Below are 112,718 nucleotides of genomic sequence, written 5' to 3' on the forward strand. Positions count from 1 at the left end.
CCGCGATCAGCGTGCACACGACGTTGCTCACCCAGCTTTCGGTGTGCTTCATCGGCTCGTACGCTAGGCCCACGAGTTCCTGGATCATGAAGCGCGCCACGCGCGTGCCGGCGTCGACCGTGGTGAGGATGAACAGCGCTTCGAACAGGATCGCGTAGTGGTACCAGAACGCCATCATCCCTTCGCCCGGGATCAGTCCGTGCAGGATCTGCGCCATGCCCACCGCGAGCGTTGGTGCGCCGCCGGTGCGCGAGAGGATCGTGCCTTCACCGATTTCCTTCGCGGTCGCGGTCAACACCTCGGGCGTGAGCACGAAGCCCCAGCTCGAGATCGCGGCGGCGGCGGATTCGGCGGTGGTGCCGATCAACGCGGCGGGCGCGTTCATCGCGAAGTACACGCCCGGCTGCAGCACGCACGCGGCGATCAGCGCCATGATCGCGACGAAGGCCTCCATCAGCATGCCGCCGTAGCCGACCATCGGGATGTCGCCCTCGCTGGCGATCATCTTCGGCGTGGTGCCCGAGCTGATCAGCGAATGGAAGCCCGACACCGCGCCGCAGGCGATGGTGATGAACAGGAACGGGAAGAGCTTGCCCGAGAACACCGGGCCGGTGCCGTCGACGAACTTGGTCATCGCCGGCATCTGCAGGTCGGGCATCGCGACGACGATGGCGAGCGCGAGGATCAGCACGGTGCCGATCTTCAGGAACGTCGAGAGGTAGTCACGCGGCGCCAGCAGGAACCACACCGGCAGGACCGAGGCGACGAAACCGTAGGCGATCATCAGCCACGCCAGCGTCGTGCCCTTGAGGTGGAACACCGGGCCCCACGTCGGGTGCGCGGCGACCACGCCACCGCCCCAGATCGCCAGCAGCAGCAGGACGAAGCCGATGACGGAGACCTCGAGGATGCGGCCCGGTCGGAAGTAGCGCAGGTACAGGCCCATCAGGATCGCGATCGGGATCGTCATCGCGACGGTGAACGTGCCCCACGGACTTTCCGCGAGCGCCTTCACCACCACCAGCGCCAGCACCGCCAGCAGGATCACCATGATCATCAGGATGCCGATCATCGAGATCACGCCCGCGGACGGGCCCATCTCGGCGCGGATCATCTCGCCCAGCGAGCGGCCATCGCGACGCGTGGAGAAGAACAGCACCAGCATGTCCTGCACCGCACCGGCCAGGACCACGCCGAACAGGATCCACAACGTGCCGGGCAGATAGCCCATCTGCGCGGCCAGCACCGGGCCGACCAGCGGCCCCGCGCCGGCGATCGCGGCGAAGTGGTGGCCGAACACGATGCTCTTCGCGGTCGGCACATAATCCAGACCGTCGTTGCGACGCCACGCGGGTGTCGCGCGGGAGGGATCGATCACCAGCGCATGGCGCGCGATGTACAGACCGTAGAAACGGAACGCGATGGTGAACACCGACACCGCCGCCACCACCAGCCACATCGCGCTGATGGTTTCGCCACGGTGCAGGGCGATGGTGCCGATGCAGAACGCCGCCAGTACCGCAAGGGCGGCCCAGCCGAGCCAGGACAGACCTTTCATGACACCCCTCCGTTAGGATCACCGAAGGGTCGCGCCGGCTTGCCCGCCGGGTCAATGCGCAATGCGTCAACTCGCCTGAGACTTTGGTCTAAGCGGCGCGCATATCCCGAGCGTTTACATGGACTTGCGCGGTTCCGGGGCGTTCGTCACAGCCATTTGGCGCGGCGCAGCAGCACGAACAGGCCGACGCATACCAGCGCGACCAGGCCGATCATGATCCAGTAGCTGTAGCGGCCGTCGAGTTCGGGCATGTGGGTGAAGTTCATGCCGTACCAGCTGGTGATCAGGGTTGGCGCGGCAAGCAGCGCGGCCCAGCCGGCGAGGCGCTTGACCACTTCGCCCTGGTGGATCGTCACCAGCGACAGGTTCACGCTCATCGCCGCGGTCAGCATCTCGCGCAGGGTGTCGGTGGTTTCGTTCAGCCGCACCGCGTGGTCGAGCACGTCGCGGAAATAGAGCTGGCTCTCGTCGTCGATCAGGGTCGTGCGCGTGCGCGTGAGCTGACCGAGGATGTCCTGCAGCGGCGAGACCGCCATGCGCAGGCGCGTGAGTTCGCGCTTGAGGTCGTACAGGCGCTTGACCGTTTCGCTGCGGAACTCCTCGGCGAAGACGTCCTGCTCCAGCTCGTTCAAGTCCTGGCTGAATTCCTGCACGATCGGCATGAAGTTGTCGACGATCAGGTCGAGCACGGTGTACAGCGCCGCGCCCGGACCGTGCGGAAGGTCGTCGGCGTCGCGCTCGTAGCGCGCGCGGGCCGGCGCGTAGCTCGTCGATGCACCGTGGCGCACCGTCACCAGGTAGCGCGGCCCGACGAAGATGTGGCTCTCGCCGAAGCGGATGTGGCTGTCCACGCTCTGCGCGGTGTGGACCACGATGAACAGCGAATTGCCGTAGGTCTCGATCTTCGGACGCTGGTGCGCGTTCTGGGCGTCTTCGACGGCGAGATCGTGCAGGCAGAATTCTTCCTGCAGCTTGTCGAGGATCGCGTCTTCCGGCTCGTACAGGCCGACCCAGATGAAGTTGTCGCCGTCGTGGGCGAGGACGTCGCTGATCTCGTCCAGGCCGATTTCGCGACGGGCGCCGCCGCGTTCGTACACGGCGCAGTTGACCACGCATTGCGGCAGGCCGTGGCGGTCGGGGGCGGGGGAGTTCATGCGCGAATCGTGCCCGCGCATGGCGGGCACGGCAAGCCTCAACGCGTGCGGAACGCCTGCAGCAGGCCGAGGTGGATCGGCAGCAGCAGCGCGATCCAGTGCGCGTTGCGCTGCGGCAGCACCGGCAGCCAGTACACGAACAGCGCCAGCACCGCGCCAGCGGCAATGAGCGCGAGAAGGCGGCGGAACCAGACGCCCGGATCGCGTCCGCGCAGGGCACGCCACGCGCCCGGCAGCAGAAGCCAGCCCAGCGGGGTGAACAGCAGCAGGTTCGCGTTGGTCCAGCCGTAGGTGTGGCCGGTGCCGAACCAGATGAACAGCATCACCGCGCCGAGCACGCCGCAGAGCAGCCAGAAGGCGAGGCCGACGGCGGCGGTCGCGCGCGGCGCGCGTCGATCCGCGAAGGCGATGAGCACGCCCAGCGCTATGCCCGCCAGCGCCCACGGCCACCAGCGCACCGGGCCGTCCTGCGGTTCCGGCGGCAGGCGATGCGGGAGCACGAGCTGTTCCTCGCTCACGATCGGCCGGCCTTCGCTGTTCTTCACCTCGCGCAGGGCCGCGGCCAAGCGCATCGGCACGTAGGACTCGCCCCACACCGGCAACGGACGGTCGGACGACGGCCCCAGGCCGATGTCGAAGCCCAGCCACATCCACCACGCCGGCGAGGCCAGTCGCACCGCCTCGCTGCGTGCGGTGCTGCCGTGCGAACGGCCTTCGATCTGCCGGCGCAGGCCGCCGTCGAGAACGCGATCGAGCGCGTCGCGCACGCGCGTGGAGCAGTTGTCGTCGAAGTACTGGTAACGGTAGTAGGCGTTTTCGGGCTTGGCGTTCTCGGCCAGCGCGTCGGCGAGTTCGCGCGCCTGTTCGGGCGTCACGTCCAGCCACTGCACGCTGACGCCGCGGCCTTCCTCGCGGTACTGCATCAGGTCCTGCTCGAACGGCAGCGCGGCGAGCCGGTAGCGCATGTCGTTGCGCACGAAGCGGCCGATGAAGTCGGGCTCGGTCGGATCGAAATAGCCGAAGTTGTACGAGGTCGCCGCGCCGCTGTCGGGATCGACCACGACGATGGCGTTATGGCCGAAACGCTCGAAGAAGATCTCGCCCGGCTGCATCGTGACCACGCCCACGCGCGGCGTCGTCGCGGAAGCGATGCCCGCGAACAGCGACAGCAGCGTGAACAGCAGGACCAGCAGCGACGACGGCAGCGGCGCGCGTACGCGCGACTCAGGCGTCACCCAGCACCCCGACGTGGAAGGCATGGACGCGGCGCGCGTCGGCGCCGGAGACGCGGAACACGAAGCGGCCGAGCGTGAGTTCCTCGCCGGCCTCGGGCAGGTGGCCGATCGCGGCCGTGACCAGGCCGCCGATGGTGTCGTATTCGTCGTCGTCAAAGTCGGCACCGAAACGCTCGTTGAAATCGGCGATGGGCGTGAGCGCATCGACCACGAACTGGCCGTCGGCCTGCGCGGCGATCAATGCGTCGGGATCCTCGGCGTCGTCGTGCTCGTCGTCGATCTCGCCGACGATCTGCTCCAGCACGTCCTCGATGGTGACCAGGCCGGCGACGCCGCCGTGCTCGTCGATCACGATCGCCATGTGGTTGCGCGACTGGCGGAACTCGCGCAGCAGCACGTTCAGGCGCTTGGATTCGGGGATCAGTACGGCGGGGCGCAACAGCTCGTGGATCGTGCCCGGGCCGTTGTCGGCGACCACGCCGCGCAGGAGGTCCTTGGCCAGCAGCACGCCGAGGATCTCGTCCTTGTGCTCGCCGTGGACGGGGAAACGGGAGTGGCCGGATTCGACCACTTCGCGCATGAGTTCGAGGAACTTGCCGTCGGCCGGCAGCGACACCATCTGCGAGCGCGGGATCATCACGTCGCCCACGGTCAGGTCGGACACGGCGATCGCGCCTTCCATCATGCGCAGGGTGTCGGCGGCGATCAGCCCGTCGGCCTGCGCATCGCGCAGCAGCTCGACCAGGTCTTCGCGGGAGGAAGGTTCGCCGGAGAGGGCCGAACTGATGCGTTCGAGCCAGGAGCGCGGTTTCTCCGGATGGCGCTTCTCGCTGCGCTTCTCGTGCAGCTCGGCCGGGTGGAAGCTACTACTGTCGTCCTCGGACATTGGGTTCTTGAAGGCGCCCGGGGGGATGGGGCGACAACCCAGTCTAGCGCGGATGGGTCCCACGCGCTCGACGGCCCCGCGAGGCCGCGATCAGTCCTGGTAAGGGTCGTCGAAGCCGATCGAGGCGAGGATCTCGCGCTCCAGCTGCTCCATGCACACCGCTTCCTTCTCGTCCGCGTGGTCCCAGCCGAGCAGGTGCAGGACGCCGTGGACGGTGAGGTGGGCGTAGTGCGCCGCGACCGCCTTCTTCTGTTCCTTGGCCTCGCGTGCCACCACCGGCGCGCAGATGACCAGGTCGCCCAGCAGCGGCATCTTCACGCCCTTGGGCAGACCCTCCGGCATTTCCGCCGGGAAGCTCAGCACATTGGTCGCGTAATCCTTGCCGCGGTAATGGTGGTTGAGCGCGCGGCCTTCCTTGGTGCCGACGATGCGGATCGCCAGGTCGGCCTCGCGGATGCGGCTTTCCAATGCAGCGGCGACCCACTTGCGGAAACTGACCGCGGAAGGAATGCCGGTGCGCGGGACGGCGTAATTGATGGCGACGTCTAGACGAGTGGGGCCGCGGGTCATGGAGGAGGTCGCTCGGATTCGCAGGATCGATTCGCGATCAGGCGGACGGGCCGGTGGCCGCGTCCTGCGCGTCGCGCGCGTCGTAGGCGTTGACGATGCGCGCCACCAGCGGGTGGCGCACGACGTCGCGCGATTCGAAGAAGGTGAAGCTGATGCCGTTGACGTTGCGCAGCACGTCCAGTGCGTCCTTGAGGCCGGACTTCTGGTGCTTGGGCAGGTCGATCTGGGTCAGGTCGCCGGTCACCACGGCGGTGCTGCCGTAGCCGATGCGGGTCAGGAACATCTTCATCTGCTCGATCGTGGTGTTCTGCGCTTCGTCGAGGATCACATACGCATCGTTAAGCGTTCGTCCGCGCATGTAAGCCAGCGGCGCGATCTCGATGACGTTCTTCTCGAGCAGCTTGACGACCTTCTCGACGCCGAGCATCTCGTACAGCGCGTCGTAGAGCGGACGAAGATAGGGGTCGACCTTCTGGGTCAGATCGCCCGGCAGGAAACCGAGCTTCTCGCCGGCCTCGACCGCGGGGCGTACGAGTACCAGCCGCTGCACGCGCGCTTCGTTCAGCGCTTCCACCGCGCTGGCGACCGCGAGGAACGTCTTGCCGGTGCCGGCCGGGCCGATGCCGAAGTTGATGTCGTGCGTGGCGATCGCGTGCAGGTACTTCGCCTGGTTGATGCCGCGTCCGCGGATGGTTCCGCGCTTGACGCGGATCGCGACTTCCTGCGGTTCGGCGTCGTCGTTGGCGACGTTGTCGGCGTCGATCTCGGTCAGGCGCAGGTGGATCGATGGTTCGGTCAGCGTTTCTTCGGCGGCATCGCGCCAAAGGTCGCGCAGCAGCCGTTCCGCCTTGCCGACCGCGTCCTGCGGTCCGACGATGCGGAAGATGTTGCCGCGATTGGCGATCTCGACACCCAGGCGCAGTTCGATCATGCGCAGGTGGCCGTCGAAGGGGCCGCTGAGGTTGGCCAGGCGCTCGGTTTCGGCCGGCTCAAGGACGAATTCGGACGTGGTTCGGGTCATCGGGGGGACCGGTCTTTCCGTGTCGGCACGGGACGCGCGGGTGCGCGCCGGGGGCAAACAGCTTGCGCCCGCGAGGCGCATTTCGCAAAGGGAAGGCTAGTGGCGACGTTCGCGCCGATGCGCAGCGAATGCACGCCACGACAGCCACGCGCCGATCGCACCGAGCAGCAGCGAACCGATCAGCCACACCTGCATCACCGTGTCGGTCCACGCGTTCGGATCACGCGAGACGCGCATGAAAAAGCGCAGCAGTCCCAGCGCCGACAGTCCGCAGAACCACAACGCGAGCGCGCTGCGCTGGAGCAGGTTGGCGGGGCGTGGCGAGGGCATGCGCGGGCTCCGGTCGGGGCGCCGCAAACGATAGGACAGAACGCGCCGGGGCCGTGTTGCAGGGCTGGGCGGCTGGCGGGGATCGACCGCTCGTCGGCTTGGGGTTGAAAACTAATTAAGCACGCAATTAAATATTGGCCATGAGTCCGAAAGCCCCGTCCGCCCCGCGTAAAAGCCCCGGTCGTCCGTCGAAAGGCCGCGCCCCCGGCCGCCCCGGTCCCGACAGTCCCGATCTGCGCGCGCGCCTGCTCGACGCCGCCATCGCGTGCTTCGTCCGCGAGGGCATCGCGGCGACGCCGCTGCGCGCGATCGCGGTGGAAGCGGGCGTCACGCCGGCCCTGCTCCACTACTACTTCGGCGACAAGGAACAGCTGAAGGAGGCGGTCATCTCCGAGCGAGTGCTGCCCGCATTCAACCAGTTGCGCGAGCCGCTGCTGAACGCCGGCGACGACGTGTGCGGGCTGGTCGCGGGCTTCGTCAACGGCGTCGGCCGGCTGGTCGCCGCGCATCCGTGGCTGCCGCCGCTGTGGGTGCGTGAGGTGTTGTGCGAAGGCGGCGCGCTGCGCGACGTGCTGTTCGAGCGCATCGGCCCGCAACTGCCGCAGATGATGACCGCGCGCTTCGCGCGGGCGCAGGCACGCGGCGAAATCAACGAAGACCTCGACCCGCGTCTGCTGATGGTGTCGCTGGTCGGACTCACGCTGTTCCCCGCAGCAGGCGCGCCGATCTGGCGTCGTCTGCTGCAGGCGGACGATCTCGACTTCGACGCGCTGCGCCGGCACACCCTCGCGTTGCTGGATCGCGGCCTGGGCATGGGCTGAGACATGGACATGGCACGACACACCCCTCGCGTTCTCGCCCTTGCGCTGAGCGCATTCGCGCTGGTCGGCTGCGGTAACGAGCAACCACAGGCGCTGGGCACGCTGGAATGGGACCGCATCGCGTTGCCCGCGCCAGCGTCGGAGAAGATCGTCCGCATCGACGTGCGCGAAGGCCAGCAGGTCAAGGCGGGAACCCGCCTGCTGCAGCTGGAGCTGACGCGCACGCAGTCGCAACTGGATGCCCTGCAGGCGCAGGCGCGACAGGCCGGCGACGTGCTGGCCGAACTCGAAGCCGGACCGCGCAGCGAGGAAATCGCGCGCGCGCGCGCGGCACTCGCCGCCGCGCAGGCCGAAGCCGCCGATGCGCGAGCGTATTACACGCGCCTGCAACCGCTCGGCCGCCAGCGCCTCGTCGCCGCGTCCGACGTCGACCGCGCCCGCGCCGCCGCCGGCAACGCCGAAGCGCAGGTCCGCGCCGCGCAGGCCGCGCTGCTCGAACTCGAACGCGGCACGCGCATCGAACAGATCGCGCAGGGACGTTCCGCGCTCGCCGCGGCGCAGGCACAGGCCGCGGTCGAAGCGGTCACGCTGGAGAAGCTCGACCTGATCGCGCCACGCGCCGGCGTCATCGACAGCCTGCCGTACCGGCTCGGCGACCAGGCCCCGGTGGGTGCGCCGCTCGCGGTGATGCTGGTGGGCGACAAGCCCTACGCGCGCGTGTACGTCCCCGAACCGATCCGCGCGAACGTGCAGGTCGGCAGCGACGCGCGCGTGTTCCTCGATGGCCGCGACCAAGCGCTGCCCGGTCGCGTGCGCATGATCCGCAATGAACCCAGCTTCACGCCGTACTACGCGCTCACCGGCAAGGACGCGGCGCGGCTGAGTTACCTCGCCGAAGTGGAAATCACCGGTGGCGATTCCGCGAAACTGCCTGCCGGCGTGCCGGTGCGGGTCGAGTTCGCGGCGCGGGGGAAGTAACCGTGGCCGACACCGACCTGGCGATCCGCGCGCGCGGGCTGACCAAGCGCTTCGGCGAACTGGTCGCGGTAGATCACGTCGACCTCAGCGTCCCGCGCGCGAACGTCTACGGCTTCCTTGGCCCGAACGGGTCCGGCAAGACCACCACGATCCGCATGCTGTGCGGTCTGCTCACGCCGACGCAGGGCGATGTCGAAGTGCTCGGCCTGCGCATCCCGGAGCAGGCGGAGGAGCTGCGTCGCCGCATCGGCTACATGACCCAGAAGTTCTCGCTGTTCGAGGACCTCACCGTGCGCGAGAACCTGGAATTCCTTGCCGCTGTGCAGGACATTCCGCGCGCACAGGCTGCGCGGCGCATCGACGAACTCGTCGTGCAGTACCACTTCCAGGATCGCCAGAAGCAACTCGCCGGCACGATGAGCGGCGGCCAGAAGCAGCGCCTCGCGCTGGCCGGTGCGGTTATCCAGGATCCCGAGCTGCTGTTCCTCGACGAACCGACCAGCGCGGTCGATCCGGAATCGCGGCGCGATTTCTGGGAGAAGCTCTTCGACCTCGCCGATGCTGGCACGACCATCCTCGTCTCCACGCACTACATGGACGAAGCCGAGCGGTGCCACCGCATCGCCATCCTCGACCGTGGCGTACTCGTCGCCGACGGAACGCCCGACGAGCTGACGCGCGCGCTGGGCGGACGCACCGTGGAAGTGCTGGCCGCACAACCGCGCAAGGCGCAACAACTTCTGGTCAACGTGCCGGGCGTGCTCAGCGTGGCGCAGATCGGCAATACGCTGCGCGTGCTCAACGAGCGCGACGGCGATGCGGCGGAACGCCTGCGCAGAGCGCTCGCCGACGCGGGGCTGGAAGCGCAGGTCGAGCCGTCGCATCCGAACCTCGAAGATGTGTTCGTTTCCTCCACGCGCGGTCGCGCCGAGCCGGCGCAGGAGCGCGCCGCATGAGCCTGCGCCGCCTGTTCGCGATCGTGACGAAGGAGCTTCGCCAGATGCGCCGCGACCGCATCACCCTGGCGATGATCGTCGGCATCCCGGTGATGCAGCTTGTGCTGTTCGGCTATGCGATCAACCTCAATCTGCGCGGCCTCGAAACCGGCATCGCCGACCAGGCCAATACCGCCGGCTCGCGCGCGGTGGTGATGGACATGGTCGCCACCGGTGTGATCGATCCGAGCGTCACCGCGAGCACGCCGCAGGAACTGATGGAACACCTGCGTCGTGGCGAGATCAGCGTCGGCATCGTGATCCCGCCGGATTTCGAGCGTCGCCGATACGAGGGCCGCGAAGCCGTGCAGGTGCTGGTCGACGGCAGCGACACGGTGGTGCAGAGCGCGGCGGTGCAACTCGCGCAATTGCCGCTGGACAATCGCGCCACCGCGAACACGCGCCCGGCGCGCGACGGCACCGGGCAGCTCGCGGTCGGACAGATCAGCGTGGTGGCGTTCTACAACCCGGAGCGGCGCTCACCGATCAACATCGTGCCGGGCCTGATCGGCGTGATCCTGACCATGACGATGGTGCTGTTCACCGGCGTCGCCATCGTGCGCGAACGCGAGCGCGGCAACATGGAACTGCTGATCGCCACGCCGTTGTCGCGCTCGGAGCTGATGATCGGCAAGGTCCTGCCTTATGCCGCGATCGGCCTGGTGCAGACCACGGTGATCCTGCTGCTGGGCGTGTGGCTGTTCGAGGTACCGATACGCGGCAGCCTGCTCGACGTCTACTTCGCCGCGGTGCTGCTGATCTTCGCCAACCTCACTCTGGGCCTGCTGATCTCGACCAAGGCGCGCTCGCAGTTCCAGGCGATGCAGATGACGTTCTTCGTGTTCCTGCCGTCGATCCTGCTGTCGGGATTCATGTTCCCGTTCGCGGGCATGCCGAAGGTGGTGCAGTGGCTGGCCGAGGTCCTGCCCCTGACCCATTTCCTGCGGCTGATACGCGGGATCATGCTGCGCGGCGCCGGCCTGCTGGAATTGTGGCCGGAGGTGCTGGCACTGCTGGCGTTCACCACGGTGATGATGACGGCCGCGATCCTGCGCTTCCGCAAGCGGTTGGACTGATTTCGCACTTGCCTCCGGCGCCGGGTTTGCGCACAGTCCGGACACTTTCGGACATGTGGGGTAGGGGATGCGCAAGCTCGCGTTGGCCGTGTCGGCGGCCCTGGTGGCGATGTCGGGAACCGCGTTTGCGGCGAAGGTCACAGTGCTCAGCGCCGCGAAGATCCACACCCTCGACACGGCGCATCCCGCCGCGCAGGCGATGGCCTACGACGACGGCGGTCGCATCCTCGCGCTGGGCGATACCGCCACGCTGCTGAGGTCCTACCCGAAGGCGCAGCGACTGGACCTGGGCGCGGCCACGGTGATTCCTGGCCTGATCGACGCACACGCGCATGTGGCCGGGCTCGGCATGACCATGCTCAGCGCGGATCTGGTCGGGGCGCAGAGCAAGGAAGAGGTCCTGCAGCGCCTGCAGGCGTTCGCGAAGCAGTTGCCCGATGGCGCATGGCTGATCGGTCGTGGCTGGGACCAGAACGACTGGCCCGAGAAGCGCTTCCCGAGCGCGGCCGATCTCGACGCGGCCTTCCCCGATCGTCCGGTCTGGCTGGAACGCATCGATGGCCACGCCGGTTGGGCCAACACCGCCGCGATGCGCGCGGTGACGCGCGATCTCTCCGGCGAGTGGCAGCCCGACGGCGGCCGCATCGAACGCGGCGCGTCGAAGCGTCCGACCGGCATCTTCGTCGACGGCGCGATGGCGCTGGTCGACCAGGCCCGTCCACCGCTCGATGAAGCCACCGCCGAACGCGCGCTGTCGCTGGGCATGCAAGCCGCCGTCGAGCATGGCCTCACCGGCGTGCACGACGCCGGCGTGAGCCTGGCCGAACTCAAGCGCTACCAGCGCCTGGCCGATCGCGGCGCGATGCCGTTGCGCATCACCGCGATGGCGGACGGCAACGGCGAAGCGCTGGCGTCGCTGTGCAGCACCGGCCTGTATCGCCACAAGTCCGGGCGCCTGCAGATGCGCACGGTGAAGCTGTACGCCGACGGCGCGCTCGGCAGTCGCGGCGCGGCGATGCTGCAGGAATACAGCGACGACCACGGCAACCTTGGCCTGATGGTGATGTCGCCCGAGCAGATCGCCGTCGCGGTCGACAAGGCCAAGCGCTGCGGCGTGCAGGTCGCCACGCATGCGATCGGCGACCGAGGCAACCGCGTCGTGCTCGAAATCTACGCCAAGGCGCTCGGCAACGACGCTGCGACCGACCACCGCTGGCGCATCGAACACGCTCAGGTTCTGTCGAAGCAGGACCTGCCGCGCCTGGCGCAACTGCACGTGATCGCCTCGATGCAGCCCACGCACGCGACCAGCGACATGCCGTGGGCGGAAGACCGCGTGGGCGCGGAGCGCATCATCGGCGCGTACGCATGGCGCCGGTTGCGCGACAGTGGCGCGCGCCTGGCGCTGGGTTCGGATTTCCCGGTCGAATCGGTCGATCCACGCTTCGGTCTTTATGCCGCCGCGACGCGCACCGACGCGCAGGGACTGCCGGCCGGCGGGTGGTATCCGCAGGAGAAGCTCACCGCGTTCGAAGCGCTGCGCGGCTTCACCCTCGACGCTGCCTACGCCGGCTTCGCGGAGGCGGAAGTCGGCAGCCTGGAAGCCGGCAAGCGCGCGGATTTCGTCGTGCTGACGCAGGACCCGCTGGGCATCGATCCGGGCAAGCTGCGCGATGTCACCGTGCAGGCGACCTACGTGGACGGCAAGGCGGTCTACACGGCGAAGTGATGTCGCGATGCCGTCCGCGCATCAACGCGGACGGAATTCGCTTGAAGGACCCGGGCCACGGAACGTGCCGGTGCGTCTCAGACGACGGGCTCGTCCTGCGTCGCCACGCGTGCGCGCAGCGAGTTGCTCATCGCTTCGGTGATGACGACATCGACGAACTGACCGACCAGGCGCGGATTGCCGGGGAAATTCACCGAGCGCATGTTCTCGGTCTTGCCAGTCAGCTCGTTCGGATTCTTCTTCGACGGACCTTCCACCAGCACGGTCTGCACGCTGCCGACCATCGCATCGGAGATCGAACGCGCGTGCGCGTTGATGTGCGCCTGCAGGCGCGAGAGGCGCGCGTGCTTTTCCTCGCTGGAGACGTTGTCCTCCAGGTCCGCGGCCGGCGTGCCCGGGCGGCGCGAGTAGATGAAGGAGAACGACTGGTCGAAGCCGACGTCCTCGATCAGCTTCATGGTCTTCTCGAAATCCGCGTCGCTTTCGCCGGGGAAGCCGACGATGAAGTCGGAGGAGATCGAGATGTCCGGGCGCACCGCGCGCAGCTTGCGGATCTTCTGCTTGAACTCAAGCGCGGTGTAGCCGCGCTTCATCGCCGAGAGGACGCGGTCGCTGCCGGCCTGCACGGGCAAATGCAGGTAGTTGGCGAGCTTGGGCACGTCGCGGTAGGCCTCGATCAGCGAATCGGAGAACTCCAGCGGATGCGAGGTGGTGAAGCGGATGCGACCCACGCCCTCGATCTCGGCGATGGTGCGGATCAGCAGGCCGAGGTCGGCGACCTCGCCATCACCCAACGGCCCGCGATACGCGTTGACGTTCTGGCCAAGCAGGTTGATCTCGCGCACGCCCTGCGCGGCGAGATCGGCGACTTCCACCAGTACGTCCTCGAACGGACGACTGATTTCCTCGCCGCGGGTGTAGGGCACCACGCAGAACGAGCAGTACTTGCTGCAGCCTTCCATGATCGAGACGAACGCGGTCGGGCCTTCGGCGCGCGGCTCGGGCAGGCGGTCGAACTTCTCGATCTCGGGGAAGGAGATGTCGACCTGCGGCAGGCCGGTGTCGCGCCGTGCCTGGATCAGTTCGGGCAGGCGATGCAGGGTCTGCGGACCGAACACGAGGTCGACGAAGGGCGCGCGCTTCACGATCGCCTCGCCTTCCTGCGACGCGACGCAACCGCCGACGCCGATCACCACCGGCTTGTCGCCCTGCTTGAGCGATTTCCAGCGGCCGAGCTGGCTGAACACCTTCTCCTGCGCCTTCTCGCGGATCGAGCAGGTGTTGATCAGGATGACGTCGGCTTCCTCGACGTTGTCTGTCAGCTCAAGGCCATCGCTGGCGGCGAGCACGTCGGCCATCTTGGCCGAGTCGTACTCGTTCATCTGGCACCCGTGGGTCTGGATGAAGAGCTTGCGGGGCGTCGCGGCGTCGTCGGTGCCGCGCTTGGCGGCCGGGGTCGTGGTCTGGCTCATCTGGCTCGATCCGGGAGGGGCGGCGGTTATTCCGCGCCGGAGGGGGCGCATTCTACAGGCCGGGGCAGGGCGCGGACCGCGTTTGCTGAGGCGAGGGCAGGAGAGAGGGCGCGCGACCGCGCCGGCGGGACCCGCAATCCGTGAAGGCAGGCTTGGCATGGCTGGGACTGGCGTGGCTGCTGGCGTTCGCGCCGGCGTTCGCGCAGAACCCGGGGGCTTCGAGCGGCGTATCCCAACCCAGTCGTCCGTCCCTGCCGGGGCGCGACCTGGGCTACGTGCGCACCGCGACGGTCGGGGATCCGCTGTCGCCCGTCCCGGCGACCGGCGCCGGCGACTTTCCGATCTCCCTGCGCACGGCCCAGGGCGAGGTCTTCACCTACGTCGAGGACGGCGTCGTCCACTACAGCAGTCAGCGCCCCGCGCGGCGTGCCGGCATGGGGCGGGTGACGCGCATGCGCTACACCTACCTGGAAACCTGCTTCGCCTGCGCCATCCAGCCCGGGGTGGACTTCGGCACGATCCGGCTCAACACCGACGCCTACCGGGCCGAGATCAGCGCCGCCGCGCGCGACTACGGCGTGGATGAGGCGGTGGTGCGGGCCGTCATCCACGCGGAATCGGCCTACAACCCGCGCGCGATCTCGCGGGTTGGGGCGCAGGGGCTGATGCAATTGATGCCGGCGACGGCACGCCGGTTCGGCGTGGCCAACGTGTTCGACAGCGGCCAGAACATTCGCGGCGGCGTGCAATACCTGGCGTGGCTGCTCAAGCGCTTCAACAACAACCTGACCCTCGCCGCCGCCGGCTACAACGCGGGCGAAGGCGCGGTCGATCGCTACAAAGGAGTGCCGCCGTACGACGAGACCCAGCGTTACGTCGAGCGCGTGGCGGTGCTGGCCGAACGCTACCGGAGCGCGAAGGCGCGCTAGGAACAGGATGGACAGGGGAGCAGTGGGCGGACCGGGCACCGGATCCCGCCGGATCGGGGCAGGGTGCGGGAGCGGTCACGTTTCCCGCACCCCAGTCCGATCAAGGACTTGTGAAGGTCACGGAGACAGGACACACTCGCCGCCATGAGGGGGAGCTGGCTGCTGTTGGGGATGGCAGGCCTGCTGGTTGCGGCACCCGCCGTGGCCGGCACCCTGTACCGTTGCGATTCGCCGGACGGCAGCCGCAGTTACGTCAACAAGCGCGTCGCCGGCGCCACCTGCACCGTCATCAGCAAGGCCGCGCCGCCTGCGACTTCGTCGGCCGCCGCGTCCAAAGCGCCCGCCACGGCGATGGGCAGCGTCACCTCGACCAGCGCCGTCGTCGGTTCGCCTGCCGTCGCGCACGCCGAGCCAACCCGGCTCGTCGCGCCTGCCGCGCCTGCTCCCGCCGCCGCTCCTGCGCCGGCGCAGAACGGACCGCGCGTGGTGCAGGGACAGGTGTACTCCTACATCAAGGACGGCGTGCGCCATTACACCAGCCGCAAGCCGGCGGGCGTGGCAAACGCCAGCGCGGTGCGCACGATCCGCTACAGCTACATCCAGACCTGCTACGCCTGTTCGGTGCGGCCGGGCGTGAACTTCGGCACCGTGCGGCTCAACACCCAGGCCTACAGCGCCGAGATCGCCGCCGCCGCGCGCCAGCACGGGGTCGACGAAGCCATCGTGCGGGCGATCATCCACGCCGAGTCGGCCTACAACCCGAACGCGCTCTCGCGCGCCGGCGCACAGGGCCTGATGCAGCTGATGCCGGCGACCGCGCGGCGCTTCGGGGTGAGCAACGCCTTCGACGCCAGCCAGAACATCCAGGGCGGTGTGCAGTACCTGGCGTGGCTGCTCAAGCGCTTCAACAACAACCTGACCCTCGCCGCCGCCGGCTACAACGCGGGCGAGGGCGCGGTCGACAAGTACAAGGGCGTTCCGCCTTACAGCGAGACGCAGCGCTACGTCCAGCGGGTGGGCGTCCTCGCCGACCGCTACCGGGGTGCGACCGCGGTCATGCGCTGAGGCCGCCCGGACGCCCCGGGCCGGCGCTTCCGGCCCGTTGTGCAACATCGGCGGATTGTCGGGCCATTCACCGTTCCGTTACACTTCCCCGTCTTTTGTGCCGCGAGCCGTCGCCAGTGGCGTTGGCGCTGCGGTGTAACTTCGATCCAGCTTTGCGGAGTGCCGGATGGCCAACCAAGGGGTCCACGATCCTGTCAACCAGGGCCGCCGTCGGTTCCTGACCGCGACCACTGCCGTGGTCGGTGCGGTCGGTGCCGGTTTTGCGGCGGTACCGTTCATCAAGTCCTGGAATCCGAGCACGCGAGCCAAGCTCGCCGGTGCCCCGGTGACCGCCGACATCAGCGCCCTGGCCGAAGGCCAGCGCCTGATTTTCGAGTGGCGTGGCCAGCCCATCTGGATCGTCAAGCGCTCGAAGGCGATCCTCGACGCACTGCCGACCCTGGACGGCCACCTGCGCGATCCCAAGTCCGAGAACAAGGACCAGCAGCCGGCGTACATCACCGGCGAGCTGCGCTCGATCAAGCCGGACATCTCCGTGCTGGTCGGCCTGTGCACGCACCTGGGCTGCTCGCCGGAAATGAAGGCCGAGATCCGCCCGGAGCCGTTCGATCCGGAGTGGAAGGGCGGCTACTTCTGCCCTTGCCACAAGTCCCGCTTCGACATGGCCGGTCGCGTGTTCGAAGGCGTGCCCGCACCGACCAACCTGGTCGTGCCGCCGCACTACTACGAGAACGACACCACGATCGTGATCGGCGTGGATCCGTCGAACAAGGGAGCGGCGTAAGTCATGGCGAACATCTTCACCCGTGCCGCTAATGGCGCGATGGATTGGGTCAACGCGCGCGCACCCGGCATGATGCCGGCGTACCGCAAGCACATGACCGAGTACTACGCGCCGAAGAACTTCAACCTCTGGTACTACTTCGGCTCGCTGGCGCTGCTGGTGCTGGTCAACCAGATCCTCACCGGCATCTTCCTGACGATGCACTTCAAGCCGTCCGCGGCGGAAGCGTTCTCGTCGGTCGAATACATCATGCGCGACGTGGAGTGGGGCTGGCTGATCCGCTACATGCACTCCACGGGCGCGTCGATGTTCTTCATCGTCGTGTACCTGCACATGTTCCGCGGCCTGATGTACGGCTCGTACCAGAAGCCGCGCGAGCTGGTGTGGATCCTGGGCATGCTGATCTACCTGGTGCTGATGGCCGAAGCCTTCATGGGCTACGTGTTGCCGTGGGGCCAGATGTCGTTCTGGGGCGCCAAGGTGATCATCTCGCTGTTCGGCGCGATCCCGGTCATCGGCAACGGCCTGACCGAATGGATCATGGGCGACTACCTGCCGGGCGACGCCACGCTGAACCGCTTCTTCGCGCTGCACGTGATCGCGCTGCCGCTGGTCCTGCTGCTGCTGGTCGTGCTGCACCTGGGCGCGCTGCACGAAGTCGGCTCGAACAACCCGGACGGCGTCGAGATCAAGAAGGGCCCGAAGGGCAACCGCTGGGACGCGAACAAGCCGGCCGACGGCATCCCCTTCCATCCGTACTACACGGTGAAGGATCTGTTCGGCACCGGTTTCTTCCTGATCCTGTGCGCTTTCGTCATCTTCTTCGCACCGGCCTTCGGCGGCTGGTTCCTGGAGCATGACAACTTCACCGAGGCCAACCGCCTGGTGACGCCGGAGCACATCAAGCCGGTCTGGTACTACACCCCGTACTACGCGATGCTGCGCGTCGTGCCGCACAAGCTCAGCGGCGTGATCGTGATGTTCGCCGCGATCGCCGTGCTGTTCCTCGTGCCGTGGCTCGACCGCTCCAAGGTCAAGTCGCACCGCTACCGCGGCTGGATGACCAAGGTCATGCTGGGCATGCTGGCGATCTGCTTCCTGTGGCTGGGCAAGATCGGCGCCGGTCCGGGTACCGACCCGGTCGAGACGATCATCGGTCGCGTGCTGACCTTCCTGTACTTCGTGTTCTTCATCACCATGCCGATTTGGACCAAGCTCGACAGGACCAAGCCGGTACCGGAACGGGTGACGATGCATGACTGACCTCAATCAAGGCCACGACATCCACCGTCCCCAGAAGATGCGCATCGTGAAGAAGCTCGCCACCTTTGCCGCCGGTCTGCTGATCTCGTTCGGCGCCTTCGCCTCCGAGGGCGGTCACCTGCTGCAGTCGGGCACCGACCTGGACGATCCCGCATCGCTCCAGCGCGGCGCCAAGCTGTACATGAACTACTGCTCGGGCTGCCACTCGCTGAAGTACCTGCGCTATTCGCGCATGGCCGAGGATCTGGGCCTGTCCGAAGACGAGGTGATGAAGAACCTCAACTTCACCGGTGCCAAGGTCGGCGAGCAGATCCAGGTCAACATGACCCCGGAGCACGGCGCCCAGTGGTTCGGCAAGATGCCGCCGGACCTGAGCCTGATCGCGCGCGTCCGCGGCAGCGACTGGGTCTACACCTACCTGAAGTCGTTCTACCTGGACGAGTCGCGTCCGCTGGGCTGGAACAACCGCCTGTTCCCCAATGCCTCCATGCCGAACGTGCTGTGGGAGTTGCAGGGCCTGCAGCACGCCGAGTTCGGCGAGCCGGACAAGGCCACGGGTGAGCGTCCGGTCCTCGACCTCAAGGTGACCCAGCCGGGTCAGTTGAAGGAAGCCGAGTTCAACCAGGCGGTCCGCGACATCACGACGTTCCTCGAGTATGCCGGCGAGCCGGCCGCCCTGAAGCGCACGAACCTCGGCGTCTGGGTGATCCTGTTCCTGGCGATGTTCACCCTGATCGCCTACCTGCTCAAGCTCGAGTACTGGCGAGACGTGGACAAGCACTGATCCCTTGCTGTATCCCTTGGAGCCCGCGCAGGAATGTGCGGGCTCCTTCGGTTTGGCGGGGTGATGCGCTGATCGAGGCCGCGACGACCGTCCACACGGGGTGGATGGCGTCTTCCCACCGGCGGATTCCGGTGGCTGGAGAGGTCGATGATGGCGGCTAGTCCACGTATGCGTAATGCCCTGACGCTGTTCTCTTCCACCGACTGCGTGCTGTGCCACCGTGTACGCCTGGTGCTTGCGGCCAAAGGCGTCACCTACGATCTGGTCCCGGTCGATCCGCAGAACCCGCCCGAAGACCTGGTCGACCTCAACCCGTACCACTCGGTGCCGACCCTGGTCGAACGCGACCTGGTGCTCTACGCCGCCAGCGTCGTCAGCGAATACCTCGACGAACGCTATCCGCACCCGCCGCTGATGCCGGTGGACCCGCTGTCCCGCGCGCGCCTGCGTCTGGCGATGCTGCGCCTGGAGCACGACTGGGTGCCGCAGGTGCAGGCCATCCAGCTGGGCAACAAGGCGCAGGCCGAGGCCGGTCGCAAGCGCCTGAAGGAACTGCTCACCGCGTCGGTGCCGCTGTTCAAGGCCAGCAAGTTCTTCCTCAATCCCGAAATGAGCCTGGCCGACTGCGCGATGGCGCCGATCATCTGGCGGCTCGATGCGCTCGGCGTTCCGCTGCCGAAGGACGGCAAGGCGATCGAGGATTACGGCAACCGCATCTTCCGCAACCCGGGCTTCACCCGCAGCCTGACCGAGCAGGAACGCAAGCTGCGCGAACTTCCGGCCTGACCGCCGGCGCGATGCGTTTTTTCTGGCGGGCCGCATGGCCCGCCTCGCGTTTTCGGCCTTCGGCGTGCACCTGCGCACCGCTTCGCGGCGCTACACTTCGGCCATGAGTCAGGAAAGTTCTTCGATGACCAGCCATCGCCCGTACCTGCTTCGGGCGCTGTACGAGTGGATCGCCGACAACGGCATGACCCCCCACTTGCTGGTAGATGCCGCCCGCCCCGGTGTGCAGGTGCCCACGCATGCGGTCAAGGACGGCAAGATCGTCCTCAACGTCGCCGAGCGCGCCGTGTCGCGACTGGAAATGGGCAACGACGCGATCCGTTTCAGCGCCCGCTTCGGCGGCGTGAGCTATCCGGTCACCGTGCCGGTGCACGCGGTGCTCGCGATCTATGCGCGCGAAACGGGGCAGGGCATGGCATTGCCCGAGGACATCCACGCGGCCGCCGACGAAGGCGAGGTCGAGCTTGAGATGGCCGACGAAAACTCCGCGCCGTCGCTCAGTGCGGTTCCCAACGACCCCGCACCCGATGGCGACGACGACGGCCCGCAGACGCCTTCGCCGCGTCGCGGCGGACACCTGCGCATCGTCAAGTAACGCTGGCGATCAGGGGCCTCCCGCACTTCGTTAGTGCGTGTCGCCGTGATCAACCTTCTCCGCGAGGGAGGGGCGAAAGGCGCTCAGTGCAGCGACGTCGGCGCCTGCGTTACCGGTCCGCTGAAAGCCACCAGCCGGTCGCCGCGCAGCACCAGGCGACCGATGTGGCGGTCCTCGCCGTCGATCGAATAATCGAAGCGGAACGTGCGTTCCCAGCCGAGCCAGCCGCTGTCGTGCCGGCACAGGCGGATGCCGATGGCGTGCACGCTGTGGTCGAGCCACTGCACCCCGGCCGCGTGGCAGGCGTTGCGACCGACCGCCTCCGCGCGTTCGGCGGCGGCGCGACCGGCGCTCCAGAATGCGAACGCCATCGCAGCGAGGATCATCAGGATGAGTAAAGTCGGCATCCAATTACTGTGGCGGCGGTGTGCGCCTGCCGCAAGAGGTCTTGGACTGCGCTGAGGGGGGCTGGTCCTACGTGAAACTCGTCTTTCCGGGTGGCGAACACCCGCAGGTTCTGCTCGGCCACGGCGTGAACCGCGTCGGGTCCGATCCTCAATCCACCATCGTCATCGACCATCCCGGTGTCCTGCCGCAGCATTGCCAGCTGCACGTGACAGCGCAGGGCGTGATGCTCGCCGTGCCCACGGGCACGGCGGTGACCGTCAACGGTCGACCGGTGCAGGGGCTCATCGCCCTACGCCCCGGCGACAGCGTCGGCTTCGACCAGGTGCAGGCCAAGCTGGCTGCGCTCGGACCGCCGCCGGTCGTCGCCCGCCAGGCGAACGCCGGTCCGGAACTGCCCCCGGCCAACGACGACCCGGGCGTTACCGCGGTGAGGCCGGTGCTGCCGCGCTTCTTCCTGCGCGGCGTCTCGTCCGAGGTGTCCGGTCGCAGCGACGCGCTGATCGGCGTGCTGACCATCGGCCGCAGCAGCGAATGCAACCTGCGCTTCGACACGCCCGGACTGTCGCGCACGCATGCGCGGCTGATGCCGACCGAAACGGGCGTGCAGGTCGAGGACCTGGGATCGAGCAACGGCAGCTACATCAACGGCAAGCGCGTGCTGCGCGGCGAAGCGCATGTCGGCGACGAGGTGATGTTCGACACGCTGCGCTTCCGCGTGGCGGCGACCAGCGTGCAGGAGCCGCCGGTCGAAGTCGTCGCGACCTCGAAGCGCCGCCAGAAGAAGGCGAAGGGTTCGTCGCTGCGCTGGCTGCTGCTGGCCGCGGTCGTTGCCGGCGGCGTGGCTGCCGCGTTGATGTCCCTGCCGCGCTGACGCGCACGCCGTCGGTCAGGCCGGCGGCGGGCCCAGCTTGAGCGAGAGATCGATCGCGCGGACGTGCTTGGTCAGTCCGCCGATGGAGATGCAGTCGACGCCGTCGCGCGCGATCGCGCGCACCGTGTCCATGTCCACGCCGCCCGAGACTTCCAGCGGAATGCGCCGGTCGATCGGCAGCGCATGCGCGATGCGCACCGCCTCGCGGCGCATGGTGGCGTCGAAATCGTCGATCAGGATGCGGTCGCAGCCTTCGCGCAGCGCTTCCTCGAGCTGGGCGATCGACTCGACTTCCACGATCAGCGGCAGCGCGGGATGCATCGCGCGCGCCGCGCGGATCGCGGCGGTCAGCGAGCCGGCCGCGCGCACGTGGTTTTCCTTGAGCATGACCGCATCGAACAGGCCGATTCGATGGTTCACGCCGCCGCCGACGCGCACCGCGTACTTCTGCGCCTGGCGCAGGCCGGGCAGGGTCTTGCGCGTGTCGAGGATCTTCGCGTTCGTGCCGCGCACGGCGTCGACGTACGCGGCGGTCACGGTTGCCGTCGCGGACAGCGTCTGCATGAAATTCAGCGAGGTGCGCTCGGCGGTGACGAGCGCGCGGGCGCGGCCCTGCAGCGTCGCCAGCACGGTGCCCGCGGCGACGCGCTGGCCTTCGGTCACGCGCCAGTCGATGCGCACGTTCGGATCTAGCGCGCGATGGGTGGCGTCGAACCAGGGGCGGCCGCAGACCACGGCCGCTTCCTTGCACAACAGGTAGGCGCTGTCGGCAACGTCCGGCAGCAGCGCCGCGGTCACATCGCCGTCGCCGACGTCCTCGGCAAGGGCGCGGGCCACGTCCTGCGCGACCGAGCCGGCCGGCGGCGGAAGCACGGCCGTGCTCATGCGCCCGGGAACGACGGGATCTGCACCGTCGCGATGCCTTCCTCGGCGAGCAGGACGGGAATGCCGTCGTCGACCCGGTAGACCGTCTTGCGATCGCGGGTGATCAGGCCTTCGCGCAGCGCGTCGGACTGGGCGCTGCCGTCGCCGCGGATCACGCCGCCGCCCTGGATCGCGGTATTGAGTGCCTGCAGGCCGCGGCCGTCGAGCAGCAGCAGGGGCTGGCGCGTGGTGGGGCAGACGAGCAGGTCGAGCAGCTTGCGGTCCATACGGTGCGATGCCGGGGGAGCGGGACAGGGCGTTAGAATACGTCTTTGCGCCAAGGCTCGACCAATGTCCGAATCCGCTGTCGCCCCGCTCGTGGGCATCGTGATGGGCTCACGCTCCGACTGGGAGACGATGCAGCACGCCGCCGCCAAGCTCGAAGCGCTCGGCGTCCCGCACGAGGTCCGCGTGGTCTCGGCGCATCGCACGCCCGACGTGTTGTTCGACTACGCGGCGACCGCGGGTTCGCGCGGGCTGCGCGCGATCATCGCCGGCGCCGGCGGCGCGGCGCACCTGCCGGGCATGCTCGCGGCCAAGACCGCGGTGCCGGTGCTCGGCGTTCCGGTGCAGAGCAAGGCACTCAACGGCATGGATTCGCTGCTGTCGATCGTGCAGATGCCGGCCGGCATTCCCGTGGGCACCTTCGCGATCGGCAACGCCGGCGCGGCGAATGCGGCGCTGTTCGCCGCGGCGATGCTGGCCCACGACCATCCCGCCATCGGCCAGGCACTCGATGCCTTCCGCACGCGCCAGACCGACGACGTGCTCGCCAACGACGATCCGCGGAAATGACGACTGTAGGAATTCTGGGCGGCGGGCAGCTGGCCCGCATGCTCGCGCTTTCCGGCGCGCCGCTCGGCCTGCGCTTCCTGGTGATGGACAACGTCGCCGACGCCTGCGCCGGCCAGTTCGCGCCGATGGTGGTGGGCGACTACCGCGACGAAGCGGCGCTGGGCGAGTTCGCTTCGCGCGTGGACGTGGCGACGTTCGATTTCGAGAACGTGCCCGCCGAATCGGCGCAGTGGCTGAGCCAGCGCGTGCCGGTGTTCCCCAATCCGGGCGCACTCGCCACCGCGCAGGATCGTCTCGCGGAGAAGACGCTTTTCAAGGGGCTCGGCATCCCGGTGCCGCCGTTCGCGCCGATCGACACGCGCGCGCAGCTCGATGCGGCGCTCGCGGAGATCGGCACGCCGTGCATCCTCAAGACGCGTCGTCTTGGCTACGACGGCAAGGGCCAGTTCCGTATCAAGACGCCGGCCGACGCGGATGCCGCGTGGGACGCGCTGGGCGCACAGGCACCGAAGGTCGGGCTGATCCTCGAAGGCTTCGTCCATTTTGAGCGTGAGCTGTCGGTGGTCGCGGTGCGCGGTCGCGACGGCGAGTTCCGCGCCTGGCCGCTGACCGAGAACTGGCATGTCGACGGTGTGCTGTCGGCGAGCCTTGCGCCGGCGCGCGTCGACAGCGCGTTGCAGGAAATCGCCTACGACTACGCGCGTCGCCTCGGCGAGGCGATGGACTACGTCGGCGTGTTCGCGCTGGAGCTGTTCTGCCGCGACGGCGAACTGCTCGCCAACGAACTCGCGCCGCGCGTGCACAACTCCGGCCACTGGACCATCGAAGGCAGCGAGACCAGCCAGTTCCAGAACCACCTGCGCGCGGTGCTCGGCCTTCCGCTGGGCGATACGCGCATGGTCGGACTGGCGTGCATGCTCAACTGGATCGGCGAAATGCCCGATGCGTTGCCGATGCTGCGCGAAGCCGGCGGCCATTGGCACGACTACGGCAAGCAGCCGCGCGCCGGACGCAAGGTCGGCCATGCAACGCTGCGCGCCGACACTGCCGAGGCGCTGGCCGTTTCGTTGCAGCGCGTCGGCGAGGCGCTCGGACGCCAGGCGCAGGTCGCACCGGTGGTTGAACGCCTGCACGGTTGAGCCACTTCGCTTCATCGCCGCGACGGTCGGCGTTGCAAAGAAAAACGGCCGGGTCTCCCCGGCCGTTTTCGTATCCGCGGATACCGCGTCTTACTTCAGGTTCGAAGCGACGAAGTCCCAGTTGACCAGGTTCCAGAACGACTCGACGTACTTCGGACGAGCGTTGCGGTAGTCGATGTAGTAAGCGTGTTCCCACACGTCGCAGGTCAGCAGCGCGGTGTCGTCGCCGGTGAGCGGGGTGTTGGCGTTGGACGTGCTGACCAGCGCCAGCGAACCGTCCGGACGCTGCACTAGCCAGCCCCAGCCCGAACCGAAGGTGCCGACGGTGACCTTGGTGAACTCTTCCTTGAACTTGGCGAAGTCGCCGAAGGCCTTGGCGATCAGGTCGGCCAGCTTGCCGGTCGGCTCGCCGCCGCCGTTGGGCGACAGGCAGTTCCAGTAGAAGGTGTGGTTCCAGATCTGCGCGGCGTTGTTGAACATGCCGCCCTGCGACTTGCGGATGATCTCTTCCAGCGACAGCGAGGCGAACTCGGTGCCCTCGATCATCTTGTTGAGGTTGTCCACGTAGGTCTTGTGGTGCTTGCCGTAGTGGAAATCGATGGTCTCGCCGGAGATGTGCGGTTCCAGGGCAGTGCGGTCGTAGGGCAGCGGAGGCAGTTCGATGGCCATTGCGGGCTCCAGAAGGGCTGGCTAAGGGAATGCCGGGCGGCGACCGGTGGGCGGCGCGTCCGCGGCTCGGGAAGGCTTACAATTGCCATTCTATCCCCACGCTTCGTTGCCGTGCCGTCAATGGCGCGCAACGCACCATCGCAGGAGTTGCATCCATGTCCGTTATGGAACGGATCCAGGCTGAAGTCGAAAGCCATCCCATCGTCCTTTTCATGAAGGGCACCGCGCAGTTCCCGATGTGCGGCTTCTCCAGTCGTGCGGTGCAGGCGCTCAAGGCCGCCGGCGCGGCCGAACTGCACACCGTCAACGTGCTCGAGGATCCGGAGATCCGCGCGAATCTGCCGCGCTATTCGAACTGGCCGACGTTCCCGCAGCTCTTCATCCACGGCGAACTGATCGGCGGATGCGACATCACGCTGGAGCTGTTCGAGTCCGGCGAGCTGGCGCGCATGATCAGCGAGACGCAGCGCCAGTGATGGCGGCCGCTGCACAGGGCGCGGGCGCGCTCGATGGCCGTGTCGTCCTGGTGACCGGCGCGTACGGCGGTCTCGGCAGCGCGGCCGCGCTGGCATGCGCGCGCGCCGGCGCGACAGTGGTGCTGCTCGGTCGCAAGGTGGCCAAGTTGAACCGCGTGTACGACGCGCTGGCGCAGGTCGGCCCGGAACCGCTGCTGTATCCGCTCGACCTGGAAGGCGCGTCGGCCGACGACTACGCCGAACTCGCGCAGCGCATCGAAAGCGAACTCGGACGTCTCGACGGCGTCCTGCATTGCGCCGCGGATTTCGCTGGACTCACACCGCTGGCGCAGACCGATCCGGCTGCGTTCGCACGCGCGCTGCACGTCAACCTCACCGCGCCGTGGTGGCTGACACAGGCCTGCCTGCCGTTGCTGGCGAAGTCGGAGGATGCGTCGATCGTGTTCGTCGTCGACGACGCCGCGCGGGTATCGAAGGCGTACTGGGGCGGCTACGGACTGGCGAAGCAGGGCGCGGCCGGACTGGTCGCGATGCTGCACGCGGAACTCGGCAGCTCGACGGTGCGGGTCGCCGGCCTGCAGCCCGGTCCGATGCGCACGCCGTTGCGTGCGAAGGCCTACGTCGAGGAAACCGATCGCAACGCGGTCGAGCCGAACGCCTACGCCGCGGCCTGCGTGACCCTGCTGTCGCCCGCCGGGGCGGCGCATCGCGGACAGGTCTGGGCGCCGACGCCCGCCACCCTCACGCTGACCCAGCTGCAGTGACGGGCTCGATTTCATGACCATCGCCTCCGCGGCACTGCTGCTGTTCCTGATCCTCGATCCGCTGGGCAACGTCCCGGTATTCCTGAGTCTGCTGCGCGGCCTGCCGCCCCGGCGCCAGCGCATCGTGCTGGCGCGCGAGCTGCTGATCGCGCTGGGCGTGCTGATGCTGTTCCTGTGGGGCGGCAAGTACGCGCTGGAGTTGATGCATCTGCGTCAGGAGTCGGTGTCGATCGCTGGCGGCATCGTGCTGTTCCTGATCGGCATCCGCATGATCTTCCCGCCGCCGGAAGGCCTGATGGGCGAGATCCCCGACGGCGAGCCTTTCATCGTGCCGATGGCCATCCCGCTGGTGGCCGGCCCGTCCGGCATGGCCGCGGTGATGCTGATGGGCAGCAACGAGCCCGCACGCCTGGCCGACTGGAGCCTGGCCCTGCTGATCGCCTGGGGTGCGACGGCGGCGATCCTGTTCTCCGCGACCCTGCTCTACAAGCTGCTGGGCCGCCGCGCCCTGACCGCCATCGAACGCCTGATGGGCATGCTGCTGGTCGCCATCTCGGTGCAGATGTTCCTCGACGGCCTAGGCACCTACCTCCAGATCGCGCCTCCGTAAGGACGGCCCTGCCGACCGGCCGACCGCTTGCGTCGGCCGGCTCCCGAACCCCGGGGCCCGTTCTGGCGCCCCTTGTCGCCGTTTGGCGGCATGTGTCGGTTGTTGACGGTCGTCACGTCTCTGTCACAGACCCTACCTAGCCTGTTAAACTGCTGTTAACCCGGCGGGTTCCGTTTCGCCGCCCGGGTCAGGGGCGTTCTGAATTCTTCTTGCGCATGGCGCGGCCTTCGTCGCCCGGCGCTCCGTCACGTAATCCCATGCACCGAGGCCATCTCAAATGACCCATCCGAACCGCGTCCGCTTGTCCAAGCTCACGCTTGGCCTGCTTGCCGCTCTCGCTACCGCGCCCGTGTTCGCGCAGGCCACCTCCGCCGGTGTCGGCGGCATGGTGACGCGCACCGACGGCCAGCCCGTCGCGGGCGCCGAAGTCACGATCACCCACGTCGAGTCGGGCACGGTCAGCCGTGCGACCACCGACGCGAACGGTCGTTACAACGCGCGCGGCCTGCGTGTCGGTGGTCCGTACAGCGTCACCATCACCAAGTCGGGTGAGGGCACCAAGACCGAGGACGACGTCTACCTCGATCTGAACAAGATCAACACCGTCAACGCCGCCCTGACCGGCGACCTGACCACGCTGGACACCGTCACCGCGGTCGCCGTGGGTGGCTCGGATGTGTTCAGCGCGACCAAGATGGGCGCCGGCACGAGCATCAGCCGCCAGGCCATCGAAGCGCTGCCGTCGGTCAACGGCAACATCCAGGACTACATGCGCCTTGATCCGCGCCTGTCGTTCACCGACCGTGCCTCGGGCTCGATGTCGGCCGGCGGCATGAACCCGCGCTTCAACAAGATCAACATCGACGGCGTCTCGGCCAGCGATACCTTCGGTCTGGAAGGCAACAACATGCCGACCCAGCGCCAGCCGGTGTCGATGGAAGCCATCGAGGCCATCGACGTCAACATCGCCAACTACGACGTGACGTTCTCCGGCGCGGCCGGCGCCAACGTCAACGCCGTCACCAAGTCGGGCACCAACGAGTTCCACGGCTCCGTGTACGGCAGCTACCGCGACGGTGACTGGTTCGGCGACTACCCGGCCCGCGTGGCGGGCAGCCTGCTCGACGTCACCGGCCTGCCGTTCGACGAATTCTCCGAAGAGTCGACGTGGGGCATGACCGTCGGCGGTCCGGTGATCAAGGACAAGCTGTTCTTCTTCGCTAACTACGAGAAGTTCAAGCAGACCGACATCGGTCCGGCCGGCAAGAGCCAGGGCACCAACCCGCTGGCCGTGGGCGCCGACTTCACCGCCGCCGACGTCCAGACGGTGCAGGACATCGCCCGCGACATCTGGGGCTTCGATGCAGGCGCCACCACCGGCAGCGGCGACACCGAGCTGGAAGAGTACGCGCTGAAGCTCGACTGGAACATCAACGATGCGCACCGCGCCAGCCTGCGCTACAGCAAGCTCGAGCAGAACCGCATCCGTCCGGAAGCCTCCAGCGCCAGCGTGCTGGCCCTGAGCTCCAACTGGTTCAACCACGTCAAGACCGTCGAAAGCTACGTCGGCCAGGTCTTCAGCGACTGGACCGACACGTTCTCGACCGAGTTCAAGGCCTCGTACCGCGACTACTCGGCGATCCGCGTCGCGCCGACCAACGCGCCGACCATCTCGATCTTCTTCGACGACAACAACCCGGGCACCGCCATCAACACCGGCGACTCGATCCGCCTGGGCACCGAGCGCAGCACGCCGGGCAACACGCTGCTGACCGAGACTTGGAACTACTTCGCCGCCGGTACCTGGTCGCTGGGCGACCACGATCTCAAGTTCGGCGCCGAGTACAGCGAGAACGAGGTCTACAACTTCTTCCTGCAGGACTCGTGGGGCAACTACAACTTCTACGGCATCGACGCGTTCCGCCGTGGCGAGTACTACGACTACGACCTGCAGACCAACCCGACCAATCCGGACGCCATCGCCGCGCGTTACACGGACAAGCGTCTGGGCCTGTTCGTGCAGGACACATGGTACGCCTCGCAGAACCTGACCCTGACCTTCGGCGTGCGTGCCGATCGTCCGGAGGCGACGCCGCCGCCGCCGTTCAACGCCTGCTTCGCTTCGGCGCGCGTGGCCAACGGCACCGGCCCGGCCGGTTGCACGAACGGTGGTTTCGGTCTGGACAACACCAATACCTACGCCGACGACTACCTGGTGCAGCCGCGCTTCGGCTTCAACTACACCTTCGACTGGGAACGTCCGGCGCAGCTGCGTGGTGGCGTGGGCCTGTTCCAGGGTGATGCGCCGAACGTGTGGGTGGGCAACTCGTACAGCAGCACCGGCATGAACTACATCGCCTTCGGTACGCCCAACAGCACCTCGCCGGGCGGTAGCAACATCGCCTGCGTCTGGGTGCCGGTGGCCAGCGAGCCGCACGGCGGTCATTGCGCCAACGGCCTGAACTTCTCGCCCGATGGTTTCAACCAGCCGATCCCGGCGGGCGGCGCGGGCATCCGCAACGTCAACCTGATCGCCGACGACTTCGAGCTGCCGTCGGTGTGGAAGGCCAACCTGGCGATGGACGTCGAGACGCCGTGGTACGGCATCGTCGCGTCGGCCGAATTGATCCTGACCGACGTCAAGAACGGCCTGTTCTATAACAGCCTCAACGTCGGCCCTGGCTTCCTCGGCCCCGATGGTCGCGTGCTGTACTGGAACCGTGCGCGTCCGGACTACGTCGTGCCGTCGGGCACAGCCGCGGCCAACCAGCCGCAGTCGCGCTTCGGCAACAACAGCTTCTTCGGTGACGTCTACGAGCTGGACAACACCAACAAGGGCAAGGGCCAGCAGTTCACCGTCTCGCTGACGAGGCCGTTCACCGACGGCAGCGACTGGTCGTGGAGCCTGGCGTACACCTACACCAACGCCGAGGAAGTGTCCGCGCTCACCAGCTCGACGGCGGGTTCGGGTTACGGCTCGCAGCTGGGCTTCAACATCAACGAGCCGACCAGCTCGACCGCGCGCTACGAGATCCGCGACCGCATCACCGGTGCGTTGAACTGGGACCACAAGTTCTTCGGCGACTACACCACGCACGTCGGCCTGTTCTACGAAGGCCGCAGCGGTCGTCCGTTCAGCTACATCTTCACAGGCGACGCGAACGGCGACGCTCGTACGTTCAACGACCTGTTCTACGTGCCGGCGGGCCCGGGCGACGTGCTGTTCGGTTCGATCGGTGGCACGCAGGCTGCGCCGACGTTCACCGCCGATCCGAACATGGAAGCAGCGTTCTGGTCGTGGCTGTCGACCCAGGACGGCCTGGCCGCCTACAAGGGCCAGTTCGCTCCGGAGAACGAGTTCCGCGCCGATTGGGTCAACACGTTCGACGTGCGTATCAGCCAGGAACTGCCGGGCTTCTTCGAAGGCCACAAGTCGCAGATCTGGCTGGACATCCAGAACGTCGGCAACCTGCTGAACAAGGATTGGGGCCACGTCGTCGACTACGGCTTCAACGCCAACAACGCCGTCGCGACGCTGCAGGGCATCTACAACGGCAAGTACGTGTACGGCTACCGCGGCAACGGCCCGGACAATCGTCCGGAGTTCGGCCAGGTCACCGCACTGGGCCTGCCGACCAACTCGGACGGCCAGACCAACGGCATCTCGCAGTGGTCGATCTCGGTGGGTCTGCGTTACGAGTTCTGATCCATCCAGACTCGAGCTTCAGCGAAAACGGCCGGGGAAACCCGGCCGTTTTCTTTTTGTGGGGCAGGGGGCTAGAGTCGCATTGCCAAACAACGAAGAAGACGAAAAGAGAGCTTGATGAGCACCATCGAAACCACCCTTCCCACCGTCAACGCCCGGATCTACCCCAAGGGCGGGCTGGACGTGCTGTCGCGCGACGAGGTCGCGCGCCTGCGCGATGTCTCCACCGGCATGCACGACCTGCTGCGCCGCTGCGCGCTCGCCGTGCTGACCAGCGGCAGCGCATCCGACGACCCGCGCGCTGCGCGCGAGCTGTATCCCGAATTCGACATCGAGGTGCACCAGCAGGATCGCGGCATGCGCATCGACCTGCACAACGCGCCGGCGATGGCATTCGTCGACGGCGAGATCATCCGCGGCGTCGCCGAACTGCTGTTCGCGGTCGTGCGCGACCTCGCCTACACCGTGATGGATCTCGGCGCCGACAGCGGCCGCGACCTGCAGAGCACCGACGGCATCACCGACGCGGTGTTCGGCCTGCTGCGCAACGCGCGCATCCTGCATCCGGCCGAACCGAACCTGGTCGTGTGCTGGGGTGGCCATTCGATCTCGCGCGACGAATACGTCTACACCAAGCAGGTCGGGTACGAACTGGGCCTGCGCGGCCTCGACATCTGCACCGGCTGCGGCCCGGGCGCGATGAAGGGCCCGATGAAGGGTGCAACGATCGCGCATGCCAAGCAGCGCCGCTTCAAGACGCGCTACATAGGCATCACCGAGCCGGGCATCATCGCGGCCGAGTCGCCGAATCCGATCGTGAACCACCTGGTGATCATGCCGGACATCGAGAAGCGCCTCGAAGCCTTCGTGCGCCTGGGCCACGGCATCATCGTGTTCCCCGGCGGCGTCGGCACGGCGGAGGAGATCCTCTACCTGCTCGGCATCCTGCTGCGCGAGGAGAACGCGCACCTGCCGTTCCCGTTGATCTTCACCGGACCGACCGCGGCCGCGCCGTACTTCGAGCAGATCGACAAGTTCATCCGCCTGACCCTCGGCGACGAGGCGACCTCGCGTTACCAGATCGTCATCGGCGATCCGGACGAAGTCGCCAAGCGCATGTCCACGGGCATCCGCAAGGTGCGCGAACACCGCATCGCGCAGAAGGATTCGTTCTTCTTCAACTGGGCGGTGGACATCCCGCTGGAATTCCAGCGTCCGTTCGTGCCGACCCACGAAGCGATGGCCGCGCTCGACCTGCACCACGGCCGCAAGCCGCACGAGCTGGCGGCGGACCTGCGCCGCGCGTTCTCCGGCATCGTCGCCGGCAACGTGAAGGAAGACGGAATGCGCCGCATCGAACAGTTCGGGCCGTTCGAGATCCACGGCGATGCCGACATGATGCAGTCGCTCGACGCATTGCTGCGTGCGTTCGTCGAACAGCGGCGCATGAAGATCGCCGGCGAATACCGCCCCTGCTACCGCGTGGTGGCGTAAGCCGGACGCGCCTTCCTCCCGCGCGGGAGGAAGGCGTCAGTTCTCGCCGATGGGCAGGCGCACCGTCGCGATGAAGCGCTTGCCTTCCTGTTGCGTGAGCACGCTGCCGCGTCCGCCGGTCAGCGCCTCGATCCGCACCTGCGAGGCATTCAGTCCGACCTGATGGCCCGGGCGGTTCTCGCCGCCCGACGGCAGCGGATTGATGATCCGCACGACGACGGTGTCCGGTGTGGTGGTGACCGCGATCTCGATGTCGCCGCCTTCCGGTCGGCGTTCGATGCCGTGTCGGATCGCGTTCTCGACCAGCGGTTGGATCGACAGCGCGGGAACGGTGACGTCGGGCAGTTCGCGCGGCAGTTTCCAGTCGATGCGCAGCCGCTCGCCGAAACGTAGCGATTCGATTTCGAGGTAGCGGCGGGCGAGGGCGAGTTCGTCTTCCAGCGAGATGTCGCGCGGACCGGCCAGCGCGGCGCGGAACAGGTCCGCCAGGTCGAGCAGCAGCCGTTCCACTTCTTCCGGCTGGCGATGCACTAGGGCCGCGCCGGTGTTGAGTGTGTTGAACAGGAAATGCGGACGGATGCGCGCCTGCAGCGCCTGCAGTTCCGATTGCTTGGCGCGCACCGCATGCAGGCGCCCGCGCCAGTGGTTCTCGAACGCGGCCAGGCCGAGCAGGCCCACCGCCAGCACGATGCCGGTGAGCTGCAGGATCAGCCGCGGCCATCCCTCGCTCGCCAGCGGCCAGCCGTCGCCGAACATCATCCAGCCCATGCCCGAGACCAGCCAGGTGTTGAGCAGCATCAGGCCCAGCGCCACCCACGCCAGCCGCTGCGGACGCAGGTGCGCGAGCGCGCGCCGCAGCAGGTACAGCACGCCCAGCGACAGCATCGACACCCACTGGATCACCAGCGAGGCGAGGCCGAAGTAGACCATCCGCGTGCCGCTCGCACCGGGCGCGAGCGCGAGCACGACCGCCAGGCATTCGCCGGCCAGGATCACCCATACGATCGTGGGGGCCTGCCAGAGCGTGTCGAGGGGCTGGGGAGCGTCGGTCGCACGACGATTGGCGCGACGGGTGGAAGGAGTCGTCATGTGGCTAATGATGCCTGTCCCAGAACGCGGGGGCAGGGGACCGTTCATTCCGCGATCCCGCCCGACCATCGGTACCCGGTGGCGCGTACCGGGGGGAGTCCCTACCGTATCCGTGGGGACACTCTGGGGTCAGGACGCATGCAGCGCCTGCAAGGCAAGAACACGGCCGCCATCGGCGGCTTCACATTGATCGAACTGATGGTCGCGCTGGCCGTGATGGCGGTGATCCTGACGCTGGCCGTGCCCAGCTTCACGAGCATGATCGCCCGCAATCGCCTGGCGGCGGCCAGCAATGAACTGGTCGCGGGCCTGCAGATCGCCCGCACCGAGTCGGTGCGCCGCAACGCCCGGGTCCTGCTGTGCCCGAGCACCGACGACGCCACCTGCACCGGCGACGACTGGTCGCACGTGATCGTCTTCCACGACGCGAACAGCGACAGCGACGCCACGGCCGGCGAAGAGATCATCCGCAGCATCCAGATCACCAACGGCCTGACGGTCAACCCGAGCGCCAACGTCGCGACCAACCAGCGCATCGGCTTCGGCGCCGACGGTTTCGCCCGCGTGGGCGATGCCGGTGCCCGCGAAGGCGCGATCTCGGTCTGCTCGACCAAGGTCGCCGAGGCGGAGAACACGCGCGACGTGAGGCTCGGGGTCAGCCGCATCAACGTCGAGCGCCGCGACGGCACCGCCGACTGCACCGCCCTGGCGAACTGAAATGAGGACGTCCATGCAATCGCATCGCAAGCCGCGGCCGCCGGGCCGCCGACGCCAGAAGGGCTCGAGCCTGCTCGAAGTGCTCATCGCCGTGCTGGTGATGGCCATCGGCATGCTCGGCATCGCCGCCCTCCAAGCGGTAACGCTGAAGAACAGCAACAGCAGCGCCGGCCGTTCGCAGGCGGTCATCCACATCTACAGCGCGTTCGACACGCTGCGCCTGAACCGCGCCGTCGCGCTGGCGGGCGGCTACAACGTGCCGGACTTCGTGTGCGAGACCAAGGAAGCCGAGGACGGCGACGACACCGACTACACCGTGTTCAACGGCTGGCTGGCTGGCGTGCAGGCGGACCTGGGTCCGGCCAGCTGCGGCCGCATCAACTGTGCGGACGAGGTGTGCACGATCGGCGTGCAGTGGGACGACTCCCGCGCGGTCGGCGGCGGCGCCGAGGAATCTTTCAACATGCAAAGCAGGCTGTGACATGACGACCCTCCAACGCCACAAGGCCGTCCGGGCCGTCGCCAGTCCCCGCCACGCACGCGGTTTCTCGCTGATCGAGCTGATGATCTCGCTGCTGCTTGGCATGTTGGTCGTGGCCGCGGCGGGCGGACTGTTCCTGTCCAACCAGCGTATCTACGCCTCGACCGAAACCCTCAACCGCATCCAGGAAAACAGCCGCGTCTCGTTCGAGATCATGAGCCGCGACCTGCGCGAGGCCGGCGGCATCCCGTGCGGAAACAGCGCGGTGATCGTCAACCTGCTCAGCAGTCGCAGCAGCGACTGGTGGACCTCGTTCGACCGCGGCATGCGCGGGTACATGGGCGACGAGGAAGCGGCCGGCACCGACAACGGCGCCGCTGCGGCCGAGCGCGTGGACGGCACCGACGCCATCGACATCCACCTGGCCAACGAGAACGAGGCGGCCGTCTCGCAACAGCTGCTGCCGGCCTCCGATATCACGATGGCCAGCACGGCGGGCTTCGCGGCGAACGACATCGTCGTCGCCTGCAACACCTCGCGTGCCTATGTCTTCCAGATCAGCGGCATCTCCGGCAACGATCTGGCGCACGCCACCGGCGGCACGGCCCCGGGCAACTGCGTTGCCTGGCTGGTGCCGGAAGAGCCGGCCGCCTGTGGCGGCACGCCGACCACCGGTTCGTGCCTGCTGGTGCCCACCGGCACCGCGCCCGACGTGAAGTGCGTGCCGTCCAGCGACGCGCCGGCGATCGTCGCGCGCGTGTCGACCATGCGCTGGTACATCGGCAACAACGGCCGCGGCGGACGCTCGCTGTACCGATCGCGCCTGACCAACACCACGGCGGCCGGCGCACCCACCGCGACGGAGACCGTCGAAGTGGCCGAAGGCGTCAGCGGCATGCAGCTGCTCTACCGCGCCAACGGCGGCGCGGCCTTCGTCGAAGCCGATGCCGTGGCCGACTGGCGGACCATCAATGCCGTGCAGGTGACGCTGACCATCGAAGGCAGCGAAGGCGCGTTGCGCGGACAGAACATCGAGGGCACAGACGGCAACGTGCTGTCGCGTCGCCTGACCCACGTCGTCGCCGTGCGCAACCGGGAGGGCGTGCTGTGAGGAATCCTCCGAAGATCCGTATCCAGCCCAGGCTTCCCGCGCAGCAGCGCGGCGCCGCCCTCGTCGTCGTGCTGATGCTGCTGCTGATCGTGACCCTGCTCGGCCTGGCGTCGATGCGCGGCGCGATCCTGCAGGAACGCATGGCCGCCAACACCGTGACTCGTGCGCAGGCCTTCCAGGTCGCCGAAGCGGTCCTGCGCGAAGCCGAACGCTTCGCCGCCGGCAAGCCGGCGCTTCCCGACGAAGGCTGCGAGAACGGCGCCTGCGCCCGCACGGTCGCTGGCGAAGAGCCGGCCTGGGCCGCGGACGATTTCTGGGACGAGGCCGGTGGCTATCAGCTGACGGAAGAGGAGCTCGACGGCATCCGCGGCCAGTTCGTGGTCGAGGACTTCGGTCGTGGCGTCTCCTCCTCGTGCACCAACACGCTCGACATGTCCGCGGACGAGTGCGTCTCGCAGGCGCAGGTCTACCGCATCACCGTGCACAGCCAGGCCGCCAACGGCGCCGAAGTGCTGCTGCAGTCCCTGTACGAAGTGCAATGAGGAATGCGCCGATGACGAACCGCAAGCCCAACACGCCTCGGATCGCCCCGCTGCATTCGGCGCTCCTGGCCTGCATGGCGACGTGCCTGGCCCTGCCGGTGAACGCCGCCACCAGCTTCCCCAACTTTCCGCTGCAGACGGGCGTGGGCTCGCTGCCGCCGAACATCATGTTCATCCTGGACGACTCGGGCTCGATGGCATGGGACTTCATGCCGGGCGCCGTCGCCAACGACGCGAACACGATCAACGGCAAGACCAGCCCGACCGCGATCGGCCTGAAGACCTACAAGCACAACACGCTCTACTTCGACCCGTCCAAGGACTACAAGCCGTGGATGAAGGCCGACGGCACGCGCTTCACCACGGGCACGACGATGGACAGCGTCTACACCAACGACGCGACGCTGACGGGCCTGGACGATATCCGCTGGCAGGTCAACGAGTACTACCTGCCCAAGGCGAGTGCCACCGACTTCACCAACTCGGCGAACTTCGATCGTTACTCGATCATCATGCACAACGGTGCGTTGAAGGTGATCCAGGGCGGCGTGACCAACCTGCGCACGGACAACAACCAGGACCTCAACGACAACAGCAGCCGCGACTACGCCATCACGGTGCCGACCGGGGCGATCCGCCTGGACGTGCGCACGAAGGACGGCGACGGTAACGTCACGCTGACCCTGATCAGGAATGGCACCACCGTCTGCACGAGCGCGAACGACGGGAACTTCGAATCGTGCGTCCTGAACGACCCCGCCACGGGCGCCTACACGATCCGGCTTTCCTCGCCCCGCCGCGACAACGTCGATAACGTCGACCTGGTGGCGGAGTACTTCTCCGGCACGGCGATGGATGCGACCGCGGCGGCGACGATCATCACCAAGTACGCCACCTGGTACTCGTACTACCGCACACGCTCCAAGGCTGCCAAGGCCGGTGCGAGCCAGGCGTTCGGCGAGCTCGGCACGAACTTCCGCGTCGGCTTCGACTCGATCTGGAATCGTGACGGCAGTACCGCGGTCGCAGGCGACCTGCCCGCATACAAGATCCCGGTGGGCAATGATGAGGGCCTGTTCCGCGATACCAACAAGACCAACTGGTTCGACTACCTGCAACGGGCCAACGCCAACAGCGGCACGCCGCTGCATGGCGCGCTCAAGCGCGCGGGCGACTACTTCGAGATGCAGACCGGTACGGATGGCCCGTGGGGTCCGGAAGCCACGGCGAACCAGCTCAGCTGCCGCCAGAACTTCGCGATCCTGACCACCGACGGCTACTGGAACGACAGCGACGGCGGCTTCGGCGATGCGCCGGGCACGGCGGTGATCGGCAACTCGGACAACACGGCGGGCGTGAAGATCGATCCGGCCAATACGTCCCAGAAGAGCTATACCTACGCGGCGACGGCCCGCTTCAAGGACAGTGCCGCCGACACGCTCGCCGACGTCGCGATGCACTACTGGAAGCGCGACCTGCGTACCGACCTGGCCAACAACGTGCCGTCGACGGCGCAGAACGACGCGTTCTGGCAGCACATGTCGACGTTCGGCATCTCCATCGGCCTGCAGGGCACGCTGCAATTGTCGGACGTCCCGGCGATCGAGGCCGGCACCAAGGCCTGGCCGAACCCGTGGAAGACGGCCACCAATACCAACAACTCCTGGAGCAACGAGTCGAACCGCCGCATCGACGACCTGATGCACGCCGCGATCAACGGCCACGGCAGCTTCGTCGCGGCGACCGATCCGGACGCGTTCGCCAAGGCGCTCAAGGACACGCTGTCGGCCATCCAGGTCCGCACGGCCTCGGGCTCCAACGTCTCGACCAACGGCTCGACGCTGCAGAGCGATTCCAAGCTGTTCCAGGCCATCTACACCTCGGGCAACTGGACCGGCGACGTGCGGGCCTTCAGTCTGGTCGGCGGCCTGCAGACCACGCCGCTGTGGAGCGTGGCATCGGTAGCGGCCGCCAACCTGGGGTCGTTCCGCACGCGCGGCGTCTACACGTGGGGCGGCACGGCGGGTGCGGCCTTCCCGACCACGGCGCAGACGACGGCGCTGGAGCGCACGGGCGGCACCGCCGCAGTGACCGGCGCCAACAACGCGACCTACATCAAGGGCGGCGCAGGCGCCGCCAACCTGCGCAAGCGCGACTCGGTGATCGGCGATATCGTCAACTCGTCGCCGTTCTTCGTGAAGGGCACCGACACGCTGTTCATCGGCGCGAATGACGGCATGCTCCATGCCATCAACACCAGCGACGGCTCGGTGCGCTTCTCGTACGTCCCCTCTGGCCTGAATTTCACCAGCCTGGCCAGCCTGAGCGACCCGGACTACCAGCACCGTTTCTTCGTTGACGGCGGCATCGACGTCACCACCCTCACGCAGGGCAAGGACAAGAACATCCTCGTCGGCTCGCTGGGTCGTGGCGGCAAGGGCGTGTTCGCGCTCGACGTGACCGCGCCGGCTTCGTTCGGCGCCACCAAGGTGCTGTGGGACAAGACGTTCAGCAGCTCCGCCGCGACCGTCGCCGACGCCGACATGGGCCATGTGCTGGGCGCACCGCTGGTGCGTCTGGGCAACAACGGCAAGACCGTGGCCTTCGTCGGCAATGGCATCGACAGCGACAACGGCAGCTCGGTGCTCTACGGCTACGTGATGGGCACCAGCGGCGCGCTGGAAAGCACGATCAAGATCGTCGCCAGCGCGACCGGCGGTGGCCTGGCGGAACCGCGCGCTGCGGACATCGACAACGATGGCGACGCGGACTACATCTACGCCGGCGATCTCACCGGCAACCTGTGGAAGTTCGACGTGCGCAGCCCCACTGCGTCGAACTGGGCGGTCGCCAACAGCGGCTCGCCGATGTTCGTCGCCACCGACCCGGACGGCGCGACCCAGCCGATCACCGCGTCCGTCGCGCTCGCGCGCGATCCGCAGACGACGCAGATCTTCGTCGCCTTCGGTACGGGCAAGTACATCACCAACGGCGACGTCACCGACACCGTCCAGCAGGTGCAGACGATCTACTCGCTGATCGACTCCAACGACACGATCGACGGCCGCGACGATCTGGAAGAGCGCTCCATCCCCTACGTCGGCACCGACGCCAAGGGCAATACGGCGCGATCCTGGGAGAAGTACTCGCCGCTGCCGGCGGGCGTGGACGGCTGGTTCATCGACCTGGGCGTGCCGCTGCCCGCCGCCAAGGGCGAACGTGTCGTCACGGCGCCGTTCGTGAAGGGTCGCGCGCTGTGGTTCTCCAGCATCATCCCGTCGCCGGGCGAGGATTGCGACGCGACCGGCCGGGGCTACATCAACGCCATCGACATGTTCACCGGCACCAACCCGCAGTCCAACGGCACGACGACGGGCTACATCGACGTCGGCGCGGACGACAGCCTGCAGAATCCGACCCAGCCCGATCCGAACAATCCGAACACCGGCGACGATTCGCAGATCGTCGGCTCGGTGGACCTCGGCATCGGCATGCCGGGCCAGGGCGACGTCGTCGGCGAGAACGTCTACGCCTGCGGTTCGGAAGCGGAGTGTGGCGGCATCAAGATGCCCCCGCCGGAAGGCGAGCAGAAGCGCCTGAACTGGCGCGAGCTGTTCAAACAGGATTGAGGACGAAAGACATGCAGATTGCGAAGATCCGTGGCTTCACGCTGATCGAACTGATGACCGTGGTCGGCATCATCGGCATCCTGGCGGCGATCGCCTATCCGAGCTACCAGAACCACATCATGAAGACCCGACGCGCGGCCGCTGCGGCCTGCGCGCTCGAGGTGTCGCAGTTCATGGAGCGCTATTACACGACCCACCTGAGCTACGTGGACGACGACGGTGCCGCGCCCGGCGTGCCGGACCTGCAGTGCCGAGCCGATCTCGAGGACTTCTACACCATCGACATCAGCGACGACGCGGACGCGACGAGCTTCTCGGTCACCGCGGCGCCGGAGGGCCAGCAGGCCTCGCGCGACACCAAGTGCGCCACGCTGTCGATCGACCAGACCGGCAAGAAGGCCGTCAGCAACAGCGGTACCGAAGTCAAGGATTGCTGGTGACGGATCGGATCGTTCCGATGTGATCGTCGGAGCGATCTTCGGAAACGGAAAGGCCGCGAGCGATCGCGGCCTTTTTGTTCTCCGGTTTGTAACGACGTATCGCGTACACGGCTCATCGCACGTGTCGTGCAGGTCTTGGATGGGCCAGATTGCGTCGTGATCAGGCAGGCGCTGAAGGTTGGCTCGCCGCCGCGATCCTGGTGGTCAGCGGGCCGACCCGGCCGAAGCCGGTGCGGTGGGCATCGTCGCGACATACGGCGCCTGCAGCAGGCGATTGAGATCGGCAGCGATGTCCTCCAGGTCCTCTTCGGAGTAGCCCCTGCGAACCGTGTCGACGCGCCCGTCCTTGCCGATCATCAGCATGTGCGGAATCGACTGGACCCCGTAGGCTTCGCCTATCCGACCGCTGGTGTCGCGGGTGAGGGTCAGCGTCAGGTCCTTGAGCCTGTGCTTGACGACGCGATACGTATCGCGGTCTTCCTTCCAGTTGACAGCGATCACTTCGATCCGCTCCTTGCCCACGAGGTTCTGGATGTTCTCCAGGATCGGCAACTCCTTGAGGCAATAGGGACACCAGGTCGCCCAGAAGGTCACGATCACGACCTTGCCGCGATGGTTTTCGAGCGAAATCGGATCGCCCGATTCGTCCTTGCCGAAGATGTCCGGCGGCATGTCGCCGCTGCTGACCTTCGGCGCTCCAGCGTGCGCCGCGAACGCCATCACGCATGCCAGCAGCATGCCGGCACTCCATCGCTTGATCATGCCTGCTCCCCTGGTCGCTCCAGCGACACCGTCCCCGAGAGAGCGATTATGCGAGTTGGCGATCCATTGTTCCGACTGGAGGCGGCAAGTTACTTTACGTGTCCTGGAACGGCCGCTTTCGACCCCGAAGCGGATACTCGTAGAGGGCGGTGTCGGATGGACCCATTTGGCCCGAAGCGCATCGAGCACATTGGGATGACAGGATTCTGGGTGCCTCGTCCTGGTAAAGCTGCCGCGCATGTGGTTCAGGGCGGGACTGTTCGGTTAAGGCAGTCAATCCAACGACGCTTGTTCACCACACTCCGGAAGCACCGATGAAAGCCTGGCTCCTGCTGCTGCTCGTCATCATCTGCCCGGCACGCGCCGGCACCATCGTCACCGAAGTGCCCGAGTCGCCTGACGCAGCCAGGATCCATCTCATTTACCTGCACGGACGGATCATCGAGAACGCCGGGCCGCGGCCGACCGATGTGCGTTACGGGTTGTACGACTATCCCGCCATCCTCGACGCGCTGTCGTCGCGCGGCGCGGTCGTCATCTCGGCGCAACGGCCGCACGCCACGGATGTGAATCGATATGCCGGCGTCGTCGTCTCGCAGATCGAAACGCTGATCGAACGCGGTGTGCCGCCTGAAAAAATTGTGGTCGTCGGCTTCTCGAAGGGCGGTGCGATCGCAGCACGTGTATCGAGCTTCCTGAGACGGCCCGCCGTCCGCTTCGTCCTGCTTGCCACCTGCCCGCGTGAGTCCGCGCCATCGTCGCTGCGGTTCACGGGGCAGGTGCTGTCGATCTTCGAAACCAGCGACACGCTGGGAGGAAGCTGCCGGCCGATCGCGGAGCAAGCGGAGCGGCCCGCATCATTCAAGGAAACCGCGCTCTCCACCGGCAAGATGCACGGCGCGTTCTACCTGCCGCTTCCCGCATGGCTCGACCCGGTGCTGGACTGGGTGCATGGCGGTGGGCCAACCATCTAGAGTCGGCGAGCGACCGTTCTGGCCGATCGAAGTGATTCGCGCACGCTTCTTCGAATTTCACGCGTACAAAAGAAAAGGGCTGCGATTTCTCGCAGCCCTTTCGAATTTTGGCGCCCGAAGTTGGACTCGAACCAACGACCCCCTGATTAACAGTCAAGTGCTCTAACCGGCTGAGCTATTCGGGCGGGGACCGGCATTGTAATGCCTCCGTCGGCAGGGTCAAGCGCAGGGTGTGCTTCAGGGCGTGTACGGGCAGGCAAGCGGCTTCGCGGGGCGTTGCGAGCGGACGCGGCCGGCGTTGTTGACCACGACGTCCCCGACCTTCTGTAGCGGAGTGCGGGTGCAGATTCGCAGGGTGAAGTTCGTCCCGTAGCTGAATCCGTCCGGGCGGAAGCGGACATAGTGCCGGCCCACGGTGCTGCGCACCGCGAGGCCGCCGAGCGAGGGCGAGATCCGCTGGAGGATGTCGTCCCCCGTCGCCGGTACGCCCTTGCTTTTGCGATCCAGGAAGACGATCCAGCCGCTCTCCCAGACCAGGTCGCGGCGGCAGTTTTCGCCGTCTACGCTGGGGCAGACGGTGGTCGGGATGTGGTGGCTGATCGCATGGATGCGCGCCATCGCCATCGCGGTGGTGAGGCCGTGGAAGGCCGTCGCGGTGCGCGCCGACGCCAGCAGCCGGCTGAACGCGGGCACGGCCACGAGGGCGAGCACGGCGACGACGGCGAGGACGACCGCCAGCTCGACGAGGGTGAAGCCGAGTGCGTTCCGTCGCATCGATCCGCGTCCAGGGAAGGTGCGGTGAGTCTTCGACAGCGAAGGCAAACGGCCCATCGGTCCGCGGGCAGGGTGGGGGTAGGGAAACGCCGGCCGCGCCCCCATCCCTGTGGGCAACTACACTGAAGGTTTATTCCCACTCGGGAGCTTGCCGATGAACGACAGCCGTCACCCCGCAGGATTCCAGCTCGTCGCGCCGTACTCGCCCGCGGGCGACCAGCCGGCGGCGATCGCGCGCCTGGTGGACGGCTTCGAGAACGGGCTGGCGGCGCAGACCGTGCTCGGCGTGACCGGATCGGGCAAGACGTTCACCGTCGCCAACGTCGTGCAGCAGGTGCAGAAGCCGACCATCGTGATGGCGCCGAACAAGACCCTGGCCGCGCAGCTTTACGGCGAGTTCAAGGCATTCTTCCCGAACAACGCCGTCGAGTACTTCGTCAGCTACTACGACTACTACCAGCCCGAAGCGTACGTCCCGTCCTCCGATACCTACATCGAGAAGGACAGCTCGGTGAACGAGCACATCGAGCAGATGCGCCTGTCGGCGACCAAGGCGCTGCTGGAGCGTCGCGACGCGCTGATCGTGTGCACAGTCTCGGCGATCTACGGCCTGGGCGATCCGAACGAATACTTCCGCATGGTCCTGCACATGGTGCGCGGCGAGCGCATCGACCAGCGCGAACTGATCCGCCGCCTCACCGAAATGCAGTACACGCGCAACGACACCGAGCTGCGCCGCGCGACCTACCGCGTGCGCGGCGAAGTGGTGGACGTGCATCCGGCGGAAAGCGACGCGGAAGCGCTGCGCATCGAACTGTTCGATGGCGAGATCGAGAAGTTGACGCTGTTCGACCCGCTCACCGGCGAGAGCCTGCGCCAGGTGCAGCGCTATACGATCTATCCGGGTTCGCATTACGTCACCACGCGCCGCACGGTGCTGGACGCGATCGAAACCATCAAGGAAGAACTGCGCGAACGGCTCGAGCAGCTGTACGCGCAGAACAAGCTGGTCGAAGCGCAGCGCCTCGCACAGCGCACCCAGTTCGACCTGGAAATGCTCGCCGAGGTCGGCTACTGCAACGGCATCGAGAACTACAGCCGCCATCTCACCGGCCATATGCCCGGCGAGCCGCCGCCGTGCCTGTTCGACTATCTGCCGCCGGACGCGTTGCTGGTGGTCGACGAATCGCACGTGACCGTCCCGCAGATCGGCGCGATGTACAAGGGCGATCGTTCGCGCAAGGAAACGCTGGTGGAGTTCGGCTTCCGCATGCCGTCCGCGCTGGACAACCGTCCGCTGCGTTTCGAGGAATGGGAAGGCCGTTCGCCGCGCGCGATCTTCGTTTCCGCCACGCCCGGCCCCTACGAGCTGCGCAAGTCCGAGGATCAGATCGTCGAACTGGTGGTGCGTCCGACCGGCCTGATCGATCCGGAAGTGGAGATCCGCCCGGTCGCGACGCAGGTCGACGACGTGCTCGGCGAGATCCGCGAGCGTGTCGCGATGGGCGACCGCGTGCTGATCACCACGCTGACCAAGCGCATGTCCGAGAACCTGACCGAATACCTCGGTGAACACGGCGTACGCGTGCGTTACCTGCACTCGGACATCGAAACGGTGGAGCGTGTGGAGATCATCCGCGACCTGCGCCTGGGCAAGTTCGACGTGCTGGTCGGCATCAACCTGCTGCGCGAAGGCCTGGACATGCCGGAAGTGTCGCTGGTGGCGATCCTCGACGCGGACAAGGAAGGTTTCCTGCGTTCCAGCGGCTCGCTGATCCAGACCATCGGCCGCGCCGCGCGCAACGTCCGAGGCAAGGCGATCCTGTACGCGGACCGGATCACGAAATCGATGCAGCACGCGATCGACGAAACCGACCGCCGCCGGCAGCGGCAGGTCGAACACAACACCGAGCACGGCATCATCCCGCGCTCGGTGGCCAAGCCGATCGTGGACATCATGGAAGGCGCGCGCGCCGAGCCCGGCGATACCGCCAAGGGGCGTGGCAAGGCGAAGAAGGTGGCGGAGAGCCTGTCCGAGTACGCCAAGCTCAGCCCGTCCCAGTTCGCGGCGCGGATCAAGGCGCTGGAACAACAGATGTACGAGCACGCCCGCAACCTCGAATTCGAGGAGGCCGCGGCGGTGCGCGACCAGCTGCGACAGCTCAAGGATGCGGGCTTCGCCGCGTGAATCGCGCCTCGCGCTGGTTTCGGCCGGCGGGAAGTGTTGCCGCCGGCGTGCCGACGGGCTACACTGCGCGCCCCTCGTCGAGCGGTTTGCGACGAGGCCTGTTCAAGAGCAGGGGGCGGTTAGCTCAGCGGTAGAGCACTACCTTGACATGGTAGGGGTCACAGGTTCGAACCCTGTACCGCCCACCACTTTTAAGTGGTTGATGACGGCGCGGCCTTCGGGTCTGCGCCGTTTTCATTTGCGCGGAGTGCCGGACAAGTCCCGGGCGAAGCCGCTGCGCCCCCGAGGTTGCCTGTCTGGCTGAAACCGGCTGCGGGCATTGTGGCCGGGATGCCGGTTCACACCCACATAACCCGGGCGGGCTGAGTATCCGCTGCGTTCCGCAGTCAGTCCCTTCCGGCGACACAGGGGCACTACATGAACTCCCTCCTCCGATCCGTGGCCCTTGCTGCGACGTTAGCGCTGCTGTCTGGCGGCTGCGGCGAGAAGAAGAACGACGACCCGTCCGCTGCAGCCAAGCCGGACGACACCGGAGGTTCCGCCAAGGGGGATCTCGGTCCACCCCAGGGGGCCGACGTCAATGCGGTGCTGACGAGCCCGCCGATGGTTCCGCCGGCCACGGGACGCAAGGCGCCTGCGCGCGTCATCGTGCAGCTCGACGTGGTCGAGAAGGACATGCCGATTTCCGAAGGCGTCACTTACACCTTCTGGACCTTCGGCGGCACCGTGCCGGGAAGCTTCATCCGCGTGCGCCAGGGCGACACCGTCGTCTTCCACCTGCGCAACATGCCCGACAGCAAGATGCCTCACAACATCGACCTGCACGGCGTCACCGGTCCGGGTGGCGGCGCCGCGTCGAGCTTCACCGCGCCAGGCCATGTATCGCGCTTCACCTTCAAGGCGCTCAATGCCGGTCTGTACGTCTACCACTGCGCGACCGCGCCGGTGGGAATGCACGTCGCCAACGGCATGTACGGCCTGATCCTCGTCGAACCTCCGGAAGGTCTCCCGCCGGTCGACAAGGAGTACTACGTGATGCAGGGCGATTTCTACACGACCGGGAAGTACCGTGAGAAAGGCCATCAACCTTTCGACATGGAGAAGGCCATCGACGAGCATCCCACCTACGTCCTGTTCAACGGAACGGAAGGTGCATTGACCGGCGAGAAGGCATTGCCGGCGAAGGTGGGCGAGACCGTGCGGCTGTACGTCGGTAACGGCGGTCCCAATCTGGTGTCGAGCTTCCACGTGATCGGCGAGATCTTCGACAAGGTCTGGTTCGAAGGCGGAAGCCGATTCCAGGAGAACGTGCAGACGACGCTGATTCCCGCGGGCGGCGCCGCGATCATGGATTTCCGGCTCGAAGTCCCGGGAAGCTACGTCCTGGTCGATCACTCGATCTTCCGCGCCTTCAACAAGGGCGCGATGGCGATCCTCAAGGCCGACGGACCGGAGAACAAGGCCATCTACTCCGGCAAGGAAGTCGATGCGATGTACATCGGCAACCGTGCGCAGCCGAGCCTGCGCGCCGTGGAGGACGCGGCGGCATCGGCCCAGACGGGCGATCTGTCGCTCGAGCAGCAGGTCGCAGCGGGCAAGGAGCTGTTCGCGGGCACGTGCTCCACTTGCCACCAGCCTGAAGGGCAGGGACTGGAAGGCGTCTTCCCGCCGTTGGCGAAGTCGGACTTCATCGCCGCCAATCCCAAGCGCGTGGCCGAAATCATCGTGCACGGCCTGGTCGGACCGGTGAAGGTCAACGGCAAGGACTACAACTCCAACATGCCGCCGATGAGCCAGCTCACCGACGACGAAGTCGCCAACATTTCCACCTACGTGCTCAACAGCTGGGGCAATCCCGGCGGGCGCGTGACCAAGGCCGAGGCGGCGGACATCCGGAAGGCGCAGTCGAGCACCGCCTCCGCCGGGCACTGAGCCATGCGTCGAAGCGTCGCCCTGGCGGTCTTGCTGCTTTGTGCCGGCGGACTGCTCGCGGCGGCGGACGTCGACTACGCGCACCTGTCCGGCGGATCGTTCCAGTCGGTGCTCAAGTACGAAGACGTCAAGAACGGGACGCGCGTGGCGCCCTACGACCTCATGCGCCGTCCGGTAACGAACGGCGAATACCTGGACTTCGTGCGCAAGCATCCGCAGTGGCAGCGCGACGGCGTCCCGCGCGTGTTCGCCGAAGCGCGCTACCTGCAGCACTGGCAGGGGCCGACGACACTGGGGCCGAATGCGCTGCCCGGCCAACCGGTGACCTGGGTGAGCTGGTTCGCGGCCAGTGCGTACTGCAAGGCGCAGAACGCGCGCCTGCCGACCTGGACGGAGTGGGAATACGCTTCCGCCGCCGACGAAACACGGCGCGACGCGCGCAAGGATCCGGCGTGGCGCGAACGCATACTCGCCTGGTATTCGCGGCCGTCGAACAAGGCGCTGCCGCGCGCGGGACTGCAGGCTCCCAATGCATGGGGCGTGCAGGACCTGCACGGTCTGGTGTGGGAATGGACGGAGGATTACTCCGCGCTGCTGGTGTCGGATGACAACCGCAACCAGGGCGATCCGGACAAGCTGAAATTCTGCGGCGCCGGCGCGCTGTCGATGCGCGACGTCGAAAACTACGCGGTGCTGATGCGCGTGGCGATGCTGTCCTCGCTCGATGGTGCCGACGCTACGGCCAATCTCGGGTTCCGCTGTGCGAGGGATGCAAGATGAAACGACTTTCGACAATGGCATCCGCGTTCGCGCTATTAGCCGCACTGGCGAGCGCAGACGCCTTCGCCGCATCGTCGTCGAACACGACGTTGCCTGCCGATTCGGTATACCAGCTGACGTTGCCGCTGACGGACCAGGCGGGACGGGTCAGCGACTGGCGCACGCGGCGCGGCAAGCCGCAGCTGGTTTCGATGTTCTATACGTCATGCCAGTACGTGTGTCCGCTGATCGTGGACTCAGGCAAGGCGATCGAATCGCAGCTGACACCTTCGCAACGCAATCGCCTCGGTATCCTGCTGGTGAGCATGGATCCGGCGCGCGATACGCCGACCGCACTCGCGTCCGTCGTCGCCAAGCGCAAGCTGGACACGTCGCACTGGACGCTCGCATCGCCGCCTGCCGGTTCGGTGCGTGAAGTCGCGGGACTCCTCGGCATCCGCTTCAGGCCGCTCGCCGACGGCGAGTTCAACCACACGAGCGCGTTGATCCTCCTCGATCCGGAGGGGCGCGTCCTCGCGCGCACGGAACAGATCGGCACGCGTCCCGATCCGGAATTCCTGTCCGCCGTGCGCAAGGCCGCCGGCCCCTGAACGAGCAAGGTCCTTCACGTCCACAATGTCGTCCAGCCTTGCGGGATCGCCTCAAAAGCGTTGACTTGGCCGCGCCCAGCCCCAAGACTTCACCCTGAGCCCCGGCGACCGCCGGTGGCGGATACTCGAGGTGGCCCGCGGGAAACCGCCAGCCGAGCGTGCGACATGAGCACTACCACGTCCCATCGCTGATCGCCGACGACGCCCCTCATCAGACGGCGCCGCGGCGCCGTTTTCGTTTCCGGACCCCGCGTCCGCCCGCATCCACTTCGCCAGCCGCGCACTGCGCGCCCGCATCCCATGATCGCAATCACGCTCCCCGACGGCAGCCGCCGCGAATTCGAACAACCCGTTTCCGTGGCCGACGTGGCCGCCTCCATCGGCGCCGGCCTGGCCAAGGCCGCGCTCGCCGGCAAGGTCGATGGCAAGCTCGTCGACACGGGCTTCCGCATCGACCACGACGCGTCGCTCGAAATCGTCACCGACAAGCATCCCGATGCACTCGAGGTGCTTCGCCATTCCACCGCGCACCTGCTGGCGCAGGCCGTGCAGCGCCTGTATCCGGGTGCGCAGGTCACCATCGGCCCGGTCATCGACAACGGCTTCTATTACGACTTCGCCTACGAGCGCCCGTTCACGCCGGAAGACCTGCCGGCGATCGAGGCCGAGATGCAGAAGATCGTGAAGGATGCGCTGCCGGTCGCGCGCAGCGTGAAGTCGCGCGACGACGCGGTGGCTTACTTCCGTGGCCTGGGTGAGGCGTACAAGGCCGAGATCATCGAATCGATCCCGTCCGGTGAGGAGCTCTCGCTCTACAGCCAGGGCGAGTTCACCGACCTGTGCCGCGGTCCGCACGTGCCGTCCACGGACAAGCTGCGCGCGTTCAAGCTGATGAAGGTCGCCGGCGCATATTGGCGCGGCGATTCCAACAACCAGATGCTCAGCCGTATCTACGGCACGGCGTGGCTCAACGACAAGGACCTCAAGGCCTACCTGACGCAGCTCGAGGAAGCTGAGAAGCGCGACCATCGCAAGATCGCCAAGGCGCAGGACCTGTTCCACCTGCAGGAAGAAGGTCCGGGCCTGATCTTCTGGCATCCGAAGGGCTGGTCGATCTGGCAGGTCGTCGAGCAGTACATGCGTCGGGTCTATCGCGAAACGGGCTACGGCGAAGTGCGTTGCCCGCAGATCCTCGACGTGTCGCTGTGGCAGAAGTCCGGCCACTGGGACAACTACAAGGACAACATGTTCTTCACCGAGTCCGAGAAACGGACCTACGCGCTGAAGCCCATGAACTGCCCGGGCCACGTGCAGGTGTTCAACCAGGGCCTGCACAGCTACCGCGACCTGCCGATCCGCTACGGCGAGTTCGGCGCCTGCCACCGCAACGAGCCCTCCGGCGCGCTGCACGGCATCCTGCGCGTGCGCGGCTTCACCCAGGACGACGGCCACATCTTCTGCACCGAGGACCAGATCGAGTCCGAGGTCCGCGCTTTCCACGAGCAGGCACTGAAGGTCTACGGCGACTTCGGCTTCAGCGACATCCAGATCAAGATCGCCCTGCGTCCGGATTCGCGCCTGGGCGACGACGCCACCTGGGACAAGGCCGAGGACGCGCTGCGTTCGGCCCTGCGCGCCGCGGGCGTGGAGTGGCAGGAGTTGCCGGGCGAGGGCGCGTTCTATGGCCCGAAGATCGAGTACCACCTGCAGGACGCCATCGGCCGCACCTGGCAGCTGGGCACGATGCAGGTCGACTTCATGATGCCGGGCCGCCTCGGCGCCGAGTATGTCGACGAGCACAGCCAGCGCCGTCATCCGGTGATGCTGCACCGGGCCATCGTCGGCTCGATGGAGCGCTTCATCGGCATCCTGATCGAGCACCACGCCGGCCAGTTCCCGGCTTGGCTGGCGCCGATCCAGGCGGTGGCCATGAACATCACCGACGCCCAGGCCGATTACGTGGACGAAGTCCGGAAATCCCTTGCAAATCAAGGCTTCCGGGTCCATTCCGATTTGCGCAACGAAAAGATCGGCTATAAGATTCGCGAGCACACGCTGCAGCGCGTGCCCTACCTGCTGGTGGTCGGCGACCGCGAAAAGGAAAACGGCATGGTCGCCGTCCGTACCCGCGGAGGAGAGGATCTGGGGACGATGTCCGTCGCCGATTTCGCCTCGCGTTTGCGCAGTGAGGGCGTACAGTAACGCCTGCAGACTGATCAGACTCCGGCTGCCCCTGCGGCCGGCACGTTCCATAACGGAGATTGCAACATCAGTACCCCCGAAAAGCCCAATCGGAAGAACCAGGAAATCCGCGTACCCCGCGTGCGTGTGATCGGCAGCGACGGTGAAATGATCGGCGTGCTCACGCGCGACGAAGCCCTGCGCATGGCCGAGGACGAGGGTCTGGATCTGGTCGAGATCCAGCCCAACGCCGATCCGCCGGTCTGCAAGATCATGGACTTCGGCAAGTTCCGCTTCGAGCAGCAGAAGAAGGCCAACGAGGCGAAGAAGAAGACCAAGCAGGTCGAGATCAAGGAGCTCAAGTTCCGTCCCGTGACCGACGAGGGCGACTACCAGATCAAGCTGCGCAACATGCGCCGTTTCCTGGAAGAGGGCGACAAGGTCAAGGTCAACATCCGCTTCCGTGGCCGCGAGATGAGCCACCAGGAGCTGGGCCGCGAGATGGCGGCGCGGATCGAGGCCGACCTCGGCGAGGACATCGTCATCGAGTCCCGCCCGCGCCTGGAAGGTCGCCAGATGGTCATGATGATCGCGCCGAAGAAGAAGTGAGCCGTCCGCCCCCGCGCGCGGGGGGGGGGGGGGCCGGACCCGGGAAAGGCGCCGCAGGGCGCCTTTCGCCGTCCAGGGGTGGGGAACCCCCTGATTTTCAAAGAAAAGATTTGCAAGCCAGGCGACGGTCCCGCATAATGTGCGACCCGGTTCGCCGGGTTTGTTGTTTGCAACATTACGGACCTGTCGTGGATTCCATTCGGATCAACGACTTACAAGCCGGCAGGGCAGGACGGAAAGAGTGGCTCAGCCACCGCCCAGGCCAGTGACCAAACCTCCGAAAGGACATCGCAATGCCCAAGATCAAGACCAATCGGGCGGCGGCCAAGCGCTTCCGGAAGACCGCTTCCGGCAAGTACAAGTGCGGCCACGCCAACAAGAGCCACATCCTCACCAAGAAGGCGACCAAGCGGAAGCGCAACCTGCGGCAGACGAACCATGTTCGTGCCGAGGACGCGGGCCGTCTGGACCGCATGCTGCCGTATCTCTGAGGAGGGCTGAACAATGGCACGAGTTAAGCGTGGTGTTACGGCGCGTCGCCGTCACAAGAAAATCCTGAAGCAGGCCAAGGGCTACTATCACGCCCGTCGCAAGGTCTTCCGCGTCGCCAAGCAGGCGGTCACGAAGGCCCTGCAGTACGCCTACATCGGTCGCAAGCAGAAGAAGCGTCATTTCCGTTCGCTGTGGATCACCCGCATCAATGCGGCTGCCCGCATCAACGGTCTGAGCTACAGCCGTTTCATCAACGGCCTGATGAAGGCCGGCATCACCCTCGACCGTAAGGTGCTGGCGGACATCGCCGTGCACGACGCGCAGGGTTTTGCGGCGCTGGCTGAGAAGGCGAAGAGCGCGCTCGCGGCGTAAGTTGCTCGCCAGGTCGTGCCGGTCCTGCGGGACATGGTCGCGATCCAGGCACAACGCAATAACGCATGGGGAAGGGCGCAAGTCCTTCCCCATGTTTCGTTTTGAGACTTGGTTTTTCCAGGCGGATCGTTCCGGGGACAGGTTCCAGGGGGAACGGACGCCGTGCGGAGCGGAGGTTCGTGAGCGAATGAGTGGAATCGAATCACTGACGCAGCAGGCGCTGGTCGAGATCGCCGCGGCGGAATCGCCCGACGCGATCGAGGCGCTGCGTGTTTCGCTGCTGGGCAAGAGCGGCAGCGTCACCGCCCAGCTGAAGCAGCTCGGCACGCTGCCCGCCGAGCAGCGCAAGGTCGCGGGCGAAGCGATCAACAAGGCGCGCGACGAACTCACCGCCGCGCTCGCGCAGCGCCGCACCGTGCTCGACGAAGCCGTGCTGCAGTCGCGCCTGGCCTCGGAGAGCATCGACGTCACGCTGCCGGGCATCGACGCCGGCCGTGGCGGCCTGCATCCGGTCAGCCGTACGATGGAGCGCATCGCCGACATCTTCGGGCGTCTCGGTTTCGAACTGAGCAACGGTCCGGAGATCGAGGACGACTGGCACAACTTCGAAGCGCTGAACTTCCCGCCGCACCACCCGGCGCGCGCGATGCACGACACGTTCTACTTCGGCGACGGCCGCCTGCTGCGCACGCACACCTCCGGCGTGCAGGTGCGCTACATGCAGGACCACCAGCCGCCGCTGCGCATGATCGCGCTGGGCAAGGTGTACCGCAGCGACAGCGACCAGACGCACACGCCGATGTTCCACCAGTGCGAAGGCCTGCTGGTCGACGAGCACGCCAGCTTCGCCGACCTCAAGGGCACGCTCGCGGAATTCGTGCGCGCGTTCTTCGAGCGCGATTTCGAGATGCGCTTCCGCCCGAGCTACTTCCCCTTCACCGAGCCCTCGGCCGAAGTGGACATCGCCTGGCAGCAGCCGGACGGTTCCACGCGCTGGCTGGAAGTGCTCGGCTGCGGCATGGTCCATCCCAACGTGCTGCGCAACGTCGGCATCGATCCGGAGAAGTACACCGGCTATGCGTTCGGCCTGGGCGTCGAACGCTTCGCGATGCTGCGTTACGGCGTGGACGACCTGCGCAGCTTCTTCGACAACGACGTGCGCTTCCTCAAGCAGTTCGCCTGACCTGTCGCGTTGCGGATAGAACCGAATGAAATTCTCCGAAAACTGGCTCCGCCACCACGTACCGACCCGCGCCTCGCGCGATGAACTCGCCGCGACGCTGACCGCGATCGGCCTGGAGGTCGAGGACGTCACGCCGCTGGGCGACTCGCTCGACGGCGTCGTCGTCGCGCAGATCGTCAGCGCGGAAAAACACCCCGAAGCCGACCGCCTGCAGGTCTGCCAGGTCGATACCGGCAACGGCATCGTGCAGATCGTGTGCGGCGCGCCGAACGCGCGCGCCGGCCTGAAGGCGCCGCTTGCGACAGTCGGCGCGAACCTGCCCGGCGGCATCGCGATCAAGGCCGCGAAGCTGCGCGGCGTGGAATCGGCGGGCATGTTGTGCTCGGCCAAGGAACTCGGCGTGGACCCGGATGCATCCGGCCTGCTCGAACTGCCGGCCGATGCTGCGGTTGGTACGCCGCTGGCGCAGTACCTCGGCCTGCCGGACGCGTCCATCGAGATCAAGCTCACGCCCAATCGCGCCGACTGCTTCAGCGTGCGCGGCATCGCCTACGACGTCGCCGCTGCGCTCGGCAGTGAAGTCGGCTCGTTCGACGCGACGCCAGTGACGGCGCAGAGCGACGCCGTGCTCGCGGTCGAACTCGACGCAGGTCCGCGCGTGCCGCGCTTCGTTGGTCGCGTGATCGACGGCGTGGACGCCAACGTCTCCACGCCCGTGTGGATGGCCGAACGCCTGCGTCGCAGCGGCGTGCGCCCGATCAGCTTCCTCGTCGACGTCACCCAGTACGTGATGCTCGAACTCGGCCAGCCGATGCACGCCTTCGACAAGGACGCGCTGGAAGGCGCCGTCGTCGTGCGTCCCGCGCGCGAGGGTGAGGAGATCAAGCTGCTCGACGGCCGCACCGTCGCGCTCGATCCGGAATTCCTCGTCGTCTCCGACAGTCGCGGCGGCAAGGCCGCGCGTGCGGTCGCGCTGGGCGGCATCATGGGCGGGTTTGACACGCGGGTCACCGATGTCACGCGCAACGTCTTCCTCGAAGCCGCGCATTGGGTGCCGTCGGCGATCATCGGCCGCAGCCGCAAGCTCGGTCTGCACACCGATGCCGGCCATCGTTTCGAGCGCGGCGTCGATCCGGAACTGCCGCGCATCGCGGTGGAGTACGCATCGAGGCTGATCGTCGACATCGCCGGCGGCGTGCCGGGGCCGATGATCGAAGCGGTGCACACCGAACACCTGCAGCCGGCGCAGCCGATCGTGCTGCGTCGCGCGCGCCTGGCGCGCGTGCTCGGCCTGCAGGTCGCCGACACGGAAGTCGAACGCATCCTGCGCGCGCTGGGTCTGTCGGTCGAAACCCTCGCCGACGGCTGGCGCGTGGTACCGCCGAGCCGCCGCTTCGATCTGGCGATCGAAGAAGACCTGATCGAGGAAATCGCACGCATCCACGGCTACAACGCGATCCCGACCACGCTGCCCGCTGGCGCCGCGCGTCTGGTGTCGCCGAGCGAAACGCGGATCGACGAGGCCACCGCGCGTCGCCATCTCGCTTCGCGCGATTACCTGGAAGCGATCAACTACGCCTTCGTCGAGGCCGACCTGCTGGCGAAGTGGGGCCTTACCGTCGACGCCGTGCCGCTGGCCAATCCGCTCAGTGCCGAACTCGGGGTGATGCGCACCGGCCTGCTGCCGGGCCTGGTCGCCGCGCTCGCGCGCAACGCCGTGCGCCAGCAGTCGCGCGTGCGCCTGTTCGAGCTGGGCAACGTGTTCGCGAGCGCGACGCCGGGCGTCGGCGATGGCGCCCCGCGCGAAACCCAGCGCATCGCCGCTGTCGCCTGTGGCGATGCGCAGGCCGAGCAGTGGGCGGGCGCATCGCGCGCGGTCGGTTTCCACGACCTCAAGGGCGATCTCGAAAGCCTCGCCGCGCTCGCCGGTGCGACGCTCGAGTTCCGCACCTCGCAGCCCGCCTGGGCGCACCCCGGCCGGTCGGCCGACGTGTACCGCGACGGCGTGAAGCTGGGCTGGATCGGTCAGCTGCATCCGCGCCTGCAGCGTGCGCTGGAGCTGGACGTCGACGTGATCGCGTTCGAACTCGACCTGGAACCCCTGTTCAGCCGCGCCGTGCCCAAGGCCGGGGCGCTGTCCAAGTTCCCGTCCGTCCGCCGGGACCTCGCGTTCGTCGTCCCGGAGGACGTCGAATGGGGGGCGCTTGCGCAGTCCGTGAAGCATGCCGCAGGCCCGTCCCTGCGCGATCTCGTACTGTTCGACCGCTACCAGGGCAAGGGCGTGGAACCGGGTTTCAAAAGTCTTGCTATGGGCTTGATTCTGCAGGATGAATCGCGCACCCTGACTGACCGTGACGTCGATTCCACGGTGGCTTCGGTCACCACGGCGTTGCAGCAGGAATACGGCGCGGCGATCCGCGGCTGAGGTTGAGGGATACAGATGGCATTGACCAAGGCTGAGATGGCCGAACGCCTGTTCGACGAGGTCGGGCTGAACAAGCGCGAGGCGAAGGAGTTCGTGGATTCCTTCTTCGACGCGCTGCGTGAGGCGCTCGAGCACGGACGCCAGGTGAAGCTGTCCGGCTTCGGCAACTTCGACCTGCGCCGCAAGAACCAGCGCCCGGGCCGCAACCCGAAGACGGGCGAGGAGATTCCGATCTCCGCCCGTACCGTGGTGACGTTCCGCCCCGGCCAGAAGCTGAAGGAACGCGTCGAAGCCTATTCCGGAGCGGAGCATGCTTGATCCCGGCAGCAATCGCGAACTCCCGCCCATCCCGGCGAAGCGCTACTTCACCATCGGTGAAGTCAGCGAGCTGTGCGACGTCAAGCCGCACGTGCTTCGCTACTGGGAGACGGAGTTTCCGATGCTCAACCCGGTCAAGCGCCGCGGCAATCGCCGCTACTACCAGCGCCACGAAGTGCTGATGGTCCGCCAGATCCGCGGCCTGCTGTACGAACAGGGCTACACCATCGGCGGCGCGCGCCTGCGCCTGGAAGGCGAGACGGCGAAGGACGAATCCGCGCTGAGTTCGCAGATCATCCGCCAGGTGCGGATGGAGCTGGAAGAAGTCCTGCAGCTGCTGCGGCGCTGATCCGCACACCCGTCGCGCTGGCCGCGGCGACGCTTCAACCGTTATACTTGCCGCCCGCTCGCAAGGGCGGCACACGCAACACGTCGGGGCGTAGCGCAGCCTGGTAGCGCATCTGCCTGGGGGGCAGAGGGTCGTCGGTTCGAATCCGGCCGTCCCGACCATCTTGCGATGTAACCGATCGATCGGTTTGGAAGCCATGAGGGCGAGAAACGACCCTCTCTCGGCAGCTACAAGTCCCGCTACGCCGCACTGCTACATCGGATGTGTTTGCTCCGATCGAGCGAGTCATGCGTGAACCGCGTTCACACCCCCAAGCCTCGTCGCAGGCTAAGTGCACCCGAGCTAATCGCCTTGGAAGCGTGAGCCGCTTTGGCTTGAGGGTGTCGCGACGACCCGGGGCGTCGCGATGGCATGTACGACCAGCCATACAACGCACAGCAGGCTTCGACGCAATATGGCGAAGGCCATCTACTCACCACCCGTAACGCGCCAGCGTCATGAGTGCAGCGAAGCCTGTTATTGCGGTGAACCAGTACGCAGCCAGCATGACGGTCCGATAGCGATCGCAATAGCGGATGCCATCTCTGTCCAGGCTGTCCACATACTCACGGTGGTGCAGATAGAGCATCGTGCTGCGCGCGCTCAGTACGGTCCTGTCCTGCCAGATGAGGGGCTGCTCGGCATGCAGCCATAGCTGCGGATGCCGTGCCTTTAGCCTATGCAGGAAAGCAAGCCACACCACCGTTTCCACCACGATCGCGGCTGCGAACAATATGCCTGCGACTGCGGTGAGCTGGTTCATCAGATCCCAATCGAGGGCGGAACCCTCATATGCTGTGGACTACGCGCGCGACTTCCAGAAACGACATTGGCGAAGCTTTGAAGCTTCGCCAATGGCTCCGTTCGACTCGAACCGTAAGGCTGGGCCATCTGCAATGGCCTTGTGGCGCCACAACGCGCTCTCGCACTGAATGATCCGGTCAGGAGAGTAGTGCTTGCTCCATCTGGACTGTGCGCTGCGCGGCGTTACTTCGATGTTACGGTTCTTCGTCCAGCGTAGTGTCCGCTTGTCCAGGTGCGGGCGCTAAACGCCGCGGGCCCTGAGCAGGAACGTCTTGAGTGCTTCAGCGTAGCTGTAGTCGGCGGGAGAAAGACGGGGTTGGATGTGTTCCAGCTGAGCACGAAACGCCCAGCACAGATCGAGCATCTTCCGGTGACTCTCCGCCTCGATCAGCGCGGTGCGGCGTAGGACTTCGCTCATGGTTTCCATGAAAGTCTGTCCAGTCAGACTCAAAGCACCCGCGTTCGCGGTGCGAATTTCAATCTAGCACCCTTTAGCGCATTTGCCCCGGATTTCCGCATCAATCGATGGATGCGCTATACGCCGCTGCCCGGAAGGCGACGTAGGTCGCCACATGAACGCAATCACGATCCACACTCGTCAGATCACGAATAAGTAACGGGCGATAGCGCAGTCTCCGCTGGCACTACGACGCAATGTCGTAACGGCCACTCAGCCGCGCAGTACGTCCCACTCCTCACCCGCACTGAGTCCTATCGCCCCTGCCGTCGGCAGGAGCCTGGCTTCGGCCATCCTCGATTCCGTGCACTTCGGATCGCATAAAAGGCAATCATCTTCATGAGCACCATGACCAATACCAGCACCAACACCAAGAACCTCGTCGACACGGCTGCCGCTGACGGGTCGTTCAAGACCTTCGGCAAGGCCATCGAACGTGCAGGCATGAGCGACACCCTGCGCGGCGTCGGTCCGTTCACCGTCTTTGCGCCAACCGATGCGGCGTTCGAAAAGCTTCCTGCCGGGAAGCTGGAGAACCTGTTCAAGCCCGAGAACAAGCAAGAGCTCGTCTCGCTGCTGAACTACCACGTGGTCAGCGGCCGCAAGACCGTGGCCGATATCGGCAAGTGGGAAGCCGCCAGGACGGTGAATGGCCAATCCGCTCCGATCACGTTGGCCAACGACAAGGTCAGCATCGACGGTGCACAGGTCACGTCGGCCGACATCAGCTCCAGCAACGGTGTCATCCACGGCATCGACAAGGTCAACATTCCGACCAAGCAGTAATTTCGTCGGATTGAACCGGTGGGACGGCGGGCTTGCCCCGCCGTTTTCCTTTTCCAGGATTCGCTGGAACCTAGAAGCGCTCCAGGCTGATCATGGAGACGCGCAGGTGCATTTCATCGAACGATGCGCGCAGGCGTTGCTCGATCTCGGCGAGGTTCTCGAGATTCTGCCGCCCGTACAGCGAATAGGTCGGCTTGTCTCCGCTGCGCAGACCGGCCTTGCGTCCTACGCCGATGTCCGACGTGCGGCACGCCTTGGCCCAGATCTGCTGAAGGCTTTCCGGGCCAATGCTCTGATCGTTGCTGATGGTGAACTTGAAGAGGGCGATCATGGGCTTCATCGGAGTTCCTGTGCGTGTGTCGCTAGCGCGCTGGGTTCATGGGGTTCGGCAGCGTCACCCGGCATGGGTGGCGCTGCTCGAGGCGATCGTCACGATCCGTCCGCCGGGCCCGGTCGCGTCGCGGTGCTCGGGCGAGCTTCATCACGTACCGTCCGCTTCTTGGATTGTTTGGCGTCCTTTTCCTTCTTCTTTGCGATCTCGCGCTGACGCTTCTCGAATGCGTAGTTGGGCTTTGCCAAGTGGGGATACCTCTATGGGGTTGGAGGGAGGAGGGAAGAAGTGGCGGATTCCGCAGTGTCGCTGGCCTCGGGGAGTTTCGCGATGACGACAGTTGGTGCGGTCGTCTTGCTTGCGCCATCGGGTTTCGCGGGTTTGCGTCGCAACGGCGTGGTGCCGAGGACCTCGATCTGGCCGCCGGCCTTGTCGAACGAATCCATGTCTGCGGCCAATCGCTCACGCGCGATGCCCTTGTCGTGCGATGGCTGGAAGCCCGAGGTATACAGCGGACCGTAACCGCGTTGGCGAAGGGTGGACATAAGGCTCCTCGTTACACCAGGGTGAGTTCGATGGCGCGCGCGCATTCATCCGCGTAGTCGATGCGGATGGCCCGGCAGTAGGGACCGTTCATGACGAATCGCCGGCATACGGCAGGACGGGTTTCGTAGATGCCGCAGTTCATGCGGGCGCCGTCCATCGCCACGCACCAGCCGTCCTCGTCGTGTGCCATGACGAGCAGGTTTTCCGGCGTGCGCGTCGTCAGGTGAGAAGGAACCCGGTCTTCCGGCTGCAACACGACCGTCAACCGACAACAGACCGCATCGCACTCCGTGCACTTCGCCGCTCCTTTCAAGTAGCGGCTGCCCGGTTTCATGCGTGTACGCCCGGGGCACGGGTGTAGTGCAACAAGCGGCCGCGGTAGGGAGGCGTGTCGCGGTCGTCCATCGGGCAGCGCTCTTCGAGCGTCTCGAAGCCCTGTCGCGCCATCAATCGATTCAGGCGCGAGCTGTGCTCGCCGCCTGGATCGGTGACCAGTACTTCGCCGTCCGGGCATGCATGCCGCGCGATCACTTCGATCAGGAGCAGCGCGTCGTCGCGCTCGTAGAACACATCGCCGGCGATGATCACATCGAAGTGACCAAGGGACGGCAGCGGCACATCCCACCGCAGCTGGCGGTATTGCACGGTGGGCAGGGCATTCAGTGCCGCGTTGTACGCGAGGAACCCTTCGGCCAGCGGATGCACGTCCGACGCGACAACGTCCGCACCGCGACGTTGCAGCACCAGGCTCGCCAAGCCGATGCCGCATCCAAGTTCGAGGATGCGCTTGCCCGCGATGTCGAAGCGGTGCATGGCCTGCGCGAGTAATCGTCCCGCCGGCCAGACCTGCCCGAAAAGGCTCCATTGGGCTGCGGACATGCCCAGACGGGCACCGTGTCCATCGGGATCGGCGACCTGAGTCTTGTCGCTCAGAACCCGGAGTCGATACGTGTGCCCACCAATGGGCACGAGCTGATTGCGAGTGAAATAGCCGGGCACCGGCGCTCCCTGAGGCGTCTCTCCGCAGGGCGGAGAGGGTCACGCGTGAAAGGAAGCGAGGCGGGCGGACGCGGACGGCCGTGCGGAACGCGCGGGTAGGCACTGCGTTTGAGCTAGTGCCTTGCAGGTCATGCTACACCACTTGGGGAGACCCCACGTGACTGCGGTGCGGTGACGGCTGTGGAGACCGCTGCGATCGGACTGGTGCGACCTCGCACCTCTACCTGTGCGCATGGCTGGATGTGGTGGGTGATGCAGCCGATTGCCGGTCAGCTATCTCACGCCGCCTAGACGCGTGGAAACGAAAACTGCCGCTTCCCGCCGTGTGGAGGCCCGTCATGGCCAAGGTCGATCGGTCGCAACTGCCCATGCCCGACCCGCCGTTCGGCGGCAAGATCGGACCGACCTATCAGGAGTCCACACCGGAGTGGCCCGCATTGCCGACGGCGCCCAAGGGCGCGCCCAACGTCGTGATCATCCTGCTCGACGATGTCGGCTTCGGGCAGGTCTCCACGTTCGGTGGACCCGTCGTGACGCCCGCGTTGGACAAGCTCGCCGCCGCGGGCCTGCGCTACAACCGCTTCCATACCACTGCGATCTGCGGTCCATCGCGCGCTGCGCTGATCACTGGCCGCAACCATCACAATTGCGGCTCCGGCTTCCTCGCCGAATGGGCCACGGGATTCCCGTCGTACAACTGCATGATCCCGCAGAGCACGGCGACCATCGGCCGCCTCCTCAAGGACAACGGCTACAACACCTCGTGGTTCGGCAAGAACCACAACACGCCGGACTGGGAATCCAGTGTCGTCGGTCCCTTCGATCGCTGGCCGACCGGTCTTGGCTTCGACTACTTCTACGGATTCATCGGTGGCGAGACGCACCAGTACTACCCGGTGCTGTTCGAGAACACGCGCCCGGTGGAACCGGAAACGTCGCCCGAAGACGGCTACCACTTCATGACCGACATGACCGATCGCGCGATCGGTTGGTTGCGTTACAGCAAGTCGGTCAATCCCGACAAACCGGTGCTGTTGTACTTCGCGCCCGGCGCCGCGCATGCGCCGCATCACGCGCCAAAAGACTGGCGCGAGAAATACACCGGCCAGTTCGACCAGGGCTGGGATGCGGTGCGCGAGGAGACCTATCAGCGCCAGTTGAAACTCGGCGTGATCCCGCCGGGCACGCAGAACACACCGCGCCCGGAGTGGGTGAAGCCCTGGGATTCGCTGAGCGCCGACGAGAAGCGGCTGTACGCACGCTTCATGGAGAACTTCGCAGGCTTCCTGTCGTTCGCCGATCACGAATGCGGCCGCCTGCTCGACGCCATCGGCGAGTTGCCCGATGCCGACAACACGCTGGTTTTCTACATCGTGGGCGACAACGGCGCGAGTTCCGAAGGCGGATTCACCGGCACCGTGAACGAAGTGATGAACCTCAACGGCTTGCCGTCGAACCTGGAGGACAACCTCAGGGTGATCGACGAGATCGGAAGCGCGGACACCGAACCGCACTATCCCCTGGGCTGGGCATGGGCGGGCAACGCGCCGTTCCAGTGGGTGAAACAGGTGGCCAGCCACCTCGGCGGCTCACGCAATCCGATGGTTGTGTCATGGCCGGCGAAGATCAACGATGTCGGTGCAGTCCGCAGCCAGTTCGCACATCTCATCGACATACTTCCAACGGTGCTGGACGTCGCGGGCATTCCCGCGCCCTCAACAGTCAACGGCATCGAACAGAAGGCGATGGACGGCGTCTCGATCGCGTCGACATTCGCCTCGGCCGATGCGCGCCCCGTGCGCGATCAGCAGTACTTCGAAGTCTTCAGCAATCGCGCCATCTACGATCAGGGCTGGATCGCGTGCGCGCAGCACACGTTCCCGTGGCGGCAGGATTTCGCACCGGGCAACTGGGACAAGGACCGCTGGGAGCTCTATCACCTCGACGAGGACTTCAGCGAGAACGACGACCTGGCCGACAAACACCCCGACAAGCTGGAAACGCTGAAGAAGTTGTTCGATGACGCTTGCCGCAAGTACCACGTGCTGCCGCTGGACGACCGTGGATCGGGCCGCCTGACCGAGCCCAAGCCGCCGCCGGGCGGCGCCGACCCGAATCGCCGGCGCTTCACGTATTACCCGGGCGCCGTGCGCCTGGCCGAAACGGCCGCACCCAACACGAAGAACCGATCGCACCGCATCGACGTCACCATCGAGAAGAAGGGCGACGGCGTGCTGCTCGCGGAAGGCGGCCAGTCGGCGGGATTCGTGCTGTACGTGAAGAACGGCAAGCCGCACTACCACTACAACTTCTTCGAGATGGAACGCACCTCGGTGGAATCCAGCGTCGCGCTGCCAGAAGGTCGTTCGACGGTCTCGTTCGAGTTCCGCTACGACGGCGGTGGTGCGGGCAAGGGCGGCGAGGCGGTGCTGATCGTCGATGGCAAGGAAGTCGGCAAACAGCGCATCGAACGCACCGTCGCCGGCCGCTTCGGCATCGACACTTTCGGTGTCGGCTGCGACACCGGCTCACCCGTGTGCAAGGACTACAAGCCGCCGTTCGCGTTCGAAGGCGTCATCGGCCAGGTGGACATAGTGCTGGGCGACCCCGGCCTCAGCGAGGACGAGGAGCGCGTGATGCAGGCCAGGTTCCACGCGGGCATCAACTACTAGCGCGCCAAGTCAGTCCACCTTGATCCACCGACCGGTCAGTCCTGGCTAGACACCCGCCGGTGCACGCGGAGCAAACAGAATGATCGCGGCGCCCACCAGGCAAAGAGCGCTGCCTATCAGATCCCAACGATCCGGCTTGACGCCTTCAACCTGCCAAAGCCAAACGAGGGAGGCGGCGATATAGACGCCACCATATGCGGCATAGGCGCGCCCGGCCGCGCTGCTTTCAACCAGTGTAAGCAGCCACGCGAAGGCGGCCAACGAAAGCATCGACGCGGGCAAAAGCCACGCCGATTTCCCGAGCCGGAGCCAAGCCCAGAAGCCGAAGCATCCGGCGATTTCGGCGATGGCCGCGGCAACGTAGACGCCCCCGGTCTTGATCACTTTGCCCCCTTAGAGCAGTTGGAACTCCGCGCTCTCATCCAGAAAGAATGGTCAGGCACCCGGCGGTGATGCCTCATCGTCGATGTCATGCCCAAACCAGATCCCGCCAATCGCACCGGCCACCGTGGCGACGGTCAGCATCAGCAGCCCATCGTTTCGCAACTTCGGCCCGAGTAGTTCCGGAGCGAACAGCAGCATGCAGCAGGCGAAGAACACCAACATGACGGCCATTCCGACCAGGGCATCACCCGCGGCGCCAAATCGCCGATGAAGGTCCTTTCCAGACCAGACCATGACGCCACAAAGGAAGCCCATGCCGAAGGTAGCGGCGACAACGCCGAAGATGTCGGTCCAGGGCACCGGCCCATCGATACCACCGACGAGCGCCTTGCCGGCATTGAAAGCCGTGGTACCCGAGAGAACGATGCCGCCAATCAGTCCGCTTTCCCACCAGCGCATGGTCATTGCTCTCCTTGGCATGTAACGACATCGAGAAGCCTGCATCGAGATGAGGCGAAAAGCAGCTCCGGCTTGAATGGGCTGTCAGTCCTCAGAGGGCCTGCTTGTAGGCGATGGAAACCACGAGAGCGAACAACGCAGCCACAGACACAAGAAGAATGGTGCCCCACTTGACCAGTAGATCCATGTTCCGGGAGTACGCGGCGCGCTCGAATGTATCGACGTTTACGGAATAGGAAGGAACATGGTTCGGGTCTTTCAGGACCTGTGCGGCGTCAGACGCTTGAGAGTTGAGGCAGACGAAGACGATCCATCGCGGGACGGCACCGCGAGCGGGCCTGACCGATCTGCAAAACGTGGGAATGCCTTTCTCATGCAGGAGGCTCGTTATGCGCGTGAGCTCTGACTCGTCGTACACGTAGGTAAGGACGCGCATCTGAGGCCGAACTACCCCATAGACGGACCGATGGCCCGGTTGTTCATTCGGCACCACACTTCGCGAGTGTGGTGCATCCCCTTGATCCGGCGCGAGATTACGGAACCTGGGTCCGGCAAACAAGCAAGCGTAGCCCGGGTAAGGCCGCAGGCCGCACCCGGGGACACGTCATCGTCGGCGGCACGCCCCGGGTGCGCTGCGCTTACCCGGGCTACGCGCGCGGGCTACAGGAACCGGTGCATGACGTAGGCATCGACCAGACCCAGGCCCCGATGCCGGAACGCCTTGGGCAGTGTGCCCACGATGACGAAGCCGAGTTTCCGGTACAACGCGACGGCCGGTGCGTTGGTGCTCACGACATAGTTGAACTGCATGGCAAGGAAGCCGGCCGATCGCGCCTGCACCAGACTGTGCTCGACCAGGGCGCGGCCGATGCCTTGCCCCTGTGCCGCAGGATCCACGACGTAGGTGGCGCTGGCCACGTGGTCGCCCAGGTCGGGGTAATTGGCGCCCATCTTGTACATGCCGACGACCCCGGCTTCGGTCACGGCCACATGCGACGTCTGCGTCGTGAACCAGTGGCTGCGAAATGCCTCCACTGTGAATCCGTCCGAGAAGGGCAATGCGTCCGCCCTGGCGATGACGGATTGGAAGAGGGCCCACATGGCATCGAAGTCTGCGGCGGCGGCCAGTCGGATGTGCATGCGAGGTCCGCTATGGATCGGAAGTGACATTAGCATCGCCACCGCGAGCTTGGCCCGGCCGAACGTCCGCTATCGGCCAGGAGCGGACGTTGATGGCGGGTTAGGCTGAAGCGTCCTCTACGAACGCCCTTGCATCGCTAAGCACCCGCGGGCCCCAAGCCGCAACTCGTGCGCGTCGTCCTGGTCGACCTGGCTGATTATCGGCTTAACGGCGGCGGTGCTGCCTGACTCCTGCGATAGTCTAACGTCCGGATGGAGGTCGATTGGATGTGATGACGCAGGAAAATTGGTTCACGCCGTTATGACTTGAGTTCAAATAGTCAATGGAGGGAACATGAAGCGCTTTTCGACGGAAGATATTGTCGCTTGGTTCAATCCGGGTCGCCCGCCGCGCCTTAGCAGTATTGATGCGACACAGGCATTTCACACATTCAGCTCGCGCACCCGCTTCCTGAAGACACTCCCGATAGGCACTGCTGTCCTTGATGCGGGCGCAGGAGATGGTGTCCTGCAGGTCTTTCGTGAGTGGCTCAAGCCAAAGCGACGCGACCTCAAGATGTACGCATGGGCGAATACTAAAGGTCAGGACTTCCACAAGTACGACGGTTATGAAGTTGGCAGTTGGCCATCCGAGCCACCGGAGTTCAGAGGTGTGGAATTTGGGGCGGTATTAGCGGCAAACTTCATCGAGCACATAGATCAACCGCAACTCTTTGTCGAAATGTGCGCACGCCGATTGTCGCAGAACGGATCAATCTACCTTGAATGGCCACACCCGTCCTCCGTCGATCTCCCGCGCACGGAAGATCTGAAAGCCGCTGGCGTCAAAGTTTTTACTGGTAGCTATCACTGCGATAAAACGCACAAAGAAGAAGTGCCGAGCTTTGACTTGATCGCACAGACACTGAAATTACACGGTCTCGAAATACGAGAAACAGGAATTGCGTCGGTTCCGTTTGTCGATCAGGAGCTTGCAATCCACTCAGCCAACGGAGCCGACATCGTATCGGCGACCTTGGCCTATTGGTCGCACACCGGATGGTGTCAATATCTGATCGCCAACCGATAAGCCTCTGCCGCTGCCACCGTGATCTGCCGAGCCAGCGGGCGCGGCTCGACCGGAACGGGGCCGGCTGGCGACTAGCCGGCCGTGACCTTGTCGCTCCAGGCGGACGGCGTTTTCATGAGTGCCCCATATCCAACCGCCCAACTGCCGACGAACGTCCGTTTTGGGTCGAAAGCGTGCTACGTGCCAATCCTCGTGCGGGGCAAGTAGCTACGCAGCAGAGCCCGCGTAGCCCGGGTAAGGCCGCAGGCCGCACCCGGGGACACGCGTCGTCGGCGGCAGGACCCGGGTGCGCTGCGCTTACCCGGGCTACGCGTGTCGATGAAATGGCGCGCACGCGGGGCGCGCCATTTTCGCGGTTACGCACGTTGCGCGCCGATAGCAGACTCCGCGCCGGAGTGTCGAAACTCCAGTCCTGTAGCGGTAGCCCGTCGTCGAAATCGACGGGTTTTTTGTGCCCGGCTCCGGGCACTCGACGCAGTTGCTCCGCGTCGGGAGGGCGGCCAATACAAAACCCGCAAGGGGAATACGCCCACCGTCTACAGGCGGTTTCGAACCTCCCGACACCCTTGCGGCGTCATGCAGGGATTACTGTCAATGGAGCGACTCATGCGTAAGAAGAACCGGTCTGGTTCCGCGTCATCCGTTTCCCGTTCCCCCGGCTATGTGCTGAGCGAATCCTCGCGCGGCACGTTGATCCGTACCGCCGAGCACCTGCACCTGCTGTCGCGCGTGTCCGCCGCGCGCATCGTCTATGACGCCGAGGAATTCGAGCTGTCGCCGGATGCCCTGATGGCGAGCTTCGAGCGTCTTGCCTGCGCGCTGGACGAGGTGGTCCAGGGCGCGAAGTGGCGTGCGTCCTGAACGACCGGAGTGAGCCTGCCGCCCGCACCTCGCGGGCGGCGCTCCATTCGGCTTGCGTCGTTCGCGAATGGAATTGGCTTGCGCGCAAGGCAAATTACCTTGCGCGCAAGCCGGCGCGTGTCGTGCGCAAGGCAAATTACGTTGCGCGCAAGCCGGAATACCTCGTCCGCAAGCCAATCCGTCTCGCGCGCAAGCCGGAATGCGTTGCGACTGGGCGAAATTGCCTTGCGCGCAAGGCGTGACGAGTCGCGCGCAAGCCGCTGCGGTTCGCGCGTCAGTCGTTCTGGCTTGCACGCAAGCCGAAACGGCTCGCGGTCGAACGGGTTTGCCTTGCGCGCAAGCGGGCATGGGTTGCGATCGGATCAGCGAGCGTTGCGCGCGCATCGCATTTGCTTGCACACGGGCCGGGACGATTCGCGAGCCTAAGCGCGCGCCTAAACACTCAGAAGTTTTCTCGTTCCGCTGCTCCGCCGCGTTGCACGCGTGCGCCGACGTCTAAGGTGAATCGCCGGCCGGATGGGCCGGTGCAAAGACAAGGAACCAAGGACGTATGAGTCAGAACCTGATCTCCCTCACCATCTCGGCAGAGCAGTGGGACGCCATCGATGTATGCCTGGGTGCGCTGGAGACGCACCTCGCCCCGCTTATCGCCATGCCCGCGGACCAGCGCCGGCAACTGGCGAAGATGGGCGACAAATCCGAAGCCTTCTGCCGACAGGCGATGGACGTGCTCAACGCGAACCCGGGCGTGATCCCGCCGAACTTCGATTTGGCGGCGCTGCGCGAAGACCTGAAAGCGCTGGATCAACTGCGCCCGCGTCTGGTGCGATTGGCGCGGCTGCATGAGCGCGCCACCGATACCGAAACCGCGTTGGGCAGCGACATCATGAGCGGCGCCCTGGAGGGCTACGCGCTGCTCAAGGTGGCGGGCAAGGGCGAGGGGTTGGAAGGGCTGCGCAAGGCGCTGTCGGCGCGTTTCAGCCGCAGCACACGCCAGGCCGAGACGAAGCCCACCATGTGACATCGAACCGCCACGCCCAGCGCTTCAGGGCGCTGGGCGTGCGGAAAACCCCGGGTGCGCTGCGCTTACCCGGGCTACACGCGCAGGGTGTTTACCGGGAACCCAGGTCCAGCCCGCGTAGCCCGGGTAAGGCCGCAGGCCGCACCCGGGACACCTTACCGCTGCCGGCAAGCCCCGGGTGCGCTTCGCTTACCCGGCTACGCGGGCTCCAGCCGGGCATGAGCGGGGTGAAGTCGCATGCCACCCCGCGTGATTGGGACTTTCCCCAGCAAATAGGATTCGTCCTATTCGATGACGGATTCGAGAGGCCGATCATGGCCTTCATTGATCCTTTGTCGCAGAAGCAGTGACGCAATTGCACGCGTAACGCACCGGCTCTCCCGAAGAGCCCCCCGCGAAACCCCGTGCAGGGCCAAGGGCCCCTCCGACCAACCAGACACGTTCCGACGCGCGACCCGGTCGCAGCGCGGGCGTCAGCCGTTTCCGATTTCCAGCCTCAGGACGTAACTCAGATGAACAAGATCTACCGCATCGTATGGAGCCAGGCCCTTCGCACTTGGGTCGTGGTCAGCGAGCTGACCGCAGCGCGGGGCAAGAGCGCTAGTGGGCGCCGAGTCGCTGGAGGCGCGCTCGCGCTCGTGCTGAGCTCGGCGCTGCTGCAGGCGCACGCGGTTACGGTGATCCCGGATACGCCGTCCGGCGTCACGCCGTTCACGCTCTCGCCGACCGCGGACAACACCTACCTTCTTGGCGCCGGCACCAGCTATGTCGACACGGCGGGCAACGGCATCGTCGCGCCGACCGGCACCGCGTGGACCTTCACCAACAACGGCACGATCGGAGGCTCTGCGATCGGTCTACTGGTCCAGGGATCGAACTCCAACATCTTCAACAACGGCATCGTCAACAGCGGGACGAGCGGCATATCGCTTTCCGGCGCTGCCAACACCACGGTCACCCTCGGCACGGGCTCGCAGTTCAACCCCGCGGGCGGTACCGCCCTCCTTACTACTGGAAACACCAACCGTCTGGTGCTGACGGGCACGGGCAGCGAGAACGATAACTTCGGCGGAACGCTCAATTCCGGTTGGGCCAGCCTCAACTCGACGGCCGGCAGCGTCTGGACGTTGGGTGGCAATGTCACCACGGCGACTGGCGGCGCGGGCCAGGTCCAGGTCTCCGGCGATCTCACCTTGAACGGTGCGGTCCAGGGAAATGGTGGATCCGCTGTGACGACCACCGTGAACAACGGCGGCACGCTGCGCCTGGGCAGTGGTGGTACGACTGGCAGCGTCAACGGCAGCATCGCCAACAACGGCAGCCTGATCGTCAATCGCGACGGCAATCTCACCCTCGGCGTGATCACAGGCACCGGCACGCTGGAGAAGGCGGGCAGCGGCACGACGACGCTTTCGGCCGGCACGAACTACTCGGGCGCGACGACGGTATCGGGCGGTACGCTCAACGTGAGCTTCGTCGATGCGCTGCGCAACAGCAGTTCGGTGCATGTGGCCGCGGGCGCGACGCTGCAAGGTGCCCCGGCGGTGAGTGGTATTTTCAGCACGGTCAACAATCTGTCCGGTGATGCAGGCTCGCAGGTGGTCGGCTTCGATTCACTCAATCTGGTCAACGATCGCGATACCACGTTTGCCGGTTCGGTCACGTCCGGCGGAGTGACTGTCGGCACCGTGCAGAAGCTCGGCAGCGGCACGCTCACGCTCACGAGCAACAGCCCGCAACTGTGGCGGGCCGCGAACGTACTTGGGGGGACGCTCGAAGTCGCCGACGGCGGCCAGCTCAAAACGGGTGCCGGTGGCGTGAACATCAAGAATGCGACCGGCGATGCGACGATGCGGGTCCGGGATGGCGGTAGCCTTTCCACCACCGGCGTGTACGTCGATCGAGGACAGCTGCAGGTGCTGCAGGGCGGTGCGACGACCGCGACAGCGCTCCGGGTTGGCAGTGCGATGGGCGACAGCGGTAGCATTACCGTCGCCGATGGCGGAAGGCTCAGCATGACCAGTCCGTTGTTCGATGGACGCATCGGCGTCTCGGGCACCGGCACGCTTGATGTGCAACGCGGCGGCGTCGTCGAGACGATTGGTTCCGTGAATGTGGGCCTGAACGCCGGCAGCTCCGGCACCGCGACCATCGACGGCGCGGGCAGCACCTGGACGAGCGCGGGACAGACCACCATCGGCAACAGTGGCACCGGCTTCGTCACCGTCGATCACGACGCGACGATGCAGGCCAGCCGCGTGGTGCTGGGCAACAACGCCGGCAGCGTCGGTTCGCTCGGTCTGCTCAACGGCGGCACGCTGACCACCGGGCAGGTGGCGGCCGGTGCGGGCACGGCCAGCTTCGCGATGGACGACGGTGTGCTGCGTGCTTCGGCCGCGAGCACCGACTTCATCAGCGGTCTCGTCAACGGCGTCAACCTGCTGTCCGGCGGTGGCACCATCGACAGCAACGGTTTCGATGTGGCGTCTTCGTCGTCGGTGACGGGCGTGGGTGCGCTCGACAAGGCCGGCGCGGGCACGCTGACGCTCAATGCCGCCAGCGATTACAGCGGCGGCAGCAACGTGCACGCCGGCACGCTGGCGATCACGCGCAGCGATGCGCTTGGCTCCGGCACCGCGACCGTCGACAGTGGTGCGACGCTGGCCGTCGCGCCGACGACTGCGGGCGATTTCACCTTCAACAATGCGCTGGCCGGCAGCGGCCTGTTCACCGTGGGCCTTGTCGATACGACCAACGCGTTCGCGTTCTCCGACGCGAGCGGTGGCTTCGCCGGCACCGCGCAGCTGGGCAACAGCCGCTTCGATTTGTCCGGCACCAACACCGCGGCGCTGGCGAATGCCACGCTGCAGCTCGATGCCGGCAACACCACCACCGTCGGCACCGGTACGCAGACCATCGGCGGCTTGAACCTCAACGGCGGTCGCGTCGTCTTCCCGGGCGTGCGTGTTCCGGGCAGTGCCTCGGCCGACGCTTCGATCGCGGTGGGCGACCTCGCGCTCAACGGCGGCGAGATCGCGCTCGACCTTGCCAGCAGCGGCCTGGTCAACCATCCGACGCCGAGCGGCGATGCCAATCTGCTGTCCCAGGACGACGACGTGCAGTTGCAACTGATCGCAGCGAACGGCGCGGTCACCGGCAGCGGCAGCAACCTCGCCTTCATCGATGCGACCACGCAGCAGCCGATCAGCAACGCGTTGCAGACGAATGTCATCGAAGGCGGCAACGTCGTCGCCGTCGCCGACCACGATTTCATCTTCAACACCGTCGATGCTGCCGGCCAGCAGGGCCTGTTCGTGGGCTACGGCCTGCGCCAGCTCAATGTGCAGGACGGTCAGACGCTCACGCTCGCTCCCGATGCCGGCGCGACCGGTCTGGACACCGATCTTGCGGCGAAGGTGACGGGCACGGGCCACCTGGCCATCGATGCCGGCGCCAACCTCGTCAGCCTGTCCAATTCGGCCAACGACTACACGGGCGAGACGCACGTGCAGACGGGCACGCTGCGCATGGACAACGACCACGTGCTCGGCGCGACCTCGCTGCTCGATGTCGCGACCGGTGCCAGCGCCGATCTGAACGGCCACAGCCAGACCGTCGGCAAGCTGGTCACGCAGGCCGGCAGCCATCTGCAACTCGATGGTGCGCTGACCATCAGCGATGCGCAGCGCACCAGCGGCGATCCGCTCGGTGGCACCATCGAGGCGAACACGCTGGCCGGTAGCGGCACGCTCACGCTCGATCCGAGCATCGTCGAAGTGAATGGCGCCAATGCCGCGTACACCGGCAACGTCGACGTGATCGACGGCTCGCAGCTGATCCTCAACGATGTGCAGGGCGTGGGCGACACGGGCACGATCACGCTCGCGGCCGGCGGCGATCGCCTCACGCTCGGCAACGTGACGGCCGCGCCGGGCACGAGCCCCAATGGCACGCTCGCCAAGCAGCTCGCGGGTGCGGGCACGGTGGCACTGCGCGACAGCGCCAACGTCACGCTGAGCGGCGACAACAGTGCGTTTGCAGGCGATTTCGACATCGCCTCCGGCACCACGCTGGCGGCATCGCAGCCGACGCACCTGGGCAGCGCGACGATCGCCAACGCCGGCACGATGAACCTCACTGCCGACAGCGACTGGTCGCTGGACAACACGGTCACCGGCGACGGCACGCTGGTGAAGCTCGGTGGCGCGACGCTGAGCGTCGATCAGGCACTGGCCGGCTTCACCGGCCCGACGCAGGTGGATGCCGGCACGTTGCAGCTCGCCGCGAACGGCGCGATGGCCGGCGATGCGCGCATCGCCAGCGGCGCACAGCTGACGGCGCTCGACGGCGCATTCGTCCACGGCACCGTCGACAACGCGGGCACGCTGACGGCGAATGCCGGCAACGCGACCGTCGGTGCGTTGAACAACGCCGGTCTCGTGCGACTGGGCGGCGCGAGCGTCGGCAACACGCTCACCGTCGCGGGCAACTACACGGGGCAGGGCGGCACGGTGCAGATCAACACGGTGCTCGACGGCGACAACTCGCTGACCGACCGGCTGATCGTGCAGGGCGATACCGCTGGCAGCAGCAAGCTGCACGTCGATGCCGTGTCCGGCACCGGTGCGTACAGCAACGCCGACGGCATCCAGGTGGTGCGCGTCGACGGCCAGTCCAACGGTACGTTCGGCCTCGACGGTCGCGTGGTCGCCGGTGCGTTCGAGTACGACCTGTACCACGGCGGCAAGGCCGATCCGAACGATGGCGACTGGTACCTGCGTTCGGATGCGCCGGTAGTCGTCACTCCGCCGGATACGTCTGGCACGCCGGGCACGCCGGATTCGGGCGGCACGCCGGGTACGGGTGGCACACCGGCGCCGCTCGGACCGCAGCGTCTGCGTCCGGAAGTGGGTGCCTACCTCGGCAACCAGTACATGGCGGGCACGATGCTCAAGCAGACCCTGCGCGACCGCGCCGGTGAGCTGGCGTTCGTCGAAGGTCGCCAGGACGGCGGCTTCGCCGGCTGGGCGCGCGTGCAGCGCGACGAGATGCAGTCCGGCGTGAGCCGCAATGGCGTGAAGCAGCTCGATGTGCGCGGCGACAGCAGTGTCGTGCAGGTCGGCGCGGAGACGGTGCGCCACCCGGGCGAAGGTCGCCTGCACGTCGGTCTCATGGGCAGCCACGGCGAGGCGGACACGCATTCGCAGTCCGACGTCTCGGGTCGCCAGACCGAAGGCCGCGTCAGTGGTAACGCGATCGGTGCCTATGGGACGTGGTTCGCCAAGGCGAACAGCGCGCCGGGCGAGTCGACCGGCCTGTACGTGGACGGTTGGGCGCAGTTCGGCCGCTTCGACAACAAGGTGCACGGCGAAGGCCTGCCGACCGAGTCTTACAACGCCGACAGCTGGAGCGCCTCGCTCGAAGCCGGCTACGGTCTGGCCGTGCATCGCGGCGAGCACAGCACGGTCTACCTGGAGCCGCAGGTGCAGGCGATCTACAGCGACTATTCCGCTGACGATCACGTCGAAGCCAATCTCACCCGCGTCGATGGCACGGACTCGAACGGCCTCACCACACGCGTCGGCGCGCGGCTGTACGGTCGCACGGATGCAGGCGCCGGCAAGCGCGTGCAGCCGTTCGTGGAAGCGAACTGGTGGCACAACGGCTACCACGACGGCGTGGCCTTCGACGGCGTGCGTACCAGCCTAGATCGTTCGAGCAACGTCTACGAGATCAAGGCCGGCGCCGAGGCGGACCTGGGTTCCAAGTGGACGGGTTGGTTCAACCTCGGCGTGCAGCAGGGCAGCGACGACGACCGTGGCGTGACCGGCATGCTGGGTATCCGCAAGGGCTGGTAATCCCCACGCGGCGAGCCGCCCGGACAACTCCGGGCGGCTCCGACGTAAGGGGCTTAAGGAGCAGCCGCATCCGCGCGCTGCAGCGGCGGCGCCTTCCATTGTCCGTCGATCGCTTCCGGCTTCGGCCAGTAGATGCGCATGGCCGCGAAGAACGGGCCTTTCGGCGCGGGAAGCCAGTTGGCTTCCTTGTCCTTGCCGGGCGATTCGTGCTGCAGGTAGAGCGTGATCCCGCCGTCGGGATCCTTCTTCAGATTCGGCAGCATCGGCGAATTGATCAGATAGCGATTCAACGCGTTCGCGCTGAGCAGGCTGGCTGGCAGTTCGTACATCGTGACCGACCAGAACGCGTTCGCCGGAGGCAGTTGGCCAGGCGCGAAACGCAGCGTGTATCGGCCCGTCGTTCCATCCAGCTTCGCGCCCGTCGAATCGGTGAAGTACACCGGATAGACCGCTTCTTCCTTCGAGTTGCCATAGATGCCGAGTACCGCGCCGGTCATGCGCCGCAGGTAGTTGTTCTGCAGGTACTGGCGCGTGCCGAAGGCATCGGCGCTGCTCTCCTTGCCGGTATCGATCGCCGTCGCCTTGTGCTCGGCGAAAGCTTTCCAGGCGTCGGCCATGCCGTCCTCGATGGCCTTGCGCTGGTCGGGTGGCAGCGACGCGACATCGAACGGCTTGCCCGCGCCGACGCCGATCTTCGCGAACCGCGCCATCAGCTCCGTCTCGCTGGGATCGGTGGGGCAGAACTGCAGCAGGAAGTTGAGGACGCGGAAGAACTCCGGCGAGGTCTTCTGCTGTTCAGGCGTCAGCGGCGCGATGAAGTCTATGGGCGGCGCGGCCGGCGGCGCCGGCGTGCCGAGGAACTTCGACAGCGGCTGCACCTTGTAGCCGGCCTGGATCTTCTTCACGTTGACGATGTCGGCGGCGTTGAACAGCTGGGTACGGAACAGCACGAACACCAGTTGCGTTTCCGAACGGATCACATCCTTGATGCCCTGCGGCTTCTCACCCTTCCAGTCGGGCCCGGCAAGCAGGAAGTTGGCGGCCTCGTTGCCAGTCGCGCGGCTGCCGACGTAGGCGAAGTTGTGCGTGTACATGTCGATGAACTGAGCCGAGTAGTAGCGTCCCTTCTCGACGGCTGGCACCGAGAGCACCAGCGGTTCGGCGCGCAGGTCCGCACCGAGCTGCGAGTACGGCGTATCGGAATTGGGCGTCTGGATCGCCTTGTCCTGCGGCGTGTAGACGCGCGCGGTGTTGTGGATTTCGTTCCACACACCCTTGTACTCGGGATTCTTCGCGTCGACGAAGTACGAGTACTGGATGCGATAGCTGTCGACCATCGGGAAGCCGTAGATGTACGCCTCTTTGGCGATCGCCCGGGCATCGTCGGCGGCCGGTGTCGATGCAGGCGGCGTGACCGGCGGAGCGGCGGCATCGGGCGTGGCCTTCTGGCATCCGGTCATCGCACTCGCCAGAACGAGCAGGAAGGCGAGGAGGTGTGGATCGCGGTTGCACTGCACGCGTGCTTGCATGGCGGTCACCGGGTCGTTGGGCGATCAGGTGCGATAGCACATTCCCGCGAGCGCGAAGGGGCCGTGAAGGCGCTGGCGGTGGTGTCGCCGCGATACGATGGCGGGATGGACTCCGTCGAACGGCTCATCGCTTCGTTGCAGTTGTCGCCGCATCCCGAAGGCGGGCATTACCGCCGCATCTTTGAATCGGATGTGCAGGTGCAGGGAAACGGCATCGCGCGCCCCGCGCTCACCGCCATCCACTACCTGCTTGCGCGCGGCGAACGCAGCCGCTCGCATCGCGTGGATGCGGACGAAGCGTGGCACTGGCAGGACGGCGGCGCGCTGGCGCTGCAGGAATTCGACGCGGAGACCGGCGCGCTTTCGTCGGTGACGCTGGATGGTGCCGCGCGCGGTGGCGTCGCGATGCACGTGGTGCGCGCCGGCCGCTGGCAATCCGCACGACCGCTTGACGACTGGACACTGGTCGCGTGCACGGTGTCGCCGGGGTTCGTCTGGGAAGGCTTCGAACTCCTGGCAGGGGACAGCGAGGTGGCGCGGGCGCTACTTTCCCGTGGCGGTGCCGTGGACTGACGCGGGAACTCCGCCTCTTCGCGCTGGTCGTAGTCTTCGCTCGTTTGCCCAGGGAGTGGTCATGCGTTCCGGATTCGTCGTCATGCTGTCCGTGGTTCTTTACATCGCGCCGCACGCCGTGCGTGCGCAGCAGGCGGCCTTGCCGCCCATCCGCGACATGGAAACGCTGGTCGTCAGTGGCGTGCAGCCCGGGCCCGGCATGTGGAAAGTGCACCGCGGCGAGCACACGCTGTGGGTGCTCGGTACGGTGTCGCCGTTGCCCAAGCGCATCGAGTGGGAATCGCGCGACGTCGAGAAAGTGATCGAGCAGGCACAGGAGGTGATCGAGCCTCCGGGCGTGCGCATCGACGCGGACATCGGCTTCTTCGGCCGGCTCGCGCTGGCGCCGAAGGCGTTCGGCGCGCGCAAGAATCCCGACGGCCAGACGCTGCAGCAGATCGTGCCGCCCGATCTCTACGCGCGCTGGCTGGCGCTCAAGCTGCGCTACATCGGCAACGATCGCGACGTGGAGTACTACCGTCCGATCTTCGCGGCGATGACGCTGTACCAGGAGGCCATCGAGGACATCGGCCTGCGCCAGGGCGGCGTGGTGTGGCCGGTGGTCGAACGCATGGCCAAGCGCCATGACGTGCCGCGCACGTCGACGATGGTCACCGTGATGATCGAGGATCCGAAGGTCGCGCTGAACGAGTTCCGCGCGAGCCGGCTCGAAGACCTCGACTGCTTTTCCAAGACGATGCAGCGGCTGGAGTCGGATCTGGACACCATGCGCGATCGCGCCAACGCGTGGGCGATCGGCGATCTCGAAGCCTTGAAGGCGTTGCCCTACACCGACCAGAACGAAGCCTGCCTGCGCGCGGCGGCGCAGGCCGGCGTGCTGCGCAAGCGCACGGGGGACATCGAAGCGCAGGTCGCGGAGCGCTGGCTGGAGGCGGCGGAGACGGCGCTCGCGAAGAATCGCGTGACGTTCGCGGCGATGCCGATGCGCGAGTTGATCAAGCCCGACGGCTACATCGCCAAGCTGCGCGCGAAGGGCTACGTGGTCGAGGAACCGCAGCCCGCGGTCGCGCCGTAGCGCGCCGCGGAGACAGGCATCAGCCCGCGGCGCTTATCGCGACGTTCGGACGGCCGAGGTCCGGCCAGCGCGTGAGCACCGCCGCGCGGATGCCCGCGGCGTCGAGTCCGGATTCGGACAGCAGCTGTTCGCGGCTGGCGTGATGCTGGAATTCGTCCGGCAGGCCCAGGTGCAGGACCGGCAGCACGATGCCCTCGGCGGACAGCAGTTCCGCCACGCCCGAACCCGCGCCGCCGGCGACGACGTTGTCCTCGATCGTGACGAAGCCCGCGTGGGTGCGCGCGAGTTCCAGGATCAGCGCACGGTCGAGCGGCTTCACGAAGCGCATGTTGACCACGGTCAGGCCGAGTTCCGTGGCGACCGCTTCGGCCGCCGCGGTGACCGAACCGAACGCCAGCAGCGCCAGGTTCGCGCCGGTGCGTCGCACCTGCGCCTTGCCGATCGGTAGCGTGTCGAGCGCCTCCTGCACGGCCACGCCCGGACCGGTGCCACGCGGATAACGCACCGCGGCCGGACCGGTGTGGTGATAGCCGGTGCTGAGCATCTGCCGGCATTCGTTCTCGTCGGCCGGCGCCATCACCACCATGTTCGGCACGCAGCGCAGGTAGCTCAGGTCGAGGTTGCCCGCGTGCGTCGCACCGTCGGGGCCGACCACGCCGCCGCGATCGATCGCGAACAGCACGTCGAGGTGCTGGATCGCCACATCGTGCACGAGCTGGTCGTAGCCGCGCTGCAGGAACGTGGAGTAGATCGCCACGACCGGCTTGGCGCCTTCGCACGCCATGCCCGCGGCGAGCGTGACCGCGTGCTGCTCGGCGATGGCGACGTCGAAATAGCGCTGCGGGTATTCCTTGCTGAAGCGCACCAGGCCGGAACCTTCGCGCATCGCGGGCGTGATGCCCAGCAGCTTCGGTTCGACCGCGGCCATGTCGCACAGCCATTCGCCGAACACGTCGGTGTAGGTCGGCTTCTTCGCGCCGGGCTTGCTCACCAGTCCCTTCTCGGGATCGAACGGACCCACCGCGTGGTAGCCGATCTGGTCGCCTTCGGCGAGCTCGTAGCCCTTGCCCTTGGTGGTGATGATGTGGAGCAACTGCGGACCCTTCAGGGTCTTGAGCGTCTTCAGCGCGGACAGCAGGGCAGGGAGGTCGTGGCCGTCGATGGGGCCGGTGTAGTGGAAGCCCATTTCCTCGAACAGCGTGGACGGCACGAACATGCCCTTCCAGTGTTCTTCCCAGCGCTTGACGAACTTCGCCGCCGGCTTGTTCTTGTCGCCGAGCAGCCGCTTGCCGCCTTCGCGGATCGCGTTGAGCGTGCGGCTGCCGGTGAGCCGGCCGAGCATCTGGGTCAGGCCGCCGACGTTCTCCGAGATCGACATCTGGTTGTCGTTGAGGATCACCAGCAGGTTCGGCTCCGGATCCATGCCGCCGCCGTGGTTCAGCGCCTCGAACGCCATGCCGGCGGTCATCGCGCCGTCGCCGATCACGGCCACGACCTTGCGGTCGTCGCCCATCTGCTGCAGCGCGATCGCCATGCCCAGCGCGGCCGAGATCGAGGTGGACGAATGGCCCACGCCGAAGGTGTCGTACTCGCTTTCCTCGCGCTTCGGGAACGGCGCCACACCGTCCTTCTGCTTCACCGTGTGGATGATGTCGCGGCGGCCGGTGAGGATCTTGTGCGGATAGGTCTGGTGACCGACGTCCCACACGAGGCGGTCGACCGGCGTCTCGAACAGCCAGTGCAGGGCGACGGTGAGTTCGATCACGCCCAGGCCCGCGCCGAAGTGGCCGCCGACCAGCGCGACCTGTTCGATCAGGTACGCGCGCAGTTCGTCGGCAATGGCGGACAGTTCCTCTTCGGGGAACTGGCGAAGGTCCGCAGGGACCTGGATTCGGGACAGACGCGGATAGCGTTGCGGGTCGATCATCACGACGGGGTCAGACGGCAAGTTCGCCATTGTCCCGCCGTCGTCCGGGGCGGGCAAGGCACGGCCCCGGACGGGTTCAGCTGCGGCGATCGGATCGCCGCCAAGACGGCGTGAAGATCAGCGGCCGCGCAGGCGTCCGAACAGGCCGCTGCCGGCCTTGCCGGGATCGACGGGCTCGGGTTCGCGCTCCGGCTCGGCGAAGCCGGTGGCGAGGTTGGCGTTGATGAAGTCGGCGACTTCGGCGGCGGTGACGCCGCTGGCTTCGGCGATCTCCGGCAACAGCGACGGGCCCTTCATCATCACGGTCGCGATGCGGAAGTGCTTGGGGTATTCGCGCTCGGTCTGCGGCCACTTGATCATCAGGTAGCGGCGCTGCGGATCGTGCTCGGCAGCGAGCACGCCCTTGCCGGCCAGCAGGTTGCCGAACCACACCAGGCGCGACAGCGGCATCGCGGCGCCCAGGCGCGCGCTCTCCGTGGCCCACGTGGCGGCGTCCACCGGGGCGAACTCGACAGAATCGAGGCGGCCTTCGAAATGACGCGCCAGCGGCTTCAGCGCGGCCGGGCCGTGGTAGACGCGCTGTTCCAGATCGATCAGCAGGCCTTCTTCGACGCCACGCAGGCGCACGCGACCGCGGAGGCGATCGTTGGCGAGCCAGTCGAGCAGCGAGCCGCTGGTGATGGTGGGTGCAGGCGCAGCGGGTGCTTCGACCGGCGCTTCGGCGACGACGGGCGCGACCGGAGCCGGTGCTTCGACCGCGGGCGCGGCGGCGACCGGCACAGCGGGCTTGGCTTCGACAACGACGGCCGGTTCCACCGGCGCGGGCGGCGCGACGGGCGCGGCGGCAACGGGGGCAGGTGCGACCGGAGCCGGTGCGGGAGCGGGCGTCGGCGCAGGTGCGGCGGCGACTTCCTCGACGGCGACGCCGGCCTGCTCGGCGATCTCGCGCAGCAGGTTGCCCACGGAGTTGGCATCGAACGGCTGGCCGAGGCGGAAATCGGCCTGCGTGCGCTGGGCAGCGGTCAGCGCCACCACGCTCTTGCCGGCCGCGTGCAGGCGCAGCCAGCTCATCGGACCGTACATGCTGTCCATGTCGACGATGATGTAGTCGGCGTCGGCATCCGACATCAGCTCCCAGCGGCTGCCGAGTCGGCCGTTGGCGGCCTGGAAGGCTGCCTGGAGCGCGGATTCCGTCGCCGGATCCATGCCGGTCAGACCGAGGGTGAGGCGCATTGTCGGTTCCGTGGTTTGCAATGGTTGGCGAGTGTTGCGGACGCCTTTACGGTCGTCAACGCGCGCAACGCGTCGCAAACGAGCGTTCTTGGTCAGCTCCCGGCCACCCCAAAGAATGAATGCGGCAAAGCGCGATGGGCGTCACGGGCCGCGCTCAGGCGGGCAGGCGCGCGTTCTTCGGCAGCTGGCTGCGGAGGAAGGCCATCTGGTCGGCGAGGATGTTGCGGTTCGACAGGATCAGATGTTCGACCCAGCTCGGCCGGTACGGGACCGCGAGCAGCGGCATGCTGGCCTGCTGCGGGGTGCGGTTGCCCTTGCGGGAATTGCAGTGGAAGCACGCGGCGACCACGTTCTCCCAGATGTCGCGACCGCCCTTGGACACCGGCATGACATGGTCGCGGGTGAGATGCGGACGGCTGAAGTCGTGACCGCAGTACATGCACAGGTAACCGTCGCGCGCGAACAGCGCGGCGTTGGTCAGGGCCGGGGTGGGATCGAGCGCGTGCGCACGCGCGTGGCTGCGCGCGGCAACGATCGGATGCAGCTCGATCATGCTGCGCTGGCCACTGTGCCTGCTGATGCCGCCGTGCACCTGCAGGCATGGATCGCCCAGTGTCCAGGCGACCGCACCGCGCACATAGAGACAAGTCGCGTCCTGCCAGCTCATCCAGTCGAGCACGCGTCCATGTGCGTCCAGCGAGAGCAGGCGCACCGAGTTCAGACGGTCGAGGGATGGTCGCGGGACGAAGGAGGGGCGGACCGGATCCAGATTGGCTCCGGGTCGGACCAAGCGTAGCGTCGCTCTGTCGGTCTCCATCGGAAACCAGCTTATACGCCATTGTTTACGTTCTGTGTACATGAGGCCCGCGGATCACACTATCCGCGGGCTCTCGTCGCCTCATCCAGCGTCGGTTGCGAGCTCGGGCAGACCCGCGATGCCACTGTCGATGGCTGCCGCATGCGCAAGCGTACGCGGCAGGATGCGCGCGAAATAGAAGCGCGCGGTATCGCGCTTGTCGTCCTTGAACGACTGCGGATGCGCCGAGGCATTGGCGGTGGCGACGCTGCGCGCCCACCAGTACGCCAGCACGACATAGCCGGAATACATCAGGTAGTCGTAGGACGCCGCGCCGACCTCGTCGGGATTCGCCGCCGCACGCTTGCCGGTCTGCAAGGTGATCTGCTGCCACTGCGCGGTCTTCTCGCGCAGCGGGGCGATGAACTCGGCCAGTGCCGCATCGTTCGCATGCTCATTGCAGAAGCGATCCACCTGCGCGAGGAACACCTTCAGCCCCGCGCCCTGCATCGCCATGATCTTGCGGCCGAGCAGGTCCAGCGCCTGGATGCCGGTGGTGCCTTCGTACAGCGTGGTGATGCGCGCATCGCGTGCGAGCTGTTCCATGCCGTGCTCCGCGATGTAGCCGTGACCACCGAAGCACTGCAGCGCGTTGTACGTGCACTCCACGCCCCATTCGGTCAGGCAGGCCTTGACGATCGGGGTGAGGAAACCGACCAGCGCGTCGGCGTGCTCGCGCTCGGCGGCGTCGTGCGAGTGATGCGCGATGTCGACCTGCAATGCCGCGTCATAACCCATCACGCGACCGCCTTCGACCAGCGCCTTGCAGGTCAGCAGCATGCGGCGCACGTCGGGATGGACGATGATCGGGTCGGCCGGCTTCTCCGGGAACTTCGCGCCCGTGAGCGCACGCATCTGCAAGCGCTCGCGCGAATAACGCAGCGCGTTCTGCAGGGCGCGATCGGACAGGCCCAGGCCCTGCAGGCCGACGGCGAGGCGCGCGGTGTTCATCATGGTGAACATCGCCATCAAGCCCTTGTGCGGCTTGCCGACCAGATAGCCCTGCGCGCCGTCGAAGTTCATCACGCACGTCGCCGAGCCGTGGATGCCCATCTTGTGTTCGAGGCTGCCGCAACGCACCGCGTTGCGTTCGCCGATCGAACCGTCCTGCGCCACGCGCTCGCGCGGCACCACGAACAGCGAGATGCCCTTGCTGCCGGCAGGTGCGTCGGGCAGGCGTGCGAGGACGAGATGCACGATGTTGTCGGTGAAGTCGTGCTCGCCGGCGGTGATGAAGATCTTGGTGCCGGTGATCGAATAGCTGCCGTCGTCGTTGGGCTCGGCGCGGGTCTTGAGCAGGCCCAGGTCGGTGCCGCAATGCGGCTCGGTCAGGCACATCGTGCCGGTCCAGCGACCTTCGACCAGCGGCTTGAGGAAGGCTTCGCGCTGCCACGCTTCGCCGTGGTGGAGCAGGGCTTCGGTGGCGCCGTGCGAGAGCAGCGGGAAGTTGCCCCAGGCGAGGTTGGCCGCGTCGATCATTTCCTTCAGCGGCACGCCCGCCGCGTGCGGCAGGCCCTGGCCGCCGAACTCCGTCGGCGAGGTCAGGCCGGCCCAGCCACCATCGACGAACTGTTCGTAGGCCTGCTTGAAACCGGCCGGCGTGGTGACGCGGCCGGTGGCCTGGTCGAGCTTGCAGCCTTCGCGGTCGCCGACCGCGTTGAGCGGGGCGAGCACGGTTTCGGTGAAACGCGCGGCCTCGTCGAGCACGGCGTCGAGCACGTCCCGCGTCGCGTCGCTGAAGCGCAGGCGCTGGAAATGGCCTTCCGCGCCGAGCACGTCGAAGAGCGCGAAGCGCATGTCGGTCAGAGGGGCCTTGTAGGTGCTCATGGGTCGTTCTCGCGGGTCGTGTCGGGTGGTGGCGGCCAGTCAAGCAAACGATTGTTTGGATTTCTGGCCAGTCGAAAAATACCGGTGCTTCGGTCCGGATGTCACGTGGCAGCCGCTGTCAGCGCAGGACGCCGGGCAATCCCGGCGCGGGGCTCAGCACGCTGTTGCGCTCGATGTCGAAGGCGCGCTGCTTGCCCTCGTCGGGGGTCGCGTCGACGCGGCCACGCAGGGTGTAGGGGACGCTGCGACCGGAGGCCAGTGCATCGGCGGCGGCGATCTTCCCGGCTGCCTGTGGCGCCAGGGTCACGGTGATCACATCGGCGGACTCGGGGCCGATCGACAAGCCCGGCTGGGCGCGCAGCTGGCCGGCGTCGCCCTGCTGGGCCACCGTCAGGTGCAGGTCGATCGCGTCGAAGCGCATCGGGATGCTGCTGAAGTTCTCGATGCGCAGTTCGATCGACCACTGGCCGTCGGCACGCACGGTGAGCTGCTGGATCCGGGCGGAGGGCTCGGACACACGACGGGCCGGACCGCTGGAGCATCCGGCCAGCCAGAGCACGACCAGCGCCAGTGCGGACCAACGCGCCCAATGCCTCGCCTTCATGCCGGACTCCATCGTGATGGGACGGCGAGGATACTACGGCGCATGGCGGCGCCGGAGGGCGCGACGGATCAGGTGGCCGCGGGTGCGACCGCCTGCGCGATCAGCGCCAGCGCCGCGACGGCGGTCCACACCGCCACCTGGCGCAGTGCGGCGCGCTTGGCGCGGGAGCGCCGCGAAAGGCGACCGTATCCGTGAAGTTGGGGTTCGGCGTGGGCCGAAGCGTGCTCGCTGGCGTCTGGCAATGCCATCGCGTGGTCCGTCCGGGAACTGCACTGCATGGAGATGGAGGAAAGCGCCCCGGCCCAGCTGTTCACCCGCTCACGGTGACGGCCATCTTCCCTTGCAGAGCAGCGTCCTTGCTCGCGCATTGGCCGGGCTGCCGGGGCGGTGATCAGAATCCCTCCTGAACCCGGCGCAACACCATCGGGCAAGCGCGCGGAATGGGGTAGGAATTTTCTTACGCGCCCCGGAAGGGCTGGATTGCCGTGTGGCCTCGGCGGTGCTCGCCAGCTCCGACATCATCCTCACGTATGCGCGCGACGGGTCGCTCTACCACCGCCAGCAGCGCCACCGCCACGAGACGGAGCTCCTAGCTGCAGTCGGGACTTAGCGGCGGACTACGGCGGTCGGCATGACTCGCCCGGCATCCCACGCGACATCGATGAAGCGCTTGGGAAGGATGATCGTGTGATGGTTCCCGCCAGCACCAGCTGGCAGTTCTACACCAGGCGACCAGATCCGCTTCCAACGTCGAGGACGGCGGCCTGTACGTGCGGCACACGGCCACGTCCGGCGTAGCTCCAGACCGCCACTGTGCGGCGTCAACGACCGGCTGATCTGCCGTGGAAATGCGATGCTCATCACGCAAGTAGTTCCAGTCGTGACTTTGATATGTTCTTGCTGCCCTAAAGGGGGGCTAACGAAGGATCGTTATGCGGAAGATGCTCATAGCAGCGGGCGGGATGCTGATGGCAATGTCGTTCCAGGCGAGTGCCATCACCAAGGCTTGTTACGGATGCAATTCGGAACAAATGGCCGACCTCGCATACCACAGTACGAAAGAGATGCTTCAACAAGGTCCTCTTTACGTAGTCGATCTCCGGAATGGCGTGGTCCGGAAGTACATCTACATGAACAACTGGACCCCAGAGTGGAACCCAGAGTTCGACCCATTTGAAGAGTGGGCTGCTGAGGTAGGGGTCGAAGCGCACATCAGCGCAGCAGTATCGGAGGTCGGGGGATGGATGCGCGCCGCATCAGAAGAGGTGCTTCATATCCCGCCGAATGATCCCAGTTTGCCATCCGACATTTTTCAGGCAATTGCTGAGTCGCACTTCGATAGCCAAATTAACGGGTTCATCAACAACAACTCGACTGCTGACTATTGGAACGAGGCGTACGACCGTCTCGAACGCATTTCGGGTGACTACTTTAATCCTAGTGCGCTCCACATCTATGTTCGCGTCTACTTTTCTGATGGAACAAACGGTCTCTATCGGCGTGACAAGGTTACGAAAAAGTGGGAGCGCATCGAGGGTACAGAGCGTGATAGTCACGGCAACAAGATTCCACTCAGCAAGATCCAAGCAGTCGCTCAGGTGTATGTTTTCGAAACGGGCATGCGAGAACCTATTGGCGGAAATGCAAATGATGACCTGAACGACATGATGGAGCATCTCTCGAGAATGGGTGTGCCGATCATCGATGCGCGCGGTGGAGCCAGTACCGGCCGGACGGTAATGATCTGTTACGAAAATTACTGCTCTATCACCGTGATTCAATAAGTCGCCAGGCGTCCCGAGCGTACGCTCGGGACGTCATCTCGGAGCCGCTATGCGTGTACTAGTTCTGGGTCTTGCAATGCTTGCAATCTGCGCTTGCGGAAGGAAACCGCCTGACGGCGGGGTGGAGGACGTGGGCGAAAGTGGTCTGCCGAAGAATCGGGTTGGTGCGGATGTTGTCAGTGCTGCCGCCAAAGCTGCACCCGTGGGCTCGAACAGTGTTCCATTGCCTACGGGGCGTTCTCTGCGAGAGATCTCGAACTTGCTGACAAAGAGGTCCAAGGAGGGGGATGCGCGCGCTACGTGCCAACTCGCCTTGGAACTCGAGTTTTGTGCAGGGACAGAAAAACAAGCTGCATACCTCTCCGCTGTTGCCGAGAGAGTGCGCGCGTCCCAGCCAGGGCCTGCCACGTCGGCGGCCAAGAACGAGACACTTTCCACCATTTCTGAAATGGCTCAGCTTAGGGGCGAGTATTGCGAGGGGTTCGATAGCGTAGGGGCTGATGAAAGGGTAAAGCTGTGGCGCCAAGCCGCGAATCGCGGACACATAGCCTCAATGGTCCAATACGGCGCAGGCAGAGCATTCAACCCCAACGAAACATTAGCTGTTCTTGATGAGCTTAAGGCCTATAAGCAAGACGGCGTGGCTTTCATGATGAAGGCGGCTCGCAGCGGGAATTTGCAGGCCAACTTGCTGCTCGCGCGCGCTTATGCGCCGAGTCCCTCTGCGCCTGAGCGTACCCCCTTCCTACGGCAGGCAGTCGAGAAAAGCTCAAGTACTTCGGTGGCGTACTACAAAGTCGCTGAAGAACTTCTTGGGCAAGCAACTGATGCCCCCGTGACGAACCTTCAGCTACGCGCTGAGATGGCAAGCGTCACTCATGGAATGTCTGACACAGAACTCGCAAAGGCGGAGGAGGTGTACGCCTCACTGCACCGCGAACTTGAAGTTGTGAACCCAGCGGTCGTTTCGGTTAGGGGTCTAAGCGACTTGGACCCATATCGAGCCGTTCCGGGGGACGAGCTTTGCAGTCAAGACGAGTTCTTGCGGTAGGCCGAGTGCTGCAGTGGCTTGGCATTCTGGCGCGTAGGGGGGGGGGCTGGCCTATCTTCCACCGAGTGACCGAGGATGCCGGTTAAAGTCGAGTCGCATCACGTGGACATGGCTGGACGTACGATGCCGGCATGTGGCCCCATCTCGGAAGCGCCATCACCGACGCGCCGCGCACCTTCTACAAGCTGGACGGCGTCGAGGTCGCGCGCCCGTGGCAGACCGTGAGCGTGGACCGGCGCTGTTCGCGTCGTTGGACATTCACTTGCCGTACGAGCAGCGGCCGAGGTCACGGGCCTGCAGCGGGGTAGAAGGCCGACGGCGGGGCGTCGAACTGTGGGCGGAGCGTCACCGGGATCGCCTACAGCGCGAGGTCGCCGCCATCGAGGCGGCCAGGGACTATCTAAAGGAGTGCTTCCCTGTGTTTTTAAGCTAATACGGAAGTTCTTAGCTTTGGGGCTCCCAAAACAAAAGCCCTGCAAAGGCTGGAACCTTTGCAGGGCTTGGAATTTTGAATGGTGGCCGGGGAGGGAATCGAACCCCCGACACGGGGATTTTCAATCCCCTGCTCTACCAACTGAGCTACCCGGCCATTCCGCAACGGGCAGGCCGTGCGAGGAGCGGAATGATACGGGGGGGCGCCGGACATGGCAAGCAGGATGTGCGCTGAACGGCCTCGGGCGCTGCGGTGGCGGGTGGTTCCGGGCGGTCGCATGATGGCGTCGAGACTCGATGCCGCAGCCTTCGCGCTGCAGGGAGCTCCGATGAAAACCCCAATGAAATCCTTCGCGTTCGCCGCGCTGGTCGCCGTAGTGCTGGGCGCCTGTTCGACCGCGCGCATCAGCGATGCCGATCGCCTTGCGCTGTATCGCGCACACTCCGGCGCGCCCGTCGACAACTTCCAGTATTTCGGCCAGCTCGATGGCTGGACGCCGCTGGGCAATACCGCGCTGGCGGTATGGACGCGTCCCAGCGAGGTCTACCTGCTCGAATTGCAGGCCACCTGCCACGACCTCGACTTCGCCAATGCGATCACCGTGACCAACCAGTTCGGGCGCGTGTACTCGCGCTTCGACAAGGTCATCGTGCTCGGTCGCGGGACCAACAACATCCCGTGCTGGATACGCGAGATCCGCCCGGTCGACACCAAGGCGCTGCGGGCGGCGGAGAAGGAAAAGCGCGAGGCGCAGACGGCCGAACGCGGCAAGACGGCCTGATCAGCTCTCAGGCGGAACGTAGCCGGCGGGCTTCTCGGCATCGCCGCCGAACAGGAACTTCACCATCTCGCCTTCGAGGAAGGCGCGGTGCTGCGGGTTCATGGGAGAGAGACGGTTCTCGTTGATCAGCATGGTCTGGTGCGCGAGCCACGCCGCCCACGCCGCCTTGCCGATGTGCGCGAACACGCGCTTGCCCAGTTCGCCGGGCCAGGGCACGAAGTCGAGGCCTTCGGTGTCGCGCTTCTCGTATTCGCAATGGACGGTGCGGGGCATGGTCAGGTTTCCGTGCGGGTTTCCAGCAGTCTGCGGATCGGTGCGGGAATGCCGAGCGAACCCAGCTCCTCGCGCGCGACCCAGCGGAGTGCGTCATTATCGCCGATGCGCGCGCGCAATCGTGTGCCGTGCCAGCGCAGTGGCTGCAACTGCAGACGATAGTGGCTGAAGGCGTGGTCGATCGGCGACAGCGCCTCGGCCTTCGCGTAGTCGCCCGAGAGATGCCGCTCGAACCAGTCGCGCGCGAGCGGCTCGTCGTCGGCCTGCGGCAACGTCCACAGCGAGGCCCAGATGCCCGTCGGCGGACGACGCAGCATCAGGATGCGCCCCTGCGCGTCCTCGGCCCACAGCACGTGTGCGTATTTCTGTGGTGGCGTCTTGCCCGGCTTAGGCGTAGGCAGCTCGGCGACGCGACCGTCGACGCGCGCCACGCAATCGTCCTGCAGTGGGCACAGCACGCAGGACGGATCGCTGCGTGTGCACAACGTCGCGCCGAGGTCCATCTGTGCCTGCGTGTAGTCAGGCATGCGCGCGTCGGGAGCACCCGTGACATGCTGTTCGGCCAGCTGCCACAGGCGCTTCTCGATCGCGGGCAGGCCCGGATATCCGCTCACGCCGTGATAGCGGCTGAGCACGCGCTTCACGTTGCCATCGAGGATTGCATGGCGGTCGCCCCAGGCTTGCGACGCGATCGCCGCCGCGGTGCTGCGGCCCACGCCGGGCAGCGCGGTGAGCGCATCGAGGTCGCGCGGAAGCTCGCCACCGTGCAGTTCGACGCAACGAATCGCGGCGGCATGCAGGTTGCGCGCGCGAGCGTAGTAACCCAGGCCGGACCACAGCGCCAGCACGTCATCGAGCGGTGCTTGGGCGAGGTCGCGCAGCGTCGGCAGCGCCGCGACGAAACGTTCGAAGTACGGAGCGGCCGTCTTCACCTGCGTCTGCTGCAGCATGATCTCCGACAGCCACACGCGGTAAGGCGTGCGCGGATGCTGCCACGGAAGATCGTGGCGGCCGCTCACATCGAACCAGCGCAGCAGGCGCGTGGCGAAATCGTCATGCTTTCGGATCATGGGAGCGCGTCTTCGCTGAATTCCACTTCGACGCCTTCCAGTCGTGCGCCTGCGATCTCGATCATCGGAGACGACAGCCGTCCCTGCAACGGCGGCAGCGGAGTGCCGCGATCGAAATCGTCGATCCACGCCAGCATGTCGTCGATACGCAGGCGTCCATCGAAGCGTGTCGCATCGCGACGAAGTTCCAGCGCGATTGGATCGGACAGGTTCGCGCGGCCGCGATAGGCGAGCGCGAAGGGTAAAGGCGAGGTCGATTGCGACAGTGGTGCGGGCAGCTCGGGCCAAGCGCGCGGCCACGCCAGCAGCGCGCCGCGCAGGTCCAGTCGCAACGCGTCGCCGAACACCAGCGCGCCGGAGGACTCCAGGCTGGGCACCGGCCCACCGCCCCACACCACGGCGCCGAGCGGTGCAAGGCGCAGTTCGCCGTCGTGCACGCGCAGCCGGCCGGCCAGTCCCCAAGTGAAGGGCAGGGTGGTGTCGCCGCTGCGGTAGGTGGCGTTCGCGCCGATGCGCAGGCGGTCGAGTCCAAGGCCGTCATCGCCGTTGTGCAGACGGCCGGACAGTGTCGCCGTCATCGGCAGGGACCACGAATCGGATTGCACGGTCACGTTGCCGCGCACGCCGAGCCCCGCATCCGCTGCGGGTTTCGTCACTGCCGCGACCACGTCGAACGGTACGCGCACGGTTCCGCTGACGATGCGCCCACGCAGCGTCGCGTGCGCCGCGCGCTGCGGCGCGAGGGAAGGCAGATCGACGTCGATCGCTTCCACGTTCCAGCCATCGCCGATTACCCTTCCGCGCACGATGCGCAGGCCGTCGGTGAGCGTCGGAATGCGCGGCGGTTCGGACGGCGGACGTGTCGCCTGCCAGCGCTGCAAGGCAGCGAGATCGACTTCAGGCGCATCCAGTTCGATGCGGCGCACGGTCAGGTCGGCGCCGCGCGCGCGCAGCGTCGACCAAGGCAGTTCGAGGCGGATGCGTTCGGCGCGCAGCACCGGTGTCGTCGCGCCGGGCTGGCGCGCGACCACGTCGCGGATCGAAAGCATCGGTATGCCGCGCAGGCGGTATTCGCTGGCGCCGCTCGCGGTGATCTCCAGTCCCAGCGCGTTGCCGACCTGCGCGAGCACCAGCCCGGCCACGCGGCTCGGACGCGACACCCAGTGCAGCGCCAGCGCGAAAAGCGCGAGCGTGACGAGGAGCGCGACGAGCGCGATCCGGCGGCGGCGCGAAGGAAGGGCGGGTTCCGGCGCTGCCATGCGGACGGCGGCCGGCGTCAGGCGCCGAGGGACTCGGGAAGCAGGGCGTCGACGAAGGCGTCCGCGTCGAACACGCGCAGGTCTTCCGGACGTTCGCCGATGCCTGCGTAGCGGATAGGGATGCCGAACTCGCGCGCCAGCGCGAACACCACGCCGCCCTTCGCAGTGCCATCGAGCTTGGTGACGACCAGTCCGGTCACGCCCACCGCGGCATGGAACTGGCGCAGCTGCGACAGCGCGTTCTGGCCAGTGGTGCCGTCGATCACCATCAACACTTCATGCGGCGCGGTCGGATCGAGCTTCTGCAGCACGCGCTTGATCTTGCCCAGTTCGGCCATCAGGCCCTGCTGCGTGTGCAGGCGTCCGGCGGTGTCGGCGATCAGCACCTGGGTGCCGCGCGCCTTGGCCGCCTGCAACGCATCGAACGCGACCGATGCGGCATCGGCGTTCTGTCCCTGCGCGACCACGGGCACGCCGTTACGGTCGCCCCAGGCCTGCAACTGCGCGACGGCGGCGGCGCGGAAGGTGTCGCCGGCGGCGAGCATCAGCGGACGTTCTTCGTCCTTGAAGCGCTTGGCCAGCTTGCCGATGGTGGTGGTCTTGCCGACGCCGTTGACGCCGACGGTGAGCAGGACGAAAGGCTTTGCATCGGTGTCGATATGCAGTGGCTGCGCGACCGGGCGCAGCATCGCCAGCAATTCCGAACGCAATGCGGAAAGCAGCGCACCGGCATCGGCGAACTCGCGCGCCTTCATGCGCGCGCGCAGCGATTCGACCAGCTGCGACGTCGCGGTGACGCCGACGTCGGCGGTGATCAGTGCGGTCTCGATCTCGTCGAGCAGGTCGTCGTCCAGGCGCGGATGGCGCGAGAACAGACCGCTGAAGCTGCGTGCGAACGTGCTGCCGCGCAGGCGTTCGCGCCAGCCGGTCTTGCCGGCGGAAGCCGGTGCGGTCTCGGTCGCGACGACGGGAGACGTGGCAGCCGGCGCGACCGGTTCGACGTCCAGCGCGGCGGCGATCACCTCGGCCGGGATGGGCTCGAGCTCGGCGGCGGGCGTCGCCGGCGCGGGTTCGATCACCGGCTCGATGCGGGCGGTGTCGGCTTCGGGATGCGGGAACGCGGCGGCGAGTTCCTCGACGCTGTAGTGCTCTTCGGCGCTCCCGGGCTTGGCCGATTCGGCCGGGGACTGGGGTTTCTTGCGACGGAAAAAGCTGAGCATCGAGGCGTCGTGGGGGAATGCGCGAGAATGCGCACATGCTAGCACCGGCCCCCACGCGACCCCGATGAACAAACCGACCCGAGGCCGGCCGCAGCCGGCTGCCACGCGTGCGGTCGGGAAGGTCCGCCTGATCGGCGGCCGCTGGCGCGGCACGCGCCTGGACGTTCCCGACCTGCCGGGTCTGCGTCCGACCTCTGACCGCGTGCGCGAAACCCTGTTCAACTGGCTGATGCCGGTGTTGCCCGGCGCGCGCGTGTTGGACCTGTTCGCCGGCAGCGGCGCGCTTGGGCTGGAAGCGGTCTCGCGCGGCGCGGCGTCGGCGGTGCTGGTCGAACGCGATCCCGCGCTGGTCGCCGCCCTTCGCGCACTGACGGCGCGCCTGCAGGGAGGTGAGGCCGCGACCGTCGTCCACGCCGACGCGCAGGCATGGCTGTCGACACCGGCCGCGACCGGCTTCGACATCGCCTTCGTCGATCCGCCGTTCGCGCAGGGTCTCTGGGATGTGGTGCTGCCGCGCATGGCGACGGCGCTGACGCCACGGGGATGGCTGTACGTCGAGGCACCTCTGGAGGCCGCGATCTCGCTGCCGGCGGAATGGGCCCTGCACCGCGAAGGCCGCACCCGCGAGGTGCGCTACGCGCTGTACCGCCGGGCCGGCGCGGCCGCTGCTACACTGCCGGCCTCGCCGGGCGGCCCTGACTCCGGCGCAAGTGCCTGATCCCAGAATGACCGTGGCCCGCAACCGAATCGCCGTCTACCCCGGCACCTTCGATCCGATCACCAACGGCCACATCGACCTGGTCGACCGCGCCGCCCCGCTGTTCGAACGCCTGATCATCGGCGTGGCCGAGAGCCCGGGCAAAGGCCCGGCGCTGCCGCTGGAGCTGCGCGTGGAACTGGCCCGCCAGGCCGTCGCCCACCACTCCCACGTGGAAGTACGCGGCTTCGACTGCCTGCTCGCGCACTTCGTCGACAAGGTCGGCGCTGGCGTGCTGCTGCGCGGCCTGCGCGCGGTCTCGGACTTCGAATACGAGTTCCAGCTGGCCAGCATGAACCGCCACCTGATCCCGGAAGTGGAGACGCTGTTTCTCACCCCCGCAGAACAGTACGGCTTCATTTCCTCCTCGCTGGTGCGCGAGATCGCCCGCCTCGGCGGCGACGTCTCTGGCTTCGTGCCGCCGGCGGTCGCAGCCGCGTTGCAGGCGCAATGGCAACGCAACCCACGTTGATCCGGCCAGGCTGGATCGAATGCTTCACCAACCTCTCAACCGATAACACCAAGGGGAACCCGATGAAGACCACCACCCGCCTGATGCTGATCGCCTGCCTGTCGCTGCCCGTGCTGGCCGCGTGCAGCAAGCAGGACGACAAGACCGCCGCCGTTGCCCAGGCGCCGCTGGCCGCGCCGACCACCAACGACGGCAACGCGTGGGACACGTACCTGACGCAGGTCGTCAACCGCCACATCGAAGGCGCGACCAGCGTCTACCTGTACACGCTGCCGGATCCGGCCGGTGCCGACTTCCAGGGTAACTACGACCGCCAGCTCGAGAAGGCGCAGGGCGACGTCGCCCGCGGTGGCGTCGAAGGCACGCTGCTGGCCTACGGCTCGCAGAACTCGGCCAAGTCGGCCGACCTGGCCGTCGCTTCGTTCGCCCAGGCCCAGCCGGGCATGATGAAGGGCGTGCGCGTGATGTTCATCGGTGCGCAGGCCGACAGCGATCGCGTCAAGGCCGCCGTCGAGCCGTCGGGCGCCAAGTACGAGTTCATCGAAGCCAAGTGATCTCCCCTGCATGGTCGCCTGGCGACCATGCCCGGACGGAGTGACGCAACGGGTCCGCATCGCGGGCCCGTTGCCTTTTGCGGGGTTCGCGACAGGACACTGTGTCCGCGCAGCCCGGGCTGGATCGCGCCGCGGCATGCGACAATGCAACCATGTCGCTCAAGATCAACGAGCTGTGCGTCAACTGCGACGTCTGCGAACCGGCCTGCCCGAACCAGGCGATCTCGCAGGGCGAGACGATCTACGTCATCGACCCGGCGCGCTGTACCGAATGCGTCGGCCATTTCGATGAACCGCAGTGCGTGGTCGTCTGTCCGGTCGAGTGCATCGACCCCGACGCGGACCATCCCGAAACCCACGAACAGCTGCTGGCCAAGCTGGCTCGGCTGCAGCAGGAGAGCACCTGATGCGAATGACGTTGCGTGCGCTGGCGATCGCCGGCGCGATGACCGCGAGCCTGCTGATCAGCGCAACGTTCCCGCTCCAGGCGGCACCGAAATCCCAGTCCGCCAATGCGCGGCCGCCGGGCGCGGCGATCGCCTCCGCGCACGCGCTGGCGACCGACGCCGGCATGCAGATGATCCGCCAGGGCGGCAACGCCTTCGACGCTGCGGTCGCGGTGTCGGCGACGCTCGCCGTGGTCGAGCCGATCAGCTCCGGCATCGGTGGCGGCGGATTCTTCCTGCTGCACGATGCGAAGAGCGGCAAGGACGTGTTCGTCGATGCGCGCGAAACCGCGCCGGCTTCGGCGACGCCGCAGGCGTTCCTCGATGCGAACGGCCAGCTCGATAACGACCGCGCCACCAACGGCCCGTGGTCGGCCGGCATTCCCGGCCTCCCCGCCGCGCTCGTGCACGTCTCGTCGAAGTACGGCCGGTTGCCGCTGAAGACCACGCTGGCGCCGGCGATCCGCATCGCGCGCGAAGGCTTCGAAGTGTACCCGCGCCTCGAACGCGGCTACGCCAGTCGTCGCGAGGTGATGGAACGCTATCGCGGCACGCGCGAAGTATTCCTTGCCGACGGCACGCCGCCGAAGGCGGGCGAGATCCTGAAACAGCCCGACCTGGCGCGCACGCTGGAACTGCTGGCGGACAAGGGTTTCGATGGCTTCTACAAGGGCGAAATCGCGCGCAAGCTGCTCGACGCCGTGAAGGAAGAAGGCGGCCAGTGGCGCGCCGAGGAACTGAGCGGCTATCGCGTCAAGGAGCGCGAACCGCTGCGCCTGCGTTACCGCGGCTGGGACATCACCACCGCACCGCCGCCGTCGTCGGGTGGCGTGGCGATCGCGCAGATGCTGCAGATGCTGTCGGGCTGGGATCTGGCGAAGCTCGATGAAGCGCAGCGCACGCATCTGATCGCGGAGTCCATGCGACGCGCGTTCCGCGATCGCACGATCTACCTGGGCGATCCGGATTTCGTGAAGATGCCGGTCGCGCGACTGACCAGCGCCGACTACGCCGCCGGCCAGCGTTCGAGCATCCACCCGACGAAGGCTACGCCCAGCGATCTGCTGCCGGGCGAGCCGGCGCCGCTGGAGGACGACGAGACCACGCACTTCTCCATCCTCGACGCCGAAGGCAATCGCGTCTCGACGACGCAGACGGTGAACCTGCTGTACGGATCGGGGCTGGTCGCGCCGGGCACGGGCGTGCTGCTCAACGACGAAATGGACGACTTCGCGCTGCGTCCCGGCACGCCCAACGCGTTCGGCGTGATGGGATTCGCCGCCAACGCACCTGCGGCGGGCAAGCGCATGCTCAGTTCGATGACGCCCAGTTTCATCGAATCCAAGGATGAACTGGCCGTGCTCGGCGCGCCCGGCGGCAGCCGCATCATCACCGAAGTGCTGATCGGCATCCTCGCCTACGACGACGGCCTGAGCGCGCAGCAGGTCGCCGCCAAGCCGCGCATCCACCACCAGTGGATGCCCGACGTGATCACCGCCGAACAGGGCGCGCTGTCGCCGGAAACCGTCAAGGCACTGGAAGCGATGGGCCACAAGGTCAACGCGGGCGAGCGGACCTGGGGCAACCTGCAGACGGTGTCCTGGAACAAGCGGACGAACACGCTGGAAGGCGGTACCGATCCGCGCAATCCGGTCGGCAAGGCGGATGTGCTGGTGAAGCCGTGAGCGCTCCGCATCTCGCATCACGTGACTGGGCTGTCATCCCCGCGAAGGCGGGGATCCAACGGTCCGGCTATCACGCTCTCCGGAAAGCAGGATTACGACGGTGACGTGGATTCCCGCCTTCGCGGGAATGACAACGGAAAGAGGGCGCCGCACCCACGGGTCATTCGAGATTCCATATCCGCGGCGCTAGAATTCGGTAGTTCGCATTCCACGGTGATGCCATGAAACTCTGGTCCATCCTTGGCAACAGCCAGAAGCTCGACGGCGGCGCGATGTTCGGCAACGCGCCGCGCGCGATGTGGGCGAAGTGGTCCGCGCCGGACGACGAGAACCGCATCGCGCTGGCCTGCCGCGCGCTGCTCGCCAGCCCGCTCAACGGCAAGACCGTGTTGTTCGAGGCCGGCATCGGTGCATTCTTCGAACCGAAGCTGCGCGAACGTTACGGCGTGGTCGAAGACCGCCACGTGCTGGTCGATTCGCTCGCCGCCGCGGGCTTCAAGCCCGAAGACATCGACGTCGTCGTGCTCTCGCACCTGCATTTCGACCACGCGGGCGGGCTGCTCGCGTCGTGGGCGGAAGGGCAGGGGCCGTCGCTGCTGTTCCCCAACGCCACCTACGTCGTCGGTCGTCGCCATTACGAGCGTGCGCTGCAGCCGCATCCGCGCGACCGCGCCAGCTTCATCCCCGAGCTGCCCGCGCTGCTCGAAGGCAGCGGTCGCCTGGAACTGGTCGATGGCGATTACTCGAAGACACTCGGCAACACCGTGCGTTTCCATTACAGCGACGGCCACACGCCGGGACTGATGCTGTCGGAGATCGTCGGTCCGGAACTCGTCGATGGCGAGGCGCACGGCGGCGTGGTGTTCTGCGCGGACCTGATTCCCGGTCGGCCGTGGGTGCATGTGCCGATCACGATGGGCTACGACCGCAACGCGGAACTGCTGATCGACGAGAAGAAGGCGTTCCTCTCCGACAAGCTGCGCCGCAACGTGCATCTGTTCTTCACCCACGATCCGCAGTGTGCGCTGGCGCAGGTCGTGCAGGATGAAAAGGGCAAGTTCGGCACCGCGCACGAAGTGCCGGAGCTGCAGGCGAGGGCACTGGCTGCATGAAGTGGCGGCGGGCGGCCTTTGCGCTGTCGCTGTCCTGCGTGCTGTCGGCGACGGCGGCGTTTGCGCAGACGGGCGTGGACGATGCGCCGATGGATGCGCCAAAGCCGGGCAAGGCGCTGCGTGATCGCGACTTCGGCGTAAGCACGCGGCAGTTCGGGCTGGAACGCCGGGTCGAGATGTACCAGTGGCGCGCCGATGGCGATGGCTACACGCGCGTATGGCATTCGGTGCCGATCGACTCCAAGGGCTTCGATGCGCAGCACCGCAACCCGTCGAAGCTGCCGCTGGAAGGTCGGCGCTGGTGGGCGCAGGACGCGACGCTCGACGGTCGCGTCATCGACCCGGCCGTGCTGCGCACGCTGGGCCAGTGGCGCGTGTTCCGTCCGAACTTCTCGCGCCTGCCGGCGAACCTCGCCGCCTCGTTCCAGCCCGAGGGCGACGGCTTGGGCAGCGCCGAGAATCCCCTCGACCCGCAGGTCGGCGACCTGCGCATCCATTGGCGCGAACTGCACCTGCCACCGCTGGACGACAAGGTCGAACTGCGCGGGGATCGTTGGCAGCTCACACCGGCCGCCGCGGCGCAGGCGCTCAGCGCGGAGCGCGCATCGACGGTGGTCGAGCTGGCCCAGGACCAGGACCGTCAGTTGCTCCCCTGGCTGCTGGGCGCCGCGGCGATACTGGTCGGCGTCGGCCTGCTCTGGCGCCGCCTGCGCCGCCGCCGCGTCGCGCACTGACACGCTCCTGCCGCCACTCACACGCTGCTGACATGTCCTGTCAGCACCGTGTCCGATACTGGCGTTTCCCTGAAGACGGAGCTTCGACGTGACCCTTCTCGCCTCTTGCCATTGCGGTGCCACGAAGATCCAGGCCGCGGAGATTCCCACCGCCGCCAAGGAATGCAATTGCTCGTTCTGTGCGCGCACCGGTGCGGTGTGGGCCTACTTCGCGCCGGGCGAACTCCAGTTCGTGTCGCAGGACGAAGATCGCACCTATTCCGCCCGCGGCATGAACTTCCACCATTTCTGCGGCCGCTGCGGCATGCACACCTGGGGCGACTCGCCCGACTGGAGCTCGGCCTACAACGCCGACGGCAGCCCGAAGGAAGGCGTCCAGCCCGGCTCGATGCCGACGCAGCGCATCTATGCGGTGAACCTGCGCCTGGTCGACGACCTCGACTGGTCGAAGATCGCCATCGAGAAGATGGACGGGCGCAACAACTGGTGAGTGCCGCGGTGCGCGGCGCGGGCTCAGCGCTCGTGCCGCGTCCCGAAGATCTTGTCGCCCGCGTCGCCCAGGCCCGGCAGGATGTAGCCGACTTCGTTGAGGCGCTCGTCGATCGAGGCGGTGTAGACCTCGACGTCGGGATGTTTCGCCTCGAGCACACGCAGGCCCTCCGGCGCGGCGACCAGGAACAGTCCCTTGATGCGTTTGCAGCCCGCGGCCTTGAGCATGTCCACCGTCGCGACCAGCGTACCGCCGGTGGCGAGCATGGGGTCGAGGATGATCGCCGTGCGCTCGTCCATGCGCCCGGTCAGCTTCTCGTAATAGCCCACTGGCTGCAGGCTCTTCTCGTCGCGCTGCAGGCCGACCACGCCGACCTTCGCCGCGGGGATCAGCTCCAGCACGCCCGGCAGCATGCCCAGGCCGGCGCGCAGGATCGGCACCAGCGTGACCTTGGCGCCCTTGATGCGGCGCGTCGTTACCGGACCGGCCCAGCCCTGGACCACGTATTCCTCGGTCTCTAGGTCGGCGGTGGCTTCGTAGGTCAGCAGCGTCGCGACCTCGGAGGCGAGTTCGCGGAATTCCTTGGTGCTGATGTCGCCCATGCGCATCAGGCCGAGTTTGTGCTGCACCAGCGGGTGGCGGACTTCGACGATCTTCATGGCACGGCTTCGCGCGACGGGACGCGCGAAGTGTGCCTGAAAGGCGGCCGGAGCGCCGGCCGCCTCTCTCACAGCACCGCTCAGAACGAATAGCGTGCGATCAACTGGAACACCGGGCCGGAGGATTCGCTTTCCAGTTCGTACTCGTCGTAATCGCGATCGAGCTGGTCGGCGGCGTTGTCGAACTTGTCGAAGGCCTCGTCCTTTGAGGCGTCGAGCAGGTTCGAGCCGGTCAGGCGCAGCGACATGCTGTCGCCGAAGCGCTTCTCGACGAACACCTCCAGGTCGCCGTCGTAGTGCGTCGTGACTTCCTCGGCGAGGATGCGCGAGTACGCATCGCCCTGGCGACGGTAGCTCGCGCCGAACGACATGCCCCATGCACGGATGTCGTGGATGAAGCCGACGTTGTAGACGTACTTGGCCTGATTGTTGAAGCGACGCTCGCCGAAGGCATCGTCGACCGAGCTGTCGAGCCACGAGTAGTTCACGAACAGGCCGGTGTCCGGAAGGCCCAGTGCGGTCAGCGGCGTGGACAGGTCGAACTCGATGCCGTAGACGTGGCCGTCGCCGACGTTGCGCGCGGTGTAGACGAAACTGTCCGGATCGAATTCCGGGAAGCCCGGCGTGGTCTCGTCCGCGCCCGGGTTTTCGTCGAGGAACTCCTCGACTTCGTCGTCGTAGTCGTCCAGCGCGGTGGCGCTCGGCTCGCCGGTATTGACGACCTCGATCAGGTCCTTCACGTCGCGGTAGAACACGTTGACGCCGAACACGCCGCGCGCACCGAGGCGGCGCTCGTAACCGAAATCCACGCCCCAGGCGCGCTCCGGATCGAGCTGCGGATTGCCGGTGAAGTCGTTGTCGCCGAACTCTTCCTCCAGCGTCAGCGGCAGCACCTGGTCGAAGTTGGGGCGACGCACGGTGCGGCCCACGGACAACAGCAGGCGATCCTGCTCGGTGAAGTCCCACTTCATGTGCGCCGACGGCAGCAGCACGGCGTAGTCGTTGCTGGCCTTGGTGTCGTCGGCGGCGACGTCGACGTCGGTCGATTCGTAGCGCAAGCCGGCTTCCCATGCGAGCGTGCCGCTGGTGCCGGAGAACATCAGGTACGGGTCGATGCGGCGTTCGTCGATGCGGCTCGTCGCACGCTCGAACTCCTCGTAAGGCGGCAGCGATTCCCCTTCTTCGTCGATGTCGACTTCGCTGGTCGCCAGCGATGTATCGCGCTGCTTGCCCATGAAATCGACGCCGAACTCGAAAGCGCTCGCGCCCCAGGTGCGCTTGTGCGCGAGCTTGAACGTGGCCTCGTCGTCGCGCGTACCGGTGACCGTGCGCGTGCCTTCGCGCTCGTCGAACGAGGGCGGCGTGTCCTCGTCGTCGTAGTTGTCCTGCTCTTCGGTCGAGGTGGTGTCGTCGTCGAAGCGGGCGTAGTCCAGGTCGAGCTCGGTGCGGCCGCCCGCCATGTCGAACACGTACTCCGCGCCCAGCGACCAGTTGTCCTGGTCAATGTCCTCGCGCTGGTCGTTGACCGAGAGCAAGTTGGTGCGGCTGGCGCTGGAAGGATCGTTGTATTCCAGAGAATGCTCGGTCTCGGTGCGGTCGGTGCGCACGTAGAAGCCGTCGAGCGAGAGGCGTCCGGTGCCGATGTCGCGGGTGTAGGACAGGTTGGCGGAGTAGTCATCGCCATCGCGCGTGTCGTCCTGGTCCTCGCGGTCGACGAAATCGCCGCCGGGTTCCTCGAAGCGATCGCTGCGCTTCTTCTTCGGGTTGTAGCGGCCCTGCACGTTGAAACCGCCGAGCAGCCGGCCTTCGCCGACCTGTCCGCTGGCCACCGCGCCGTAGGTCGGCTTGTATTCGCCATCGTCGAAACGCAGCGCGCCGGCGCGCACGTACTTGCCGTCGAACTCGTAAGCGTCGCGCAGGACGATGTTGAGCGCGCCGGCAACGGCATCGCCGGAACGGTTGGCGCTGGTGCTGCGCACGATCTCGATGCGCTCGACCAGCTCGGCCGGGATGCGGTCAACGAAGAACGAACGATCGTTGCCCGCGCCCGGCACTTTCTTGCCGTTGATCAGGATCTGTGTGTAGCCCGGGTCCAGGCCGCGCAGCTGCGCGCCGTCGTACTCGAGCACGTCCGACACGAACGCCACGCTGGGCACGCGCTTGAGCATGTCGCCGACGGTCAGCGGCTCGAAGCGCTGGAAGTACTCCAGGTCGTACGACAGCACCGGCGCAGTGGCATCGGTGCGGTTGCGGTAGGCGATGTCCGCCTGCACCACGACCGAGTCGAGCTGCTTCGGGTCGGGCGAGGCCACAGGTGCGGCTTCATTGGCGATCGCGGCGAAGCTGATCGGCGCGAGCAGCGCGCAGCACAAGGCCCGCGACATCGCCGCGGCCAGCAGGTTCGGTTTCATTCGGTTGCATCCCCATGCAAGACAAGCGGCGTTTTCTACGCACCTCGCATGGCGGAAACATGACAGGCGCACATGGTCGCGATGACACGCAACCGTCACACTGCGCGCGTACAAATCCGCGCTTTGCGCCATCTCCAGGGGAATCCATGTCGTTGCGTCTGGCCGTGCTTGCCTTCGTGTCCTGCCTTGCCGCGTGCACCACCACCGCGCCGATCGCCCCCGGCGATCGCGAGCCCGACGAAACGATGGAGGTGGATCCGTTGCTGAGCGCGTCTGGCGTCGCCTATCGCGAGATCGCCGAGGCGTTCATCACGCCGGCCACTCCGGCCGACAACATCGACTCGCCGGCGAGCTGGCGCACGCGCGACGGCCAGCGCTGGCTGATCGCCACCGGCAAGGCCAGCGACGTGCTGGTCGTGTACGACGGCGACACCGGCAAGCGGTTGCGTACCGTCGGCGGCCCGGGTACGGCGCTGGGCCAGTTGCAGCGCCCCAACGGCATCTCGGTGATCGACGACTACGTGCTGGTGGTCGAACGCGACAACCACCGCGTGCAGATGTTCCAGTTGCCCGACTTCAAGCCGCTGCTCGCGTTCGGCGGCGACGACCTGAAGCAGCCGTACGGCCTGTGGGTGCGTGCGCAGAAGGACAGCTACGAGGTGATCGTCAGCGACAACTACATGTCGCCGCAGAATGAAGACCTGCCCCCGCCGCTGGCCGAACTCGACCAGCGCTTCAAGCGCTACCAGCTGCGCCGTGTGCCGAGTGGCTGGGGCGCGCGGCTGATGGAAACCTTCGGCGATACCACGCAGGACGGTGCGATCCGCATCGCCGAATCGGTGTTCGGCGACATCGCGCACGATCGCCTGCTGCTGGCCGAGGAAGACGTCGCGACCGGCACGCGCCTGCGCGAGTACGGGCTCGATGGCCGCTATCGCGGGCGCGACATCGGTGCGGACCTGTTCAAGGCGCAGGCCGAGGGCATGGCGCTGATGCGTTGCGAGGGCGGGGCGGGGTACTGGATCGCCACGGACCAGTTCAAGGACCGCAGCGTGTTCCATGTATTCGACCGCGTGACGCTGCGCCACCTGGGCGCGTTCGCGGGCAGGAAGACCGCCAATACCGATGGCGTGTGGCTCGACCAGAGCGCCGATGCGCGCTTCCCGCAGGGTGTGTTCTACGCGGTCGACGACGACCAGGCAGTGGCGGCGTTCGACTGGCGCGACATCGCGACGGCGCTGTCGCTACCGGCCTGCCGCGCCGGTTAAGCCCGCCCCCTCTCCCTGACGCTGCATGCCTGTCCCTCCCTCCAGGGGAGGGACGGTGGGAGAGGACAACGCGCGCAGCGTGTCGGGAGAGGGGAGGACGTCAGGCGGCCGCGGCCTGCTGCGCGCGCGGGCCTTCCTTCAGTGCGCGGCCGACCATCGACACCAGCAGGTCGATCTCGTCGCTGGCGATGGTGAAAGTGGGAGTGAAGCGCAGCGAGTTCACGCCGCCGTGGATCACGCCGACGCCGTGCTCGCGCAGCCACTCCTCGGTGGAGTTCGTGCCGTAGCACTTGAACTGCGGCGACAGCTCGCACGAGAACAGCAGGCCGGTGCCCTGCACCTTGGTGATCATGCCGCCGAGCTCGGCTTTCAGCTTCTCCAGCTTCTCGATCGCCTCGGCGCCGCGCGTGCGGATGTTCTCGCGCAGGGCCGGCGTGACCTGGGCCAGCACCGCGCATGCGACATCGAGCGCGCGCGGATTGGTGGTCATCGTGTTGCCGTACAGGCCCTTCTTGTACAGGCGCGCGGCGTTCGCGCTCACGGCGAGCACCGACAGCGGGTACTGGCCGGCGTTGAGCGCCTTGGAGTAGGTCTCCATGTCCGGCGGATCGAGCTGCTCGAAACCGGGGTAGTCGATGATCGACAGCACGCCGTGTGCGCGCAGGCCGGCCTGGATCGAGTCCACCAGCAGCAGCGCGCCGTGCGCGCGGGTGAGGTCGCGCGCGGCGGCGTAGAACGCCGGCGGCACGCTGCGGCCCGGATCGCCTTCGCCCATCACCGGCTCCAGGAACATCGCCTCGATGAACCAGCCGTTCGCATCGGCGTCGGCGAAGACCTGCTTGAGCGCGTCGATGTCGTAGGGCTCGACGGTGAGCAGGGTGTCCTCGCCGCGGAAGCTGGCCAGGTGCTGCATGTAGGTCTTGCGCGAGGAATCCGAATACAGCGCGGGGCGCTCGGTGCGGCCGTGGAAGCTGCCCTTCACGACGACGCGCTTGATGGCGCGGCCGGCATGGCGGCCGCCGGCGTCGGTCATCAACTTGGTGTTGGCGTCGGCGATGCGCGCGGCGAGCGAGACGGACTCTGAGCCTGAGTTGAGGCAGAAGAACTTGTCGTACGGACAGCCGCCGCGTCCGGCGCCGATGGCGGCACGGATCGCGCGGTCGAAGCGCAGCTGCGAGGTCGCCGGGGTCATGATGTTGGCCATCGCCTGCGGCTTGGCCATCGCGGCGATCACCGCCTTGGGTGTGTGGCCGAAGCCGAGCATGCCGTAGCCGCCGGAGTCGTGCAGGACCGCGCCCTTCAGTGTGACCACCCACGGACCTCGCGCGGCGAGCGCGAGGTACGGGTTCACCGCGTCGTCGGGATAGAAGTTCACGTAGCCGCCCTGGACGGCCTGGATCTGCGCGTCCTCGTCGAGGTCGAGCAGCTCGGGGAATTCTTCCTTCACCCGCTGGTACTCCTGCTCGGCAGCCTCGATGGCTTCGATCAGGTCGGCATGGCTGGCGGCGAAGCGGGCGACGGTGGCGTCGTCCAGTCCCGGGGTGCGGCGCTGGCCGCGGTGGGCGCGCAGGGCGGCGAGACGGTCGATGACGGCCATGAGGTCCTCCAGGGAATCGCGATCCCACCTATTATCGGGATTAAACCGTCGATAGACAGTTCGTATTTGTACGAAATACCTGATAATTTCGTCGATTCGACGAAATAGATGCCCGTAATGAAGATCACCGATGCCGACCAGCTGCTGCTTTCGGTCCTGCGCGAGAACGCCCGCGCCTCGACCGCGGAGATCGCGCGCCGGCTCAAGCTCTCGCGCACCACGGTCCACAGCCGCATCGAGCGGCTGGAGCGGGAAGGGGTGATCGACGGCTACACGGTGCGCGTCCACGATGAGGCCGAGCGCGGCCACATCCGCGCCCACATCATGATCACCGTGCTGCCCAAGCAGATGCCGTCGGTGGTGGCGGCCCTGCACGCGATGCCCGAAGTGCGCGCGCTGCACTCGGTCAGCGGCACGTTCGACCTGATGGCGCTGGGCGTGGTGCCGACGGTGCGCGAGATGGACGAGCTGACCGACCGCATCGGCGCCATCGACGGCGTGGAGCGGACGACGTCGGCGATCATCCTGTCGGCGAAGTTCGAGCGGTGACGGGTGGGCGTCTCGGACGCCCCCCTCTCCCTGGCCGCCTTCGGCGGCCTGTCCCTCTCCCACAAGGGGAGAGGGAATACGCGCCTTTCCCTTCTCCCCTTGCGGGAGAAGGTGGCGCGAAGCGCCGGAAGAGGGGCGCTCCACCCGAACCTCTTACAATGGCCGGCTCTGCCGTCCATCCCCCTCCCGGCCCTGCCTTGAAGAAGTCCGATTTCCACTACGACCTGCCGCCCGAGCTGATCGCCCAGGCGCCGTTGCCCGAGCGTTCGGCGAGCCGCCTGCTGGTGGTGCCGCCGGCGACGGAGGAGGTCGCCGACCGTGGCTTCGAGGACCGCGTCTTCCACGAACTCCCGGAGCTGCTGGCCCCGGGCGATCTGCTGGTGTTCAACGACACTCGGGTGATCCCGGCCCGCCTTTACGGCCAGAAGACCAGCGGCGGTCGGGTCGAGATCCTGATCGAACGCCTGCTCGGTGGCGCCGAGGTGCGCGCGCAGCTCGGCGTGAGCAAGTCGCCCAAGCCCGGCGCGCGGATCCTGCTCGATGCCGGCGGCGAAGCCGAAGTGCTGGGCCGCGATGGCGAGTTCTACCGGCTGCGTTTCGAGGTGCCGGAGTCGTTGGAAAAATGGCTGCTCAAGGCCGGTCGCCTGCCGCTGCCGCCGTACATCCAGCGCGAGGCGGGCCACGACGACGACACGCGCTACCAGACCGTGTTCGCGCGCGAGGTCGGCGCGGTCGCCGCGCCGACCGCGGGACTGCATTTCGACCAGCCGCTGCTCGATGCGCTCAAGGCGCGTGGCGTGCAGTTCGGCCACGTCACCCTGCATGTCGGCGCGGGCACGTTCCAGCCGGTGCGCGTGGACGAACTCGACCAGCACGTGATGCACAGCGAATGGCTCAACGTCGGCGCGGGCCTGATCGAACAGATCCAGCGCACCCGCGCGGCCGGTGGCCGCGTGATCGCCGTGGGCACCACGGTCGTGCGCGCTCTGGAAAGCGCGATGCGCGACGGCCACCTGCAGCCGTACGCGGGCGAGACGCGTTTGTTCATCCTGCCGGGTTACCGCATCCGTTCGGTCGATGCGCTGATCACCAACTTCCACCTGCCCGAGAGCACCTTGCTGATGCTTGTTTCCGCCTTCTCCGGCAAGGCGCGCGTGTTCGCCGCGTACGACCACGCGATCGCGCAGCGCTACCGCTTCTTCTCCTACGGCGACGCGATGCTGCTGTTCCCGTCTCCGACGGAGGACGCGCGATGAGCGGATCGTCGAACAGCGGGCCGTCGAACAGCAGGATGTCGTTCGAACTGCTGCGCACCGACGGCGCTGCGCGCCGCGGCCGCCTGACCTTCCCACGCGGCACCGTGGAAACGCCGACCTTCATGCCGGTGGGCACGTACGGCTCGGTCAAGGGCGTGATGCCGGAACAGGTCCGCGAGCTCGGCGCGCAGATGATCCTGGGCAACACCTTCCACCTTTACCTGCGACCCGGCCTGGACGTGATCGGCGACCACGGCGGCCTGCACGGCTTCACCCGCTGGGACGGACCGATCCTCACCGACTCGGGCGGTTTCCAGGTGTTCTCGCTGGCGCACAAGCGCAAGATCACCGAGCAGGGCGTGACGTTCGCCGCGCCGACCGATGGCAGCAAGGTGTTCCTCGGTCCCGAGGAAAGCATGCGCATCCAGAAGGTCCTGGACTCGGACGTGGTGATGATCTTCGACGAGTGCACGCCGTATCCGGCGACGGAGGACGTCGCGCGCCGCTCGATGGAACTGAGCCTGCGCTGGGCCGAGCGCTCGAAGAGGGCGCACGAGGGCAACGACGCGGCGCTGTTCGGCATCGTCCAGGGCGGCGTGCATCCGGCATTGCGCACGCGTTCGGCCGCGGCACTGCAGGACATCGGCTTCGACGGTTACGCCATCGGCGGCCTCGCCGTGGGCGAGCCGGAGGCCGAACGCAACCACATGCTCGAGCACACCTGTCCGCAGCTGCCGGCCGATCGCCCGCGCTACCTGATGGGCGTGGGCCGTCCGGAGGACCTGGTCGAGGGCGTGGCGCGCGGCATCGACATGTTCGACTGCGTGATGCCGACCCGGAATGCGCGCAACGGGCATTACTTCACCTCGTTCGGCACGGTGCGGGTGCGCAACGCCAAGTACGAGCGCGACCTGCGCCCGATCGAGGAAGGCTGCGACTGCTACGCCTGCAGCAACGGCTTCACCCGCAGCTACCTGCGCCACCTGGACCGCTGCAACGAGATGCTCGCGCCGATGCTGGGCACCCTGCACAACCTGCGCTACTACCAGCGGCTGATGGCGCAGATGCGCGAGGCGATCGCGCAGGGAACCTTTGCCGCCTTCCGCGAGTCCTTCTACGCCGCACGCGCCGTCGACCCGGCCACCTGACCGGGCGTACGGCCGCCAGAGGGGCCTCGTGGCCCTGCCGCTGGAGCGCCGCCCGGTCCCGGACCGGGGCGGGCGCGGCCCCGTGGCATAATCCCCCGCTATTTTTCGATCCAGGACGAACGACATGAACCTGCTTGACCTCGTGATCTCTCCCGCCTTCGCCCAGGCCCAGGGCCAGTCCGGCGCCGGCGGCCTCGGCATGTCGCTGCTGTTCCCGATCCTGCTGCTGGGCGTCATGTACTTCCTGATGATCCGCCCGCAGATGAAGCGCCAGAAGGAACACCGTTCGATGCTCGAGAAGCTCTCCAAGGGCGACGAGGTGCTGACCAACGGCGGCATCGCCGGCGTGGTGAGCGACATCGGCGAGAACTTCATCACGGTCGAGATCGCCGACAACGTGCGCATCCGCGTGCAGAAGGGCGCGATCGCCAACGTGCTGCCCAAGGGCACCTTGAAGTCGGCCTGAGCCGTCGCAAGAAGAATCGATGCAACGGCGGCCGGGGAGCCGCCGCAGGGGACATGAGGCTTTAGATGCTGACCTACGCGCGCTGGAAATATTTCGTCATCCTGCTGGTGCTGGTGCTGAGCACGCTGTATGCGTTGCCCAACATCTTCCCGCAGGACCCATCGGTGCAGGTCACCGGCAACCGTGGCAGCCAGGTCGACGAGGCGCTGCGTACGCGGGTCGCCGACACGCTGTCCAAGGCCGGTGTTTCGCCGAAGGCCGTCGAGCTCGACCAGGGCAACCTGCTGGTCCGGCTCAACGATCCCGACCAGCAGATCAAGGCCAACGACGCGCTGCGCGACCAGCTGGGCAGCGACTACGTGGTCGCGCTCAACCTGGCCTCGACCGTCCCCGCCTGGCTCGAAAAGATCGGAGCGCGCCCGATGTACCTGGGCCTGGACCTCCAGGGTGGCGTGCACTTCCTGATGCAGGTCGACCAGAAGGCCGCGCTGGACAAGCGCATGGACGCCACCGCCGAGGACGTGCGCGTGGTGCTGCGCGACGGTCGCCTGCGCTATGAGTCGGTCGAACGTCGCGCCAGCAACAGCATCGTCGCGATCGTGGCCAATGCCGGCGACGCCGAGAAGGCCCGCCAGCTCATCGCCCGCAGCCAGCCGAACCTGCTGCTCGACGTGCAGGGCAACACGGTCTCGGTGCAGGTGCCGGAAGCGGAACTGCAGCGCATGGCGGTGGAAGCCATCGAGCAGAACGTCGGCACGCTGCGTAACCGCATCAACGCACTCGGCGTGTCCGAGCCGATCATCCAGCGCCAGGGCAACGATCGCATCGTCGTGCAGCTGCCGGGCGTACAGGACACCGCGCAGGCCAAGCGCATCCTCGGCGCCACCGCGACGCTGGAGTACCGCGGCGTGGTCGAGAACGTGAACCCCTACGACGCCGTCGCCTCGGGCAACGTGCCGCCGGAAGGCCGCATCTACTACCGCAAGCAGCTCGGCCCGGACGGCAAGCCCATGCCGATCGTGCTCAACAAGCGCGTGATCGCCTCCGGCGACCAGCTGGTCGGCGCGACCTCGATGATGGACCAGCAGACCGGTACGCCGGCCGTGTCGGTGCGCCTCAACGGCGTCGGCGGCCAGCGCATGTTCGACTACACCACCGAGCACGTCGGCAAGCCGATGGCCGTGGTCTACATCGAGCGCATCCCGGAAGTGCGCATCGTCGACGGCAAGGAAGTGCGCACCACCAAGGTCAACGAGGAAGTGATCTCGGTGGCCAACATCAACGGCGTGTTCGGCAAGGAATTCCAGACCACCGGCCTGGACAGCCCGAAGGAAGCCGCCGACCTGGCGCTGCTGCTGCGTTCGGGTTCGCTGGCCGCGCCGATGGATTTCATCGAGGAACGCATCGTCGGCCCGAGCCTGGGTCGCGAGAACATCGAGCGCGGCCTGACCGCGGTGATGTACTCGTTCGCCTTCGCGCTGATCTTCTTCCTGTTCTACTACCGTGTGTTCGGCATCATCACCTGCCTGGCGCTGCTGCTGAACATGCTGATGCTGATCGCGGTGATGTCGCTGACCGGCGCCACGCTGACCCTGCCGGGCCTGGCGGGTATCGCGCTCACCGTGGGCATGTCCGTGGACGCCAACGTGCTCATCAACGAACGAATCCGCGAGGAGTTGCGACTGGGGTTGCCGCCGCAGACCGCGATCGCCGAGGGCTACGAGCGCGCGTCCGGCACGATCGCCGACGCCAACCTCACCGCCATCCTCGCCGGCGTCGCGCTGTTCGCGTTCGGTACCGGTCCGGTGAAGGGCTTCGCGGTCTCGCTGATCGTGGGTATCGCCACCTCGATGTACACCGCGGTCGGCGTCTCGCGCGCCATCGCCACACTGATCTACGGCGGTCGCCGCAAGATCAAGTCGATCTGGATCTGACGGGAAGCACCACACCATGAAACCGTTCAACGTCTTCCCGTACGACAGCAACATCAACTTCATCCGCCTGCGCTGGCTGTCGCTGGGCATCGCCCTGGCGATGCTGCTGGTCGCCATCGGCGCGATGGCCGTCAATGGCTTCAACTTCGCGCTGGACTTCACCGGCGGCGCCGTCACCGAGATGCGCTTCCAGAAGCCCGTGGACGTCGACGACGTCCGCGACCGCCTGGAGCAGGCCGGCTACGGCAACGCACAGGTGCAGACCTTCGGCAGCGGCAACGACCTGCTGATCCGCCTGCAGCCCAAGGAAGCCGCCGAAGGCGCCAGCCAGAAGGGCGACACCACCGCCAGCGACGTGCAGCGCGCGCTCGCGTTCGAGGGCAACCCGGGCACGGTGCTGCGCAGCGAAGTGGTCGGTCCGCAGGTCGGCAAGGACCTGGCGATCAACGGCCTGTGGGCGTTGATCTTCGTGGTCGCCGGCTTCCTGATCTACATCTCGTTCCGCTTCGAGAAGAAGTTCGCGGTGGCGGCAGTGTTGACCACGCTGCACGACGTCGTCGTCGTGACCGGCTGGTTCGCGCTGAGCGGCCACGAGTTCGACCTGACCGTGCTGGCCGGCGTGCTGTCGGTGATGGGCTTCTCGATCAACGACACCATCGTGGTGTTCGACCGCGTGCGCGAGAACTTCCGTTCGATGCGCGCCACGCCGGAAGAGATCCTCAACAAGTCGATCAACCAGACGCTGTCGCGTACGGTCATCACCTCGTTCGTGGCGTTCCTGACCGTGTTCGCCCTGTACCTGTACGGCGGTGGTTCGCTGCAGGGCATGGCCGAGTCGCAGATGATCGGCATCATCATCGGTACGCTGTCGTCGATCTTCGTCGCGTGCCCGCTGCTGACCCTGGGCTTCCTGAAGGTCACCAAGACGGACCTGATGCCGAAGGCGAAGGACGAGGCCGCGCTGGCCCGTCGCCCGTAATCGGCGACAACGTCGTTCCCGGAAAAGGCCGCGCACTGCGCGGCCTTTTTCTTTGGGCGTGGATCGACGGCAGCAGTGCCGAGGGCCCCGTTCACTTTTTGAGACTCAAGTCACAAAAGGTGTGGCCGATAAGGGGGTGAACCCCACACCCCCCTACGTCATGTCCCTGTCCAGCCAGTCCCATGCCGCGCCGCGCGCGGATATACGCACGCCGATCTCCCGAAGTCGTGCGCCCTCCGGCCTTTGGCAGTGGATACGCTCTTCGCTGGGCCACCAGATCGGTTTCACCCTCGGCGTCACGATGGTGCTGATGCTGTCCGGCCTGGCCCTGCTGGTCGGTCGCCACGCCGCCGACGCCGTGGAAGAACGTGCCCGCCACGACCTCGGCGCGGCCGCGCGGATCCTGCGCGACAACGTCGCCACCTACGAACAGAGCCTGACCGAAGCGACGAGCACACTCGGCGGCGCCCTGCAGACGGCGCTGGCGAGCGGCGCGGTGCGCGTCGAGCCGGCGAAGGACGATGGCCTGCCGACGCTGTGGCTCGACGACCGCAAGGTCGACGCCGGCTTCGCCGCGGTGGATCGCTTCACCCACGACACGGGTGCGGTCGTGACCATCTTCGTCCGCAGTGGCGATGAATTCACCCGCGTCGCCACGTCGGTGCGCAACGAGAAGGGCGAGCGCGTGGTCGGCACCAAGCTCGCGCACGAAAGCCCCGCCTATCCGCGCGTGCTGAAGAACGAGGCCTACACCGGCAAGACCCGGCTGTTCGGCCGCGACTACATGACCCACTACCGCCCGTTGCGCGACGACGCCGGACAACTGGTCGGCGTGCTGTTCGTCGGCAAGGAATACGGACAGGAACTGGCCGCGCTGAAGGAGAAGGTCGCGTCGATGCGGATCGGCGAACGCGGTCATTTCTTCGCGATCGACACCTCGCGCGAAGGCGAGGAGACCGTCGTCATGCATCCGGCGTCCGAAGGCGCGCCGGCGCGCGCGCTGTTCGACGAAGACGGCTTCCACGCACTCGCGGGCGCCATCGCCGCGAACGGCGGCACGGTCGAAGCCAATCTCGCCGCGAAGCAGGGCGACGCGGCGGAGCCGGCGCTGCTGGCGGTGGAAACCTTCCCCGCGTGGCACTGGGCCGTGGTCGCGGCCGAACCCCAGTCGCAGATCGTCGCGTCATCCCGCACGCTGACCGTGCTGATCGCGATCGCCTCGCTGGTGACGCTGCTGGTGATCCTCGTCGTGTCGTGGTTGAGCATCCGCCGCATCGTCATCCTGCCGCTGGGAGCGGCCGCACGCCTGGCCGACGACGTCGCCGGCGGCCGCATGGACGGCGTGCTGCCGCCCGAGCGCCACGATGAAGTCGGCGGGCTGCAGCGTTCGATGGCGCGCATGCGCGAGCAGGTGCAGGCGGTGATCGCCGCGCAGAGCGACATGGCCGCGCGCCACGAGGCCGGCGAGATCGGCCACCGCATGGACGACAGCGCTTTTCCGGGCCAGTACGGCCAGATGGTGCGCGACACCAACGCGCTCGTCGCCTCGCATATCGCGGTGAAGATGCGACTGGTCGAAGTGATGCAGCACTATGCCGATGGCGACCTGTCGATCGACATGGACCGCCTGCCCGGCGAGAAGGCCGTGCTCACGCGCACGATGGACGCGGTCAAGGCCAACCTGTCGGCGATCAACGACGAGATCAAGCGCCTGGCCACGGCCGCAGCGGCCGGCGATTTCAGCGTGCGTGGCGATGCGGCGCGCTTCCGCCACGATTTCCGCCTGATGCTCGACGGCCTCAACGCGATGATGGCGGTGAGCGACGACAATCTCTCGCGCGTGTCGACCCTGTTGCGCGCGATCGCGCGCGGCGACCTCACCCAGCGCATGGACGGCGAGTTTCACGGCGTGTTCGCGCGCATGCGCGACGACGCCAATGCGACCGTCGCGCAGCTCACCGCGATAGTGATGCGCATCCAGGAAGCGTCCGGCGCGATCAGCACCGCCGCGGCCGAGATCGCGTCGGGCAACGCCGACCTTTCGCAGCGCACCGAGCAGCAGGCCGCGAGCCTGGAGGAAACCGCCGCGTCGATGGAGGAACTCACCACCACCGTGCGCCAGAACGCGGACTCCGCGCGCCAGGCCAACCAGCTCGCGATCGATGCCGGGGCAGTCGCCGGGCAGGGCGGCGACGTGGTCGGCCAGGCGGTCGCGACGATGCGCGACATCGAGGCGGCATCGCAGCGCATCGCCGAGATCATCGGCGTGATCGATGGCATCGCCTTCCAGACCAACATCCTCGCGCTCAACGCGGCGGTCGAGGCCGCGCGCGCGGGCGAGAGCGGTCGCGGTTTCGCGGTGGTCGCCTCGGAAGTGCGCAGTCTCGCGCAGCGTTCCGCGCAGGCGGCCAAGGAGATCAAGGGTCTGATCGGGGATTCGGTGGCGAAGATCCACGACGGTTCGACGCTGGTGAACCGTGCGGGCGCGACGATGGGCGAGATCGTCGCTTCGGTGCGGCGCGTGACCGACATCATGGGCGACATCTCCGGCGCCTCGCAGGAACAGACCGCGGGCATCGAGCAGGTCAGCAACACCATCGCGCACATGGACGAGAGCACACAGCAGAACGCAGCGCTGGTGGAGGAAGCCGCGGCATCCGCGCACAGCATGGAAGAACAGGCGCAGGCGCTCGCCGACGCGGTGCGCCAGTTCGTCGTTTCGGCCGGGTCCCGTGGCGCGGCGAATGCCGACGCGCGCGGACGCATGGCGAACGTGGCCTGAGGGCACGCATCGCCGGCGCGCGCCTCCGGTTGGGGGATCGGGGCGCGCCCGCGATGCGGATTTTCGGCGAGGCAATAAAATGAAAAAGCCGCGCGATGCGCGGCTCTTTCATTTGCGACGGCGCGAAGCGGTCAGTCGAACGCCGACGCGTAACCGGTGTTGACGATCTTCTGCTGCAGCGCGTCGCAGACCTTGAGGTTACCGGCGACGAGCTGGCGACCCATCAGGCCGCGCGTGTCCATCGGTCCGGTGGTGCGGCCGCGGAAATCGCTGACCTTGCCGCCAGCCTCGCGCACCAGCAGCACGCCGGCGGCGATGTCCCACGGCTTCACGCCGGCCTCGAAGTACGCGTCGGCGCGACCGCAGGCGACATAGGCCAGGTCGAGCGCGGCCGAACCGGTGCGGCGGATGTCCTCCGCTTCCAGCAGCAGCGCGTCGACGCACTTGAGCTGGGCGCTGGCGCGTTCGCGCTCGCGCGGCGGGAAACCGGTGATGACCATCGCGCCGGCGAGATCCTTGCGGTCGGCGACGCGGATCTTGCGCTCGTTGAGCGTGGCGCCGCTGCCGCGGCTGGCGGTGAACAGGTCGTTGCGCAGCGGATCGAAGATCACGCCGTGCACCGGCTCGCCGTTCTCGACCAGCGCGATGGACACACAGAAGTGCGGGATGCCGT

General features: G+C 66.7%; 105 protein-coding genes and 4 tRNA genes (2 of these 109 only partly in view). 67 read left to right on the plus strand and 42 right to left on the minus strand.

The genetic code is table 11. From position 1 onward, the window contains the following. The 7 genes from FOF45_RS11385 to FOF45_RS11415 form a co-directional block, all read right to left on the minus strand. A protein-coding gene (locus FOF45_RS11385; protein ID WP_158984960.1) for a carbon starvation CstA family protein crosses the window boundary here: on the minus strand, window positions 1–1,558 show its 5' portion. The gene continues 503 nt to the left of window position 1, outside the view; the window shows 1,558 of its 2,061 coding nt (coding positions 1–1,558); it begins with the start codon at window positions 1,556–1,558; its stop codon lies beyond the left edge, outside the window. 146 nt (window positions 1,559–1,704) lie between these two features. After that, on the minus strand, window positions 1,705–2,712 hold the full coding sequence (corA, locus tag FOF45_RS11390) for a magnesium/cobalt transporter CorA (RefSeq protein WP_158984962.1): 1,008 nt from the start codon (window positions 2,710–2,712) through the stop codon (window positions 1,705–1,707). A gap of 38 nt (window positions 2,713–2,750) precedes the next feature. Further along, window positions 2,751–3,971: a lipoprotein N-acyltransferase Lnb domain-containing protein gene (locus FOF45_RS11395; protein ID WP_158984964.1), complete on the minus strand. Its 1,221-nt coding sequence runs from the start codon at window positions 3,969–3,971 to the stop codon at window positions 2,751–2,753. Then, window positions 3,937–4,833: a CorC family transporter gene (locus FOF45_RS11400; protein WP_158984966.1), complete on the minus strand. Its 897-nt coding sequence runs from the start codon at window positions 4,831–4,833 to the stop codon at window positions 3,937–3,939. Before FOF45_RS11400 ends, FOF45_RS11395 begins: the two co-directional genes overlap by 35 nt. Before the next feature lie 90 nt (window positions 4,834–4,923). After that, a complete protein-coding gene (gene ybeY, locus FOF45_RS11405; RefSeq protein ID WP_158984968.1) occupies window positions 4,924–5,403 on the minus strand; it encodes an rRNA maturation RNase YbeY in 480 nt (159 codons plus the stop codon). A gap of 37 nt (window positions 5,404–5,440) precedes the next feature. After that, entirely contained in the window at window positions 5,441–6,424 is a 984-nt protein-coding gene (locus FOF45_RS11410; RefSeq protein WP_158984970.1) for a PhoH family protein, read from the minus strand. A 96-nt stretch (window positions 6,425–6,520) separates the two neighbouring features. Beyond that, window positions 6,521–6,754, minus strand: a complete 234-nt coding sequence (locus FOF45_RS11415; protein ID WP_158984972.1) for a hypothetical protein — start codon at window positions 6,752–6,754, stop codon at window positions 6,521–6,523. 140 nt (window positions 6,755–6,894) lie between these two features. On the opposite strand from FOF45_RS11415, the gene FOF45_RS11420 reads away from it, so the two are divergent. The 5 genes from FOF45_RS11420 to FOF45_RS11440 all read left to right on the plus strand — a co-directional run bounded on the left by FOF45_RS11420 (window position 6,895) and on the right by FOF45_RS11440 (window position 12,353). Then, on the plus strand, window positions 6,895–7,575 hold the full coding sequence (locus tag FOF45_RS11420) for a TetR/AcrR family transcriptional regulator (protein WP_158984974.1): 681 nt from the start codon (window positions 6,895–6,897) through the stop codon (window positions 7,573–7,575). A 3-nt stretch (window positions 7,576–7,578) separates the two neighbouring features. Further along, window positions 7,579–8,553, plus strand: coding sequence for an HlyD family secretion protein (locus FOF45_RS11425; protein ID WP_158984976.1), 975 nt, complete (start codon window positions 7,579–7,581; stop codon window positions 8,551–8,553). A 23-nt stretch (window positions 8,554–8,576) separates the two neighbouring features. After that, entirely contained in the window at window positions 8,577–9,509 is a 933-nt protein-coding gene (locus FOF45_RS11430; protein WP_158987453.1) for an ABC transporter ATP-binding protein, read from the plus strand. After that, window positions 9,506–10,624, plus strand: a complete 1,119-nt coding sequence (locus FOF45_RS11435) for an ABC transporter permease (RefSeq protein ID WP_158984978.1) — start codon at window positions 9,506–9,508, stop codon at window positions 10,622–10,624. The genes FOF45_RS11430 and FOF45_RS11435 overlap by 4 nt, the downstream gene beginning before the upstream one ends. Before the next feature lie 67 nt (window positions 10,625–10,691). Further along, entirely contained in the window at window positions 10,692–12,353 is a 1,662-nt protein-coding gene (locus FOF45_RS11440; protein WP_158984980.1) for an amidohydrolase, read from the plus strand. 77 nt (window positions 12,354–12,430) lie between these two features. Here FOF45_RS11440 and miaB read toward each other — a convergent pair whose 3' ends face one another. Beyond that, a complete protein-coding gene (gene miaB, locus FOF45_RS11445; RefSeq protein ID WP_158984982.1) occupies window positions 12,431–13,825 on the minus strand; it encodes a tRNA (N6-isopentenyl adenosine(37)-C2)-methylthiotransferase MiaB in 1,395 nt (464 codons plus the stop codon). 179 nt (window positions 13,826–14,004) lie between these two features. On the opposite strand from miaB, the gene FOF45_RS11450 reads away from it, so the two are divergent. The 7 genes from FOF45_RS11450 (at window position 14,005) to FOF45_RS11480 (ending at window position 20,031) form a co-directional block, all read left to right on the plus strand. Beyond that, window positions 14,005–14,754 carry a lytic transglycosylase domain-containing protein gene (locus tag FOF45_RS11450; RefSeq protein ID WP_425481957.1) on the plus strand — a complete coding sequence of 250 codons (750 nt, stop codon included), beginning with the start codon at window positions 14,005–14,007 and terminating at the stop codon, window positions 14,752–14,754. Window positions 14,755–14,898: 144 nt separating this feature from the next. Continuing rightward, the gene (locus FOF45_RS11455; protein WP_199244473.1) at window positions 14,899–15,819 is read left to right on the plus strand and encodes a lytic transglycosylase domain-containing protein; all 921 of its coding nucleotides are present in this window, start codon (window positions 14,899–14,901) and stop codon (window positions 15,817–15,819) included. Between the two features lie 166 nt (window positions 15,820–15,985). After that, window positions 15,986–16,603: a ubiquinol-cytochrome c reductase iron-sulfur subunit gene (gene petA, locus FOF45_RS11460; RefSeq protein WP_158984984.1), complete on the plus strand. Its 618-nt coding sequence runs from the start codon at window positions 15,986–15,988 to the stop codon at window positions 16,601–16,603. Window positions 16,604–16,606: 3 nt separating this feature from the next. Further along, entirely contained in the window at window positions 16,607–17,866 is a 1,260-nt protein-coding gene (locus FOF45_RS11465; protein ID WP_158984986.1) for a cytochrome b, read from the plus strand. A gap of 37 nt (window positions 17,867–17,903) precedes the next feature. Continuing rightward, window positions 17,904–18,650 (plus strand): cytochrome c1, encoded by a 747-nt coding sequence (locus FOF45_RS11470; protein ID WP_158987459.1) that lies wholly within the window; start codon window positions 17,904–17,906, stop codon window positions 18,648–18,650. 150 nt (window positions 18,651–18,800) lie between these two features. Then, the gene (locus tag FOF45_RS11475; protein WP_158984988.1) at window positions 18,801–19,436 is read left to right on the plus strand and encodes a glutathione S-transferase N-terminal domain-containing protein; all 636 of its coding nucleotides are present in this window, start codon (window positions 18,801–18,803) and stop codon (window positions 19,434–19,436) included. Window positions 19,437–19,539: 103 nt separating this feature from the next. Beyond that, entirely contained in the window at window positions 19,540–20,031 is a 492-nt protein-coding gene (locus FOF45_RS11480) for a ClpXP protease specificity-enhancing factor (protein WP_158984990.1), read from the plus strand. Window positions 20,032–20,114: 83 nt separating this feature from the next. Here the strand turns inward: FOF45_RS11480 and FOF45_RS11485 are convergent, their stop codons facing one another. Beyond that, entirely contained in the window at window positions 20,115–20,438 is a 324-nt protein-coding gene (locus FOF45_RS11485) for a DUF3301 domain-containing protein (protein WP_158984992.1), read from the minus strand. Between the two features lie 71 nt (window positions 20,439–20,509). Between FOF45_RS11485 and FOF45_RS11490 the strand changes: the two genes are divergently transcribed. After that, a complete protein-coding gene (locus FOF45_RS11490) occupies window positions 20,510–21,310 on the plus strand; it encodes an FHA domain-containing protein (protein WP_158984994.1) in 801 nt (266 codons plus the stop codon). A 15-nt stretch (window positions 21,311–21,325) separates the two neighbouring features. On the opposite strand, the gene nadC is transcribed toward FOF45_RS11490, so the two are convergent. Both nadC and FOF45_RS11500 read right to left on the minus strand, forming a co-directional pair. Then, a complete protein-coding gene (gene nadC, locus FOF45_RS11495; RefSeq protein WP_158984996.1) occupies window positions 21,326–22,195 on the minus strand; it encodes a carboxylating nicotinate-nucleotide diphosphorylase in 870 nt (289 codons plus the stop codon). After that, window positions 22,192–22,461: a Trm112 family protein gene (locus tag FOF45_RS11500; protein WP_158984998.1), complete on the minus strand. Its 270-nt coding sequence runs from the start codon at window positions 22,459–22,461 to the stop codon at window positions 22,192–22,194. Before FOF45_RS11500 ends, nadC begins: the two co-directional genes overlap by 4 nt. Window positions 22,462–22,525: 64 nt before the next feature. Here FOF45_RS11500 and purE point away from each other — a divergent pair, with 64 nt between their 5' ends. Both purE and FOF45_RS11510 read left to right on the plus strand, forming a co-directional pair. After that, window positions 22,526–23,029, plus strand: a complete 504-nt coding sequence (purE, locus tag FOF45_RS11505; protein ID WP_158985000.1) for a 5-(carboxyamino)imidazole ribonucleotide mutase — start codon at window positions 22,526–22,528, stop codon at window positions 23,027–23,029. Continuing rightward, window positions 23,026–24,168: a 5-(carboxyamino)imidazole ribonucleotide synthase gene (locus tag FOF45_RS11510; protein ID WP_158985002.1), complete on the plus strand. Its 1,143-nt coding sequence runs from the start codon at window positions 23,026–23,028 to the stop codon at window positions 24,166–24,168. The genes purE and FOF45_RS11510 overlap by 4 nt, the downstream gene beginning before the upstream one ends. A 90-nt stretch (window positions 24,169–24,258) precedes the next feature. Here the strand turns inward: FOF45_RS11510 and FOF45_RS11515 are convergent, their stop codons facing one another. After that, window positions 24,259–24,837, minus strand: a complete 579-nt coding sequence (locus FOF45_RS11515; protein ID WP_158985004.1) for a superoxide dismutase — start codon at window positions 24,835–24,837, stop codon at window positions 24,259–24,261. Window positions 24,838–24,992: 155 nt separating this feature from the next. Here FOF45_RS11515 and grxD point away from each other — a divergent pair, with 155 nt between their 5' ends. The 5 genes from grxD to ppnN all read left to right on the plus strand — a co-directional run bounded on the left by grxD (window position 24,993) and on the right by ppnN (window position 31,887). After that, on the plus strand, window positions 24,993–25,313 hold the full coding sequence (grxD, locus tag FOF45_RS11520; RefSeq protein ID WP_158985006.1) for a Grx4 family monothiol glutaredoxin: 321 nt from the start codon (window positions 24,993–24,995) through the stop codon (window positions 25,311–25,313). After that, on the plus strand, window positions 25,313–26,077 hold the full coding sequence (locus FOF45_RS11525) for an SDR family NAD(P)-dependent oxidoreductase (RefSeq protein WP_158985008.1): 765 nt from the start codon (window positions 25,313–25,315) through the stop codon (window positions 26,075–26,077). The genes grxD and FOF45_RS11525 overlap by 1 nt, the downstream gene beginning before the upstream one ends. A 13-nt stretch (window positions 26,078–26,090) precedes the next feature. Then, window positions 26,091–26,687, plus strand: a complete 597-nt coding sequence (locus tag FOF45_RS11530; protein ID WP_158985010.1) for a YhgN family NAAT transporter — start codon at window positions 26,091–26,093, stop codon at window positions 26,685–26,687. Window positions 26,688–26,964: 277 nt separating this feature from the next. Next, window positions 26,965–30,393, plus strand: a complete 3,429-nt coding sequence (locus FOF45_RS11535) for a TonB-dependent receptor (protein WP_158985012.1) — start codon at window positions 26,965–26,967, stop codon at window positions 30,391–30,393. Window positions 30,394–30,510: 117 nt separating this feature from the next. Next, window positions 30,511–31,887, plus strand: coding sequence for a nucleotide 5'-monophosphate nucleosidase PpnN (gene ppnN / locus FOF45_RS11540; protein ID WP_158985014.1), 1,377 nt, complete (start codon window positions 30,511–30,513; stop codon window positions 31,885–31,887). A 36-nt stretch (window positions 31,888–31,923) separates the two neighbouring features. Here the strand turns inward: ppnN and FOF45_RS11545 are convergent, their stop codons facing one another. Continuing rightward, a complete protein-coding gene (locus tag FOF45_RS11545) occupies window positions 31,924–32,976 on the minus strand; it encodes a sensor histidine kinase (protein ID WP_158985016.1) in 1,053 nt (350 codons plus the stop codon). Window positions 32,977–33,114: 138 nt separating this feature from the next. Here FOF45_RS11545 and FOF45_RS11550 point away from each other — a divergent pair, with 138 nt between their 5' ends. Genes FOF45_RS11550 through FOF45_RS11575 form a run of 6 tightly spaced genes read left to right on the plus strand, consistent with a single transcriptional unit; the run spans window position 33,115 to window position 39,896 of the window. Next, window positions 33,115–33,693: a GspH/FimT family pseudopilin gene (locus FOF45_RS11550; protein WP_158987461.1), complete on the plus strand. Its 579-nt coding sequence runs from the start codon at window positions 33,115–33,117 to the stop codon at window positions 33,691–33,693. Between the two features lie 13 nt (window positions 33,694–33,706). Next, complete coding sequence (pilV, locus tag FOF45_RS11555; RefSeq protein WP_158985018.1) at window positions 33,707–34,174, plus strand: type IV pilus modification protein PilV; 468 nt, start codon at window positions 33,707–33,709, stop codon at window positions 34,172–34,174. 1 nt (window position 34,175) lies between these two features. Beyond that, a complete protein-coding gene (locus FOF45_RS11560; RefSeq protein WP_158985020.1) occupies window positions 34,176–35,285 on the plus strand; it encodes a PilW family protein in 1,110 nt (369 codons plus the stop codon). Continuing rightward, window positions 35,282–35,827, plus strand: a complete 546-nt coding sequence (locus tag FOF45_RS18160; protein WP_233264134.1) for a pilus assembly PilX family protein — start codon at window positions 35,282–35,284, stop codon at window positions 35,825–35,827. Before FOF45_RS11560 ends, FOF45_RS18160 begins: the two co-directional genes overlap by 4 nt. An 11-nt stretch (window positions 35,828–35,838) precedes the next feature. Further along, window positions 35,839–39,456: a PilC/PilY family type IV pilus protein gene (locus FOF45_RS11570; protein WP_158985022.1), complete on the plus strand. Its 3,618-nt coding sequence runs from the start codon at window positions 35,839–35,841 to the stop codon at window positions 39,454–39,456. Window positions 39,457–39,467: 11 nt separating this feature from the next. Further along, a complete protein-coding gene (locus tag FOF45_RS11575; protein ID WP_158985024.1) occupies window positions 39,468–39,896 on the plus strand; it encodes a type IV pilin protein in 429 nt (142 codons plus the stop codon). A gap of 204 nt (window positions 39,897–40,100) precedes the next feature. On the opposite strand, the gene FOF45_RS11580 is transcribed toward FOF45_RS11575, so the two are convergent. Continuing rightward, entirely contained in the window at window positions 40,101–40,658 is a 558-nt protein-coding gene (locus FOF45_RS11580; protein ID WP_158985026.1) for a TlpA family protein disulfide reductase, read from the minus strand. 314 nt (window positions 40,659–40,972) lie between these two features. Here FOF45_RS11580 and FOF45_RS11585 point away from each other — a divergent pair, with 314 nt between their 5' ends. Beyond that, window positions 40,973–41,632 carry an alpha/beta hydrolase gene (locus tag FOF45_RS11585; RefSeq protein ID WP_233264135.1) on the plus strand — a complete coding sequence of 220 codons (660 nt, stop codon included), beginning with the start codon at window positions 40,973–40,975 and terminating at the stop codon, window positions 41,630–41,632. A 108-nt stretch (window positions 41,633–41,740) separates the two neighbouring features. Here FOF45_RS11585 and FOF45_RS11590 read toward each other — a convergent pair. Beyond that, a tRNA-Asn gene (locus FOF45_RS11590) sits at window positions 41,741–41,817 on the minus strand. A gap of 52 nt (window positions 41,818–41,869) precedes the next feature. Beyond that, on the minus strand, window positions 41,870–42,406 hold the full coding sequence (locus tag FOF45_RS11595) for a GspH/FimT family protein (RefSeq protein WP_158987465.1): 537 nt from the start codon (window positions 42,404–42,406) through the stop codon (window positions 41,870–41,872). Between the two features lie 154 nt (window positions 42,407–42,560). Between FOF45_RS11595 and uvrB the strand changes: the two genes are divergently transcribed. The 14 genes from uvrB (at window position 42,561) to FOF45_RS11665 (ending at window position 55,986) form a co-directional block, all read left to right on the plus strand. Next, window positions 42,561–44,594: an excinuclease ABC subunit UvrB gene (gene uvrB, locus FOF45_RS11600; protein ID WP_158985028.1), complete on the plus strand. Its 2,034-nt coding sequence runs from the start codon at window positions 42,561–42,563 to the stop codon at window positions 44,592–44,594. Window positions 44,595–44,707: 113 nt separating this feature from the next. Then, window positions 44,708–44,782: transfer RNA gene (locus tag FOF45_RS11605), tRNA-Val, on the plus strand. Between the two features lie 229 nt (window positions 44,783–45,011). Beyond that, on the plus strand, window positions 45,012–46,526 hold the full coding sequence (gene nirK, locus FOF45_RS11610) for a copper-containing nitrite reductase (RefSeq protein WP_158985030.1): 1,515 nt from the start codon (window positions 45,012–45,014) through the stop codon (window positions 46,524–46,526). 3 nt (window positions 46,527–46,529) lie between these two features. After that, a complete protein-coding gene (locus FOF45_RS11615; RefSeq protein ID WP_158985032.1) occupies window positions 46,530–47,306 on the plus strand; it encodes a formylglycine-generating enzyme family protein in 777 nt (258 codons plus the stop codon). A 14-nt stretch (window positions 47,307–47,320) separates the two neighbouring features. Next, window positions 47,321–47,896: an SCO family protein gene (locus FOF45_RS11620; RefSeq protein ID WP_233264136.1), complete on the plus strand. Its 576-nt coding sequence runs from the start codon at window positions 47,321–47,323 to the stop codon at window positions 47,894–47,896. 300 nt (window positions 47,897–48,196) lie between these two features. After that, window positions 48,197–50,098 (plus strand): threonine--tRNA ligase, encoded by a 1,902-nt coding sequence (gene thrS, locus FOF45_RS11625; RefSeq protein WP_158985036.1) that lies wholly within the window; start codon window positions 48,197–48,199, stop codon window positions 50,096–50,098. A 66-nt stretch (window positions 50,099–50,164) separates the two neighbouring features. Beyond that, window positions 50,165–50,686, plus strand: a complete 522-nt coding sequence (gene infC, locus FOF45_RS11630; RefSeq protein ID WP_158987467.1) for a translation initiation factor IF-3 — start codon at window positions 50,165–50,167, stop codon at window positions 50,684–50,686. 293 nt (window positions 50,687–50,979) lie between these two features. Further along, window positions 50,980–51,177, plus strand: a complete 198-nt coding sequence (gene rpmI, locus FOF45_RS11635) for a 50S ribosomal protein L35 (RefSeq protein WP_027083463.1) — start codon at window positions 50,980–50,982, stop codon at window positions 51,175–51,177. A gap of 13 nt (window positions 51,178–51,190) precedes the next feature. After that, window positions 51,191–51,550 (plus strand): 50S ribosomal protein L20, encoded by a 360-nt coding sequence (gene rplT, locus FOF45_RS11640; protein ID WP_158985038.1) that lies wholly within the window; start codon window positions 51,191–51,193, stop codon window positions 51,548–51,550. A gap of 187 nt (window positions 51,551–51,737) precedes the next feature. Beyond that, a complete protein-coding gene (gene pheS / locus FOF45_RS11645; protein ID WP_158985040.1) occupies window positions 51,738–52,733 on the plus strand; it encodes a phenylalanine--tRNA ligase subunit alpha in 996 nt (331 codons plus the stop codon). 25 nt (window positions 52,734–52,758) lie between these two features. Next, window positions 52,759–55,158, plus strand: coding sequence for a phenylalanine--tRNA ligase subunit beta (pheT, locus tag FOF45_RS11650; protein ID WP_158985042.1), 2,400 nt, complete (start codon window positions 52,759–52,761; stop codon window positions 55,156–55,158). A gap of 15 nt (window positions 55,159–55,173) precedes the next feature. Beyond that, window positions 55,174–55,476 carry an integration host factor subunit alpha gene (gene ihfA, locus FOF45_RS11655; protein WP_158985044.1) on the plus strand — a complete coding sequence of 101 codons (303 nt, stop codon included), beginning with the start codon at window positions 55,174–55,176 and terminating at the stop codon, window positions 55,474–55,476. Continuing rightward, window positions 55,469–55,825 (plus strand): MerR family transcriptional regulator, encoded by a 357-nt coding sequence (locus FOF45_RS11660; protein WP_115842430.1) that lies wholly within the window; start codon window positions 55,469–55,471, stop codon window positions 55,823–55,825. Before ihfA ends, FOF45_RS11660 begins: the two co-directional genes overlap by 8 nt. A gap of 84 nt (window positions 55,826–55,909) precedes the next feature. Then, window positions 55,910–55,986 (plus strand) — tRNA-Pro (locus FOF45_RS11665). A 311-nt stretch (window positions 55,987–56,297) separates the two neighbouring features. On the opposite strand, the gene FOF45_RS11670 is transcribed toward FOF45_RS11665, so the two are convergent. Both FOF45_RS11670 and FOF45_RS11675 read right to left on the minus strand, forming a co-directional pair. Continuing rightward, window positions 56,298–56,627 carry a hypothetical protein gene (locus FOF45_RS11670; protein WP_158985046.1) on the minus strand — a complete coding sequence of 110 codons (330 nt, stop codon included), beginning with the start codon at window positions 56,625–56,627 and terminating at the stop codon, window positions 56,298–56,300. A 282-nt stretch (window positions 56,628–56,909) separates the two neighbouring features. Next, on the minus strand, window positions 56,910–57,095 hold the full coding sequence (locus tag FOF45_RS11675; RefSeq protein WP_158985048.1) for a hypothetical protein: 186 nt from the start codon (window positions 57,093–57,095) through the stop codon (window positions 56,910–56,912). Window positions 57,096–57,464: 369 nt separating this feature from the next. Between FOF45_RS11675 and FOF45_RS11680 the strand changes: the two genes are divergently transcribed. Beyond that, the gene (locus FOF45_RS11680) at window positions 57,465–57,911 is read left to right on the plus strand and encodes a fasciclin domain-containing protein (RefSeq protein ID WP_158985050.1); all 447 of its coding nucleotides are present in this window, start codon (window positions 57,465–57,467) and stop codon (window positions 57,909–57,911) included. 70 nt (window positions 57,912–57,981) lie between these two features. On the opposite strand, the gene FOF45_RS11685 is transcribed toward FOF45_RS11680, so the two are convergent. The 5 genes from FOF45_RS11685 to FOF45_RS11700 form a co-directional block, all read right to left on the minus strand. Next, window positions 57,982–58,251, minus strand: a complete 270-nt coding sequence (locus FOF45_RS11685; protein ID WP_158985052.1) for a hypothetical protein — start codon at window positions 58,249–58,251, stop codon at window positions 57,982–57,984. 89 nt (window positions 58,252–58,340) lie between these two features. Next, on the minus strand, window positions 58,341–58,490 hold the full coding sequence (locus FOF45_RS18165) for a hypothetical protein (RefSeq protein WP_199244474.1): 150 nt from the start codon (window positions 58,488–58,490) through the stop codon (window positions 58,341–58,343). Window positions 58,491–58,502: 12 nt separating this feature from the next. Beyond that, entirely contained in the window at window positions 58,503–58,787 is a 285-nt protein-coding gene (locus FOF45_RS11690) for a hypothetical protein (protein WP_158985054.1), read from the minus strand. 11 nt (window positions 58,788–58,798) lie between these two features. Beyond that, entirely contained in the window at window positions 58,799–59,122 is a 324-nt protein-coding gene (locus tag FOF45_RS11695; RefSeq protein ID WP_158985056.1) for a YkgJ family cysteine cluster protein, read from the minus strand. Then, window positions 59,119–59,787 (minus strand): class I SAM-dependent methyltransferase, encoded by a 669-nt coding sequence (locus tag FOF45_RS11700; protein ID WP_158985058.1) that lies wholly within the window; start codon window positions 59,785–59,787, stop codon window positions 59,119–59,121. Before FOF45_RS11700 ends, FOF45_RS11695 begins: the two co-directional genes overlap by 4 nt. Before the next feature lie 338 nt (window positions 59,788–60,125). Between FOF45_RS11700 and FOF45_RS11705 the strand changes: the two genes are divergently transcribed. Continuing rightward, on the plus strand, window positions 60,126–62,459 hold the full coding sequence (locus FOF45_RS11705; protein ID WP_158985060.1) for an arylsulfatase: 2,334 nt from the start codon (window positions 60,126–60,128) through the stop codon (window positions 62,457–62,459). 45 nt (window positions 62,460–62,504) lie between these two features. Here FOF45_RS11705 and FOF45_RS11710 read toward each other — a convergent pair whose 3' ends face one another. The 3 genes from FOF45_RS11710 to FOF45_RS11720 form a co-directional block, all read right to left on the minus strand. After that, complete coding sequence (locus FOF45_RS11710; RefSeq protein ID WP_158987469.1) at window positions 62,505–62,840, minus strand: YnfA family protein; 336 nt, start codon at window positions 62,838–62,840, stop codon at window positions 62,505–62,507. 54 nt (window positions 62,841–62,894) lie between these two features. Beyond that, the gene (locus tag FOF45_RS11715; protein ID WP_158985062.1) at window positions 62,895–63,308 is read right to left on the minus strand and encodes a hypothetical protein; all 414 of its coding nucleotides are present in this window, start codon (window positions 63,306–63,308) and stop codon (window positions 62,895–62,897) included. Between the two features lie 654 nt (window positions 63,309–63,962). After that, a complete protein-coding gene (locus FOF45_RS11720) occupies window positions 63,963–64,442 on the minus strand; it encodes a GNAT family N-acetyltransferase (RefSeq protein ID WP_158985064.1) in 480 nt (159 codons plus the stop codon). 334 nt (window positions 64,443–64,776) lie between these two features. Between FOF45_RS11720 and FOF45_RS11725 the strand changes: the two genes are divergently transcribed. The 4 genes from FOF45_RS11725 (at window position 64,777) to FOF45_RS11745 (ending at window position 73,251) form a co-directional block, all read left to right on the plus strand. Beyond that, window positions 64,777–65,511, plus strand: a complete 735-nt coding sequence (locus FOF45_RS11725) for a class I SAM-dependent methyltransferase (protein WP_158985066.1) — start codon at window positions 64,777–64,779, stop codon at window positions 65,509–65,511. A gap of 606 nt (window positions 65,512–66,117) precedes the next feature. Then, a complete protein-coding gene (locus FOF45_RS11735; protein WP_158985070.1) occupies window positions 66,118–66,372 on the plus strand; it encodes an XAC0095 family protein in 255 nt (84 codons plus the stop codon). Window positions 66,373–66,922: 550 nt separating this feature from the next. Then, window positions 66,923–67,393, plus strand: a complete 471-nt coding sequence (locus FOF45_RS11740; RefSeq protein WP_158985072.1) for a hypothetical protein — start codon at window positions 66,923–66,925, stop codon at window positions 67,391–67,393. Window positions 67,394–67,905: 512 nt separating this feature from the next. Beyond that, window positions 67,906–73,251, plus strand: coding sequence for an autotransporter outer membrane beta-barrel domain-containing protein (locus FOF45_RS11745; protein ID WP_158985074.1), 5,346 nt, complete (start codon window positions 67,906–67,908; stop codon window positions 73,249–73,251). Window positions 73,252–73,304: 53 nt separating this feature from the next. On the opposite strand, the gene FOF45_RS11750 is transcribed toward FOF45_RS11745, so the two are convergent. Beyond that, entirely contained in the window at window positions 73,305–74,780 is a 1,476-nt protein-coding gene (locus tag FOF45_RS11750; protein ID WP_199244475.1) for a DUF1254 domain-containing protein, read from the minus strand. Window positions 74,781–74,885: 105 nt separating this feature from the next. On the opposite strand from FOF45_RS11750, the gene FOF45_RS11755 reads away from it, so the two are divergent. Then, on the plus strand, window positions 74,886–75,353 hold the full coding sequence (locus tag FOF45_RS11755; RefSeq protein WP_158985076.1) for a cupin domain-containing protein: 468 nt from the start codon (window positions 74,886–74,888) through the stop codon (window positions 75,351–75,353). Window positions 75,354–75,414: 61 nt separating this feature from the next. Beyond that, window positions 75,415–76,428 (plus strand): TraB/GumN family protein, encoded by a 1,014-nt coding sequence (locus tag FOF45_RS11760; protein WP_158985078.1) that lies wholly within the window; start codon window positions 75,415–75,417, stop codon window positions 76,426–76,428. Between the two features lie 19 nt (window positions 76,429–76,447). Here the strand turns inward: FOF45_RS11760 and dxs are convergent, their stop codons facing one another. The 6 genes from dxs to FOF45_RS11790 form a co-directional block, all read right to left on the minus strand. After that, window positions 76,448–78,355, minus strand: coding sequence for a 1-deoxy-D-xylulose-5-phosphate synthase (gene dxs / locus FOF45_RS11765; protein ID WP_158987473.1), 1,908 nt, complete (start codon window positions 78,353–78,355; stop codon window positions 76,448–76,450). A 117-nt stretch (window positions 78,356–78,472) separates the two neighbouring features. Continuing rightward, the gene (locus tag FOF45_RS18170) at window positions 78,473–79,588 is read right to left on the minus strand and encodes a hypothetical protein (RefSeq protein ID WP_199244476.1); all 1,116 of its coding nucleotides are present in this window, start codon (window positions 79,586–79,588) and stop codon (window positions 78,473–78,475) included. Window positions 79,589–79,742: 154 nt separating this feature from the next. After that, window positions 79,743–80,405, minus strand: a complete 663-nt coding sequence (locus FOF45_RS11775; RefSeq protein ID WP_158985080.1) for an HNH endonuclease — start codon at window positions 80,403–80,405, stop codon at window positions 79,743–79,745. Between the two features lie 81 nt (window positions 80,406–80,486). Further along, window positions 80,487–82,271 carry an acyl-CoA dehydrogenase C-terminal domain-containing protein gene (locus FOF45_RS11780; protein WP_158985082.1) on the minus strand — a complete coding sequence of 595 codons (1,785 nt, stop codon included), beginning with the start codon at window positions 82,269–82,271 and terminating at the stop codon, window positions 80,487–80,489. A 118-nt stretch (window positions 82,272–82,389) separates the two neighbouring features. Next, window positions 82,390–82,875 (minus strand): LEA type 2 family protein, encoded by a 486-nt coding sequence (locus tag FOF45_RS11785; protein WP_158985084.1) that lies wholly within the window; start codon window positions 82,873–82,875, stop codon window positions 82,390–82,392. Between the two features lie 68 nt (window positions 82,876–82,943). After that, entirely contained in the window at window positions 82,944–83,123 is a 180-nt protein-coding gene (locus tag FOF45_RS11790; protein WP_158985086.1) for a hypothetical protein, read from the minus strand. Between the two features lie 684 nt (window positions 83,124–83,807). Here FOF45_RS11790 and FOF45_RS11795 point away from each other — a divergent pair. After that, the gene (locus FOF45_RS11795) at window positions 83,808–84,659 is read left to right on the plus strand and encodes a hypothetical protein (RefSeq protein WP_158985088.1); all 852 of its coding nucleotides are present in this window, start codon (window positions 83,808–83,810) and stop codon (window positions 84,657–84,659) included. Between the two features lie 1,564 nt (window positions 84,660–86,223). On the opposite strand, the gene FOF45_RS11800 is transcribed toward FOF45_RS11795, so the two are convergent. Next, window positions 86,224–86,299, minus strand: a tRNA-Phe gene (locus FOF45_RS11800). Window positions 86,300–86,483: 184 nt separating this feature from the next. Here FOF45_RS11800 and FOF45_RS11805 point away from each other — a divergent pair. Further along, entirely contained in the window at window positions 86,484–86,924 is a 441-nt protein-coding gene (locus tag FOF45_RS11805) for a DUF6491 family protein (RefSeq protein WP_158985090.1), read from the plus strand. Here FOF45_RS11805 and FOF45_RS11810 read toward each other — a convergent pair whose 3' ends face one another. Genes FOF45_RS11810 through ftsY form a run of 4 tightly spaced genes read right to left on the minus strand, consistent with a single transcriptional unit; the run spans window position 86,925 to window position 90,746 of the window. Beyond that, on the minus strand, window positions 86,925–87,197 hold the full coding sequence (locus FOF45_RS11810; protein ID WP_158985092.1) for an oxidative damage protection protein: 273 nt from the start codon (window positions 87,195–87,197) through the stop codon (window positions 86,925–86,927). A 2-nt stretch (window positions 87,198–87,199) separates the two neighbouring features. Then, window positions 87,200–88,267, minus strand: a complete 1,068-nt coding sequence (gene mutY / locus FOF45_RS11815) for an A/G-specific adenine glycosylase (protein ID WP_158985094.1) — start codon at window positions 88,265–88,267, stop codon at window positions 87,200–87,202. Next, window positions 88,264–89,526 carry an AsmA family protein gene (locus FOF45_RS11820; RefSeq protein ID WP_158985096.1) on the minus strand — a complete coding sequence of 421 codons (1,263 nt, stop codon included), beginning with the start codon at window positions 89,524–89,526 and terminating at the stop codon, window positions 88,264–88,266. Before FOF45_RS11820 ends, mutY begins: the two co-directional genes overlap by 4 nt. Window positions 89,527–89,543: 17 nt before the next feature. After that, a complete protein-coding gene (gene ftsY / locus FOF45_RS11825; RefSeq protein ID WP_158985098.1) occupies window positions 89,544–90,746 on the minus strand; it encodes a signal recognition particle-docking protein FtsY in 1,203 nt (400 codons plus the stop codon). A gap of 64 nt (window positions 90,747–90,810) precedes the next feature. Between ftsY and rsmD the strand changes: the two genes are divergently transcribed. The 8 genes from rsmD (at window position 90,811) to FOF45_RS11865 (ending at window position 96,996) form a co-directional block, all read left to right on the plus strand. Next, the gene (gene rsmD, locus FOF45_RS11830; protein ID WP_158985100.1) at window positions 90,811–91,464 is read left to right on the plus strand and encodes a 16S rRNA (guanine(966)-N(2))-methyltransferase RsmD; all 654 of its coding nucleotides are present in this window, start codon (window positions 90,811–90,813) and stop codon (window positions 91,462–91,464) included. A 7-nt stretch (window positions 91,465–91,471) separates the two neighbouring features. Next, complete coding sequence (gene coaD, locus FOF45_RS11835) at window positions 91,472–91,975, plus strand: pantetheine-phosphate adenylyltransferase (protein ID WP_158985102.1); 504 nt, start codon at window positions 91,472–91,474, stop codon at window positions 91,973–91,975. A 62-nt stretch (window positions 91,976–92,037) separates the two neighbouring features. Then, a complete protein-coding gene (locus tag FOF45_RS11840) occupies window positions 92,038–92,529 on the plus strand; it encodes a hypothetical protein (RefSeq protein ID WP_158985104.1) in 492 nt (163 codons plus the stop codon). Window positions 92,530–92,681: 152 nt separating this feature from the next. Next, window positions 92,682–92,936: a YfhL family 4Fe-4S dicluster ferredoxin gene (locus tag FOF45_RS11845; protein WP_158985106.1), complete on the plus strand. Its 255-nt coding sequence runs from the start codon at window positions 92,682–92,684 to the stop codon at window positions 92,934–92,936. Further along, window positions 92,936–94,660, plus strand: a complete 1,725-nt coding sequence (gene ggt, locus FOF45_RS11850) for a gamma-glutamyltransferase (RefSeq protein WP_158985108.1) — start codon at window positions 92,936–92,938, stop codon at window positions 94,658–94,660. Before FOF45_RS11845 ends, ggt begins: the two co-directional genes overlap by 1 nt. A gap of 221 nt (window positions 94,661–94,881) precedes the next feature. Then, window positions 94,882–95,772 carry an MBL fold metallo-hydrolase gene (locus FOF45_RS11855; RefSeq protein ID WP_158985110.1) on the plus strand — a complete coding sequence of 297 codons (891 nt, stop codon included), beginning with the start codon at window positions 94,882–94,884 and terminating at the stop codon, window positions 95,770–95,772. Next, window positions 95,769–96,506 carry a TMEM43 family protein gene (locus FOF45_RS11860; protein ID WP_158985112.1) on the plus strand — a complete coding sequence of 246 codons (738 nt, stop codon included), beginning with the start codon at window positions 95,769–95,771 and terminating at the stop codon, window positions 96,504–96,506. Before FOF45_RS11855 ends, FOF45_RS11860 begins: the two co-directional genes overlap by 4 nt. Before the next feature lie 88 nt (window positions 96,507–96,594). Then, window positions 96,595–96,996 carry a GFA family protein gene (locus tag FOF45_RS11865; RefSeq protein ID WP_158985114.1) on the plus strand — a complete coding sequence of 134 codons (402 nt, stop codon included), beginning with the start codon at window positions 96,595–96,597 and terminating at the stop codon, window positions 96,994–96,996. Between the two features lie 23 nt (window positions 96,997–97,019). Here FOF45_RS11865 and upp read toward each other — a convergent pair whose 3' ends face one another. After that, entirely contained in the window at window positions 97,020–97,655 is a 636-nt protein-coding gene (gene upp / locus FOF45_RS11870; RefSeq protein WP_158985116.1) for a uracil phosphoribosyltransferase, read from the minus strand. Between the two features lie 80 nt (window positions 97,656–97,735). Beyond that, on the minus strand, window positions 97,736–100,066 hold the full coding sequence (locus FOF45_RS11875; RefSeq protein WP_158985118.1) for a TonB-dependent receptor plug domain-containing protein: 2,331 nt from the start codon (window positions 100,064–100,066) through the stop codon (window positions 97,736–97,738). A gap of 146 nt (window positions 100,067–100,212) precedes the next feature. On the opposite strand from FOF45_RS11875, the gene FOF45_RS11880 reads away from it, so the two are divergent. Further along, window positions 100,213–101,334 carry a phytase gene (locus FOF45_RS11880; RefSeq protein WP_158985120.1) on the plus strand — a complete coding sequence of 374 codons (1,122 nt, stop codon included), beginning with the start codon at window positions 100,213–100,215 and terminating at the stop codon, window positions 101,332–101,334. Window positions 101,335–101,434: 100 nt separating this feature from the next. Here the strand turns inward: FOF45_RS11880 and FOF45_RS11885 are convergent, their stop codons facing one another. After that, on the minus strand, window positions 101,435–102,931 hold the full coding sequence (locus tag FOF45_RS11885) for an aminotransferase class III-fold pyridoxal phosphate-dependent enzyme (RefSeq protein ID WP_158985122.1): 1,497 nt from the start codon (window positions 102,929–102,931) through the stop codon (window positions 101,435–101,437). A 117-nt stretch (window positions 102,932–103,048) separates the two neighbouring features. Here FOF45_RS11885 and FOF45_RS11890 point away from each other — a divergent pair, with 117 nt between their 5' ends. The 7 genes from FOF45_RS11890 (at window position 103,049) to FOF45_RS18480 (ending at window position 112,045) form a co-directional block, all read left to right on the plus strand. Continuing rightward, window positions 103,049–103,480 (plus strand): Lrp/AsnC family transcriptional regulator, encoded by a 432-nt coding sequence (locus FOF45_RS11890; RefSeq protein WP_158985124.1) that lies wholly within the window; start codon window positions 103,049–103,051, stop codon window positions 103,478–103,480. 158 nt (window positions 103,481–103,638) lie between these two features. Further along, a complete protein-coding gene (gene queA, locus FOF45_RS11895) occupies window positions 103,639–104,736 on the plus strand; it encodes a tRNA preQ1(34) S-adenosylmethionine ribosyltransferase-isomerase QueA (protein WP_158985126.1) in 1,098 nt (365 codons plus the stop codon). After that, window positions 104,733–105,884, plus strand: coding sequence for a tRNA guanosine(34) transglycosylase Tgt (gene tgt, locus FOF45_RS11900; RefSeq protein WP_158985128.1), 1,152 nt, complete (start codon window positions 104,733–104,735; stop codon window positions 105,882–105,884). The genes queA and tgt overlap by 4 nt, the downstream gene beginning before the upstream one ends. 124 nt (window positions 105,885–106,008) lie before the next feature. Beyond that, entirely contained in the window at window positions 106,009–106,350 is a 342-nt protein-coding gene (gene yajC / locus FOF45_RS11905) for a preprotein translocase subunit YajC (RefSeq protein WP_158985130.1), read from the plus strand. A 65-nt stretch (window positions 106,351–106,415) separates the two neighbouring features. Continuing rightward, window positions 106,416–108,284, plus strand: a complete 1,869-nt coding sequence (gene secD, locus FOF45_RS11910; protein ID WP_158985132.1) for a protein translocase subunit SecD — start codon at window positions 106,416–106,418, stop codon at window positions 108,282–108,284. A gap of 16 nt (window positions 108,285–108,300) precedes the next feature. Further along, entirely contained in the window at window positions 108,301–109,263 is a 963-nt protein-coding gene (gene secF / locus FOF45_RS11915; RefSeq protein ID WP_158985134.1) for a protein translocase subunit SecF, read from the plus strand. Window positions 109,264–109,423: 160 nt separating this feature from the next. Continuing rightward, a complete protein-coding gene (locus FOF45_RS18480; protein ID WP_158985136.1) occupies window positions 109,424–112,045 on the plus strand; it encodes a Cache 3/Cache 2 fusion domain-containing protein in 2,622 nt (873 codons plus the stop codon). A gap of 131 nt (window positions 112,046–112,176) precedes the next feature. Here FOF45_RS18480 and FOF45_RS11925 read toward each other — a convergent pair whose 3' ends face one another. Then, a protein-coding gene (locus FOF45_RS11925) for an inositol monophosphatase family protein (RefSeq protein WP_158985138.1) crosses the window boundary here: on the minus strand, window positions 112,177–112,718 show its 3' portion. 277 nt of this gene lie beyond the right edge of the window; the window shows 542 of its 819 coding nt (coding positions 278–819); the start codon falls outside the window, past its right edge — the gene reads right to left on this strand; the stop codon is at window positions 112,177–112,179.

The sequence above is a fragment of the Lysobacter panacisoli genome (assembly GCF_009765165.1).
Classification (GTDB): domain Bacteria; phylum Pseudomonadota; class Gammaproteobacteria; order Xanthomonadales; family Xanthomonadaceae; genus Lysobacter_J; species Lysobacter_J panacisoli.

Bases quoted from the DNA above. Each gene is read 5' to 3' on its own strand.
- corA (WP_158984962.1), bottom strand. From the start codon at position 2,712: ATGAACTCCCCCGCCCCCGACCGCCACGGCCTGCCGCAATGCGTGGTC.
- FOF45_RS11395 (WP_158984964.1), bottom strand. From the start codon at position 3,971: ATGCCTTCCACGTCGGGGTGCTGGGTGACGCCTGAGTCGCGCGTACGC.
- FOF45_RS11400 (WP_158984966.1), bottom strand. From the start codon at position 4,833: ATGTCCGAGGACGACAGTAGTAGCTTCCACCCGGCCGAGCTGCACGAG.
- ybeY (WP_158984968.1), bottom strand. From the start codon at position 5,403: ATGACCCGCGGCCCCACTCGTCTAGACGTCGCCATCAATTACGCCGTC.
- FOF45_RS11410 (WP_158984970.1), bottom strand. From the start codon at position 6,424: ATGACCCGAACCACGTCCGAATTCGTCCTTGAGCCGGCCGAAACCGAG.
- FOF45_RS11415 (WP_158984972.1), bottom strand. From the start codon at position 6,754: ATGCCCTCGCCACGCCCCGCCAACCTGCTCCAGCGCAGCGCGCTCGCG.
- FOF45_RS11420 (WP_158984974.1), top strand. From the start codon at position 6,895: ATGAGTCCGAAAGCCCCGTCCGCCCCGCGTAAAAGCCCCGGTCGTCCG.
- FOF45_RS11425 (WP_158984976.1), top strand. From the start codon at position 7,579: ATGGACATGGCACGACACACCCCTCGCGTTCTCGCCCTTGCGCTGAGC.
- FOF45_RS11435 (WP_158984978.1), top strand. From the start codon at position 9,506: ATGAGCCTGCGCCGCCTGTTCGCGATCGTGACGAAGGAGCTTCGCCAG.
- FOF45_RS11440 (WP_158984980.1), top strand. From the start codon at position 10,692: ATGCGCAAGCTCGCGTTGGCCGTGTCGGCGGCCCTGGTGGCGATGTCG.
- miaB (WP_158984982.1), bottom strand. From the start codon at position 13,825: ATGAGCCAGACCACGACCCCGGCCGCCAAGCGCGGCACCGACGACGCC.
- FOF45_RS11455 (WP_199244473.1), top strand. From the start codon at position 14,899: ATGAGGGGGAGCTGGCTGCTGTTGGGGATGGCAGGCCTGCTGGTTGCG.
- petA (WP_158984984.1), top strand. From the start codon at position 15,986: ATGGCCAACCAAGGGGTCCACGATCCTGTCAACCAGGGCCGCCGTCGG.
- FOF45_RS11465 (WP_158984986.1), top strand. From the start codon at position 16,607: ATGGCGAACATCTTCACCCGTGCCGCTAATGGCGCGATGGATTGGGTC.
- FOF45_RS11470 (WP_158987459.1), top strand. From the start codon at position 17,904: ATGCGCATCGTGAAGAAGCTCGCCACCTTTGCCGCCGGTCTGCTGATC.
- FOF45_RS11475 (WP_158984988.1), top strand. From the start codon at position 18,801: ATGGCGGCTAGTCCACGTATGCGTAATGCCCTGACGCTGTTCTCTTCC.
- FOF45_RS11480 (WP_158984990.1), top strand. From the start codon at position 19,540: ATGAGTCAGGAAAGTTCTTCGATGACCAGCCATCGCCCGTACCTGCTT.
- FOF45_RS11485 (WP_158984992.1), bottom strand. From the start codon at position 20,438: ATGCCGACTTTACTCATCCTGATGATCCTCGCTGCGATGGCGTTCGCA.
- nadC (WP_158984996.1), bottom strand. From the start codon at position 22,195: ATGAGCACGGCCGTGCTTCCGCCGCCGGCCGGCTCGGTCGCGCAGGAC.
- FOF45_RS11500 (WP_158984998.1), bottom strand. From the start codon at position 22,461: ATGGACCGCAAGCTGCTCGACCTGCTCGTCTGCCCCACCACGCGCCAG.
- purE (WP_158985000.1), top strand. From the start codon at position 22,526: ATGTCCGAATCCGCTGTCGCCCCGCTCGTGGGCATCGTGATGGGCTCA.
- FOF45_RS11510 (WP_158985002.1), top strand. From the start codon at position 23,026: ATGACGACTGTAGGAATTCTGGGCGGCGGGCAGCTGGCCCGCATGCTC.
- FOF45_RS11515 (WP_158985004.1), bottom strand. From the start codon at position 24,837: ATGGCCATCGAACTGCCTCCGCTGCCCTACGACCGCACTGCCCTGGAA.
- grxD (WP_158985006.1), top strand. From the start codon at position 24,993: ATGTCCGTTATGGAACGGATCCAGGCTGAAGTCGAAAGCCATCCCATC.
- FOF45_RS11525 (WP_158985008.1), top strand. From the start codon at position 25,313: ATGGCGGCCGCTGCACAGGGCGCGGGCGCGCTCGATGGCCGTGTCGTC.
- FOF45_RS11530 (WP_158985010.1), top strand. From the start codon at position 26,091: ATGACCATCGCCTCCGCGGCACTGCTGCTGTTCCTGATCCTCGATCCG.
- FOF45_RS11535 (WP_158985012.1), top strand. From the start codon at position 26,965: ATGACCCATCCGAACCGCGTCCGCTTGTCCAAGCTCACGCTTGGCCTG.
- ppnN (WP_158985014.1), top strand. From the start codon at position 30,511: ATGAGCACCATCGAAACCACCCTTCCCACCGTCAACGCCCGGATCTAC.
- FOF45_RS11545 (WP_158985016.1), bottom strand. From the start codon at position 32,976: ATGACGACTCCTTCCACCCGTCGCGCCAATCGTCGTGCGACCGACGCT.
- FOF45_RS11550 (WP_158987461.1), top strand. From the start codon at position 33,115: ATGCAGCGCCTGCAAGGCAAGAACACGGCCGCCATCGGCGGCTTCACA.
- pilV (WP_158985018.1), top strand. From the start codon at position 33,707: ATGCAATCGCATCGCAAGCCGCGGCCGCCGGGCCGCCGACGCCAGAAG.
- FOF45_RS11560 (WP_158985020.1), top strand. From the start codon at position 34,176: ATGACGACCCTCCAACGCCACAAGGCCGTCCGGGCCGTCGCCAGTCCC.
- FOF45_RS11570 (WP_158985022.1), top strand. From the start codon at position 35,839: ATGACGAACCGCAAGCCCAACACGCCTCGGATCGCCCCGCTGCATTCG.
- FOF45_RS11575 (WP_158985024.1), top strand. From the start codon at position 39,468: ATGCAGATTGCGAAGATCCGTGGCTTCACGCTGATCGAACTGATGACC.
- FOF45_RS11580 (WP_158985026.1), bottom strand. From the start codon at position 40,658: ATGATCAAGCGATGGAGTGCCGGCATGCTGCTGGCATGCGTGATGGCG.
- FOF45_RS11585 (WP_233264135.1), top strand. From the start codon at position 40,973: ATGAAAGCCTGGCTCCTGCTGCTGCTCGTCATCATCTGCCCGGCACGC.
- FOF45_RS11595 (WP_158987465.1), bottom strand. From the start codon at position 42,406: ATGCGACGGAACGCACTCGGCTTCACCCTCGTCGAGCTGGCGGTCGTC.
- uvrB (WP_158985028.1), top strand. From the start codon at position 42,561: ATGAACGACAGCCGTCACCCCGCAGGATTCCAGCTCGTCGCGCCGTAC.
- nirK (WP_158985030.1), top strand. From the start codon at position 45,012: ATGAACTCCCTCCTCCGATCCGTGGCCCTTGCTGCGACGTTAGCGCTG.
- FOF45_RS11615 (WP_158985032.1), top strand. From the start codon at position 46,530: ATGCGTCGAAGCGTCGCCCTGGCGGTCTTGCTGCTTTGTGCCGGCGGA.
- FOF45_RS11620 (WP_233264136.1), top strand. From the start codon at position 47,321: ATGGCATCCGCGTTCGCGCTATTAGCCGCACTGGCGAGCGCAGACGCC.
- thrS (WP_158985036.1), top strand. From the start codon at position 48,197: ATGATCGCAATCACGCTCCCCGACGGCAGCCGCCGCGAATTCGAACAA.
- rpmI (WP_027083463.1), top strand. From the start codon at position 50,980: ATGCCCAAGATCAAGACCAATCGGGCGGCGGCCAAGCGCTTCCGGAAG.
- rplT (WP_158985038.1), top strand. From the start codon at position 51,191: ATGGCACGAGTTAAGCGTGGTGTTACGGCGCGTCGCCGTCACAAGAAA.
- pheS (WP_158985040.1), top strand. From the start codon at position 51,738: ATGAGTGGAATCGAATCACTGACGCAGCAGGCGCTGGTCGAGATCGCC.
- pheT (WP_158985042.1), top strand. From the start codon at position 52,759: ATGAAATTCTCCGAAAACTGGCTCCGCCACCACGTACCGACCCGCGCC.
- ihfA (WP_158985044.1), top strand. From the start codon at position 55,174: ATGGCATTGACCAAGGCTGAGATGGCCGAACGCCTGTTCGACGAGGTC.
- FOF45_RS11660 (WP_115842430.1), top strand. From the start codon at position 55,469: ATGCTTGATCCCGGCAGCAATCGCGAACTCCCGCCCATCCCGGCGAAG.
- FOF45_RS11670 (WP_158985046.1), bottom strand. From the start codon at position 56,627: ATGAACCAGCTCACCGCAGTCGCAGGCATATTGTTCGCAGCCGCGATC.
- FOF45_RS11675 (WP_158985048.1), bottom strand. From the start codon at position 57,095: ATGGAAACCATGAGCGAAGTCCTACGCCGCACCGCGCTGATCGAGGCG.
- FOF45_RS11680 (WP_158985050.1), top strand. From the start codon at position 57,465: ATGAGCACCATGACCAATACCAGCACCAACACCAAGAACCTCGTCGAC.
- FOF45_RS11685 (WP_158985052.1), bottom strand. From the start codon at position 58,251: ATGAAGCCCATGATCGCCCTCTTCAAGTTCACCATCAGCAACGATCAG.
- FOF45_RS11690 (WP_158985054.1), bottom strand. From the start codon at position 58,787: ATGTCCACCCTTCGCCAACGCGGTTACGGTCCGCTGTATACCTCGGGC.
- FOF45_RS11695 (WP_158985056.1), bottom strand. From the start codon at position 59,122: ATGAAACCGGGCAGCCGCTACTTGAAAGGAGCGGCGAAGTGCACGGAG.
- FOF45_RS11705 (WP_158985060.1), top strand. From the start codon at position 60,126: ATGGCCAAGGTCGATCGGTCGCAACTGCCCATGCCCGACCCGCCGTTC.
- FOF45_RS11715 (WP_158985062.1), bottom strand. From the start codon at position 63,308: ATGACCATGCGCTGGTGGGAAAGCGGACTGATTGGCGGCATCGTTCTC.
- FOF45_RS11720 (WP_158985064.1), bottom strand. From the start codon at position 64,442: ATGCACATCCGACTGGCCGCCGCCGCAGACTTCGATGCCATGTGGGCC.
- FOF45_RS11725 (WP_158985066.1), top strand. From the start codon at position 64,777: ATGAAGCGCTTTTCGACGGAAGATATTGTCGCTTGGTTCAATCCGGGT.
- FOF45_RS11735 (WP_158985070.1), top strand. From the start codon at position 66,118: ATGCGTAAGAAGAACCGGTCTGGTTCCGCGTCATCCGTTTCCCGTTCC.
- FOF45_RS11740 (WP_158985072.1), top strand. From the start codon at position 66,923: ATGAGTCAGAACCTGATCTCCCTCACCATCTCGGCAGAGCAGTGGGAC.
- FOF45_RS11745 (WP_158985074.1), top strand. From the start codon at position 67,906: ATGAACAAGATCTACCGCATCGTATGGAGCCAGGCCCTTCGCACTTGG.
- FOF45_RS11750 (WP_199244475.1), bottom strand. From the start codon at position 74,780: ATGCAAGCACGCGTGCAGTGCAACCGCGATCCACACCTCCTCGCCTTC.
- FOF45_RS11755 (WP_158985076.1), top strand. From the start codon at position 74,886: ATGGACTCCGTCGAACGGCTCATCGCTTCGTTGCAGTTGTCGCCGCAT.
- FOF45_RS11760 (WP_158985078.1), top strand. From the start codon at position 75,415: ATGCGTTCCGGATTCGTCGTCATGCTGTCCGTGGTTCTTTACATCGCG.
- dxs (WP_158987473.1), bottom strand. From the start codon at position 78,355: ATGATCGACCCGCAACGCTATCCGCGTCTGTCCCGAATCCAGGTCCCT.
- FOF45_RS18170 (WP_199244476.1), bottom strand. From the start codon at position 79,588: ATGCGCCTCACCCTCGGTCTGACCGGCATGGATCCGGCGACGGAATCC.
- FOF45_RS11775 (WP_158985080.1), bottom strand. From the start codon at position 80,405: ATGGAGACCGACAGAGCGACGCTACGCTTGGTCCGACCCGGAGCCAAT.
- FOF45_RS11780 (WP_158985082.1), bottom strand. From the start codon at position 82,271: ATGAGCACCTACAAGGCCCCTCTGACCGACATGCGCTTCGCGCTCTTC.
- FOF45_RS11785 (WP_158985084.1), bottom strand. From the start codon at position 82,875: ATGAAGGCGAGGCATTGGGCGCGTTGGTCCGCACTGGCGCTGGTCGTG.
- FOF45_RS11790 (WP_158985086.1), bottom strand. From the start codon at position 83,123: ATGGCATTGCCAGACGCCAGCGAGCACGCTTCGGCCCACGCCGAACCC.
- FOF45_RS11795 (WP_158985088.1), top strand. From the start codon at position 83,808: ATGCGGAAGATGCTCATAGCAGCGGGCGGGATGCTGATGGCAATGTCG.
- FOF45_RS11805 (WP_158985090.1), top strand. From the start codon at position 86,484: ATGAAATCCTTCGCGTTCGCCGCGCTGGTCGCCGTAGTGCTGGGCGCC.
- FOF45_RS11810 (WP_158985092.1), bottom strand. From the start codon at position 87,197: ATGCCCCGCACCGTCCATTGCGAATACGAGAAGCGCGACACCGAAGGC.
- mutY (WP_158985094.1), bottom strand. From the start codon at position 88,267: ATGATCCGAAAGCATGACGATTTCGCCACGCGCCTGCTGCGCTGGTTC.
- FOF45_RS11820 (WP_158985096.1), bottom strand. From the start codon at position 89,526: ATGGCAGCGCCGGAACCCGCCCTTCCTTCGCGCCGCCGCCGGATCGCG.
- ftsY (WP_158985098.1), bottom strand. From the start codon at position 90,746: ATGCTCAGCTTTTTCCGTCGCAAGAAACCCCAGTCCCCGGCCGAATCG.
- rsmD (WP_158985100.1), top strand. From the start codon at position 90,811: ATGAACAAACCGACCCGAGGCCGGCCGCAGCCGGCTGCCACGCGTGCG.
- coaD (WP_158985102.1), top strand. From the start codon at position 91,472: ATGACCGTGGCCCGCAACCGAATCGCCGTCTACCCCGGCACCTTCGAT.
- FOF45_RS11840 (WP_158985104.1), top strand. From the start codon at position 92,038: ATGAAGACCACCACCCGCCTGATGCTGATCGCCTGCCTGTCGCTGCCC.
- FOF45_RS11845 (WP_158985106.1), top strand. From the start codon at position 92,682: ATGTCGCTCAAGATCAACGAGCTGTGCGTCAACTGCGACGTCTGCGAA.
- ggt (WP_158985108.1), top strand. From the start codon at position 92,936: ATGCGAATGACGTTGCGTGCGCTGGCGATCGCCGGCGCGATGACCGCG.
- FOF45_RS11855 (WP_158985110.1), top strand. From the start codon at position 94,882: ATGAAACTCTGGTCCATCCTTGGCAACAGCCAGAAGCTCGACGGCGGC.
- FOF45_RS11860 (WP_158985112.1), top strand. From the start codon at position 95,769: ATGAAGTGGCGGCGGGCGGCCTTTGCGCTGTCGCTGTCCTGCGTGCTG.
- upp (WP_158985116.1), bottom strand. From the start codon at position 97,655: ATGAAGATCGTCGAAGTCCGCCACCCGCTGGTGCAGCACAAACTCGGC.
- FOF45_RS11875 (WP_158985118.1), bottom strand. From the start codon at position 100,066: ATGAAACCGAACCTGCTGGCCGCGGCGATGTCGCGGGCCTTGTGCTGC.
- FOF45_RS11880 (WP_158985120.1), top strand. From the start codon at position 100,213: ATGTCGTTGCGTCTGGCCGTGCTTGCCTTCGTGTCCTGCCTTGCCGCG.
- FOF45_RS11885 (WP_158985122.1), bottom strand. From the start codon at position 102,931: ATGGCCGTCATCGACCGTCTCGCCGCCCTGCGCGCCCACCGCGGCCAG.
- FOF45_RS11890 (WP_158985124.1), top strand. From the start codon at position 103,049: ATGAAGATCACCGATGCCGACCAGCTGCTGCTTTCGGTCCTGCGCGAG.
- queA (WP_158985126.1), top strand. From the start codon at position 103,639: ATGGCCGGCTCTGCCGTCCATCCCCCTCCCGGCCCTGCCTTGAAGAAG.
- tgt (WP_158985128.1), top strand. From the start codon at position 104,733: ATGAGCGGATCGTCGAACAGCGGGCCGTCGAACAGCAGGATGTCGTTC.
- yajC (WP_158985130.1), top strand. From the start codon at position 106,009: ATGAACCTGCTTGACCTCGTGATCTCTCCCGCCTTCGCCCAGGCCCAG.
- secD (WP_158985132.1), top strand. From the start codon at position 106,416: ATGCTGACCTACGCGCGCTGGAAATATTTCGTCATCCTGCTGGTGCTG.
- secF (WP_158985134.1), top strand. From the start codon at position 108,301: ATGAAACCGTTCAACGTCTTCCCGTACGACAGCAACATCAACTTCATC.
- FOF45_RS18480 (WP_158985136.1), top strand. From the start codon at position 109,424: ATGTCCCTGTCCAGCCAGTCCCATGCCGCGCCGCGCGCGGATATACGC.